Below are 115,343 nucleotides of genomic sequence, written 5' to 3'. Positions count from 1 at the left end.
CAGCGAAATCTACTATGGCTTGAATAAGCTCTACCATGGCAATGACATGGTTGTCGATCAAGATATCGAGATGGAATGGGCTCGTATTCCTCACTTCTACAACAGCTTCTATGTGTATAAATATGCGACAGGCTTCTCTGCGGCTACTTCCTTTGCGAAGCAGATTTTGGATGAAGGCCAGCCAGCGGTTGACCGCTACCTCGGCTTCCTCAAAAGCGGCGGCAGCGACTACTCGCTGAACATTCTTAAGAAAGCCGGCGTAGATATGTCAACGCCTGAGCCGATTAAGCAAGCAATGAGCGTATTCAGCTCATTGCTTGATCAAATGGAAGAGCTCACGAAGTAAGCGATTCAGTGTTTTAGACCACCGCTCAGCAGTATGCTGAGGGCGGATAGCAAGCAAAAAAGGTTGAAAGCAGAGGCTTTCAACCTTTTTCTTAAATATAGTTCGAGAGGAGATGGCTATATGAAGATGCAATGGATTCTCATCAGCGCTTTAGTGTTTGCTCTAATTACCGCGGTTTTTGCAGTCGTCAATGTGGAGCCGGTACAAGTGAACTTCATGTTCACGACGACATCCACGCCTCTCATTCTCGTCATTTTAACATCAACCTTATTGGGTGGTCTAATTGTTGGTCTCTTCGGTATGGTTCGTCAATACAAGCTGCAACGAAAAGTGAAACAACTAGAGAAGCAGCTTCATGAAGCGCTACATCCGTCAGCCCAATCATCATCTGAATCCAACCAAGTACAGAGCGAGCCAAGTGTTTAGACGAGTTGAAAAAACAAATTTCAGAGAAGTAAGGTGCCTAAGGTCAGGCAAATTACCCCTCCGATGAATGAGGAACCTGCGTTCACTATATCATTACTCATCCCTCGGAGACCTCGGATTTGCCTAGCTTTCTGATTACAATGTTCCTGCTTCTCGATCGTTTTACCGCAAACCTCACAACGAAACATAACTTGAAGCGTCGCCCCTAACCAGGAATCGACGAGAGATCCTGCTAATCCAGCAATTGCACCTAGTACGATTATGATAACAAACGAGCTGTTCACCTCATGATGTGAATCCCCAAACTGGTTGAAAATGCCCCCAACAAGCCCGATAAACGCCCCTCCAAACAAGGAAGCAAGCAATCCAAGACCCGTAATTCCCCCTGAAGTTCCTGCAGTTACCCGCTTCCCACTCACGATAGACCGCGGGATTGATTTGCTCAACCCGCCAATTTCTGTCGCCCAAGTATCTGCATTGACCGTTGCCATAACTCCCAAATATATCAACCACCAGACAGGATTCGRCAAAATGGCATTTCCGATACATAGAAGTAAACCGAGCCCCCCATTAGCAGCTACTTGTCCAGCATCACGTCTCCCCCCCTTCGCATAACCGCTTTCTGCTGCCTCTTTATGTTGATGCTTGAACTTCGAAAGCAGGCTAGATGAGATGAAGAATGCGATTAGTGTGCCGAACCATGCTAAATTCCCTAGTGCATACATCGTCGTTCCTAGTAGAACTGCTGTAATCAACCCAGATAAAGATAAGGATCTTTTCCAATAGGCTGCGCCTGCTATTATCACGCTGCCTGCGAACCCATAAACCCAAGGCATAAACAGGATTCTCCCCCTTTCATATCACTTTCTCTTTCGTAGATTATTTATGTAATATTGTACCATATTCCACCAAAGTCTCTTAATTGCCCCTTTATTGTAAAATAAATTCGACAAATTTCACTAATTTCTGCATTCCATTAACCATAAACAACCAATTCTATGATACTATGAAAGTGATAAGCGATAGGAGGCTGACATGGAGCAAGATCAATTCACTACCAATTCCCGTTTCAAAAGAGACCTGGAGCCCGAGGAAATGCTGCGTGTCATTTTCGACTATGCTTCCAAGATTGCGAACGAACGTCATCTTAATCATGTACTTATGCTGATGGCGGATATGGGACGTGAGATGATTGTCTCCGACCGTTGTACCGTCTGGCTGCTCGATACACAAAAGAATGAGCTGTGGTCCAAAGTGGCACATGGACTCGATGAAATTCGAATTCCAAGCTCTGCTGGCCTTGTCGGCTATGCCGTGACCAATAATCAAGCTGTTTTCATTCATGATGCTTATACCAATGAGGAATACAAATCTTATCTGCAGAATGGCGCCATCCGAACAGATCAACAAACCGGTTATCGAACGAAAGCCTTAATGGTGATTCCCTTCAAGAATAGCCAAGGTGAGATCATGGGGGCTTATCAAGCGATTAATAAGTTAACGGATAGCGAGCAATTTTCCGATAAGGACATGGAATATTTGACCTTGGCTTCTTCCTATGCAGGCAAATCACTTGAATCTGCACTCCTTACTATCGAGATTGAAGAAACGCAGAAGGAAATTATTTTCCGGATKGGCGAAATTGGCGAAAGTCGTTCCAAGGAAACTGGCAATCATGTGAAGCGTGTTGCCGAGTATTCTTATTTGCTTGCGCTTGAGTTAGGCATGAGTCAAGATGAAGCTGAGCTATTGAAAATCGCGTCTCCCATGCATGATATCGGCAAAGTAGCAATCCCCGATGCCGTTCTCAACAAGCCAGGCAAGCTGACAGATGAAGAGTTCATGCTCATGCAAAATCATACGCTAATCGGGTACAACCTGCTCCGGAATTCAACACGGCATATTCTCAAAACAGCAGCTGTCGTTGCTTATGAACATCATGAGAAATGGAACGGTTGTGGTTACCCCCGCGGTATTAAGGGGGATGACATCCATATTTACGGGCGCATAACGGCCATTGCCGATGTCTTCGATGCGCTTGGCAGTGAACGCGTCTACAAAAAGGCCTGGGAGCTCGATCGGATCCTTCAATTGTTTCAAGAGGAACGAGGAGAGCATTTCGACCCTGATGTGGTTGATGCCTTTTTCAAACAATTACCTGCAATTCTTCGTGTAAGAGAGCAATACTCGGATGCAGCCTTAGCCAATTCGTACGAATATCATACATAGTGTGTCTAGGAAAAAAGGGCAGTTCTCTCAGGTCGATATGACCCTGGAGACTGCCCTTTTTTTGCTATAAGCTAATAGTAAAAGCTCCGAATTGCTCTTCACCCCAGAGAAGCTCTAAACGGTCGCCGTCTTGGACGGGGCCAACGCCTTCAGGCGTCCCAGTGTAAATGATATCGCCCGGACCCAGACCATAGTGCTTCGCAATGTAATCGATGATGGTTTGAAGATCGAAGATCATCAGTGAGATGTTGCCGTCCTGAACAACTTGCCCATTCTTACGAAGCTGGAAGTTCGATTGCGTCAATTCGGACGCTCCTGGGAATGGACGGAAAGCCGTGATCGGCGCCGACTTCAGGAAGCCTTTGGCAGGCAGCCACGGTTGTCCCTTTTTCTTAATCACATTCTGCACATCGCGGAGTGTGAAATCAATCCCCAATGCGTATTGATCCACGATCTCATCGACTTGAATGCCTTCCGTATAAGGCTTCGCGATATGTAGGACAAGTTCAGTTTCATAGTGAATCTCACCTTGATCACTAGGAAGAGACAGCGTACCACCATCAATATGTGCTAACGCATGTGTAGGTTTTGTAAAAATCATCGGCTGATCAGGAACATCGTTCCCTAGTTCTGCGGCATGTGCGCGGTAGTTGCGTCCAACGCAATATATATTTCGGATCGTAGCTGTCATGTTAGATGAACTCCTTTTTTATTTCTTACTCACATTTCCTTGAGCATCCACTTGTGCCCCTATTGAAATCTTGCTTAATCGTTGAAAGAGCTTTGCCCCATCTACCTCATTCATCGGAGTTGGCAGGGCTGCTTTGGTCAGTATCGGTACTAGGTGAATATTGCAGGACTTGTCCTTCGTGCAGGCTGCTTCCAAAATAACAGTTTCCCAGGTTTTCGGGGTGTCATTCGTCGTAAAGATGAAGTTGCCTAAGCTGTACGCAATCCATTTGCCTTTGTACTGTTCAAAGCCTTGCAGGACATGCGGATGTCCTCCGATAACGAGATCAGCACCTGCATCAATGTAACGATGCGCGAGCTCTTTTTGATTTTTATCCGGATTGTCATCGCGTTCTACGCCCCAGTGAGCCACAACAACTACGAGATCAGCGGATGCTTTGGCTTTCTCAATCGCCTCGACTGGCAGCTTGTAACTGTAAGTTTCTGCAACCCCAGGGTGCCCGGGCGCAGCTTTCCAAGAAGCTTCCGGCACGACACGGCTGAAACCAAAAACAGCAATTTTCACGCCATCTTTTTCCACCATCACAGGTTGATACGCTTCTACATTATCCTTGCCGGCTCCCACTCGCTTAATGCCTTCTTGGTCCAGCAATTGCATTGTATCTAACAAGCCTTCTGTCCCATAATCCATCACATGGTTATTGGCTAAGTTAACAATGTCAACACCTGCTTGCTTAAGCGGCGGTAACGCTTCAGGCGAAGAACGATACACATACTCTTTGCTTTGAACGCTTCCTCTAGTCGTTATTGGAGATTCCAAATTTGCAATTGTAAAATCAGCTTTGGTTAAGAAATCTTTCACATTGGTATACGGATAGTCATAGCCTTTTTGCTTTAAAATATCTTCCACTTTGGAGGCCATAATCACATCACCCACAAAAGTTAACTTCACTTGTGCGCCTGTTCCCTCTGGATTAACCACTGTTGCATTTGCTGTTGGCTTGGGTGTCGTGGTAGCTACGGCAGAAGCTTTGGGACTAACCTGCGCAGCCGAATTACCATTCGGAATAGCTGTCGTTGGATTAGGCGAAACAATTGCCATAGGTGTTGAAGCAGCTTCATCTTCTTCCCCATTATTAGAATTGGAGGTCCAAATGGAAGCCCCGATTCCGATGGCAAAACAAGCAACCGCTGCAACTGTGAAGACACCTAACACTTTAAGTGAAGACTTTTTGCTCGGGTTTGAATCTTTTTTCGATCTACCGTGACGATCTTGTCTGGATTCCAATTAAAACATTCCCCTTTCCCCCTACAAATTATAACAGAAGTCGACATCGTTGGGTAATAGGGAGAGACTCTCATTTTCAGATTGTGTGCTGTATGGTATAACTGAAGCATTGGTTGGCGAAATAAACGACTACACCGTCCTTCTTGGACGGGAGCGTTTATCTAGAAATATAGCAGACTTACTGCGTGAAACATGTAAGTTCTATATTTAAAAAGAAAGGAATTATCGCCTTGGAAAGAATCGCTATTATTTCTGATATTCATGGAAACCTACCTGCATTAGAAGCAGTACTTAAAGATATTAAAAGCAGAAGCATCACACGTATCTTCTGTTTAGGTGATCTTGTTGGTAAAGGGCCTAATTCGGCCGAAGTAGTTGAGCTCATTAAAATGACCTGTGAAGCCGTCGTGCAAGGCAACTGGGATTTAGGCATTACGCTTCCTCAAGTGCTGCCTGCTGGCTTGTGGCAGCAGCAAGCGCTCGGTGATGAGCGTCTAGCCTATTTGAAGCAGCTTCCCTTCTCGATCGATGTGACGCTCAGCGGGAAACACATTCGATTATTCCACGCGTCAGCTCAGAGCGTCTTTCATCGCTTGAAGCGGGAAGCTACCAAGAAAGAGCGGCTAGCGATGTTTGAAAATACGGAGATGACCGGATTCCTTGCAGATGGGATTGAGCCGGATATTGTCGGATATGGGGATATTCATATCCCCTATATGTTGACGCTGAGCAACCCTTCGGAGAAGAGTGCAAGTGTTGGCGAGCTGTTGGAGATCAGTAATTCTGAGAAGAGTGCAAGTGACGAGGGGCTGGAAGCGCTGCTGCTATACGAGGATTCTGTGCTAAGTACAAGTGATGGGGAGCGCAGCGGGTTGTCGCACAACGACGATTCTGTGCTAAGTGCAAGTAATGGGGAGCGCAGCGGGTTGCTGCTGTTTAATGTGGGAAGTGTCGGCGTTCCCTATGACGGGATACCTCAGGCGTGTTACTGCATAATCGAAGGTGTGTCTGATCCTACTGTTGAAGCAGGCTTAGGGCTCCAATTCGTACGTGTACCCTATGATATCAAGCGAGCTGTTCAGATGGCGTATGAGGTTCAGATGCCGGATAGTCGACGGTATGAGTTGGAGATAACGACAGGGTTAGTGCATTTGGGGAATTTGAGTAAGTGAGGACAAACCAGCTTCTCCCCCGAAAGGATGGAAATTATAATCTACATTTAAGTTCCTCATAATCGGCTAATTTTGAAGAATAAATGGAAAATCAAAATCTTCAGCTAAAAATGTCAATACCGCGGACTGGTGCCGAATAGTGTTATCCTGTAATTGTATCTAAGCCGCTACATTGCCTTGGGTTCTAGTCGATAGGTACGAATGCGATTGGAGCCTGGCTCGAAATAAGGTGATGGSATCATCTTATTTYGGGCTTTTTGCTTYTCTTGCWAGAAATAAAGTGATGGCGTAACGCTAATGTGATAAAACCTGAGGAAACATCAACTTTTGGCGTTATTAGCGTTATCGCGTAACGCTAATTTGCAATTGGGTGTCCCTTGGTGCCGATTAGCGTTATCCTGTAATGTTATCTAAAGCCGATGCAGCGATGAAATTAACATCATTAAAATCAGGCTGTCGAGATAGTCTCGTGGAGTTTTCCATTTATTCGCTAAGCAACGTGAATTCGGAATTATTTTACCATTGGACAAAAAAACTTATGGGAATTAATTCCACTTCATGCTAATATAGGTGTAAGATGGAAAGTGAGGATTATCTGGATGAAGCTAAACTGGCGTAAAATCATACTGATTATCGTTTGTGCTGAGTGTTTGTTTATTTATTGGACTGGCCTTAATACTATGAGCTTCAAGAAACAACAAACGACCCACCTTGCCCCCAGCAAACAGCCGCAGGTTCCAATCACACAGATTACACCACAAATTCAAGAAACGAAAAAGATCGATTCAGATTTACATACGAAGGAAAAAGCATCCTAACACGGAGAAAGAGCGATGGCTGCCCAGCAGCCCATCGCTCTTTCTCTTACATGCTCTATTTCACGCGAGCTAGAGCCAACCCGTCGTAAGCCGGAAGAATCGTGCTTTCCAGCCTAGCATCCGTTGCGATCCGCTGATTAAACAATCGCATGGCTTGGACCGACGCCTTTGTTTGCTGCTCATCGACAACTTTGCCGCGCATCAAGGTGTTATCTCCTGCAATGATCGCACCCGGATTCGCCAGCTTGATCGCCAGCTCCAAATAGTTCGGATAATTCACCTTATCCGCATCAATAAAGAAGAAATCGAAGCGCTCTCCCTGCTCCAACAGTTCATTCAAATGATCTAACGCTTCACCAATGCGATACTCAACGAATTCGCCAAGGCCGGCGTCGATCACGTTTTGCTTCGCCACATCAGCGAAGTCCTGTTTCAGCTCCAGTGAAATGAGCTTGCCGCCCTCTTTTAACCCTCTCGCCAAGCATATTCCGCTGTATCCGCCTAACGCGCCAATCTCCAAAACCCGCTTCGCATCAATCATGGTGACCATCATGGTTAACAATCTGCCATAACCTGGCGCGATGGAAATCTCGGGCATATTTTTGGCCACAATGACTTCCTTCACCCGTGTAAGTACGGCATCTTCTTCATATAAACCTTCCATATAGCTTTCCGCTGTGATCGTTTCCATGTATTTGTCCTCCTAAAATAGTAATATTCGTATGTACTTTGCAACCCCTGTTTGTAAGTGTAACCTATTTGTCCTATACTTGTTAATTGTATGAGTTTTCTGAGCGTTGTACAACCCGGATGGAAGGACTATACCTATGCCACAAAAAATTGAACTAATCGCCACTTGCCCAATGGGACTTGAGGCTATCGTTGCCCGTGAAATCCGTGATCTCGGCTATGAGGAATTGACCGTCGAGAATGGACGTGTCCGTTTCTTTGGTGACGAATTGGCCATCTGTCGCACCAATCTTTGGTTGCGTACGGCAGATCGCGTCCTCGTGTTGATGGGGCAATTCAAAGCAACAACCTTCGATGAACTGTTCGAAGGCACCAAAGCTCTCGCTTGGCCAGACTGGATCCCGAACGATGCCGAGTTCCCTGTGGAGGGTCGATCCCATAAGTCACAGTTATCAAGCGTTCCCGCTTGCCAAGGGATCGCCAAGAAAGCTGTCGTTGAGAAGCTGAAGCAACGCTACGGCACTGAGTGGTTCCCCGAAAATGGGGCACGCTACGTGATCGAAGTCGCGCTCCTGAATGATATCGCGACACTTACGATCGACACAACCGGTCCCAGCCTGCACAAGCGCGGCTACCGTAAGCTCGTGACCGAAGCGCCGCTCAAAGAAACCATGGCGGCAGCACTGATCCTGCTGAGCCGATGGAATGTAGATCGGCCGCTCTACGACCCGTTCTGCGGGTCGGGGACCATCCCGATCGAAGCCGCGATGATCGGCTGGAACATCGCGCCAGGCCTGCGGCGCAGCTTCCCAAGTGAAGCTTGGGGGAACATTCCCCGCAAGCTGTGGGACAAGGCCCGCGACGAAGCCTTCGACGCGGTGAAAGACAACGTGCCGCTGCACATCGTCGGCAGCGATATCGACCCTGCTGCCATCGAAGTGGCAGAGGCGGCCGCCAAGGCGGCTGGACTGACGAAGCAGTTCCAGCTGAAGGTCGAACCGATCGCCAAGGCGCGCCCGCGCGGCGACTATGGCTGCATGATCACCAACCCGCCGTACGGCGAGCGTCTTGGTGAAGCCAATGATGTCGAGCTTGCGCTGCGCGAGCTCGGTGCATTAACACGGCCGATGCCGTCGTGGAGTCTATTTATTCTAAGCCCGAGCACCCAGCTCGAGCATTATATGAACCGCCGCGCCGACAAGAAGCGCAAGCTGTTTAACGGACGGATCGAATGTAATTTGTTCCAGTACCTTGGCCCATTGCCCCCACGAAGACAAGATAGATAATATACTATGACTTAATAAAAAATCCCCAAAGCAGTTCAAACTGCTGTGGGGATTTTTTTATTTCACAAAGTCATCTAATTATCCCAGTCATACGACTCGTTATCCGCATCTTCCGTTCCCTTTCCCCATTACCTTTACATATTATTGGTATTCTTGGGTAAAAGTAAGGGATAGGTTACGAGAGGAGGGAACTCATATGAAGTCAAGTCCGTCAATTGAATCGATAGAACAATATTTCCAACAGCTTTTCTCCGAACAAAGCGACTTTCAATCCAAACAGCTGCTAATTGGGGGAACGGCATATAGGCTGTTTTATTTTGACACGTTGATCGATCCCTCTCTCGTCCAAGATTTTATACTAAAGCCTCTGCTGCTTCGTCCCCATGATGCAGTCCGCGATGCCGTGACGATTCTAGACTATGCTGAAACCGAGCAATTGGAGGAAGCGGTTCAGGCCATTTTGTACGGTAAAGTCGTATTGTATCAAGACGGAGATAGCAGGCTTTACCTGCTCGGAGTGGATTTAAAGAAGGAACGCACAATCAACATCCCCAACAATGAGCGGGTTTTACGCGGTGCGAACGAAGCGTTCATTGAAAATTTGGATACCAACATCAATCTGATGCGCAAGCTTATCAACTCTACGGAGTTCGTCGTAAAAACGTATACGATCGGGCGACTTTCGCGGACGAAGGTGGCTGTCATGTACATCAAATCGATTGCGAATACGGCAATCGTAACGGAGGTAGAAAGAAGGCTCACAAGCATTGATATGGACTATGTCGAGGCTCCGGGTTTTATTAATGAGATGATCCAGGAGAAGAAATTCAGCCTGTTTCCACAACTTCTCGTTACGGAACGGCCTGACCGCGCACGTGCCTATTTAATGGAGGGAAAGGTCGTCATTGGAACGGCAGGGTCACCAGACGCGATCATCCTGCCGGTAGCGTTCTGGTCTTTCTTCCAGAGCCCGGATGATTACCAAATAAGTTGGCTAATAGGCTCAACTCTTCGGTTTATGCGTTTATTTAGCTGTTTAATTACGCTTGGCCTGCCTGCCTTTTATGTGTCAGTCTGTTCCTTTGATCCGCAGCTGCTGCCGATCAATTTCGTCAATACGCTGCAGAGCTCGCTGCAATATGTCACGTTGCCTCCCATATTCGAGTCGCTTGCAATGATGCTCATGCTTGAGATCTTAAGAGAAGCAACGGTTCGGCTGCAAAATACCGTTAGCCAAACGATCGGCGTAGTTGGCGGTATTGTCATCGGAACGGTGGTCGTGCAGGCAAATTTGGTTTCCAATGTAATGGTTATTGTAGCCGCTTTAACGGGGCTGGCCTCCTTTACCATTCCTTCGTACGAGATGAGGACCGCAGTTCGCCTGCTAAGCTATCCTGCGATGATACTTTCCTCTTTGTTCGGCCTGTTTGGCCTCGCCATCTTCTTAATGATGATTTGTATATATTTGTGCCAAATGACTACAATGGGACTCCCCTACTATACGCCGCCTTTCTCCTTAAGTGATATGAAGGATACGCTGTTTCGCGCACCCCTTTGGAGCCTGCTCAAGCGACCGGGAGGAACGGCGCCAAGTAATCGAATAAGGATTCGGAATCCAAGGAGTTGGAAGCGTTGAGGAAGGAAGAAACCATTACCGGAAGACAGCTAATCGTGCTCGTGATCATGACACAGCTAGGAACAGAAGTAATATCTCTACCCCATGTACAGGCTGGCATTGCCGGTCATGATACTTGGCTGACCGTATTGCTAAGCGGACTGGCCGCAGAGATAGGCATCGTGCTGATTTGGTTGCTCGGCAGCCGATATCCCGCAAAGAATTTGTTTGCCTATATCCCACTTATTGTAGGCAAACCGATTGGTTCTTGCCTCAATTTGGTGTATGGATGCTATTACACCATTTCTGGGCTCTTGTTGACCTTACTTTATAGCGACATGTTAAAAAGATGGCTGTATGTGCTTACGCCTATGTGGATAATCGTTCTTATGCTTCTTATCGTGTGCGGCTATGCAGCAACATCAACGCTGAAGCATCTTGCTCATGTATCGCAAACCTTTATGATCTTCGCTTACATCAGTTTTTTGCTTATTGTTTTAAGCGGAATCTACGGACTTGACGCGAAAAATTTGCTTCCGATTTTGCCGGGTGGCTGGTATCCGGTTATAAAAGGAGTATATTCCGCATTTAGCGCTTATATAGGCTATGATCTGCTGCTTTATGCCTACCCGTACGTACAGACCTCCAGCAAAAAGAAGCTGCTTCTTACGATGATGCTGGCGAACGCCTCCACGGCTGTTTTCTATATTACAGTCTGCCTGGTCTGCTCAATGAAATACAGCTTAGAACAGCTCAAGATTATTCCGGAGCCGATCATTTTCATATTAAAGAACTATCGGATTGAAATCTTACAGAGCTTTGACTTTTTGTTCCTGATCTTCTATATATGCGTTGTATCGGCAACGATCTATGTGTATTTCTTTTTGGCTGCTAAAGCATTCCAGCATTTACGCAGTAAGGGCTTGGGTAAGCAGCATGTTTGGGTATGGGCTATGGTATGCGTCTGTTTCATAGGAAGTTTCTTCTTCGCGAAGCGTAGCGACATTTTGCGATTTGCCTCGATTCAGGACCAACTGTCCATCACTCTTGTCGTTGTTCTGCCAGTCGTCCTTCTCATGATTTCCGGGCTGCGAGGCAGGGGGAGGAGCGAGATATGAAGAGAGCGATTGCAGCGTTAATGATCTGCCTGCTGCTGACAGGATGCTGGGATCAAATTCAGTTGAAGAAGCTGCTATTTGCCGACGTTATCGGGCTCGATTACGTTGGTGACGGCAAGGAGCTCAAGGTTAGTTATGTTATTTCCTCGCTTCAGAATGTTTATCAAGGAGGAGGCACCGCGAATAACTTATACCTTGAGTCAAAAGGTGAAAACATCTATGACACAGTGTTTAACACAAACAAGGAAATGCCTGGCACCCTTTCTGTACTGGAGACCAGATTGTTTCTAATAAGCGCCAAATTCGCCAAAGATCAGCCGCTGAACCATCTGAATATTATTGGACAATTTATAGCTAACCCGTTATACGGCCACCTGGCGGTGTATGACGGCGATCTTTCTAAACTGCTGGCTAAGAAAAAATTAGATGGTAAGACCACATCGGAATTTCTAGTAGGCATATTGGATGATGAGAGTAAGAGAGGTAAAGCCCCTTTAACTCCATTATTCCCCTATTTATTCGGGGGAAATGATTTACCTCACGACTTCATTCTCAACCGGTTCGAGCCTTATGAGAACCGGGTTCGTCTTGCAGGTACCTCCTTGTTTAGAGACGGGAAGTATACTGGCGTCAATCTGAATAATGAGGATACCCAGCTAGCCATTCTTTTGGATGGCGCAAAAGGCAAACGCCAGCCGATCATAGGTAACATTGACGGAAAGAATTATACGGTCCTCGTAAAGAAGGCCAATCGGGATTTCCAAATTTTCTATAATAACGACGATCTTAGCGAAATTAAAATCTCGTTAAAACTAGATCTTAAATTAATCAGTGATGGACCTGAAGTAAAGAAACACACGAACGACATGATTACGGAACTGGAGAAGAGAATTACAGATGATCTAACCACGAAGGCATCTAACGTGGTTGCAACCTTGCAGAAGGCCAATTGCGATAACTTGGAGCTTGGGCATGAGGTTGCAGCCTATCATCCGAAGCTGTTTAAAGGCAAGGAGTGGTGGCGGGAGCAGTATCCGAAGATCACAATTACGCCAGAAGTTAAGATTCGAATTCTTAACACAGGCGTATTGGAATAACAACCTAGGCAAACAAAATCCCTCACAAGTACCACTCATCTCTCTGCCGTTCATTCGCAGTCAGACCGTGCGCTTTGAGGGATTTATTGTTTCCAAATGACATAAATCAACAGCGCCCATAAGGGGATAGACAGAAGTACGCTCCAGAGGCACCCTTTGGCCATCGCTAACTTAGGTTCCTCTTCGGTCTTCGGGTTACGTCCATTATTCCACATACTTCACCAACTCTAATGGCAACCCATCAGGATCGGCGAAAAAGGTGTAGAGATTGCCCGTGATTGGATCAATCCTCACCGGCTCAACTGCAATTCCCTTACTTTCAAGTTCTTGTACACTTTGCTCCATGTTTGCAACTACAAAGGCCAAATGGCGTAAGCCCCGCGCTTCAGGCTGATTGACTCGTAAAGGGGGATTCGGAAATGAGAACAATTCGATTTCTTGCTCCGTTTGCCCAATGCGCAAATCCAATTTATACGAGTCTCTTTCGGTGCGATAGGTTTCCTGAATGACCGTGAGTCCAAGTAAATCAACATAAAAATGCTTAGAGCGCTCATAATTAGAACAAATAATCGCAACGTGATGAATCTGCTTTAGCTCCATTTATACTACCTCCCTACAAAGAAAAACCGCAATGCTGGGCTGTTCCCATCCTGCGGCTTGTTCTCTTATTTTATCACATGTGAAAGAAAATCCCGAACAACAAAAAAAGAGCGATTCACCTAGATAGGCTGAACCGCTCTTAATTTGGATGATAAACATTGAAAAAGTCTTGTTAAAAAGCCTTCGATCTGAGCCATCGGTGGCATTTTCACGGAAAGCTTTACTTCACCCTTCCAGTAAAAAATGAGAATACTATTGTTTCTTCCGTGAAACAATTCGACATCCCAACAGGCTTCGTTTAATGCATATTCTTCTCGGTTTATCATGAGCTTCGGTCCATCCGTGGATGGTACCAAACGTGCAACATGGTTACCGCATAACGATGTTGCTTTCTGTTCCTCTTGCAATTTCTCTTCCGATTTCATGCCGCTTGGGCCTCCTTTGTTCAATTTGTTGAATTCGTTTCATTTGTTTCGCTATGACAGAGAAAAACCCCCACTGTATTGAACCGACTAGAGGGGTTCTGAAGTGAATTCCCAATCGTTTGGCGGCTGGCTGGCTGCTTATCCTTCGCAGGAGAAGTAAGGCCCCTGTAGCTTTGCGTCACTGGCTTTCGCCAGTTTTGCCTTTATCGAGATGACTTGCAGAATTTTTTAGATGAAGCTGAAAATAAAAACGATACATCCTATACTCTCAAGGATAAGGGATGGCGATTTGAATTCGAATAGTTCATAGGAACTATTTTTACGAAATTCATCAAAATGTTTGCATTTTCGACGATATTTTTACCGTTTTTTGACGTTTTGTGCCTTTCCAATAGAAAATCGATCCCACCAAGGATAAAATAGCAATCACGAGAAAAAGCGTACTACCACCATAAGATACCAATAAAAAGCCGCCAATCCATGGACCCATAAAATGTCCGATGTTCGTTAGTGTTTGAGCACCGTAGTAGGTTCCACGCATCTGTTCCGGGGCAAGCTTATCAATCAACATGTTCGCGGCAGGATAATTCAGAATTTCACCAAAAGTGAAAATTCCCATCGAAATGATGAGCCATGTGAGCGAGTGCGAGAAGGCAAATCCGATATCGCCTAGTGCGAACATCAAGTTTCCAACAACGATGGCCGTTAAAGGTGAATACTTTTCAGCCCATTTCCCCAGCGGAATCTGCATGGCAATGACGACAATCGCATTTGCGCTCATGAGGATCGCAAACATTTTGACCCCATTAGCAAAATCCCTTTGAAGGTACTGTGATAATGTGACCATAACCTGCGAATATCCGATTGCTCCGATAATACCCCCAATAATGTACAACCGGAAGGTCATATCCTTACGAATGACACCTAATGCCGAACGGAAAGTTACGAGAGATTTCTTCTCACCCTCGATTTTCTTAATACCGAACTTAATGAGAAGTGCGTAAAGCGTCACGCCATAGATTAAATAGATGATACCCGTAAGTAGAAATGGCAAGGCTCCGTTCAATGTCGCAAAGAATGCACCTAACAAAGGGCCTACAGCCACACCGACGTTAATCGCCATGTACCGGAGCGAGAATACCTGTAACCGTTTGGACGGTTCTGTTAAATCCGCCATTAAGGCTTGCGACACAGGCTCATAGAAAGAGCGGCAAAGTCCATTCAGCATATTGAGCAGCATAAATAAGACCGGCAATTTGACAACCCCGAAGCCAAGGAATACGAATCCCCACCCGAATAGAGCCGCTAGCATGATCACGCGTCGTCCAAATCGGTCTGATAACGTGCCGCCAACAAACCCGCCGAATGTGCCAGCTAAAGCACCCATGCCAATTACGATACCAATGAGTCCAGGACTCATATTGGAGTGCTTAGCCAAATAGATAGCGAGGAACGGTAAACTCATGGAAGACGCAGCACGAGCCATGACTGTACCTAAGATAAGCGTATGTACGATAGGATGATAGGATTGAAAAAAATGACGGATACGATTCATATACGATGACTCCTCTCACAGACCAACGAATTACCCTATGGTTAATTAATAGACTCCGAATTCATATTATACATGAAATTGGCGGATTGTGTCGTAATTTCGAACTGGGAACTTTACCTTTTCATATGTGCCTTTCCTCAGATGGTATTTATTGGGTGAAGGTTTTATAATGGCGATATGGAGGTGCTTGAGATGAAAATAGCAATCACAGGCGGCAGCGGGTTTATCGGAAAACGATTAATCTCTTTCTGGTTGGAACAAGGTCATGAACTTATTAATATATCTCGCTCCTCTTCGAAGCAGCTACCAGGGGTCAGAACATTAACATGGGACGAGTTGGAGAGAAATGCTGATCTCCTTGAAGGACTTGATGCCATTGTGAATTTGGCTGGTGAATCCATAAGTCAACGTTGGACTGCCGCGGCTAAGACGCGAATTGTTCAATCCCGCTTGCAGGCAGCGGAGCGTATAGCCAAGCTTGTCGCGACAATGGATCCAAAGCCAAAGGTTGTTGTGAATGCTTCGGGCATGTCGTATTACGGTATCTCCGAGACGGACACCTTTGACGAGAACAGTCCTTTTCGAAATACGGACTTTCTAGCTGATGTCGTCAAGCAATGGGAGGCAGCTGCAGATCTTATCCAAGGTACACGGATCGTGAAGGTTCGAGTTGGACTTGTGTTGGATAATAAAGAAGGTGCATTCCCCAAGATGGCACTCCCGTATAAGCTTGGCGTAGGCGGCACCGTTGGCAGCGGCAGGCAATGGCATTCGTGGATACATATTGATGACATGGTGAGATTGATTGATTTCTGTGTACAAAATGACGCGATAATCGGTCCAGTGAATGCCACGGCTCCAAATCCCGTTACTAATAAAGATTTGGGACGTGCGATTGCGACTGCTATGCGAAGACCGAACCTGTTTCCAGTTCCTGCATTCATGATGAAGCTGATTTTTGGCGAGCTTTCTGTACTGCTTCTGAAAGGTCAAAAGGTGATACCTCGTGTCCTGCAGCAGCATGGATTTGTATGGCGTTTTCCATTACTAGCAGGCGCGCTTAAAGATTTAATTAAAAAATAGCTTTTCATCCTTATTAAAATTGTGTACAATTAAATTGTGCGAAATAATAGTAGCGGAAGGTTGTGCCCCTATGAGCGTTCATCAATTTCAAGTAAAGAACATTCGCGGTGAAGAGAAATCACTTAGCGAATACAAAAATCAGGTCCTGCTCATTGTAAATACCGCGACACAATGCGGATTAGCTCCACAGTTCAAAGGGCTTCAAGAGTTACACGACACCTACAAGGATCAAGGATTTAGTGTCCTAGGCTTCCCCTGCAATCAATTCAGAGATCAGGAGCCTGGCGATAATAAACAGGTTGAACAAGCGTGCCAACTTAATTTCGGCGTTAATTTCCCGTTATTCGCCAAGGTCGATGTGAATGGCGCGGATGCCCATCCGTTGTATCGTTATTTGAAGAGTAAGGCCTCTGGCCTATTCGGTTCAGGCATCAAGTGGAATTTCACCAAATTTCTAGTAGATGGCAATGGGAATGTAATCAAACGTTTCTCCCCAACAACGACGCCGCGCAAAATCGAACGGCAGATTCAGAAACTGTTGGAAAAATCACCCGTTCATTCTTAAGTTCAGCGTAAATGAAAAAGCATCCTGTCCTATTCGGACGGATGCTTTTTATTCATTTCACATATTTCTTCGCTTTTTCAATCGCTTCGTCTTCCGTTGCGCCCGTAATGTATCGGCCATTAATAAAGATAAATGCGAACCGCGAACATGGACCGCAATACGACTTGCACGCAACTTTGACTTCCGTGTCCGGTGCAATGGCACTTATTTTGGCAAGTGCCGATTTCACCTTCATGTGTTTGCATTTATCACAAATGCGTATATCATTCCGCATTAGTGGTCTCCGTGGTTCCCCTTGCTTGGGTTAGTAATCATGAAGCCTTCTTCTGGTGTGTAGAAGTAGTCAATACGAATACCGTCTAGAAGCGGCTCCGTTTGATCTAACAAAACATCAATTCCTTTATCCGTGTTTACCACGACATCATTTGCTGTTTTATCATCAAGACCCAAACCATAGTGAGCATGATCACCATGCTTATGCGTCACTTGTACACGAACCAACAAATTTTTGTTTTCTTCTTTATTAAGCTCCAATTGAAGTACCTTTGCTGCATTACGAGAAATTTTGACTTTCATATGTACACATCTCCTGAAACAATAAATTTTAATTCTATTGTAAAGAATCTACGGCACGAAATCAACCTTGTCCTATTCTGCCCTTCTATTGCCAAATTCCATAAGGAACTTTAAAATACATAGTAGTATGACTAATCATCCCTAATTACATAATGTTAACTTACTAACCTATAAGTAAGTAACCTACCCGACTTTGATGAAAGGAAGCGATCTCATGTCAACGCTTGAAAATGAAAAAGTCGCTCCACTCAGCAACTATGTTCCCAAAACACCCAAAGAAATCGAATGTTCAGTCGAACGAACACTGGAAGTCATTGGCGGTAAATGGGCATTTCTTGTACTTCGTGAATTGTTCTGTGGAACGAAGCGATTCGGAGAGCTGCAGCGTCAAATTACAGGCATTAGTCCGAAATCCCTCACGGATATTTTACGCCATCTCGAAGAACATGGGGTTTTGGAGCGCATGGCGTTCCCTACAGTTCCTGTGACGGTCGAGTATACGTTGACACCAAAAGGGCAGGATCTGCATCAAATTATTAAAGAGATGAAGCTTTGGTCAGCAAAATGGACATAATGACTATTTAGGGATACTTGCAGAGGAGAGGATCTTGATGATTACAATCAAAACAAAAGAACAAATTGAAGCGATGGGGAAAGCAGGCCGAATCCTTGCCGATTGCCATAAAGAAATTGCGAAGCTGATTCGCCCAGGTATTACTTCGTGGGAAATCGATCAATTCGTAGAAGGCTTTCTTGCTAAACATGGTGCAACCCCTGAGCAAAAAGGCTATCATGGCTATCCCTATGCAACCTGTGCATCGGTGAATGACGTCATTTGTCACGGCTTCCCGAAAAAAGAGCCTTTAAATGATGGTGACATTGTGACCATTGACATGGTCGTACGCATCGATGGCTGGTTAGCAGACTCCGCTTGGTCTTACGCGGTTGGCAACATTTCTCCTGTCGCTGAAAAGCTGCTCCAAGTTACGAAGGAATCCTTGTATAAGGGTATTGAAAAGGCTGTTGTCGGCAACCGAATCGGAGATGTCTCTCATGCCATTCAAGTGTATGCCGAGTCGCAAGGCTTCTCCGTAGTGAGAGATTTCATCGGGCATGGGATTGGCTCCGAAATGCACGAAGAGCCGCAAGTGCCTCATTATGGACCTGCTGGCAAAGGACCGCGGATTAAGGAAGGCATGGTCTTCACGATTGAACCGATGCTTAATGTCGGTAAATATCATTCCAAGGTTGACCAAGATGGATGGACAGCTAGAACGTACGACGGCAGCTTATCTGCACAGTATGAGCATACGATTGCGATTACAAGCAATGGACCGATTATTCTAACTGAACAATAACCAATCTGGAGGAACAGGGATGCTTTCTTTTTACAAGAAATATTGGCGAACGGTATTTGACATTGGGCTCATCGCACTAACCGTCTATTTATTCATGCTGTTATTCAGTTATTTGTACGCTATCGCCACGCCAATCTTTCTGGCTTTGATCATTTTCATGATAATTGAGCCTCTAGCTCGCTTCTTGAATCGCAAAGGCATGAGCAAATCGTTGGCTTCCGCCATTTCCACCTTGGTTTTCGTCTTGATCATCCTAGGCGCATTGGCCGGTGCAGTCGTTATTTTTACCAGCCAGATCATGAGTCTTATCGATAAAATCGATGACTATGCCGCGATTTTCAATGACCAGATCATTCATAGGATTGCTGAATTAAATGATCGCTTCCAAGCAATGCCTGACGATGTGACTGGCAAGGCCAAAGATTATGCTGGTCAATTTGCTGGAAAAGCTTCTACCTTGCTTGTTGCCTTTTTATCCGGTTTGGTCGCTTCCCTGACCTCCTTCTCCACGTTCATGTTCAATTTCATCGTCGGCATCATTCTCGCATACTTCTTAAGCATCGAAATTGAATCTTGGAAGCGTATAGCAAGTGAGCAAACACCAAACACCTTCAAATCTGCTTTCTTTTTCCTAAAAGAGAATGTCGTGAAGGGGATTGTGTCTTATGTAAAAGCACAAGCCAAGCTCATCACATTGACCTTCATCGTTGTTTTTATTGCGTTGCTCGTTCTTAATGTGAATAACGCTTTCTCTATCGCACTTTTGTCTGCTGTCTTCGATGTCCTTCCATTGCTAGGTGTTTCCACCTTATTCATCCCGTGGATTATCTACCTTTTTATCGTCGGAAATACAACATTAGCGATTTGGCTTAGCGCATTGCTCCTTGTTGTTATTCTCGTTAGACAAATTATGGAGCCCAAAATCACGGGTGAATCCTTGGGTGTTTCGGCGTTCACTACCTTAGCATTCATGATTGTATCGCTATCTCTCTTTGGTGTGGCAGGGGTCATCCTCTCTCCAGTTCTGATCATTTTGATCAAAGCCTTACATACTCAAGGATATTTGCAGCGTTGGATCCGAAAGCCTGAGAACGAATATACCGAAGGTAAGCTGCCGTATAGCGGAAATTAGACGGGTACATGGTAAGCCCCCATTCTTCAAGTTGAAGAACTGGGGGCTTTTCAATGTACATGCAGGACTATACGCGGTGCATATTCCGATATATGGAGGGTGCCATGCCGATTTTTTGCGTGAACACACGTCTCAAATAAAAGCCATTTTCGTATCCACATTGCGTTGCTATCGCGTCCAAGGTACACGTTGTATTTTCTAATAGGTGCCTCGCTCGCATTAGTCGCAAATCGTTAATAAACGCCGATGGTGTTTGGGCAAAGGCTCTCCGAAATCTGCGGGTTAACTGAACAGGCGTAAGTCTTAGTGAAATGGCCAACTCCAACATCGAAAGATGAGTCTCAAAAGCATGCTCGGTGAGGAAGCTCCGCGCTTGGTCCATTTGCTCATCTATGACGGTAGGCGAGTGATCGTCTCGGATTTGTTGGTCCATATAAGCCATACGTAATAGATCATTCACAAGGTGCAGCTTATGTTGCGTACTTTCCTCATCCCACCCTTGCCATGTTCGCAAATAACGATACGTAGATGAAAGACGCGGCATATCTGTTAACGACAACTTCCCCTGCCAATCAGAATCGTTCTCGAAATGGGTTTCCCCAATAAACTGAATGAAGTGAAAAGTAAGCGGTTCAATCGTTTTTCTTCGAAACACGGAGCGCGGCGGGCACAGGACAAGATCCCCGAATCTCGCCTCTCCTTTTTCCACTCCGATTTCATAGAAGAAACTGCCCTCCTCCACTGCAAATAATGTCCAGCAAGCATAGTCATCTCGCTCAAGCATAAACTCTTCCTTCTGATGCCAGTACACATGGGATAAAAGCTTTAAGGCGGGATCGCGATAGGTCATTCTTCCACGCTCCAGGCAATGAAATAAAGTATATGCTCATTGTAACTCACTGCATGTTAAATGGATATGATCTCATTTAAAATGCATGGTAGAGATATTATTACTAGTGAGGTGCTCATAAATGAGGCATGAAATCGTTACATCCGATATCACCGTCGTTGGTGGAGGATTGGCAGGCATTTGTGCAGCTGTTGCTGCAGCACGATTAGGTCAAACGGTCTCTCTGGTCCAAAACCGCCCTGTTCTTGGCGGAAATGCAAGCAGTGAAATACGCGTATGGGTGTGCGGTGCCACCTCGCATGGTGTCCATCGCAATGCGCGAGAAACCGGCATCATGGGTGAACTTTTCGTAGAGAATCAATATCGAAATATCGATGGCAACCCCTATATCTGGGATTTGGTTGTACTTGAGAAGGTGAAAGCCGAGCCGAATATTACGTTGTTCCTGAATACAGATGTACATGAGGTTGATGCTTCAGGTGATGAAAATAACCGGGTTATTCGCTCAGTAACTGGCTGGATGATGGGATCGGAGCGACGTATTCGTTTTGAGAGTCGTGTATTCCTCGATTGTACGGGGGATGGTCTAGTAGGCTTCCTCGCAGGTGCTAAGTTCCGGATTGGTCGCGAAGCACAGGACGAATTTAACGAAGAATGGGCACCACTTGTACCGGATGATATTACATTAGGAAGCACGCTGCTATTCTATACCAAGGATGCTGGCCGACCTGTCAAATATATAGCGCCAAGCTTTGCTAAAGATATTACGCAAACAACCATTCCTTTGAAGCGAGTCATTCGCAGCGGCGATAATGGGTGCGCTTACTGGTGGATTGAATGGGGCGGTGAGCACGACACGGTTCATGATAATGAGCGAATTCGGGATGAGCTCTCCTCGGTTATCTATGGCATTTGGGATTATATCAAAAACTCAGGGAAATTTGACAGCGCCAATTTAACACTGGAATGGATTGGATCGATACCAGGGAAAAGGGAATATCGCCGTTTCGTTGGGGATTACGTGCTGAATCAAAATGATGTGATTGCGCAGGAGCAGTTCGAGGACCGCGTCGCCTTCGGCGGCTGGTCGATTGACTTGCATCCGCCACAAGGCATGTATTCGACTGCCAGTGGCTCCAAGCATATGCATATGGATGGTTCCTACCATATTCCGTTCCGTTCCCTCTATTCGACCAACGTGTCGAATATGCTCATGGGTGGGCGCAATATCAGCGCGTCCCACGTCGCTTTCGGAACAACACGTGTCATGGCGACATGTGCTGTCATTGGCGAAGCCGCGGGTACTGGCGCAGCGCTTTGCGCAGCGAAAGGGATTTCGCCGCGTGAGTTGCACAGCCAGCACTTACGCGAGCTGCAGCAGACGCTGCTGCGGCAGGATGCGTCGATTCTCGGCGTGGCGAATGCCGACGAGGCCGACCTCGTGCGCAGCGCGACGCTGACAGCCTCCAGCACGCTGACAGAGCTCGCGTTGGTGCAGTCAGCGGGAGTTTATCCGTTGGAGACGCATGTAGCGCTTCTAGTGCCTGTAGATCCGTTTATTGACGGCGTAGAGCTGTTATTGGATGCCAGCGCTGCGACAGAGCTTACTGTCGAGCTATGGCACACAGGTAAGCCTCAGAATTACGTCCCTCATTCGCTCGTAACATCGGTCGTGGTACCTATAGGTGCCGGAGCTGAGCAATGGGTTACGGCTGCGCTGAAATGGGAGCCCGCGTATGCACAGAACGCGTTCATCATTCTTAGAAGCAACCCTTCTGTGTCCGTTCATCTATCAGATCGTCCGCAATCCGGCGTGCTATTCTTCAAGCATATTGCCGCTGCAGAGGCTACTGCAGACTTCGGAGATATGCATCATCATCAGCCGGTGATTGATTGGAGTCAGAGGGGCTTAGTTCGGAAGCCAATCTGCTTCAGACTCCTCTCGCCTACTTCCGCCTATGCGGCTGAGAAAGCAGCGGACGGATATAAGCGGCCTTACGGCAGTCCGCATCTATGGTCATCCGCCGGAATCAGTACGGATGAATGGCTAGAGGCTAGCTGGTCTGAGCCTCAAAGCATAGGGCAAGTGCATGTGACGTTCAATGATGACGTCAATGAGGATTTAATTAACTTGCATCACCATCGCACCGAATTCGAAATCATTCCTGAATTAGTTAGAGATTACAAGCTGCAAGTGTGGGTTGGAGAAGCATGGTCAACGGTTGTTGAGGGGCTGGGCAATCATATACGGCATCATGTTCATGTGTTAGACAGCGCCGTATCAACCACCCGTCTGCGTGTCGTTGTTGCGTCTACGAACGGCTCTCCGCATGCCGAAATCGTGGAATTGCGTTGTTATCAATAGTGCGGAGTAGAGAAGAACCGATATGGCCACGTGAATCGTGGTTGCTATCGGTTCTTTTTTGCGCATGAACGTAGGGAAAGTACAATGGTGGGATTTCGGCTTTAGTCGATGATGGAGTTGCAATTAGCATGGACAAGCATTCCTAATTATTTGGAAAATAGGCACCAATTGCCCTTGCTTAACCTTACATGGTGTGTTATATTAAAAGTGCGTAGAATCAATGTTTTCGCTTTTAAAAGCTGACATAGGAGTGATGAAAATGTTACAAATTCCGCATGGCGAAGAAATTATTCGTGTTGAAATGACGGTCAAGGAAGCGCTTGCACTAACTGGCGCAAAATTCCCTCAAAATCAAAAATTGGAAACCGATGCAATCAAGAAGCTTAAACAATCCTTAGCAGATAAAATGTTCACACCCAACCATTAATTCATACAGATATTGGCCCCGCGAGGCAGATCGCGGGGCTTTTTATTTATTGTGGCCGCGGTTAGGCTCCGGTTTCCGAGCCTATCTCTCACGCCCTGACACTGGATATTCCAGCTTCAGGATGACTGTTGGAGTAGCTAAGCCTCGCTGTCGCTGGATATTCCAGATTCAGGATGACTGTTAGAGTAGCTGAGCCTCGCTAACGCTGGATATTCCAGCTTCAGGATGACTGTTGGGATAGCTGAGCCTCGCTGACGCTGGATATTCCAGCTTCAGGATGACTGTTAGAGTAGCTAAGCCACTCTGACGCTGGATATTCCAGCTTCAGGATGACTGTTGGAGTAGCTAAGCCACTCTGACGCTGGATATTCCAGCTTCAGGATGACTGTTGGAGTAGCTGAGCCACTCTAAAGCTGGATATTCCAGCTTCAGGATGACTGTTGGAGTAGCTAAGCCTCTCAGACACTGGATATTCCAGCTTCAGGATGACTGTTGGAGTAGCTGAGCCTCGCTGTCGCTGGATATTCCAGCTTCAGGATGACTGTTAGAGTAGCTGAGCCTCGCTGTCGCTGGATATTCCAGCTTCAGGATGACTGTTAGAGTAGCTGAGCCTCGCTGACGCTGGATATTCCAGCTTCAGGATGACTGTTGGAGTAGCTAAGCCTCGCTGTCGCTGGATATTCCAGCTTCAGGATGACTGTTGGAGTAGCTAAGCCTCGCTGTCGCTGGATATTCCAGCTTCAGGATGACTGTTGGAGTAGCTAATCCTCGCTGACGCTGGATATTACAGCTTCAGGATGACTGTTGGAGTAGCTGAGCCTCGCTGTCGCTGGATATTCCAGCTTCAGGATGACTGTTGGAGTAGCTGAGCCACTCTAAAGCTGGATATTCCAGCTTCAGGATGACTGTTGGAGTAGCTGAGCCTCGCTGTCGCTGGATATTCCAGCTTCAGGATGACTGTTGGAGTAGCTAAGCCTCGCTGTCGCTGGATATTCCAGCTTCAGGATGACTGTTGGAGAAGCTGAGCCTCGCTGTCGCTGGATATTCCAGCTTCAGGATGACTGTTGGAGTAGCTGAGCCTCGCTGTCGCTGGATATTCCAGCTTCAGGATGACTGTTGGAGTAGCTGAGCCTCGCTGTCGCTGGATATTCCAGCTTCAGGATGACTGTTAGAGTAGCTGAGCCTCGCTAACGCTGGATATTCCAGCTGGCGCAAATAAAAATCCGCCCCACAACAAGGGGCGGACCATCTTTAGTTGATTTTCCTACGTGTCAATATACACGGAACACCTCTGCCGACAGCCCCAGGCTGCGACATCATTTCCAAATAGCGCATTCCCCTTGAGCAGGGCGTTTTGCACACCTTGCACGTGGCTGATTCAACCATTCTCATCGTGTACTGAGCACGGGATGAAAGTTCCTTTTTCTTCTTAACAACCTTGCCTTTACCTTTAGGTGGTGCCATATTCACGCCTCCCCAACAGCTTCCTTACTTCAGTATATGAAGTCTGGGCTAATCGGTTCGTGGCGATCACACGCAAGTTGATGCAACTTGTCTACGGTCCCTACTGTTCTTGTTCTTATGCACTTTTCTTTATGCACCTATGCGCAAAAGGTGTATAGTTCTACTCCTCTCTTACAACTCCAAGGCTGTCAAAAGAATAGGAACGACTTCCTCATAAAGTGAAGCAAATGTTTCTACGGGCAGTGGATTTACACCTAAACCTACCTCTACTGTAAAGCCTGGTCGCCGAAATTGTTGAATGAACCAGTCCTTGTATCCCGCATCACTGCCGGAAAGCTTCACGGCCTCATAATCACTGGCTAAGGCCAACCGCTCCGCAAGTGCTTCGGACTCTGCAGGCTCATAGTCTCGGTAATTCCAATATATTTCTCTTCCCTGTGTATGTAAGGCAACGACGAGCTCGAAGACATGGCTCTCGGTAAATTGAGCTAGCGCCGCAGCTTCCGGTTCAGATAACGGAGCTTCTCCGCCATAATCACGCTCGCAAGGTCCCTCATGCTCCCTTCTCAACTTCTCTTCTTCCCAGTGTGCCGGGAATTGATCATTGAGATCCACGCCTCGGATATTCGCCTTCCAATTCAAAAACGATAAGGAACCACCATTCCATGCCACTAACGCTTCACGATGCGGATGTTCCTCAGGCAGTCCATGTAAGACAAGCTCGACGCCATCTGGATTGACCATGGGTACGACCCATAGCGAGTATTCGGACAAAATACGCCTTACGTTGCGCCCCTGCCAAGCTGTCCCTCTGGCGTAGGAGCATGCTAAATCCTCAACAAACTGCATCAGCAGCGGTGAGGTTATCCATTCATTCGCGTGCATAGCCGCATTGAAATGGATTTCCTTTGAACCATGCCCGATTCGCAGCGCATGTATGTCCCTTCCCATCACACTTTCGCCGATACACGCGATTTGCAAAAAGGGATATATTTTGCCTAGACGATTCAACTCATTACCCAATGTCTCATACCCATAACCTAACACACGACCACCTCACAGCTATTTACTACTTACGTATGGCTATGCTTATGCCTAGGTTGCAGGAATCATGCGGTATCTCAGTTACAGCCCCTTAAATAAAAATAGACCCTTAAGGGTCTATTTGCATCGTTTAAATAATAGTTGGTACCTGCCACACAACAGGCATGAAGCCAATATATTCCTTGAGCCAGTTCTCCGCAATCTCGCGGAAAACATTCGGCGCGCCACTGCAGAAAAACTGATGAATCGGCATTTCTTGGGAATTCTTTTGCATGCCCCTCTGATACAGGATCGTGCTTATATCTCTAGCTGTCTCTTCAGCCGAAGAGATCAAAGCTACTTCCGGACCCATAACCTGAGAAATGGATTCCATAAGAAAGGGATAATGGGTGCAGCCCAAGATTAAGCAATCGATTGGCTTCCCTTTCAAAGGTCTCAATGATTCTTCCACGACAGAATGCGCACGATCGCTGCTAAAAAGCCCTCTTTCAACAAATGGAGCTAGTAATGGACAAGCCTCACTATAGACACGGATATCCGGCGTAATCTGCTTTAATGCCGTTTCATAAGCTTGACTGCGTATCGTTCCATCCGTGCCAATGACACCGACTACACCGCTTCGTGTCATTTTGATTGCTGCTCTAGCCCCCGGTGAAATCACACCTATTACAGGAATCGAGACACGCGCACGAATGTCTTCAATCGCGACAGCAGTCGCCGTATTACAAGCAATCACAATCATTTTGGGATTAAACTGAAGTAAGTAATCAACGATTTGACGAGTAAAATAACGAACTTCATTCGCAGGTCGGGGTCCATATGGACTCCTGGCCGTATCTCCAAAATAGATGACTTTTTCATGCGGCAGCTGTCTCATCACTTCTTTTACAACAGTTAATCCTCCGACTCCGGAGTCCAGTACGGCTATCGCTTGCTGCACACATATCCGCTTCCTTTGCCGGTTGATGAATTCATAAACCACATGGTTAGGATATGTGAGGACAAGCTTAAAGGTACCAAGAGTAGTACACAGATTTAGAGCAAATCTTCTTTATTTTGTAGGCTGAAGCTCCGTCATAACTCCGAATTCATAGCCTCTCTTTTTGATTTCTTTACAAATCCGATCAAGCGCCTGCATGTTTTCAATAGACCCCTGATGCATCAAAATCACATTACCCTCATGTAGATTATTCATAATATCGTTATAAGGATCCTCAGCGCCATTCGCTCGGGGCTCCCAGTCACGCATGGCCGTTGACCAGAATACAGAGGTATAACCCATACTGGATACCAAGCTTAAATTATGAGGATTATAGTGACCGTAAGGAAAACGGAAATAGTTCCCAACCTCTTTCCCGGTTATTTGCTTATATACAACTTCAAAATCCGTAATTTCCTTACGAATCTGATCGTCGGACAAGTCATTAAAATCCGTATGTGTCATCGTATGGTTAGCAACAAAATGACCGTCTGCCACAATTCTTTTCAAATAGTCCGGGTTCTTCTTGATGTTGTTTCCTGTAATAAAGAAATTAGCTTTGACATTATTTTCTTTGAGTGATTTGAGCATGAGATCAACCTCGATTAAAGGTCCTCCTGCATCAATTGTTAAATAAACCTTTTTCCCTGTCCCAACCCAGACCGCTTTCTGATCATTGGTAAAGGATTTGGTTTCTTTCGGGAAATCAGGAACCTGACCTGGTTTTTTCTTCATATAGTACCAAGAATACGGAGTCCGATCCGCTGGCAATGTTTTGGATTTGGAAGCGTCCGCTGTGGCAACAGCTTTGGGTGTAACGCTAGGTGTCGGCGTAGCTGGTGATGCACTTGGAGATGGCGTTGCGTTCGGTGTTATCGTTGGTTTGGGAGTCGCCGTTGGCGTTGGCGTAGATGCTTGGTTAGGAGAAGGTTGAGCTAATTTAGGAGAAGATAAAGGCACTCCATTGGGAGCTGCTTCATTATTGGCAGGACCTGTCAGGCTTATGTCTGCACAACCGACCAATGTGATGCTCAGTAAGATCAGCAGTGCAGCTTTATGGGTACGTTTTGTCATGAGTTACACCTCGGGTAAGGATTGGATTCTTCTTCCATCCTATTCGACAGTGATTGACAAATTACCTGCCTAACCATAGAATCACGGGGGTTATTTTGTAGCGCGATAGGTTAAGAATTGTAAAATAGTAATGAGTATGAACGCTGTACCAGCTAGCATGGGAATGGTAATAAAACCGAGCCAATTTAAGTAATCGGTATCACATGCAATCGGACCACAGCCTGTACCTGTTTCTTTGAATACACCTTGTTGTAATAAAACGTGATAGATCGAAATGCATGCGCCCCAAATCGTTAACGGCAGCACATAAATCGTTATTTTGTAATCTCTACGAACAGCGGCAATACCAAGAATAACGACCAATGGGTACATAAGAATGCGCTGATACCAGCATAATTTACAAGGAGCCAGATGCATAATTTCAGAAAAGTACAAGCTTCCTAGCGTGGCAACTAAAGCAACTAACCAAGATAGATGCATGCCGTTGTCTCTCAGCCATTTTTTTGACATGTTGATATTATCCCCCTTCTATTTCCCTATTATAAAAAAATAGTAGTAAGAAGTCACGGGATTGATTCTCTCGACCTACTAAAATCGTATATGGCTTACGAATCATATAAAAAGTCCGCTCACCATCAGGTATTTAGTACCATTAAGTGCTACAATGTTTCTATTTTGAGCTAATTCAATTACAATTAACATATGGAGGGATTCCTATGATGAAGCAATTTGAAGGATTCGGTAAATTTTTGGAGAGCTTGCGAGGGAAAATGTCCTTGCGTGAAGCAGCAAACAAGAGTGGACTTTCCCATGCCTATATTCGAGATCTGGAATTAGAGCGCAATCGTTCAACGAATGAAAAGATCAAACCATCCCCTGTCACCTTAAAGAAACTGTCAGATGCCTATAAGTTTTCATATACAGATCTCATGGAGAAAGCTGGCTATCTTGAAAAAGAAAACCAGGATAGTCAGGCTACACCCTTGGCTCTTCCTCTGGAAGACATTCTTTTAATAGAAGTTGGTTCCACCGAAATGACCTATCATACGCGGATCGGTAAGCGCAAGTTCCCTATGCAGTCACTATTGGATTTCAGTCATTTCCTAGATCAGTTAGAAGAACAAGGCTTTAAGAAAATGGATACAGATCTATTTGTCAATTTGTCTCATGTGAAGAAGTATGATGCCAAAGAAGGTAAGCTTTATTTTGACCCACTTGGTGTAAGTCTATGTGTGACCATTGCGGCTGTTCGACAAAAGAAATATCATGATCTCATCGTTCGCAGTGTGGCCAAACATTCAGGTAACGACCTCGAATTTCACTATGATACAAACCGGATGACGGACGCTAGGCTTTCATCAATCCAACGACAAAACTAAACATTTTACAAAAAGAAGGAGAAAAATTCAGGAAATTCTGAAACTTATCTCCTTTCTTTTCGTCTTATATGATGACTATATGGTTTGATTAGTGTTAGAGAGGATAGATGCCTAACCATGGCTGTTCAACAAACAACCACCCGACAGACAACGATGCAAGCGAACCTTAAACACAAACGCTCTGCGGGATTTCGCTTTTTGATGTATACAATTCTTAGCATCACCATACTCTCAACCTTAGGTTTAGGCTGGTTTTTCCTGTCTTCCTCTGGCTCGAGCCTGCGCTTCATGATGGCAGATACGATCATCACAACACAACATCGGGATTGGGCAAAGTATTTAATTGGTTCGAGCGAGTTACAGAAACGTGTAGCTGCGTATTCAAAGCGTTTTGACGAAATGGGAACCGAGAAGGATCGCGGACTCGTTGAAATCGCTCCACAGCCCTCACAAGCCCCTGCTGCTGTCGAAATCAAGAAAGAGTTAGTAACGATTGAAAACATTTCAGGCCCAAACTTCAAGGGTAAGCTCGTTACCATTTCAGACCCTACCAAGCTTCGAATTGCTGTGCCCGAGAAAGTGGGTAAAGGCGAAAAAGTTTCCTCGATGGTCAAACGTACCGGTGCTATCCTCGGTGTGAATGGCGGAGGATTTATCGACCCGAATTGGGAGGGCAATGGCTTTCAGCCTGAAGGCGTCGTGATCTCCGGAGGCAAAATCTTTTACAACGACAAGGGCATGAACGGTACGGTGCAGATCGTCGGGATCGACAAGCAAGGCCGAATGATTTCAGGTAAGTACAAAGTATCTGAGCTGCTTGAAATGGGTGTTCAGGAAGCCGTTTCCTTCAGCCCTCGGTTCATCGTGAATGGTATTGGGCAGGTTAAAAGTCAAGCCGATGGCTGGGGTATTGCTCCGCGCACATGTATGGCACAAACCAAAGACGGCTCTATTCTGTTTGCCATCATCGATGGCAGACAAACACACAGCATTGGCGCAACGCTATATGATGTGCAGGAAATTTTCTTAGCTCATGGTGCAATCACCGCAGCCAACCTAGATGGGGGCGCTTCAACGGTGCTTGTCCACAATAATGCCATTATCAATAAACCTTCGAGTGAATACGGTGAAAGATACCTTCCTACCGCTTGGCTGCTCTTCGACAATCCAGAGACGGCCGACATTAAGAACGTATGGGAAGGTCTAGATATTAGTAAAATAGATCCATCCAAATGGTAATTAGGCAAAGAAGCAAAGTACTCCTTGCGAGGAGAACTCTGCTTCTTTATTTTGCGTACTAGCGGCCTACGATGACCAAGTCTTCTGCAGCTTCCGATGCTGCGATATCATCCAGGACCTCATCGCTTGATTGCGAATCCTTCCAAGAACGAACTGTCTCAACAACACTTGCTGTCGTGTCTTTGACTTTACCAACAAGTTCAGTGGTTGTGGAACTCACTGTTTTGGCAGCTGCTTGCGTTTTTTGGCTAACTGTACTTGCAAGTTGAACTGTTTTGTCGCTAACCACGGTCGCCCCCTCTGCAATGTCACTGCGTAGCTCACGACCGGATTTCGGTGCAAACAGCAAAGCTGCTGCAGCTCCAACTAAACCGCCTACGACTGCACCGATGAGAAGATCTTTTCCTTTTTTTCCATTGGACATGTGATATCCACTCCTTAATGATCTGATTTCGCACTCCGATGCGCCTGCCATCTCAGCCACAGCTCATACCCTGTCGTTGCCCATTCCATGACGTCTTGGATACGTTTCTGGTGCGTATGAACGACCTTTTCCGCACCATGTAAGGAATCGTTCATCATACGTGAGGCCTTGCGCAGTGTGGAAGCGACTTCCCCGACAGCTATCCCTGCCTTTTCAACCGATTGGATACTTGGCTCTAAGGCAAGGAGTTGCAAATGTACCTCTTCCGTAAGCTGCCCTAATTGCTTCATTAGATTCTCCGCTTGTTCTGTAGTATGGCCAATCTGCTGTTTAACTTCAACAACCGTGTCCCCTAACATGCGAAGCGTTCGTGTAGCCGTAATGAACATACGAACGGTAAACACAATGAGCACTAAACAGGCAACAGCCAAGCTGACGATACTGATCTCAGTCCATGTCATGATGGGTCACCTCCTGTGAGCTGAAAGCTATGAGGGTTGATGAGGCTTCTAGACGAATGCCTATGAATTACTACAGTATAGGTAGGTCGGGCTTGTTTTGACACAAACATACTGGAAAAATTTCTGGAACCTGTCATAATGAACAACAAATGCATGGATATGAGTTAGGAGAATCTAGAAATGAACCGAGAACAAGGCCTACAAGAAATTGAACGTACTCGTATTATGGCGATCGTCCGCGGCGTGCAGGAGGCGCACATTCTCTCTGTTGCTGAAGCACTTCACAAAGGCGGCGTCACCGTCATGGAAGTGACCTTAAACACACCTGGCGCGCTGGTTATGATCGGTAACCTCCAGCAGCAATGGGGTGATCAGATGTTCATCGGAGCCGGTACTGTGCTGGATCTGGAGGATGCCAAACAAGCCGTTCTCGCTGGAGCTGCCTTCCTTGTCACACCCAACTTGGATGAAGAGGTTATTGCATGGGCGCGGCAAGAAGGCATTCCGATCTTCCCAGGTGCGATGACACCAACTGAAGTTGTGAAAGCTTGGAAAGCTGGGGCTACTGCCGTTAAAATATTCCCTAGCGCAAGCTTAGGCTTGCCCTATATCAAGGAATTAATGGGACCTTTGGACAAGATCCCGATGATGGCAGTTGGTGGAGTAACGGAGGGCAATATCAAACAATTTCTGAGCATCGGCTGTTACGGCTTGGGCATTGGCGGCTCGCTGATTAACTTGAAGGAAATTGAAGCCGGTAATTTCGGCTGGATTACGGACAAGGCGGTTCAGTTGCTCGCGGCTTCGCGAGGTTAAGGTCATAAAAAACGGAGTTCGCGAATGACCGCGACTCCGTTTTTGTTTTGCGATTGCATGTGATACCGCCCAGCTCGGGGCACATGCCTTAACTTTGATAACCGGTTACGATATTTTTATCCCCAACTTTAACAGAAACATCTTTCGCTTGACCATCGCGCGAGATCTTCATTTTCAACAAATCACCCACTGCCGTGGCTTGGACTGCTTTCGTTAATTCCTCTGTATTCGTAATCGCTTTACCATTCACATCCAGAATAACATCATACTGACGAATGCCCGCTGCAAAAGCTGGGGAACCTTGCTGCACCTCCGCTACGACAGCACCTTTTGTACTGTTTAATTTCAAATCTTCCAGCATGTCATCTGTGATGTTCTGTAAAGCTACGCCGATATAAGGGGCTGGATCTTTCGGTATCGATTCGTTATTTTTCAGCTTGTCTACGACAGCGTTGATCGTGCTTGCAGGGATCGCAAAGCCCATCCCTTGTGCTTCAGCATTGACAGCTGTATTTATGCCGATGACTTCACCATTCAAATTTAACAGCGGACCACCAGAGTTACCAGGGTTGATGGCTGTATCCGTTTGTAGTAAATGCTTGTAATTCCGCGTGCCCTGTTCATCATCTATGCTGATCTCACGTTCCTTAGCGCTTAAAACGCCAGTCGTTACGGAGTAATCGAAATCATATGGGTTGCCAATCGCAACAACCCACTCTCCTACTTCTGCTGTGTCCGAGTCACCTAATTTCAACGCAGGGAACGCTTTATCTCCTTGAATTTTGAGGACAGCCAAATCCAAATCGTAGCTGCTTCCAAGTAGCGTTGCCGTAAATGGGGTATTATAGCCTTGTACGTAAACATCGATTTCGTCGGCCCCGGCAATCACATGCTCATTTGTTAAAATATAGCCGCTATCATCAAATATGAAGCCGGTTCCGATCCCATTTTGGATGGTATCACCCGTTTCTGTCCCTTGCTGAAGCGAATTTCTTCGGTTCCCTGATGTGTTCGTTTGTTTAACCTTCGTCTCAATTTTGACAATAGCAGGGCTCGACGCTTTCGTAATTTGTGGAATGCTATTGGTGCCGGAATTGTTTAGCGACGCGGTTTGAACACCCGCAGCTGCTGCCGCCGCGTTAGCTGAGGTGATGTTTGACTGTACCGTTTGAGCATCATAGCCAAAAAGATTCAACTTGTCCGAAGTGAACATCAAACCTCCGACAACAACCGCCCCGGCCATAAAAGCCGCAAAAATGGGCTTCACTCTAGAACTGTTTCGCTTGCTTTCAACCTTTATATCAGTCACGTCCATATGCTTGTTCATATCTTCATTCATACGATTACCGCCTCTCGATTACCACAATTTGTTTTCTTGTTGATAGATCAAGTATAGAGCGCTAACCTGAAGTGAGACTTAATTTGGGCTGATTGCTGTATGAATGCTAGCTGAAAGTATGCTGAAGGTTTTGGGATGAACAAAAAAAAGAGCCAAGCGGTTACCCGCTCAACTCTCCTTCAACGCTATTTATTTTGACGTATGATATACACACATTTGTTAGCACCTTTGGCGAGACACTCTGTACGCTCTACATCGGCATCCAGCAAATTACGGAAGAGGGATAGCTCACACTGACAGGCCTGCTGAAACGTGTTAGCGACCATTGCAATTGGACAGTTGTGCTCATTGAAGATATAAGCGTCTTCTCCCTGCGCTGACCAATTTACCATATAGCCATTCTCATTCTGGATGAGCGCTAATTCAGCCACGCGATCTTCTAAGCTTTTGGCTTGCATCCTCGATTGATAGCGTGCTTCGAGCTTACCCTGCCTGCCTTCAAAGAGCCGTTCAATTTTCTCATGGCCTTCGTCTTCTAATAACTCGTCTAATAAATCCAATGTTAACTGCGAATATTTCTTGGGAAATAATTCGTCCGCCTGTGGTGCTAAGGTATACACACTGGCTGGACGTCCCATTGCTTGCCTCACGAGCTTGGCCTCGAGTAAATCATCCTTCTCCATCGAATGAATATGTCGTCTTACCGCCATCTCTGTGATCCCGAGCTGTTTAGCAAGATCCTGAACACTTAGCGCTCCTTGCGTTTTGAGCATAGAAAGAATCACTTTACGCGTAGATGTTTCTAGTGTTTGATTCACGCTCTCACCCGCCCTCGGAACTCGTTTAGGTCTCATTTTACAGCATCACAGGCAATAAGTAAATTACGAAACAACTATGTATGTTATGCCAATTCACTCTTGATGAATGCTCGAACAGACGCCGCAAACTCCTCAAAAGCCGCTGGGATTTTCGGTATTAATGGATGAAGGGTTTGACGATTCCAATCTACAAAGTCCTGTACCAGTGGTTTCCGAAGCTTCACTAATTGCAACAGCGTCTCGGTCAGAGACTCCGAATAGGCCCCTTCACCATGCACGATTTCCACAATATCTTCATAGCTGCTTGCATCTCTTAAAATAAAAGCATCGATGAGCAAGCTCCCAATATCCGTCACAGTTTCTATGGCTAAATGTAGGATACGCTCTTGGGAAAGCTGCCAGACGAGATCATTATTACCTTGTGCCCACTGCGCTTCTAATTGCTGACTAGCCTCAGCCAAAACCGATAGAAACTGAATACGCCCATCAATTTGTTCATGATTAATAAAATACATGGTCTATCTCCGTCCTCTTTTTCGCCATTTCGTCCAAACCAACATAGCAAAAAAAGTGATAATAACTAAAAATATAAGCAAAACCGCCTGCATCAAATATTCGTAACTCACGTTCATTCACCCTCTTGATTGATCTCTTTGTACATGCTATCAACAGTTTATCGTGGGTAGATGAGAGCGTCAAGCTACGCGGGCTATCGTTCGTTGAGTCATTGTCCTCTTCTTGGGTTCATGTTACAGTGAAACGAGAGAAAAAAAGGAGAATTTGCATCATGTTATCCAAACCAAAGCTGTCAGAAATCGATATTGTACGTGCGATTGCCATCATTGCCGTCGTGCTCATTCATGGTACGTCCGGTGCCACTCAACTTCCTATTGGGACGGGCTCTCAGGCTTTCTTTTTCACCCTCAACAAAGCTAGTTTGTTTACCGTTCCTTTATTCATTTGGATCAGTGGACTCGTGTTGTTTTACTCTTATTATGACCGCTGGGAGCCAGGGATGGCGCGTGTTTTTTGGACGAAAAGGCTGCAAAAGATACTTATTCCTTATTTCCTATGGTCCCTATTCTATTATTTATATAACCAAGTCATGTTTCATGGCACGATGCATGTTGATGCATTCTATCTTCTAAAGCTACTTCTATCCGGAAATGCGAGCTATCATCTCTATTACATGGTCATTATCGTTCAGTTCTATCTGCTGTTCCCATTCGTGCTTACGGCGGTAAAACGATACACGTGGCTGCGTCGCGGCCTGATTCCTCTAGGTATCGGCATTCAAGCGGCTTCCTATACGTGGCACCATTGGGTATTTCCGCTTCCTGAATACGCCTCATTGTTCCTGAGCTATACCGCCACATTCAGTTTCGGTGCTTATATGGGGATCTACTATCCTACGATCGTGACATGGGCTTCCCGTTTCAAAAGTTGGATCTGGAGCGCCGTCCTCCTTGCAGGCGGATCTTTCGTTGGCATGCTCCTGCTTCAGCAATATGGGCTCGCTGACCTCGAAAATACATGGTTCGAGCTAGCGCTTCTCGCTTACTGCATGACCGTCCCGCTCATGTGCGTGCCGTGGGCACGTAAACAGCTGGCACGCGGCTCACGCTTCGGCGCCACTTTATCTGCCTTAGGCGCAGCCTCCTTCGGCATCTATCTCGTGCATCCCGCGATCCTCACCTTGTGGGATCGCATTGCCCCAGAGCCAGCGCCTGAGCGCATCTGGCTCTATGATTTGCACACCATAGCAGCCGTACTCATCGGGCTGCTTGGATCTTGGCTGCTCGTGCGCGGATACGCGCGCGTCGCAAAGAAAGGTTCCGCTCGAGGATGAGCGGAACCTTGTTTATTTCATGCGCGCCAGCCAGGCCCAGCGCCGCTGCTGTCTGCGGCTATAGCGAGGCAAGCCGCGGTAAATATCAAGCGCTTCGCGATACGCGCGCCTGGCGTCTTCTTCGCGGCCTAGCTGCTTATACAGCTGGCCAAGTCGGTAGTAAGCCTCGACCGATGAGGAGTGCAGGTCGCGGAAGTGTTCGATAAACTGCGCCGCGCGTTCCGGTGCAAGGGGAGCCAGAGCCTCGCCGAGGCGCAGGTAGGCTTCGCCATATTTTACACGCGGATTAAGGTCAATTGCTTTCAGCATGAAGGCTTCACCCTCGGCAATACGTCCTAGTTTCAGCAGACACAGTCCAATTTCATAATGAACGTCAGCAGATTCCTGCATGATCGGTAGTGTTTGCTCCAGGTAGGGCAGCGCTTCTTGATATTTTTTGCGTTCAATCAGGATCCGCGCCAAGTCTAGCTTCGCTGAGGTATTGTGCGGGTTCGCATGAAGGTCAATTCGGAGGCGTGATGCCTTCCGACTTAATTGAAACGGCCTCCAAATATTCGGGAGGATGCCAACGTACCTTCTGTCCAATACATATAGAATCACGAGTAAGATTAGCAACGCTAGGAACGGATTACCAACGATTCGCCAAAGTAAACCAAATAGTAATATTTTGATAAGCAATGTATATTCCCCCTTCTTAACTTCCTTATACTACCATATTATGCGATGATTGTTCATCCCTCTACTAAGAAAAAAACACCTTGCATGAGCAGGTGCTTCTATCATTCGAGATTTTTCGCCAGCAGTGCTATACTAGAAAGAAAAAAGGGAGCTTCCACATGAAAGATTCGCATAAAGCTACATGGCTCAAGAGAAAAAAATTAGGACGTTCCAGGTATTTAATCATGTTCGGCATCGTTCCTTGGGGAATCGGAGCAGCGCTCCTCACGACCCTGTTTGAATATCTATGGTTTCAGTCCATTAATTCCGTTTGGATTCCGACTCGACTGCTCGTGTTCGCATTTGTCGGCTTTTTTGTTGCGAATGGACGTTGGATGACGATGGAAAACCGCTTCGAACCGCCTGCACCAAGACGACCGTAAGGTCGTTTTTCTTTTTTTAAACACTTGGTGTAAACCAAATTTCCCGGAAATCAATCCAGCCTAAATCGTTGATCGTGACACCTTTGATCGAGTCATGGTACGTCGTTTGCTGCGATCGATGAAGGACGAAGAGGAACGATTTCTCCGCTTGCAGCTCATCAATCAATTCATGTAAGCCCGCAATACGCTCATCCAGTCTAGGATTACTCAGAATCCCCTCCATTTTCGAATCAACCCACGCCAATCGCTCAGTATTCAAATGGGCACGAACATAACTGTTGCTTTGTTTCAACGTCTGAATAATATGAAGGTCATAATTGCTTTCCATGCAAATGTGATACAAAATAAGATCCGCTTCATCAATCGTAGCCAGCTGCATCATGTCAGATTCACTTCGAATCTTAATTTCAATGGGAATCCCAATCTGTGCACATTGGCGGCAAATCCACATCGCATCCTCATTGTTATTCCGATAAACATACATATGAAGTGTTTCACCCTTATAGCCCATTTCATCTAGCAAAAGCTTCGCTTCAGAGATATCTGTTCTTGACTTCGTTAGTGGGTCCATTGTTGGCAAAAAGCTGCTTGCTGGTGCTTCTCGAAAGCCGCCAAGCTCTTCAATCATACGCTCACGATCAATAACGAGATCAACGGCTTTACGGAAGTTCGGATGGCACTGTGGGCCTCTTTTGTTCCTATTAAACGTCAATAAACTGCAGCCCATGATCGTCTGTTCGATCTGATGCCATTCTGAATCTTTATCGATCGCACCCACTGGTTTATGAGAATTCGATTGCCCGCGAAACACTTGAACCTTATCCCAGCTTGGCGTTGCTTCTTGTAGATCGGAGGGCAATAACCAAATTTCGATGAGATCCATATGCGGCCTAACGCCAAAATAAGAATCAAAGGCACGCAGCTTACAAATGAAATCATCGTTTCGTTCCAACCTGAACGGCCCTGTCCCAATGGGCATTCGCCCAAAAATCGACTCATTATCCTGGCAAATTTCTTCGGGGACAACCGCCATAGACGTATGTGCTAGCTGTTGAAGAAAAAGCACATTAGGCTGACTTAATTCGATGGCAATAGCACTTCGGTTCAGAACCTTAATCGTCTCAATGCTTTCCGTCATCCAGCCTTGCGTGGCGGCCTGCCCCAGCTTCTTTAATCGCGATAAGGAGTAACTTACATCATGCGCTGTCATCTCTCTACCGTGATGGAAGAGCACACCTTTTCGCAAATAAAAGGTGTAATGCAAGCCATCCTCGCTGATTTCCCAGTAGTGAGCCAGATGCGGCTCTATCACCTTCGTTTGCGGATTGTAACGAACTAGCGTATCGAAAATTTGACTAATCAGATGAAAATCAAATGCAAAAAAAGAGTGCGCAGGATCCAGCGTCACCAGCCATTTATAGACAGGCACACGCAGTGTATCCTTAAAACGCTCCTCGTGTTCAACCGCACGGTAACCAAAAAAGCTGAACAACCACTCGATAAAGGAGTCCTGCAGTGCTTCTCCCTTACCCAGTTGATGAATCAGCTCAATCGTGCCCAAATAATCACCACGACTCGCAAGCGCCATCGCTTGTTTCGAGATCATGTCCTCCGAAGATACCAAAAACGTAAGCTCGGAAATATTCCCTCTACCCCGTCCAGGCTTCCAGGAAATCCAATGGTGATCGCTCATTTTTTTCAATAAAAGCTTCACATTTCGTGTCGAACAATATAATTTCTCAGCTAATTCTTCTAACGTAATCGGCTGCGGCTCATGCTCAACACCATGCTCAAAACCCGCGCGTAGCTCCAAAAAATGAGTTAGTAGCTGCATGTTCAACGTCCTTTCTATGAGAAAACTTCTATCGAAGCATTTCAATGTTGAGCGACCGCGTTTAGTGGTAAGTTTTATCGCCAAATAGAAAGACGTTTTCGGGTACCGAAAACTTATACTTTCTATTGTGGTAAAAGGGGAAATCGTTGAAGTGAATTATACTCTTTTTGTTCCCCTTATTCCAGAGTAAACTAAACGTATCAGGAAAAGAAAGGAAAGTGACCCTCATATGCAACCAACAGACCTCTATGTTTCAGAGAAGTTAATGGAATGGCAACAGCACGATTTGGAAAACCAATCGCGCGAGCACTGGAAATGGAAATCAGTTAAAAAAAGAAAAGTCTACGTGCTTCTAACTAGCTTGTTCTTCTTGATTTAACTCGTTTTCGTATCGCAACCACGACAACAATCAGAATGAGCGCACACAGAATACCAACTCCGTCGACGACCACATCGATGGCGTGCCCCGTTCGGTCCTTCACGAACGACTGATGCCATTCATCCGTCATTGCATATAGCAATGAAATTAGGAAGGAGCTGACCAAAGCTATGTTCATTCTGACAGGCTTAGCTAGTAAAGCTATCGACCAAAGCAGGGCAAGCACAGCGTATTCGCTAACGTGCCCTGCTTTTCTTATTAAGAATTCAATCAAATTAATCGGATCTTGCCATGAAATTACTTGGTGATCATACGTAAACTTCACTTTGGGGATATGCTCTCTCAACTTTTCAGTAGAAAGCTTCGATTCCAAGTATGGCTTCAAGCTCTGCTGCTGATAAGGCTCGGCGGACTTCATATAGATGAAAGCCATCCATAGAATGGCAGCAACTAGGAACACGTAGAACATCGTCTTCGATCGTGTTAACTTCGGCATAACGGCCCCTTCCTATTCCGGATTCAATTTTTTGCGAATACTGAACAAGGCAAAGAATTCAATAACCATTAAATTCACTGCGGATACGCCATAAAAAGCCATCCCGAACATCATCTGAAACTGATCTGTCGTTACTGACTTCCACCAAAAGACAGCTGCTGCTGTCAGCACAATATTCAGGACCGTCGTGATCCAAAACGAGAACCCTAAGCGGTTCGTCTTCCGCATCAGAAGAACACCAATGACAAACGGCACCACAAAAGCGATACCTAAGAAAACCCAATACAACACCGCGTTTGACACTTCAACGTCACTCCCAAACGATCAACTAGTTTATGCTAACTAGGTTAGCATGAAAATGCGCATGAAAACAATATTCTGCCCCTTTTGCAACAGAAACGACATATAGTTACTAGGATAGAATGTTGCTAGAAAAATCCTGGATTACAGGTATTGCCTGTCACCTCATATTCATGTATAATACAAAAAGTCGACGCTTGTAAGCGACATCACGGGGCCTTAGCTCAGCTGGGAGAGCGCATCGCTGGCAGCGATGAGGTCAGGGGTTCGATCCCCCTAGGCTCCATACAATGAAAACCACGATCCTTTGGGATCGTGGTTTTTTGTATGGATCATGGGGTGAGAACCCCTCAGGGTTCGCCCGCGCGGACGGAACGGATGAATATGCTTCGAAGTCATACTTCAAGTGCAGGAGCACGGCGTCTGAATCCACCGCTAAAAGTCCTCCTCGATTAAGCTTCGTCAGCCATTCAAATCAGGATTCGGACATCCCTTGACGGGGTGCCATGTTAGTGGCATCCCCCTAGGCTCCATACAATGAAAACCACGATCCTTTGGGATCGTGGTTTTTTGTATGGATCATGGGGGTGAGAACCCCTCAGGGGTTCGCCCGCGCGGACGGAACGGAGCGTATCCCACAATCACCGCAGCGGGCCGTTTTGTATGAGGCACCATAGTAAGAGTGACAAATCGCTTTTGCTTTTTCGGTAAGCTGTACATATGCGGTCACCGTTCGTCACCCTTCCCTTGTATTTGATCAAGGATATCTGATGCTGCATACGCAATTTCTTATTAGGTATATACTGCATGTCTGTGTTTCCTCAGCGTATGACTTATGGCAATTGCGTACTTTCGTAACCGTTGAACCCTCAAGTATTTCATCAAAATTTAGTCAGCCGAGGCCCATACCCGGGATGAATGCTTTGCATAAATTATTTTGTAAGTACTCGTTCGGGGAAGTGATCATTTGCAGCTATACTATTTAGCATCCAAGCAAGACGTTATTGAACTCATCCGCGAATTCATTGATCAGGCAAACTATAGTGCTGCCATTTATTTACTTGAGATTATTCAGCAGATGGAGGAGGAAAATCGATCCTCAGTACTCATTACAGTAGTAAAAAATCATGACGATTCGAAGTGATTCTCGATATTTCAAATTTATCAATTGGGTTATTGTTGTAATTGACATTCTTCGCTGCCAGATCGGCACCAAGTAACTTCATAGGACCGGATAAAGTTTGCTTCCTTTGAGCGACGGGTTCCATAGAGTTCAAACCGAAATACCCCTGCATCTCCTCAACCCAATAAATAGCCGAATACCGATCGTAACCAACCCATGGAATGTAGATTCCATATTCAGTCTGGATCTCTACAAACCATTCGGTAACGTACTTGTGATGCACTCGATTACCTGGCGTAGTTCTTAATAAATCACGATCTTTCCAAAGATCGTAGGGGATTTTATCTTCTTTCGTGCGCGCCTCTAGCAAATCCTCAGGAAGCCAGTACATCTGAAGAACATATATTGTCGGGTCATCTCGACGCATCATAATGACCCTGGATACTGTAAGATCCGTGGTTTCAGATAAGTCAGACAACGATCTGATTATTTGCACAGCTCTCGGCACACCAATTTCACCTAGGAACTTACTTCGAACATTTTATATTTTAATGGAAAAAGCTAAGGTCCCTCAAATTAACTAATTTTCCGTTAATTAGCTTAATCAAAAGAAAAACCGCCCTAATTAAAGTGCGGTGCCATGCAAATCAGGATTCGGACATCCCTTGATCTAGGATTCATCAGTGATTCAAGTTATAAATAGTGCATCGTTATCTCACTTCTGACTAAAAATCTTGCATTAATACCCGTCTGCCCAATTCCCTTTGATATGTAGTAAGCCCCATATTGATTTTTATGTAGACCCTTATATATCCCCATTCGAGGCAATATACCCGAGTCTTTCATTCTAAACAAAAATGGAATATTAAATTGTTTGCCATGTAGATGTCCAGCCATTAAATAATCGTAGTACTTGTTTAAATGTAGAACGATATTAGGATCGTGCGTAATAATGATTTTAGTTCTAGTTTGATCAACATTTTGAAACGATGTTTCTATGTTGCTCTTACCTGAATCAAAATCATCAATTCCAATTAATTCAATTTGATCTAAATGTACCGATTCGTTTCTCAATACATGTAATCCATACTTTCTTAACAGATTTATTAAATCCATGACATTTTTTTGCTGATAATCATGGTTGCCGAGTACACAATAAATAGGTACATTACCAATTGTCATAGCTCTTAGATACTTTTCTAGTTTGAAGAGTTTTTTACGACGTCTGGTAAAATCACCTGTAATACATATAAGGTCTGGTTTTTCATCATTGATAATAGCGGCTATTTTTGTGGGACTTATTCTTAATCGTTCTACATGCAAGTCACTAATCTGTAGGATTTTTAAATTTAAATCCAGAGGATATTTAATCCGTTCAATTTTTAGCCATTGTGTAGGTAAGATAAAATTAATATAAATCAAGAGTATTAGAATCACTATGTATATATAGATCACTTCACCATTCTCCTCACATAGAAGATTCATTTTGTTAAAGTAATATTCATTCTAGATAAATCTGGAATATCCCTCTTATTTTGCAAGTGATTTCAATTCTTTATTAAGTTTAGCAATGCCTTAAAAGTCCACTATCAAAATAAAAAATTCTACTTAATTACTTTACAGGACACCTAATGGTGTTATATTATTACATTGTGAATTAGGACACTGATCGGTGTCGAATACTAAATAATTAAAAAGGAAGTGGATTCAAATGTATATACTATCCCTCGTTATGCAAAGTTGGCTGCTTTTCTCCATGGCCTTCTTTGGTGTAAGCAAGATTACAGGAGCTAAGCATCAGGTTGACCTGTTCGATTCGGTTAAACTTCCTCAGTGGTTCCGCGTCATTACGGGTTACCTTCAAATTATTGGATGCATCGGTCTCATTATCGGCTACTGGTATCCGGGAATTGCCGGATGGACCGGAATATTCATAGGCATTATGATGCTAATTGCAATCCTATCGCATTTCAGAGTTAAACATCCGATCGGAAAAATATTCCCGGCTATCTTGAATGTTGTGATCGCTATTGCCGTAGTACTCTTATATGCTGATAACCTGGCCCATCCTTTTGGGTAAGTTCAAATCGATCAACAAACCCGCCTGAGTGGAATACATCCATTCAGGCGGGTTTTGTTTGTTACTTATCACGAGCGCCAGCTTCTACCAATAGCGCTTCTATTTCTTTGAATCCCCGCGTTTTAGCGTGCCTGAGCGGTGTGACGCCCTCTTTGTCGGGAATATTCACATCTGCCCCATGTTCAATTAATAAATGAACAATTCCTTGATGCTTAATTCCACCATTACTAAGCACAATGGCTTCCATCAAAGCAGTCCAACCGAGATTGTTCACATGGTTCACGTTCACGTCGGTCCGTGTTAACAGTTCCTTAACCACCTCCACGTGTCCCCGTTCTGCGGCGGGGATTAAAGCGGTTCCCCCGTATCTGTTCGTTATCTTTGTATCGGCACCCGCTTCAATGGTTAGCTTGAGTATGTTCAACAGTCCTTCGGCACCTGCATACAGGAATGGATTATCCAACATGTTATCCCGAATATGTATATCAGCACCTGCTTGGATAAGCACTTTAACGGTATCGACTTGGTTACGATGCGTAGCAGCCATGATAGCCGTACGGCCCCGTTCATCCTGACTATTAACTGAAGCGCCATCTTTAAGCAGCTTGAGAACTTCGGCTGTATTCCCCTTTTCTGCTGCAACAAACAATTGAGCAGTCATTGCTTTCACATCCTTTTCCTCATGAACATTGGGTTCAATCACCAATCCCCTCTTATTTTACCTCATCCCTTCTTTCTTCGAAACAACAAAAGGCACGAAGAAAAATTCTTCGTGCCTTTCATGGTTACCACCTATTTTTTTGGTAGAAATTCATCCATATATTCATCCCTTTTCTATTGTTGTACAATAAAACAGTAATGAAAACTAATTTCATACACACGGGAAGGGTGAGCATTTCATATATGAAAATGGATTCCAACACAATCCTTATTACAGGTGGATCAAACGGTATAGGTTTCGAACTTGCTTCACAGTTACTTAAACTTGGAAACACGGTCATTATTACCGGAAGAGATCAAGCTAGACTGGATTTAGCAAAGAAGAAGCTGCCAGCGATACATACGTTTCAGAGTGATGTAAGTGATCCACAGGCCATTTCGGTTCTTTTCGAGAACGTGATAAGTGCATTTCCACAGCTAAATGTTCTGATCAATAATGCAGGCATTATGCGCAAGATTAACCTTCATGACAAAGAAACAGATCTGATCGATATCAGTCGCGAGGTAGAGACGAATCTCAACGGTCCGATCCGAATGGTAAAACAATTTCTGCCGCATTTAAAAAAGCAGCCTTACGCCGCGATCATGAATGTTTCATCTGGACTTGCATTTGTACCATTGCCGATTTCGCCGATATACTGCTCAACGAAAGCTGGCCTTCATTCGTTCACGAAGTCGTTGCGAGTTCAACTGAAAAACACCAATGTTAAAGTGTTTGAATTGGCGCCCCCATTAACGCAGACCTCATTAGTTGATTCGTTCGATGCTGATGACATGAGTGGCGTAAAGGCCATGTCTGTCACCGACATGGTCGGACAGGCAATCAAAGGTTTCCAACAGGATCGATTCGAAATCCGGCCTGGCCAAAGCAATGCGCTGAAGCTCTTGAGTCGAATCGCGCCTCAGTTTATTTTGAATCAGCTTAGTAAACCCGTCGACAGCATGCTGGCACATGGTAAGGAATAGCGATCTGACCCTTCACTAAGGAGGTTGACACTATTGAAGCGTTATACCCTAGCATCGATGAGCCTATTCATGATGGTTATACTTACAGCCTGCTTCTGGTCAAAAGATTCAGAGACTTCCTCCACGACTACGAGCGGCATTTCGCTAAGTAATATTTTCGAGCCGACTTCCTTCGAGCGCCCCGTTGGACTTGAGCATCGTGTTGGCAAACCGGATTTGTTGTATATCGTTGAGCAGCCTGGTCGGATCATGAGCGTGAATATTAATAAGCCGAAGGAAAAGCCGACTCTCATCTTAGATATTACCGGCCGCGTCAACGATAGAGGAAATGAACAAGGTTTACTTGGATTAGCCTTCCACCCGAAGCATCCCAATCAGGCTTACGTGAATTATACAACGGAGACCCATACGGTAATCGCGCGTTATGACACTGATTCCACTAACCCTGCGCTTCTGGATCCGAAGAGTGAACAAGTGCTGCTAACCTTTAAGCAGCCCTACCCGAATCACAATGGTGGACAACTTGCTTTCGGACCTGATGGCTATTTATACATAGCAACTGGCGATGGCGGCAGCAGCGGTGATCCGCAAAATAACAGCCAAAACCTGCAGTCCTTGCTTGGCAAAATACTCCGTATAGATGTTGATAAACAAGCCAATGGGCTCCTCTATGCGATCCCCGCTGACAATCCTTTTATCAACAAAGGGGCTAAGGAAATCTATGCCTACGGACTGCGGAATCCTTGGCGATTCAGTTTCGATACCGTTACTGGAAAGCTCTGGGCAGCAGATGTTGGCCAAAACAGATTCGAAGAAATTGATATCATAGAAAAAGGCAAAAATTATGGTTGGCGTATCCAAGAGGGGTTCGAATGCTACGAACCGAAGGTTGGCTGCAATAAAACTGGCTTAGCGCAACCGCTGTATACCTATGGTCGCGATCAAGGCGTCTCGGTAACAGGGGGTTATGTGTATAGGGGCAAAAAGCTTCCTGAGCTTACTGGTTCCTACGTGTATGCGGATTATGGTACGGGTAAAATCTGGGCTTTAACCCAAAGTAGTAACGGAACTGTCAAAAACAAAATCTTGCTAGAATCAGGCTTGAATATTGCTTCCTTCGGCACGGATGCGACTGGAGAGCTTTACCTTTGCACGCAGGATGGAAAGATATTGAAAATCGTTTAACTTTATTGGTGGGAGGCCAGTCACATGGTCTCCTTTCTTTATGCTTGACGATTGGTTAAAATTGCTATGCTGACGGCCCATCAGGCGGATTCTTTCATAAAGCGGAGGAGCCGCCTTTGCCTTGGTTGTACCGCTGGTGTCCTAACGGACACTAGAGACGTTAAATCATCAAATAAAGGTCTCTGCAGAAGCTAACGGACACTAGAGACCTTAAATGATCATGATCCGCTGATAAATGCGTGAATCATGGTCAATAACGTCATCTGTGTCCGTTAGCGTTCACGAATGGCAGATTTCAGCCAAATAGCGTCTCCTGTGTCCGTTAGCATTAAGGGGTTACGTGCGGAGGTGGTAACCCGCAGTTTACAAATCCATTTTTCTAAAAATAATCGTCTCATAGCTATCCACCCATAGCTTAGTTGAGTCATCCGCAAACGGACGATTGTCCGTCCCCGTTTGGTAAATTACATTGTGCTTATCCTGGATACAACCGTCGGCTATGGGACTATTGTCAAAACGAATAAACACGGCATCTGGCGATAAATTAACAACGATCAAATAAGTAACACCCTCATACTGCCTCGTGTACGACAAAACCATGTCACCTGAATTACGGATGAACGTCAATTCACCCTTCCAAAGGGCTGGATTGCCCGTTCGCAGCTGAATCAAAAACGCATAGTGTTCGAATATCCCCGTATCAAATTCCTGCCAATTCAGTTGATATTCATCGAATAACGATGTCCACGTTTCCAAGGTTGGCTCATTAAACTCCTGCCCCATCATCAAACATGGAACACCTTCTACTGTAAGCAATATAGTGGCTGCGGGTCCTGCAAGCTTTTCGCCCAAATAAGAAGCTATTCTTGATTGTTCTTTCTCCTCCAGCCAACTCATTCTGAGCGCATGTTTAGGGAAGCTATATGTAAAAGAGTTATAAATAGCAACGAAATCACTTTGCGTGATGGTTCCATCCATCCAATCGCGAATCAGGAGGCGCAGCTTACCATCGTAAGTCAAATCGCAAGCTTCAAGATGATGATATTCATCGTAGGACTGTGAAATTAGGATGAGATCCGCTTTCACCACTTGCAGCGCCTGCTTGATTTCGGTCAGGAAATCATACGGAGTAATGTCTGAGTCGTCCAGTCGTATACCGTCAAAATCAAATTCAACGACCCAATACGTCATCGCCTCAATGACATAACTTCGCATGTCACGATTATCGAATTGTAATCCCGCGAAATAGGTGCGATTAGGCACGTCGTAGTAAAGCTCATTTTGTTCATTCCGTGTAAAATAGTCAGGATGACTTCTGGTCATGACATGATCCACACTCGTTCTGTTCAAAACCCAATCCAGAATGACCTTCATCCCGTTCTCATGAGCTAATCGAATGAATGCGGCTAGTTCCTCTTTTGTCCCAAAGCTAGGATCGATACTATAAAAATCTTTCACGGCATAAGGGTCGCCATAGACACCAATCCTGCCAACATGCCCAACTTCGTTGAAGGGCATTAGCCACAGCGTGTTCACGCCGAGCTTTTTGAAATAGTCTATTTTATTAGCCAATCCCTTGAAGCCATTTTCAGTAAATACGCGAATATGAAGTTCATAGATGACAGCCTTCTTGATCCATTCAGGACTTTCAATAGCTGTAAAATGCTCATACATATAGCCAGGCCGATCCGCTGAGATCTCATTCGTTCTGATCAAAACATCACCCTGCTCAGTGACCGTTATCGCCGAATTATTTTGCCCATCTTCCGACACGCTGGGATTCGCGGGATCTACAATCCACGCCTCCCCATTCACGACGAATTTATAGAGATGCCTCCCCTTCGGTATGGCTAATTCAAGCTCCCAGCTGTTCTCATCCTTTCTTTTATTCATGAAGTTTCTATCGCCATTCCAATTGTTAAAAGTCCCTGCTACTGCAACACTTTCGATCTGAATATCCTTGTCAGCATACATGAATCGCACACCTTTTTGCCCTTTTATTGGAAAATTCTGCATGGACGTTCATCTCCTTATGAGTGGGAAATACGAATGTACATTCCCTTCTCACATCGTAGCGGTTATGTAAAAGTCTGCCAATATCCATTTCTACTCAGTTATGATGCGATTGTGTTGCCGACAAAAAAAATGCCGCTCACTTGAGCGACATTTGATCATTGCTATAATCTGTATAGGTAGCGATCCTTGAATTAAAAAAGCTCGTAAATATAATACCAGCAGCAAATACATCATTCCGAAGCCGCTGAAGTGACCTATTTTCACAAGGACCCAATGAGTATGAATCCGATTATAATCGAAAAACTTCAACATCCCGGAGAAATCCGGGTTGGGGTCAAAGTCAAAGTAAATGGTATGTTGTCTTACGAGAAGTCCTAGATTTAAATTGCAGGTGCAAACAATCAGTATTAACGCCCAAATGAGAACTAGGAAAATCTTCATGTGATTACTCTCCATCATTCTTTTTGAGTACATTACCTATCTAAACTATATCCTATATCTTTTACTATTACAAAATACCCCAAATAAATCATCTATTATTACTGCATATGAAAATGAATTTGAAGCAAACTAAGCGTTGTCTTGCTAAACCAAACAAACTTGGAGGAGTGGATGTTCATGCGCGAGGGATTGATTCCTGCTGTTCTTGGAACTGTCGTTTCTGCATCTGGTGCTACCATGCTAAAAAGCAAGTATAAGCTTCTTGGTATCGGCGTGCTAGGCTTTGGGGTTGCTCATGTGATTCTTGGAGCAATTGATTTGGTGGAACATCGTTAGGTTTGTGAGATCATCGAACATTATAGTCAAACAAGCAGGCGCCATTTCATTGGCGCCTGCTTGTTTATTTCAACTATTTAAGCTAATTTCGCCCCAAGCTGCTTCACCTTAGCCAACCATTGGGCTCGCTTTTCTGCCGAAGATGGCTTTACTGGCCCGATTTCCGTAATACGCACAGGTGTGATCCCGCAGAATTGCAAAATATTATGCTTCATCACGCGATACCCCGCGTGCTTGTTGACCCATCGGCTATACCAGGCTGGGGTGTCTGTCGTTACAATAAGATGAGCGGATTTGCCCACCAAGAGCTTATCCCAGAGCGCAGATTTGTCCTGATATTTGAAGGCGAAGCCTGGTAAAAAGACACGATCAATAAAGCCCTTCATCATTGCCGGCATGGCCCCCCACCAGATGGGATAGACGAAGACCAGATGATCTGCCCAGCGAATTAACTCTTGCGCTTTTAATAAATCGACCTCAAGCTCTGTCCGCTTGCGATAACCAAACTGCAGATTCGGATCAAAGGTAAGCGTGTTGATATCAATCCTCTGAATTTCGGCATTGCTGCCTGTCACCCCTTCTATATAGGCGTTCGATAAGGCTGCACAGTAGCTTTGCGGGTCAGGGTGTCCGTTAATGACGAGAATATTCGATTTCAAGATGATTTCCTCCTTATTTGCGACTATAATCAGCATAGAATGAATGCGACGAGAAATGAATGATCAAGTACGCAAACCAATTGCTTATTCGCGCAAAGGAGGGATTTTTAACTTGAAAAGCCAAGGCGTTGCCATCTCGATGGTGTACCCCATTATGAAAACGATCGTGCATAAAGGCTTGGATACGGAGCAATTCTGTACATATGCTGCCTTCGATGCCAGTCTCCTACAGGATGTTGAGTCTCGCATTTCAGGCGAGGAATTGGAGCGTTTAACGATCGCGGCTGCTAGTTTCACACAGGATCCGTATTTCGGCTTGCATCAAGGACAAATCATGGAATTCTCCGATATGGGTATCCTCGGGTATGTCATGATGCACTCCCCTTCCGTTGTCGATGCGCTAACCGCCTATCAGCGATATAACGTGCTCTTATGTAGCGGATTTAATTTGGATTGGGAAGTACAAGGCAATGATGTGCTAATCAAAATGTTTCTACAGCACCCTGATCAAGGCCACATGTCCCGTCATTGCATCGAAGATATGGCAAGCTCCTTATTCCGATTGATCGGCAGGCTAAGTAATCGGCGCATTCCTATGCTGGAGGTGGCTTTTACACACGCAGTTCCCGCCGCGAATTTAACGCCTTATCTGCAAGTATTTGGGGTCACACCCCAATTTGGAGGAACAGATAATTATTTGCGTTTAGGCAAGGATGTGCTAGACTACCCGATTCTCTATTCCGATGCGAAGTTACTATCGGTATTTGAGAACATTGCATGTGAGAGTCGACAAGAACTAACTCAAGCAAGCCATTTCACCGAACAAGTCGTGCAGTGGATGCGCACCTGTTTCCCTTCCTATTTCCCTACCTTACAACACACCGCAGATCACTTCAGTATGAGTTCACGCACCTTGCAACACAAATTGAAGGAAGAGAATACGTCCTACAATGACCTTTCCACCCAGATACGCAAAGAACTAGCCATGGGTTACCTTCGAAAAAGGGAGTACTCCGTTGGCGAAATTGCCTATGTGTTGCATTTTTCGGAGCCGAGTGCATTTCAAAGCGCTTTTAAAAAATGGACTGGATTAACGCCTGGTCAGTATCGGGCGAATAGCTCTAGCGAACGTATGGGGGCGAATGGATGAAGGCCAAATCTAGCTAAATGGATAGGAGGAATATGGCGTATGGCTCCATTTATTGCACTTGTTTCAACGTTTCTATTATTACGAGGAATTGGTTATGTGGGGTGGTCCTATTTCGACGATTGGCACGCCGCGTTGCAAGTTGCACTAGCTGTCATGTTTCTACTCACGGCTTCTGCCCACTGGGGTAAAAGACGAAAAGATCTCATCCGGATGGTCCCGCCCTCATTCCCAAGATCCTCGTTGATCGTATCGATCACTGGATATTTAGAAATCGCGGGTGCCATCGGTATCCTGATACCTTTGACGTCACTCGCTGCATCTATTGGCTTAATGCTCCTCCTGCTCGCTATGTTCCCCGCGAATGTGTATGCCGCTCGCAATCACTTGACGATTGGCGGCAATCCTGTGCCACGGTTGTCCATTCGAATTTTGCTGCAGGTTGTTTTTATCGGTGCTGTGGTGTTGGCATCGCCGGTGTTTGGGTAGCGACAAAAAAAGCTGACATTAGCGCATACGCCTAGATTTTGCATATACTGCTCTCAAAAGGAGGCGTATTGTATGTATCATCCCAATTTTCATCATGAACAACATTGTCATCGAATCCCTTTTTACGCTGGAAAGACCTATAGATATGATTATTTAGATGGTAATGTATTTATCATTCATTTCTTCGACTCCACTCATCGACATGATGAAGGGATTGCTGGGCAACATAAAGGATACAAAGGTTACTATGAATTTAATTACGTTGAGATAGCCCCTTGTATGTACTTTATGTATTGGTTGGAAGAAGTCTACACAGTTAGCCAAATTGTCGATCTCAATAGGATGGCAGTCTATACCCATTATACTTATGACAAAAATGGCGATCGAAAAAGCTTTTTCCATTCTGGTACAATAACTCAACTATATCCTACTTCACATTTAATGAGCTTATAATTTTTATTGTATCTTTCAGTGTTATGGACTTAGAAGAATATTGTCCTAACTTATCTAAAACCTTCGGTTTAATTCGACTTTCAAAATTTTCATTCCAGATAAACATGTTCCTAAATATTTCAATAGTCGGTTTATAGTTTGAATTTTCTATTCTGAGTAATTGTAAGATAAATCTTCTGATAATTCGATACTTCCGTTTCGAATTATCAGTATCCAAAAATATAATTAAATCTGCATTGTGAAAACTTTGGAACATCCACTCGTTGTAATGAGCACCTTCTATAATCCAAGTATTTGAATGAATTATTGTGCTCAATAGTTGATCTCTTTCTTCCTCAGTTCTTTTAATGTCTCTCGGTCTATCTCTCTTCCAAACGACATTATCCAATTCGTAATGTGGAATACCAAGTTTATTTGATAATTTTTTGGCTAATGTTGTTTTACCACATCCAACGGAACCTATAATATGTATTTTTCTCGGGGCAAATTTGTCCAATTCAACCATTCAACCTACCCTCTCCATTACAATTTGTTACGGTATCCTCCCGTTACTTGAACAGGCTACACGATAATGATGGTAGCCTGTTTTTATTATTTCGCTAACGTTCACAGTTAGCTTACTGTTGTCTGACACATTAAGAACTGACTTCCTTTATCAGTAATGAGTAAGTTATTTTCTCTATCGTACTGAATATAGCCATCTCTTAGTAGGGAAGTTCTTGCGTAAATAATCCGATTTCTATATGTATATTGTCTTCCGCATTTCACCATTTCTTTCAAATCATCCTCCGATAGCCCAAACCAAATAACCAATTTATTTATTATTTCATCTGTATTGAAGAGTTTTTCATCATTTAGTATCTGAAGGAATGGAAATAGGAATTCCTTATACGGGGGGATGCTAGACATTTTAGTTACTCAACCCAGATAAACGATTAATAATGTTGGGTATCTCCGCTAAATTATCACAGATTGCATCAGGCAGCGTAAATGAGTTATCTTTACTCTTTAGAATTGTGTACATCCCTAGTTCCTTAGCAGGTATCACATCAACCTTAAGACTATCCCCAATAAATACTGAACGCTCACTCGAAGAGTTCAACTTACTTAAAGCAATTTGAAATATTGCCTGGTCTGGTTTTTTAATATTAACCGAACCAGATGTAACGATGTCGCTGAAATAATCTGATATTCCTAAAGCGGAAATTTTGTTTCTTTGGTAAAAGTCTCTGCCATTAGTGATGATACCTAATTTATATCCTCGTTCCTTTAATGTCTCAAGCATTTCATGTAGTCCAGAAAATCCAACACTGTACACATGAAAATTATCATTCAAATCAGCAAGCAATTCATCGTATAGGCTTTTTTCAATATTGAAGAAGTCTACTAACCGTTCATAAACTTCCTCTTTAGGCATTACGATATTGTTTAGTTCAGAGAATTTTTCTACAAAATCTTTCTTGTCTGGAATAAATCTGACTAAGGAAAACTCTTCATATTGGTAATTTGCAAAGTTATTTAATGATTGGTCTTTATCAAGCAATGTTTGGTCTAAGTCAAACATAACTGTATCAATTCTACTCAAAATAATCCCCCCTATCAGATTAATTTGTATATTCTTTACTATTATTTTTCAACAAGACTGCCCTAAAGCTTAGAAGGCTGCCGTTCCATGCCGTTCAGCAACCTTCGTTAATCGTTTGCTTAATACGTATTGGGTCATTTCTCCTAAATCATCAATAATTACGTAATGCTACCCTTTAACTCTAGTATGCGCTGCTGTGCGGGAAACCCTAATCACATAGGAGTATGGAAGATAGGAAGTCTCTTGTTATGTTCAGCGTATGAGCGACCTCATCATCTGTCGCCGTGTAATTGAACAGAGCAAATGCATGCTTACTTGCAGGCAGTAGTTCCAACTTAACCGTTATCCCTAGTTCCCGAAGCCTCTCGGCATACTCAACACTATCTTCTGGGGGGAYAATCGTGTCCAACAAACCATGCATGAGGAGAGTTGACGGATGTTGAGCCGACACATGAGCAACTGGGGACAACTGGCGTTCGAGTTGGTGCCTCTCCTGCCATAGCAATGTAGCATTTTCAGGTGAAAAACCATCACTGCTTAGTAGATTTTGTTGTATTCTTATCTTAGATTTACCTATCAGCTGCGTGACGGGATTATAGACAACCAGCACTTCCGGCACGCATGAAACTACCGAACTTGTTGTCGTGTTCTCTACATGTTTTAGCGAAGTCACGGCGCAAGCCAAGTAGCCTCCTGCCGAATCACCAAGTAGTCCAATTCTGTTCGGGTGAATGTTCCACTCATGTGCATGGCTGCGCACATAACGCACAGCTTCCTTGCAATCGACAATACAATCTTCCAGCGTAATTTGATCTTCTACGGAACGAAAATTTTCTTCCTTCTGCATTAGACGGTATTCGACTGAAACACACACATACCCAAGCCTCGTAAAGTAGCGGCATTGCGGCAAAAAAATCTCAGGCTTGCCACTGTTAAAGCCACCTCCATGAATGAATATGAGACAGGGACGAGGACAATTTGACGGCTGCTCTGGCTCCATTACCAAAAGTCGAAGTCCCACATCAGCAATCCTGCGATATATCCTTTTTTCTAACCTGTCTGTTTGGAGAATCTCCCATTCTTTTGCTACATCCATCATATTTACAGACTCCTCGTTTTCCTAAAATATTGTTTACATTAGATCAGCAGCCTTCTCGTAATGCGTATTAAGCTCGTTCATCGAATGATTTCTGTAACCTCATATTTATTTAGATGCCATTGATAAATCCTCGGTACTCTGCTCTTGCGCAAGAACTAGCCGTTTATACAAGGAATCTAGCTTTGACATTAGATGATCATGTGTTCCTTGTTCCGCGATCACACCTTGGTCCATAACACAAATGAGGTCCGCATTCTGGACTGTCGAAAGTCTATGAGCAATAATGATTGTTGTCCGATCTTGCCTCATTTGATCAAGATTCCATTGAATCTGTCTCTCCGTTTCTAGATCGAGTGACGAGGTTGCCTCATCGAGGATCAGAAGCTCAGGTTCGCATAATAGAGCTCTTGCTAGAGCAATTCGTTGCTTCTGTCCCCCAGATAGAGTTACCCCTCGTTCACCAATCTCTTCTTCATAGCCATTGGGCAGTCTGCAAATGTCGTCATGTATGCACATGAGCTTGCAAATGCTAATCAATTGCTCTTCCGAAACGCCGCTTCGACCGAATGTTATATTATTTCGGATTGTATCTGGGAACATGTGTGGCTCCTGTGAAGTAATAGCAACCTTGGAAGCCCAGCTTTGCCTTGTGAGCTTACTCAGTAATGATCCGTTGACTARAATTCCTCYTGAAGTGGGTTCATAAAAACGAATGAGCAGTTTCGAAATCGTTGACTTCCCCCCTCCGCTCGTTCCCACAATTGCTAGTTTACCGCCAATTGGAATATCAAGGTTAAGACCTCTCAAGATAGGTTTGCTATCTTCTTGATATTGAAATAAGACATCCTGCAGCTGTAGGCTTTGTAACTTACCCTTCATTTTGAAAGTTCCATCTTGAATCTGCTCGTTATCTGTCACTGTTCTCAGACGATCAATATTAGCTAAAGTTCGAGCGCCTTCCATGTAATACTGAAAGATTTGTTCATACGTCCCCAACAGATCATGACTGAACTGGAACAATATTAGCAACTCACCTGGCGTCATGGTGCCTTGTACCACTTTATATCCGCCATAGATGAGCACGATAAGATCTGCACTCCAACGTAATGGATCACTCACTAACAACTGGCGGTTTACCAGTTTCCCTTCCTTCATCACCTTTTCAAAATATCGTTTAAACAATGTATCGTATATCCGCATTTCCCAAGCTTGACGCTGGAATGAAATAACTTCACGAGTAGAAGAAATTCCTTCTTCAATATGGACAAGTAATTCCGTCTTGCTGTCTTGAACTTCTCTGGCAGTAGCTCGTACCCGCGATGCGAAATATCGTCCCAATATAATATAGGTAACACTTACAACTGTAACTGCAAGTAGGATAATTGGACTGATATAGCCAATGGCTGCAATCAGCAGCAGTGCTGTGAATATTTGTTGAAAACCCTTTGGGATTTGGTAGGAAACACTTTCTCCAACCGAATGGACATCTTTATTAATGTATTCCACAAACCGAGTGATGCGTTCATTTTGAAAAATGTTAATAGGAAGGTGCTGTACACGGCTTAAGACGAATCGTCCTAATTCGACTCTCAAGTTGTGGCCAATTACATGATGAATCATCGCGTTTAACGTGTAGAGTAGTGGCGGCAATACGAGAGCAGCGCCGAACAAGGTTAAATAAAAGGGCAGCTTCTCATACATTCCGTCAAGCAAGACATCATCCACAATCCATTTTTGCAAAGCAGTTCTTGCTAAGCTTGTTATCGTCTCCAGCATCAAACAAAATGCCCCTAATAGGAAGGACCATTTGTAATTGCGTAGGAAAGGAACTATCCACCTTATGCTATGCATGGCTATATTCTCCTTCCGCCAATTGATAAAACAGCCCCTTTTGAGAGATGAGTTCCTCATAGGTGCCGATTTCTGCCACTCGACCTTCATCAAGAACAATGATAACGTCATAATGCTGAATGGTAGTTAGTCGATGGGCAACGGTTAATGTAGTTCTCCCTTCGAGCAACGCGTCCAGTGCATCTTGAACGGCTTGTTCACTGGAATTATCCAAGGAAGCAGTTGCTTCATCGAGGACAATGATCGCCGGGTTCTTTATTAAAAGCCGAGCAATTGCAATCCGCTGTTTCTGTCCTCCAGATAGCCTAATGCCGCGCTCCCCGACCTGCGTTTCATACCCATCCTTCATTTGTAAAATGAATTCATGTGCAAACGCTGCCTTCGCTGCCATTTCAATTTCCTCATCGGAGGCTTCTGGTCTCCCGAAACGAATATTCTCACGAATTGTCGTACCAAATAAATATGTTTCTTGAAATACATAGCCTACAGACTCACGAAGTTGTTGCAAAGATAATTCCTTCAGTGAGACACCATCCAAGGTGATTTCACCTTCAGTAGGGTCATAGAAACGGCCAATTAGTTTGATAAGTGTCGACTTCCCACCGCCGCTGGTGCCTACAAGTGCCACCTTTTGGCCAGGCTTCACATGAGCGGTAAATCCATTCAACACATTCGAACGAGATGCATAGTTGAAATGAACATTGTGAAATTGGAGCTCACCGAGCAGTTTATCAAGGTAAACCGGATTATTTACTTGCTGAATTTCAGGCTCTGTTTTAATAAAATCATAAAGTAATTTCGCCTGCCGAAGCACATAGGACTGCTCCATAATCGTGACAGAAATGCGTGTGATACTGTTCATAACAATCGTGCAATAGACCGAGAATGCAGTAAACTCACCAACTTGGAGTGTACCGCTGCGAACTAACTTCGCGCCGTATATATACAACACCAGAATACCGACACTAATCGAAACCCAACGAAGGGAAACTCGCAGATGCCGGTAAAGCAGCGAAGTGACACGCGTACTTTTCCAGATTTTGAACTTCTCCAGAAAACGTTGCATTTCCCATGATTCCGCGCCATATGCTCGAACCTCGGCGATCGCTGAGATCGTGTCGTACGTTTTTTTGTTCAATACTTCTCTTGTTGTCGTTTGAAGCTCGAGATAGAGAGTGGACTGCTTATCGATGTAGGGACCTCCGAGGTAGTACAGGAGATAGCATGGCATAATCAACAGAGTCAGCTTCCAGTTCATGGATAAGATGAGCGTCAGTGGAATAATCAAAGTCAGGAAAAGCTGAATCAAATTGGGCAAAAATCGCGTGTAAATGGTTTGTACGGAAGCAACATTTGTATTCAATAAAGAGAGCGTTTCACCGACTGGATGCTGCTCATAATAAGCGAAGCCTAGCTTGCGCAAATGCTCGAACATGCCATACTGCAAGTCTCGACTCGCCTTCTCTCTGACGGAGCGCATCAGTTGATTCTGTAGCGCTTTCGACGCGAACATGATCATCATAACGCCGAGCAGGATTAGAAGCGCATTAAGAAACAGATCCACCTTTTTTTGTGGAGCAGCATAGTCGATGACGTAGGCAATAAATTTAGGAAATGCCATCTCTCCCAAAGTGATCAGAGCTGCATACATAACCAGCAGAAATACCTGCCATTTGTATGGTTTTAAAAATGAGAGTGTCCATCCATAGATTTTCATATGCTAATGCATAGCTGTGCTTGCATACAACGCGCCCCCCTGAAAATAAAATCGAAATATAATTTGATGGTTGATCAAACGCTTGTTTTTAATTAAATAATTATACTTGACTATAACGGCATAAAGTTTAGCTTAAATGCAATGAATTGTTGTTTTATTGCACAAATTTTACTGATATAGCTTTTAATTGATCTATTTATCTTATAGCAAAAAACCAGAGCATCTGTAGTAAGCAGATGTCCTGGTTTTCTAATTCATTAAAGGGGATGACTTTCGTTCCCTACTTCACTTGCAACAGATTCATGATCATGGTCATCGCTTCGGCTCTTGTGGCAATCCCACTCGGTACGAATAGATTTTCTCCGCGCCCATTGACGATGCCTAGGGGACAAATGTACTAATCCCCTTCTAATTTGACGCACCGATTAGCTTTCCATTATCATGAAGAGGTACAAATAACTTATCGAGGTGATCCTATCGTGGCAGCTAAAGCGGATAAAATTTTTGTGAATTTACCTGTAAAAGATTTGGACAAGTCCATCGCGTTCTTTAGTGCCATTGGGTTTGATTTCAACCCTCAATTCACGAATGAAAATGCAACCTGCATGATTATTAGTGAACATATCTTTGCTATGCTATTGGTTGAGAATTTTTTCCAAACCTTTACGAAGAAAGAGATTGCTGATGCTACGAAAACGACAGAAGTTGTCGTTGCTTTAAGCTTCGATAGCCGCGAAGAAGTGGACGTACTCGTCGATAAGGCTCTTGCAGCAGGCGGAACAGCCTACAATGAGCCTATGGATCACGGCTTCATGTATCAGCGTGCCTTCCAAGATCTAGACGGGCATCAATGGGAACTGTTTTGGATGGATCCGAAAGCAGTGAATCAGTAAAACGAATGAGGCGGTGAGAGCGAATCTTGCTGCTCTTTTTTTTGCCCATTTACTCACAACTCCATGCCCTGCATATTCTTTGTTTTATACAGCAAATTCTTTGAAATACTACGCTGACCCCTACTCTCTCTAGCACGATTAGAGTCATCGTTGTATGATAGAAGAGATTCACAATCCTAGAAGATGAGGGCATGGTGTGATCTCCATGAAGATACTGCGCAGTCCAATAAAAACTTTACGCGGAAAGATTCTTATCTCCTTATTTTTCTTGATCATTTTACCCGTCGTTATTATCCTTTACCGCTTCTATAAGTCTTCTGAAGATATTGTCCAGATTCAGCTCAACCAATCCAATCAAACTACCGTGTCCCAGAAAGCAACAGCTATGAATGATATGGCCGTTCGCRTGATCACCGCTTCAAGCCTGATCATTAATGATCCGGAGACAKAGAAATTTCTGAAAGAGCCTGCCGATTGGTCTAATAATTATAGTTCCTTCATCAAGCTCACAAGCCTGCAAAAAAAAATGTCCAACGTCAAGGATCTCCTGCTCGATAGCACAACGCAGCTTGGGTTATATGACAATAGAGGCTATACACATACGACTTGGTCTGCCGTCACAGCGAGGAATGTCCAATCTTTTTATCAGGAAAGCTGGTACGAGCCCACCCTTAAGCGAAATGGCTTCCCCTTCTGGACGGTTCCCTACTCACTTCCCTCGTCGAACAATAAGCAAGATCTGATTGTCATGACAAGACAAATTAATGGGGAATACACGAGTAACTATGGTGTGTTTTTTATAAGCGTACCGATCCAAGTATTCTTCTATCCGGACTCCGACATTCGCAAACAACAAGCTGCCGGCATAACCTCTGTCCTCGTCGATCAAGACCAAAAGCTCTTAATTGGAGATAGCGCCGCTGCAGATTTATTGGCTAACCATGCGCTCCAGAACATTCGCACCAACGTAAATGGTATTCAAGAAGTGAAGATTAATGACCATGTCTATTTTATAAACGATGCATACGTGCCACAGCTCGGCTGGCGGCTTGTTCAATTCATGAATCAGAAGGATTTTGCCACACAGCTCAGTCGGGAAAAAGACAAATCAATCACCTGGGTAGTCGCCTGGTTTCTCCTATTTGCCATAGCCTTCATTGTACTCATGCTTCGTGTAACGAGTCCGTTTAAGCAACTGGCCAAGTCCATGACCAGGGTTGGTAAAGGGGAATTTAATACTCTGGTCACTATTAAAGGTGAAGACGAAATAGCCATGCTCGGCAATTACTTTAATCGCATGGTGCTGCATCTGCAAGATCTCATCTCCGATTTATACGATGAGCAGCGGCGTAAGCAGAAAGCCCAATTCCAAGCGCTGCAAGCACAAATTAATCCGCATTTTCTACTTAATACACTCAATTCGATCAAATGGATGGCACTGCTCTCTGGGGCTGATCATATTAGTGAAATGATTACTAAGCTTGGTAAGTTGCTGAATTTCACCATGCGTAATGAACAGGAATTCGTCACGTTGCGAGAGGAACTCGACTATTTACAAGTGTATCTTTCCCTGCAGGAAATTCGCTATCATGATCAAATCACGTTTACCTATGACATTCCTGAAGCGCTGCTTGACTGTGAAGTCTTGAAATTCACGCTGCAGCCTGCCGTCGAAAATAGCATTATTCATGGCAATCGGTTCCCGCTTCTCATCGATCTTCATGCGGAAGAAATGGGTGGGAATCTGCATATTGTGATGCAGGATAATGGGGTAGGCATGAGTATGGAGATGATTCAACAGGTCGAATCTTCCCTGAATCAGCCGCACGCCAAGTTCAGCGGCATCGGCATACGCAATGTTAACGAACGAATCAAGCTTCACTTTGGGATCCAGTACGGCATGCAAATTTCGAGTGTGGAGGGCGAAGGCGTCCGACTACAACTAGTGCTGCCTTTGAAAAGGAGGACTACAGATGCTGAGAATTCTGATCGTTGATGATGAAATACTTGTGCGAATCGGCTTAAAAACAATCATTCCTAGAGATAACGAGGAGTTCCACGTCATTGGCGAAGCTGCGAATGGGTTGGAAGCGCTCAAAATATTAGAATCCCAGCCATGTGACGTCGTACTCACCGATATTCGTATGCCGGAGATGGACGGGCTTGAATTACTGAAGCTGATCCGGGAACGCTGGCCGGCGATCAAATGTCTGATTTTATCCAATCATCACGACTTCAACTATGTGCAGCAAGCGCTCCGCCTAGGCGCAATCGAGTACGTCACGAAATTAGAAATCAATCCCTCCGAGCTGATGGAGAAGCTGCGCGCAATCCGAGACCAAATTCATAATGAAAAGCAAGGCCAGAATGCGAGAACCCAGCTCGAGCAAAAGGTGAATCAATATAGCAACGAGGTGAAAGAAAAGCGGCTGCGAGAGCTCCTGTTAGCCCATGTTTCCCGTGGGGAAATCGAACAGGTGTGGCGGGAATTTCAATTAGAACCGTTTCCATGCCCCCTATCAGCCGCGGTTATCCAAATCGAAGCCTATGAGGAATTAACGCAGAATAACCGATTCCAAAGCGATCGTCTTTTGACCTATACCGTGAAAAATGTCCTCAATGAAATTCTGAAAAAGTACGGAAATGGTGAGTTAGTGGAGATTGCAGCCGGGAAGTTTTGTGTGCTTACAGGCCAATTAAACGCAAATATGTTGGTAGAAATGCAGAGTGCCGTACAAGCTTTCCTGAAAATTTCGCTCGCGATCGGCATCTCTCCCTCCTACGAGGACACTTTAGCCCTTCATCAAGCTTATGAAAAAGCAGATCATGCCGTAAGCTACCGGTTTTATTACGGTGGCGCGTGTATGGTTTCCTATGATCAATTAAATTTATCACTGCCTACGCTTTCCGAGCCATGGGAAGAAGAAGAATGGATTAAACGCATCGAGGAAGGCGACGAAGTCGGCTTGAAAGAGAAGATTCTCACTTGGGCGGAGGAAATCTGCCGCCATAAGGATATCCCGCCTGCTATTTTACGAGAGCAATGGCTCAGTCTGCTTCATATATTTGCACGTTGCTTGAAGGCCGATGGCGGTGATATTTACTCCGTCACGCTGCACGAGCAGCAGTATCCGTACCATGTCATTCGAAATGCCGAAACGCTGCAGGATTTATCCAACTGGTTCATCGGATGGCTACCCGTCTTCTTGGCGTACAAACGAGAACATGGGAAAGAGAAGCTTCGTCCTGAGATTCAAACGGTAATCCGTCAAATTATGGAGAAGTATAATTTACCTCTCAAGGTGGCTGATTTAGCCAGTACCGTTGGCTACACAGAAAATTATTTGAGCATTTTGTTCAAAAAAGAAACAGGTAAAACGATCACCGATTATATGACGAATGTTCGAATGAAACATGCGCGTGAACTGCTCAAGAATCCCGATTATAAAATATTTGAAATATCTGAGCTTATCGGGTATGCAGACCCGAATCATTTCAGCCGCAGCTTTAAGCAAATGGAAGGCATGTACCCCACCGAATTTCGCAAGCTCGTCTTTGGTCATCGAACATCGTAGAATAATGCTTACTTCGTAAAGAATACTCCGTGTCTTTTTGGGAAAATTTGCATTACGATTTAACTACCAAAAGAAAAGGGGATGAACAAATGAAAAAAGTACTAGGCATGGGAGCATCAATCGCTCTTGCTGTAAGCGTTCTCGTAACCGGTTGTTCCAAAACACCAGAAGCTTCACCATCTGCAGCTGCGTCTGTCGCACCTGCTGCAACTGCAGCAGCGGCTACCCCTACACCTGAAGCACAGAAACCGATTACACTTAAATTCTGGGGTGGTGTACCACCTGAAAGTGGACCACAGGAAGCAGTCGACAACTGGAATAAAGCGAATCCTAACATTAAGGTTGAATATACGCGTTACGTGAATGACGATCCTGGTAACTTGAAGCTGGAAACAGCACTTCTCTCGAATACAGATGCGCCCGATCTTTATATGAACTACGGTGATGCTGTTATGACGAAGCGCCAAGCTGCAGGCATGGCAGAGCCACTGGATGACCTGATCGCCAAAGCAGGTTTTGACGTTGAAGGGATTATCGGAGCTGCGAATATCAAAAAATTCGCAGACGGCAAATATTATTATCTCCCTGCAAATAAGAACTTAGGTGCCGTTCTTTTCAATATGAAAGCATTAGATGCAGCCGGCGAGAAACTCCCAACCGCCTGGACTTGGGACGACTTCAGTGCGATGGCTACCAAGCTTAACAAAGGGGATATGAAGGGTACCATGCTTGATCCAGCTTTGGGCTGGTTCGGTGATACGGTTCTACAAACAGCCAAACCTCAAGACTGGGTAATGGCTGCTGACGGCACATCCAACTTCAACAACCCAGCCATGAAGAAAGGCTTGGAACTGCAGAAGAACTTGGAAGACAAGGGCATTATGATGAAATATTCCGAGGCCGTTGCCGGTAAAATTACTGTGCAGAATGAGCTTCTGACGGGGAAGGCGGCCATGATGGCTTCCCAAATTTACATCATCCGCTATATTAAGGACATTAAGAGCTTCCCGCATGATTTCAAAGTCGCCTTCGCTCCTTATCCGCAATTCACGGCTGGCAGCAATATTAATCCAGGCGGCGGTATGGGTGACTATATGTCCATTAATAAAAACAGTAAAAACAAAGAAGCTGCTTTTAAATTCATCTCCTGGTATTTGCAAGAAGGGAATATGTCGATGGTTCCTGGCGGACGGATCCCAACAAGTAAAAAAGCGGATCCTGCTAAAATCGCTTCCATCCTCATCGGCGATGCGAAAGATCTGATCGATGAAGCTTCCTTAAAAGCGCTATTAGCTGGCAATTACACCTTCCCAACGTCCTACAACGTACCTGTACCGACCGAATTACGGGCCATCTTTAAGGATGAAATGGAAAAATACCTGCTTGGTGCTCAACCGATTGACAAAGCTTTGGAAACAATGAAATCGCGTGCCGATACGACGATTAAAGGCGCTAAGAAATGATAAAACCTCTATCGAGGTTAAGCAATGATGAGCGACCGCGTTTAGATGTAAGTTTTATCGCCAATATGAAAGCAATTTTCAGTTTCTGAAAACTTATACTTTCCTATGTGGAAAGAAAACTTCATTCTTGCTTCAAGGAAACCTCCGGCAGATTCTTGTCGGAGGTTTTTTCAATCAAACTACAGAAAAGATCACGTTTACGCTATGTGCATACGTACCAGAACTTGGTAAAGTTAGCCTAACACATGAATTCGAAAGGGTGTCCTACCATGAAGAAACGATATTTTTGGCATAACGCGAATTTCAGGGAAAACCTTGCAGGCTACCTTTTCATTTTGCCCAACTTCTCTGGGTACTTCATTTTCATATTGCTGCCCATCTTATTCAGTCTCTATCTCGTGTTCGTGGATTGGGAATATCTTAAGGGATTCGCTGGGATCGAATGGGTTGGCTTAGATAATTTCAAAGCGCTGGGCAGTGACCCTAAATTCGTGAAAGCGCTGAAAAATAATATGATTTTCACCATGGTTAGTGTTCCTGCTTCCATTATCATAGGACTAATGTTTGCGGTCGTTCTAAACAAATACGTATTTTTTAAGCAGACGCTGCGAACGCTGATTTTCCTCCCCTATGTCAGCTCTCTAGTCGCTGTATCTGTGATCTGGAGCATCATGTACCGTGCTTCTGATGGACCAATCAATCAGTTGCTCAAGACGGTTGGCATCGATCATCCGCCAGGCTGGCTGTCCAGTCCTAATTCCGCACTCTTCGCCATCATTATTATGCAGGTGTGGGTGACGATTGGTTACTCCATGGTCATTTATTTGGCGGGATTACAGGGGATTTCGAAGGATTTGTATGAAGCTTCGGATATTGATGGGGCATCGAAAATGCGTCAGTTTTTCCAAATTACGGTTCCGATGCTCACGCCAACAACCTTTCTCGTTGCCATTACGCTCATCATCGGGTCATTCCAAATATTCGGACCTGTCAATATTATGACGCAAGGCGGACCCATTGATTCGACAATGGTGTTATCCTATCACATTTACTTACTCGCTTTTCGATTCTACAAAATGGGCTATGCAGCTACCGTCTCTTGGGTGCTATTCGCCATCATCTTCGTTGTCACGATCATTCAATGGCAAAGCCAGAAACGTTGGCAGCAGCACTTCTAATTGTAAAGGAGCTCACACTCATGGAAACTATTGTACCAATTGAATCTACACGAAAAACATCCATTGCCAGAATCAGAAGTGGCAGCCTATGGCTTAAGGTCCTCCTTACGATCATCTTGGCAGCGATCTCCATCGTGATGATTCTGCCTTTTCTTTGGATGATATCGACCTCCTTCAAAATTAACGGCGAGGTGTTCAAATATCCGATCGATTGGATCCCGAATACGTGGCATTTTGAGAATTATAAGAAAGTCTGGGCTGGAACTGACCCGTTCTATTTATTTTATTGGAATTCAATCAAAATCACAGGAATTACGGTTGTAGGCAACCTATTAACAAGTGCCATGGCTGGCTACGCGTTCGCCAAAATACGCTTCAAAGGACGTAATTTCCTGTTCCTGCTCTATTTGTCAACGATGATGATTCCGGGCCAGGTTTTACTTGTTCCCCGCTTCATCTTGTTCGATCAGCTGCAGCTGATCAATACACATGCCTCCATTATTTTACCAGGTTTGTTCACCGTATTCGGCACCTTCTTGATGCGTCAGTTCTTCATCAGCCTTCCGAACGAATTGTTGGAGGCAGGACGTGTTGATGGATCTGGCTACTGGCGGACCTTCTGGCAAATTTGCTTACCTTTGATTAAGCCTGCACTCGTCACTCTCTTAATTCTCTCCTTTACTTGGCACTGGAACGATTACGAAAACCCTCTTATTATGCTGCGTGAGAAACGCTTGTACACGATTCCACTGGGCTTAACGAGTTATGTTGAAGAGTTTGGAACGAATTATGTCCTCACCATGGCAGCTTCCGTTTCCGGGCTTGTACCTCTACTCATCGTAGTGGTTGTTTGTCAGAAATGGTTCGTAGAGGGGATTGCAAGCTCGGGATTGAAAGGCTAGCCTTCACAAAAAGGAGGCCTCACCATGTTTACCTTCAAAAAATGGTTCATACTTCTCTTCTCTGCTTTACTAGTTCTAGGCGCTCTCCCTGCGGGTCGCGCGGAAGCGTCTAGCACAGCTGTTGTTCCTATTGCATGGAACACGTTTACAGCAGGCAATCCGACAGACGCTAATTCCTTGAGGGTATTAGACATTCTACTCAATACGAACAAGTACGCATTGAGTACATGGTGGACGAACAAAGGCTTTGCCGCACAGAGCGGCACCTATCTTACCTTCGGCGGCGTTGATGAGCCGAACATCAGGCCTCCTGCGAGTGAAGCTTTGGCATTGGCGATCTCCTTGAAAACAGGTGCTTATGATGCAACAGAAACAGGTGTCACCCAAACAAATGCAATGACCATCGCAACTAAGCTGACCGCTTCCCTTGCTTACCAACATCGAATCAATACGACTTCAGGCTGGGGCAATGGTTGGCAGACGGCTTTCTGGGCTTATCTCGCTGGAACTGCCGGCTATCTACTCTGGGATGACCTCACCGTGACCGACCGTGAGTATGTCCGCAAAATGGTCGAGTATGAAGCGAACCGTTTTAACAGCTACACCGTCCCCTATTATCGCAATGAAGCCGGCACCATCATCTCCGCTGGCGATACGAAAGCTGAAGAAAATGCTTGGAACTCCTCCTTGCTCCAACTTGCAACCGCCATGATGCCCGATCACCCTAATTGGAGCCTATGGATGAACAAAAACATCGAACTCATGATCTCCGCCTACTCTCGCCCATCAGATACAACAAGCACTCGCGTTCTTCATGGCAAAACCGTAGCCGACTGGTTACATGGCTCCAATGCGAACGAAGACGGCACCGTTGTGAACCACAGTATCATTCATCCCGATTATATGAACTCAATCACACAACTGCTGAATGCCCCTCTGTTATATACACTGGCAGGTAAAACCACACCGGAAGCAGCGCTCTTTAATGCCGATATTGTGTATGATTCGTTGGTTGATCTCAATTTCAGCAATCCACCTTACGCTGCACCTGGCGGAACCATTTATATCGATGGCAGCGCGGATGCCTACTATCCACAGGGGAATGATTGGGGAACGAAGCGCCGGATGCATTTTGCCTATATGGATGCTGCTGCATCTGCCTTTGGCTTCGATACATTGGCGAGCCAGAAGGGCAACTATTGGGAGCCATATCATGCCCAGATGGTACTGGATATGCAAAACCGCGCGGGGCATACGGATGGTCACACCTATGAAGCCTCTTCGGAAGACACATACGCAGGAAGAGAAGAATGGGTCGCCCAGTTCGCTGGTCGTGATTATTTGACCAAATGGATCGTGAAGCAAAATAAGTACGTCCTAACCAACGAAACCTATTCCGCACCTCCGCCTGATCCGGCTCCCGTCAATCCGTTTAGTTATACCTATGAAGATGGCACTTCAGCAGGTTGGACACCAGTTAATAAACATGGAATGTCGTCACCGATGGCAGTAAGGTTTATAAACAGACCTCAACTTCGGGTGAAGCGCTCTCCTTAGCCGGAGATACTTCGGCATGGAGCAATTATAGCTATGAGGCAACGGTGAAATTGTACGACGCGATCGCTAACAATGCCTCTGGTCTCGTCGGCCGTTATGCGGACAATAACAATTATTACTTATTGAGATTAGCTACTGCCGGAAAAGTACAGCTGTATAAGAAATCTAGCGGAACCTTTACACTTCTACAGGAAGTGTCGATGACCGTGAGCACGAATACGTCATATACGCTAAAACTCGTCATGAATGGCTCCTCGATATCAGGCTATGTTGGTGGCGTGCTGAAGGTATCTGCTACGGATAACACAATCTCTGCGGGCAAAATCGGCTTCCGAGCCTACAATCAGACGGCGAGTATTGATAATGTTGCCGTTGTGCAGAGCTTGCCATTCGGGGATTTGTATGAAGATGGCGATGCCTCTTCCTGGGTTCCTTCAACGGGAGTCTGGAGTGTTGTCACCGACGGAACCAAAGTCTTCAAGCAAACGTCGACAACTGGTGAAGCCGTTACCGTTACTGGCAACGCGAGTTGGACCAACTACACCTTGCAGGCCAAGCTCAAGATGTACGATGCCCTCTCCTTCAATGCCAGCGGCATCATTGGCCGGTATGTGGATGACAACAACTATTACTTATTCCGATTGATTACGGCTGGATCCGCTCAGCTGTATAAGAAGTCAGGTGGAACTTTTACCCTGCTCCAAGAAGTCCCCCTGACGGTGAATACGAACACCGCGTACACGCTTAAGTTAGTCATGTCCGGCAGCACCTTGACTGGCTATGTGAATGGGGCACAGCTCGTCTCTGTGACGGACAGTACGTTCACCAGCGGGAAGATTGGCTTCCGAACGTATAAGCAAACGGCGAGCTTCGATGAGGTTGTGGTGAATTAAATATTGGTGGTACGTCCAACTAGAAAAGGCTATTTCAAGTATTTATTCTACTTGGGATAGCCTTTAAGTTTATTGGTATGTCCAACAGGCAGTCTCCTCTCATTAGAAGAAGCTTCGATTACTTATTCTAAATGATATATGAGACTGCATCTGTGTTCATTACTGTCGTACCTAATTGAAATTTCCTCTATCCATAAACCCGTACTTCAATCACTTCCGCACATGGGCAACCATTCGTCGCTTCCACGATAAGTCGCAATCGATCCGTGGAAATGGCATCCTCCAACTGTAGTCTTCTTGTACGCTTACGGTTGTTAGTTACGTGCTGCAACACCATCCATTCTCCCTCGACCCAAGCTTCCATTCGGTAGTTCTTCACCAATTCTAGCCGAACTTCATCACTCGTTCTAAACGCGTGTAGATTGATTAAATCCTCGTGCACATTATCATTAAAGGTCACTTGTATATATCGCAGAATTTGAGTTTCATCCCAGCTAAGCTCCAGCCATTCTTCTCGTCCATCAACGATTGACTCTGACATCCACTGATGGGGGCCGCCATACGGCCTTAGATACCCATTCGTCACCTTTTCAGCAGTGAAGGCACCCGTTTCTGTAGTGAGACGGAAGCAGATTGGCTTGCGATCTACGCCATTTTTCATGCTCCACTGAACAACAGGTTGATCAGGCTGATGATTCTCCAGCTTCGGATCCACGACCGGCTTCGTGCCGCGTACAAAGGCGATTGCCCCCGTGTGCTGTTGATCAGAATGGTACACAACTACATGTTCATTCGCTTTCACGATGACGAAAGCATTCTGCTCTTCGGCAGGCTGCCAGCTCAGGGGAAAGCCAATCCACTGCCGTTCGCCAACCTGTGCAGCTGCCTCCGCCTGCATGATTATCCTTTTCGGTACGTAGTTCTCCGCTCTGCCCGTGTCCCACAGCTCCACATGAATGGTCGTTGCTTCGCTCACATCAACAAGCAGCTCGAAGCCATTCAGCTGCGGTGCAACGGGGAACAACACAGCCACATCGTCGATCAATCGCCTAGGCTCAACGGCATGCGAAACACTCAACTGCGTTAACGTAGAGGACGCCATAATCTTAGCCACACGCCCAAGATCTCGCTCATCCTCATTACGCACGCCTATCAACGATGCATCCTGTCGGAGCAGTACCTGTTGCAGCTCCTTACAATGCTTCTGATATAGCTCACGCGGTGCCACTTGCTTCTGAACGCACAGGGCAGCGCCAGTTCCGGCAGCCTCCCCCATAACAGCGCAGGTAGCCATGACCCGTGTCGTACCGAAGGCCACATGAGATGCGCTTATATTTCGTCCTGCCATCAGCATGTTGGACACATTAACGGAATACAAGCTCCGAAACGGAATATGATAAATCCCATCCGCATGCAAATGCATGGATCCACTCTCCGTTGAATACATCCCCTGCGGCGGGTGTAAATCAATGGACCAACCACCGAAGGCAATGGTATCCTCGAACCTCGTTTGAGCCAGAATGTCATTCTGATTCAGCATATAATCCCCGATGAAGCGGCGGTATTCTCTTTTGCCAGGTAAAGCCCCGACCCATTCAAGCGTCATATTCGCCGAGTCAAATTGACCTGAATTTTTGATATAATCCCAAATCCCATAAATAACCGACCATAATTCGTCTCGAATGCGCTCGTTCTCATGAACCGTGTCTAACTCGCCGCCCCACTCAATCCACCAATAATGGCAGCCTGAATCGCCGCTTCGGATCACGCGTTTGATCGGAATCGAAGTGGTTGTAATATCCTTGGCGAAGCTTGGCGGGTGATATTTGACGGGATGACCGACATCTTTGGTATAAAATAGAATCGTACTTCCCAGCGTGATCTCATCCGCAATCTCAGGTGCCCATTCCTCCTGAAACTCTTCTCGAGCCTCCCGACCGATACGAAATTTAGCACCCGCTAAGAACCCAATAAGTCCATCCCCGGTACAATCCAGGAAGACATCACTTTCGAAACGAATGCGTCGTTCGGAGCCCATCATCCACCCCGTTACAGAGCGAATGACGCGATTATCCTCATCTCCATTCGCTTCTACCTCATGCACATCCGTATTGAGAAAAAGCTGAATATTCGCCTCAGCACGCACCGCTTCCAGCACAATTAAATCCCATAGATAAGGATTCCCATCTGGATTCTGGTACTGATTCTCTACAAACAGCTCCCCCATGATGCCTGTTTCTCGTGCATAACGATTAATGCCATGCGAGGTTGCTCCGCAGACCCAGACACGAACCTCACTCGATGAATTTCCGCCGAGTACGGGTCTATTTTGAATCAAAGCCACCGTCTGACCTAGTCTCGCGGCAGCAATCGCTGCACACACTCCCGAAAGTCCGCCGCCGATAACCGTGATATCCCTTTTTACTAATTCTTCTCTCATTGGATAACCTCCATGAAATCTGTGATTACCCTTATTTTAAAGGATTGATACCGCTTTAAGCCATGCACGCTATTATCATGAACTTATACATAATTTCAATATAATGCTTCCTTATTTAATGCGTATCTACTATGATAAATAGATAGGATTCCGTAAACATTTTGACAAGAGATGAGAGGATGGCAAGGGCTATGCAACCACTAGATGCTGCACGAGTAAGACCAACTTTGCTCAGCCATATGTACTGGAAGGAGAAGACTGCCTTTCAACTCCAAGAGGATTCCAATGAATTTTGGGTGCTATTTGCTGTGGAAACGGGGAGTTTTAATTACCGTATCGCTGGTCACGAGGGAACAGCCGCTTTCGGAGACTTTGTGCTATGTCCACCAGGGGTTATTTTTCGAAGAGAAGTCGTTCAGACCTTATCGTTTCATGTTATGCTGCTGCAATGGGTCGATGAGACAGGACGTCCACTGGCTATCGAAAACAATATCCCTGCAGGGAAAAGCTCAATTCAAGATCTCAACCGACTGTCTTCTAACTTTGCTTACTTGAAAAAATGGTTCCAACATGAGGGCACCGTCGCCTCATCACTGCGTCAACATGTACTCACCGACATTTGGATGCAGGTTGTGGAGGAAGCCTATTCGGCTAGCCCAGCTGCGGCTTCTCCTTGGGTTCCTGGTATCACGAACGGCAAGGATGCCCTTATTCAGGAGGCCGCTCACCGTCTGCATGAACAAGCGTCTTCCACCTGTATCATGAAAGATATTGCCAGGGAACTGGGTTTGACCCAGGTGCAATTTACCCGTAGATTCCAAAAATCGACCGGCATGCTGCCGATCGATTACTTAACCTCTTTGCGCATTCAGAAAGTGCAGAAGCTGCTGCTAGACTCCGATATGACCTTACAGCAAATGGCTGGACAGTGCGGCTTTGAGAATGAGTTTTATTTAAGCCGCGTGTTCAAAAAACGGTTGAAAATGACGCCTTCCTCCTATCGTAAGCTGCACCGCTTATGAACTAGCACCTATACGAAGTGCCTTAATATTAGTATGATACTAGCATCACTTCTACTGCTCTCCTTATCTATTTGCGAAAGGTGGTACCCTGTCTATGAATGTTCTAATTTTCGGAGCAACGGGGATGGTCGGACAAAGCGTGCTTCGTGAATGTCTGCTCGATCCTCAGGTTAACAAAGTAGTATCCATCGGTCGAAACGCTACGCATCAGTCCCAAGCGAAGTTCCGTGAGCATGTTCTCAAGGATATCACCGACTTATCAGCTTTATCGGAAGAGCTTTCGAGCATAGATGCTTGCTTCTTCTGCCTCGGCGTTTCATCTGTGGGCATGACTGAGGAGAAGTATCACGCCATCACCTACGATCTGACCATGAGCATTGCGAATACGTTAGTCAAAATCCAGCCCCAGATGACCTTCGTCTACGTGACGGGCGCCAGTACCGATAGTACCGAGCAAGGCAGCAGCATGTGGGCGCGTGTAAAAGGCAAAACAGAAAATGCCCTCCTTAAGCTGCCTTTCAAGTCAGCCTATATGTTCCGACCAGGCGCTATTCTGCCGAAGAATGGCGTCAAATCCAAAACCAAGCTATACCAGACCTTTATAGTCATCTTGCGTCCTATTTTCCCTCTCTTGCATAAATGGTTCCCTAATTCCGTCATCAGCTCCGAGCAGATTGGCCGTGCCATGATCACTGTCGCACGAGACGGATATCCGAAAGCCATACTGGAGAGCACAGATATTCGTGAGGCTTCGGAAAAACATTAGAATTTACAAATAGGCCTGCGGTAAAAAGTAAGCTAGATAGCACCATAATAGTCAGCATCAAGTAAATAACGACTTTAAACCATCGTTTTTTGGAAAGCACCACGATTCACTTCTTTTTCCACTGCTCTCGCAAAATAAATATGGAGGAAGGCGCCGTGCRATGGCCGCCTTCCTCCAAAACCAATTACTTATTTATTGCGAAATAATACTATGCGCTGCAGCCGCAAGATCGATAATATCAATAACACCATCTTTATTGATATCCGCACTTGCCAACCAGTTCGCATCAGTTGCGATTTCACCATAGTGACTTGCAACAATGGCGAGATCTCCGATGCTGAATTTATTGTCGTTGTTCAGATCGCCTGGAAGCGCTACGTGAATCGAAGCAAGGAATGTCTGAATTGCCGTATTCAGATCAATTGCCGCTTGACTTACTTGAGCCGGTGTGGCTGTAGCGTTATCGACTACAGCTTGCGCCGTCGCGATCGCCGTTTGTAAAGCCGCTTTCGATCCGGCTGGATATTGACCCGGATTGCTTCCTTCCACAGCCGCGTCGTACTTGGCTTGTGCAGATGCGATCAGCGTCGTCAATGCCGATTTATCAACGACTGTAATTTGAACGCTGCTGGTTGCACCAGGCACTTGTTTCTCTACACCATGGCTATCAGAGACAACCACGTCCGACAAGGAAACTGTACTGCTCACGGTCTGCGCAGTAGGACTCGCCAAGAAGCTCAGCTTCAAGATCGCTCCACTGTTGCTGCTGTTAATGGCATGAGCTGCCCCTTCACTCGCCGAGACGATACGGATGTGCCCAGGTGTTCCCGTTTGGCTCACAAAAATGCCATCGATCAACGAAGTAACCGCGCTTAACTGTAATTGCGTCGGATCATAATTAACGGTCAAATCTTCGGCATAGATGCCACCTACTAAGATCGGATCTGGGTTGCTTAATCCATAGGTCAGATCAAACGATTGGCCTGGATAAACGACTTGATGAACATCATCAGGACCGATTAAGTTGGATGTGATGACATCCAATAGTTTTACAATGATATTGGCCACGGCTTTAATCGTCGTGCCAGCAACCGTACCATTTACACTAATAGTACCCGCGCTTGCGTAGCTTGCCGGATCAATCGCATCCCATGTTACATTGAGAGATGCTGTTGTAGTGTCGTTATAATTCACGGTTACAGTTGACGGCAATACCGGTGCTGTTCCCGCAGTTGTTGATACACTTACAGGGCTAATGCTTGCAATAAATGGTTGAGCGGCTATAACGGATACGTTCGCTACTGCTTTTACAGATGTGCCTGCAACCGTACCATTTACACTAAATGTTCCTACAGCAGCATATTTCGCAGGATCAATCGCATCCCATGTAACATTCAAAGATGCAATCGTCGAATCATTATACGTTGCTGTTACGACGGACGGTAGTACTGGAGCTGTGCCCGAATTAGTCGTTACGGTAACTGGCGCAATGCTAGCAACTGCTCTAGCTGTTACCGTTAAAGTCAATTTGGCTGTTATCGTGGTCCCAGCAACGGCCCCATCAATTGTAACCGTCCCTGGAGTCGCATACTGTGCCGGAGTTATATTCCATACGACGTCCACCGAAGCATTCGTTCCGTTATCGTAGACCACATTCACTTTTGGCGGCAATACAGGCGCTACCCCAGCGATTGTTGAGGCGCTTGTATTTGCAATCGATGTAAGTGTCCGTGCGACAACCGTAACATTGACTTTGGCTGATACTGAGGTTCCAGGCACGGTGCCCCGAATAGTGAATGTTCCGGCTTCGTTCAATAAATTAGGATCATACGTTTCCCAAGTCACTGGCACGTTGATATTATCAATCGAGCCGTCGTTATAATACGCTTCGATTACCGATGGCAGGATAGGAAGTTTACCAACAGATGTTGTGACGTTTTCATCAGGAATGCTATTAATTGTCACTTCATTCGTTACCCTAACGAATACAGTTGCTTCAGCCTCGATATTCGTTCCGTCAACAACACCTTTTACTATAAAGCTGCCAGGTGTCACCACTTGCGCAGGTGTCACTTGATCCCATATTACACTTGCAGTCGTTGTTGAACCATCCTCGAAATTCTTGGTTACTTTAGCAGGGAGAACTGGCAGAACATCGTGCAGTGTGCTTACTTTCACCGGTTTTACGCTTATTGTCGGCGTAGCGTAAACCTTCCATTGCAAAATTCCAGTCCATTGCGTGCCTCTGGTTATAGTCATCCGCAGTTTAGTCGTCGTGATTGGTGAGAATGTTGTTGTATTATACTTATTGAGCGCTACCCCGTTACCGACGGCTTTCGGAACATCCACATAAGCAGTGCCGTTCCAATACTCAAGCTTACTTGCCGTAGGCGCCAAGATTCCACCGTTATCCGTCCACCAATATACGTCGGATTTGTTAATATTGACAGGGGTTCCCCAAGTGTATTCTACCCATTGCGTCTTGGGGGAACTATTCCAGTTACCATATGCCCCGCTGCCCTTACTTGTTGAACTGGCAGGATCACTGCGACCATCGTTAATGGCATTCAGATTTTCCCAAGATGAAATAAAGGAAGTGCTAGGTGTTGCTTGTAATGCCAAGTTAACAGCGTTAGGAAGTGGGTCTACAGTAACCGTGACATCAACAGATGTGGTCAATTCACCATCCGTGACATTGACTGTCAGCACATAGTTTCCTGGTCTGTTAAATGAAGCTAACGTATTACCGGATGCATCTTTCGTAAAAGATACCTGGCCGCCCGCGACTCCGCTTTTCATCACCCAACTGCTTTCAATCGTGGCGGAAGGTAATCCATCGTCCGTAATGTTCGTAATCAGCTTCGCTTTTAAAGGAATTTTCGCCGTTGCATCTTGTTGAGCAATAACTACAGGCGGTGTATTGACAGCTTCCGGAGCAATCACGCCTGTATTGAAGACTTGGAATTCCTTAACGCCAACACTAGCTCCTGGTTTTGGAGTCATCAATACCCTTATTTTCTGTGCAGTAATCGTTGGGAATTGAACATGATTGTAATTGGCTACGAGCTGTGATTTATATTGCTTAGGAATAACCGTCCACGACGATGTTGCGTCGTTATAGTACTGGACCACATACATGGATGGCTCCCTGTAAAATACATCCGGTTTATCGTTATAGAAATATAGTTTGATATCGTCAAATGTTTTCGGCGATCCGAAGTCTGCCTGCAGCCATTCCTGTGCATTGGTCGACCCTTTTGTTCCCCAAATCGGAGGATTCGCAGTAAAAGAACCCGATGTGAAGAAGTTACCGCTGATTGTAAATCCGGATTTCGTATTTGCCGCAGATGTTAGAGAATTTGTATACGAAGCTGACATCGCTGTCATTGGATCCAAAGACAGGTTTGCAGCGCCGCCAGATTCCGGTGACAAATCCACACCAGCTTTCTGGAATAAGTCTGCAGCTCTGTTGTAGGTGTTCAAATCTACTTCGGCAGCGGACTTCATTTGGGTATTGCTGTTCTGTACTTCTACATTTGCGCTGCTTGTATCCAAAACCGTAACAGCTCCAGTAGTCGGATTCCATTCCAAATGAGCCAGCTTATCCGTTCTAAGCACTAATTGTCCGTTCACATACATTGAATAGCCTTCTTGCACATTTGGATAAAAGGTTTTGCCGTCTCCAGGTTTATCCCAGATAATGGTGACGTCACTACCATGATAACGCATGTTGTTTACGGTAAAGTGATCCCATCCAATGTCTATCGGCGATAATTCTACTGTAGAATCCGTTCGCGGTACAAGCCCCATTATATCCTCGATAACCGAGTAATTGTAGTTACCCAGAATATTATGATGAATGCCGGATCTTCCGTCGATTCGTTGAGTCGTCGGGTTCCAGTTGAACCAATATTCATTATTGTCCAAATAATTGATATTACCTTGGTAGGCTGTCGACCATCCAAGCCAATACATCAATTTCTTATACATATCGGCAGTAATGTAAGGTTGGTTCGGATATTTTCTTAGCACTTCTGTGAAAAGGCGAATGTTGCCTGATGCGTTTAAGTTTGCAAAATTGTTAGTTCCCCCTACGCCTTGCGCTACGGATGTCGCCTTATCCTTCTGATTGGCGGTATAGAACGGGAATACCGGGAATTCAGACTTATCCCCCCAGTATCTGAGTGATTCTAAGTATTTGGGATCATCCTTAGGAACAAGACCATCAATTTGGAAGGCGTAGTAATTGTTAGCCTCTTTCCAAGGAATAAACGTGTTCGTTAGTAAGTCTTTCTGCAAGAACATTTTCGAGGAATCATCCCACATGACGGATAAAAATGAATTTTTGAGATTATCGGCAAAAGCAAACATTTCTGTAGCCTTGGCTGTATTACCGGCTAATTGGTATGCCTTCGCCGAAGCCATAGCGTTTCCGTAAACGAATGCGCTTTCAGTCCGATCCTGATCGATGTTTCCTCTCTTCTCATAATAGTGGAACGCGTTTCCGTCCCCATCATTACCAGTCAATGAACCCCAATCATAGTTAATAACCCCATCCTTATTCGTATCAAATCGAGCGAGTTGACCTTTCGCGTCTTTTTCCGCATATCGCGCAAGATTATTTAAGATTTCAGGCTGGCCACCGTGGACTTCATAGGTTTGAAAAGCGGAGTCCCCAATGTACTGTGAGTAGCTGTTATTCCAGTTGGATGGTTTTCCTGGATTATCTGTAAACAGACTGTCCCTGGAGACTTCCCCCGCTGAAACCCAATCTCCATAAGAGTATATGGGATTTCTCAAATATTTAAGATCCTGCATATGCATCGGTTGCGTTAATACAATCGCATTATTGTACCCCAGTGCACCTTCTACGGAGATGGGGAATTGGTAGTCGTTTCCTGGGATATTCGCATCAAGAAAGTTAAATCTGCTTAACCACCATCTGTAGTAAATAATCTTTTTAATATTTTCGTCGGCAAMATCCATGTAAGGAACATTGTCTGCCCACCATTTGTTATATTCACGAAGATGTGTGAGATACGCCGTGTTTGAATCGTACGCTTTAAATCGGTTGTAATCAACAAGCGACTCRGGTATCTCATTTGTAATAAAGCCCATTTGAAATTTCAGTGTAATTTTTTCATTCGGCGCTAACGTAATGTCTCTCGTTAAAATCCCATTGCTTGCGGTCATACCGCTGCCGCTTAACCTTGGGTAAACCTTGGTTAAATTGTTTCGTACATCGAAAGTACCGGTTAGCTCGGTACCGTCAGCGGAAGCCGTTTTTGCAAAAGGCGAATCCGCAGTTAACGTAAAGGTTTTTTCCGCTGTGCCCGTATTGGTAATCGTTATATTATCAAGCGCGACATTATTGTCTGTAATAAATTTTGTTTCTTCCAAGGTGTATCCTGCCGCCGTCGCGTTATAGAAAGCAGACCAGTAACTTGGTGTCTGAAATCTTTTATTTGCATCCTGCGTAAAGGTCACACCGGGGATTTGAATGGAGTATCCCTTCTGATTCAGCAAATCAAAATACGCTATATTATTGCCAAAACCAATGACAGTGGCGCTATTCGTATAGGCATACAAAGCTTTACCCCGTGTCATCAAATAAGTGCCTGTCGGATCGTTTCCTCTCCGGGCGAGCAATCGATCCATCCAGAAGGATGTTCCTCCTGCTGCAAGATCCGCCTGGTACATATCCATCATCATGCTTTTGCTTGCGTCATACGGGGCGGGCTCAACAGGAACCACTACATTTCCAGCCGCATTAGTAAAAACAGGCATCCCGGCATCATTATTGTTCACAAAGCCAGGATCTACGGCAAAAACAGATGAACTATAACCTGTCATTAATGACAGGACTAACGCAGTTCCCAAAATATTCCTACCAATTGATTTTTTGAACTGTCTCATTTGTTACCTCCTATTGAATGCTAAATGGCAATACCCATCCTCGCAAATAAGTTTGGGGGAAGGCGCTGCGCGATAGCCGCCTTCCTCTAAACCTTTCACATCATTACTGCGTAATAATGTTGTGCGCTACAGCTGCAAGATCGATAATATCAATCACACCATCATGATTAATATCCGCACTTGCCACCCAGTTCGGATCACTCGAAGTTTCACCATAGTGACTAGCAACAATGGCAAGGTCTCCGATGCTGAATTTGTTGTCTGCGTTGAGATCTCCTGGAAGCGCTACGTGGATCAAAGCTAGGAACGCTTGAATTGAAGCATTCAGATCAATTGCCGCTTGCGTGACTTGCTCTGGTGTTGCAACTGCATTATTAGCTACAAGCTGCGCACTCGCGATTGCCGCTTGTAAAGTTGCTTTCGATCCGGCTGGATATTGCCCCGGATAAATGCCTTCCACAGCCGCATTAAGCTTCGCTTGTGCAGTTGCGATCAGTGTAGTCAATGCTGTTTTATCTACAACTGTGATTTGAACACTGCTGGTTGCGCCCTGAACCTGCGTCTCAATACCATGACTATCGGAGACGACCACACCCGACAAGGAAACCGTGCTGCTAGCGGACTGATCAGCAGGATTTGCCAAGAAGCTCAGCTTCAAGATCGCTCCACTGTTGCTGGCGTTAATGGCATGTGCTGCGCCTTCGCTCGCCGACACGATTCGAATATGCCCCGGTGTTCCCGACTGAGTCACAAATATGCCATCAATCACTGAGGTTACTGTGCTTAGCTGCAATTGCGTCGGATCATAATTGACAGTCAACTCTTCAGCATAAATGCCTCCGTTGACGCTCGAACCCAAGCTGCTTAATCCATAAGTCAGATCAAACGATTGACCCGGGTACACTGCACTCGTTACCGTTAACGTTGCTGTAGGAACTGCTGCAACGGTTTTGGCCGGAACAACGACAGGAAGACTGCCAGTAACTGCCTTGGTGTTATCTGATGTCCGTGTCACTTCCAGGACAAGTTGAACTGTTGTCTCTACGCTTGGCGGAATGATGGTTCCATCCGTTTGAATGACTGACGTAGCATCCGAACTCTTAACGGCTACAGTGTATCCGTCCGGTACGGATGGAAGCGTCAGACTTGTCGCATCTTTCGCTGGTGCAGCTAAGCTTGTAATTCCCGAAGCAATGTCAGCTGCTGTCGGCTGTGCGACTTGGACCGTATAAGCGGCCTGTGTAGTTCCGTCTTCTGCCGTTACAACGAGCTTATCCTCGCTGACCAGTATGCTGGAAATCTTAACTACACCATTTGCATCAGTAACCGAATAGCTTTGTACTGATTCATCTGTGGAAGTGACTTGTGTGATGACTTGATCTGACGTTGTTCCACCTGTGACGTTCAACGCTTTGTTAAGCTCATCAATCGATATCAAATTCGGGTGACTGTCGGCCATTTGGATGCTTGTGTTCGTTGACAAAGGTATGGAAATGGCTCCGATCGTTATCTGCAAAGTTCCGGTTACACCAGAACCATCTCTTGCCGTTGCAGTAACCGTAACCGTTCCAACGCCAGTCGCTGTCAGTAAACCATTGGCATCGATTGTCGCCGAACCTGTTCCATTTTGTATCAGCCAAGTGACTGCTGTATTACTTGCACCAACAGGCAGGACAGCTGCACTCATTTGAAGTGTTCCACCATTTACGACAGTTGTCGTATTACCTGCACCGGTCACGCTAATACTTGTTACCGGCACCCCTTGCACTACTTCCCATTCCCATAAGCCAACACCATTACCATCCCGGACTTTCTTTGTCATCGTAACACGCAGAGATTTAACCTCCAGAACCGGGTCAAATCCAAATATATTTGACGATCCTACCGGAGTAGTAAGAGCTACGATGCCTGTGGTAACGGTCCCTGCCGTTACCCATTCATTCGTTATGCTATTCTTCGGGATGTATTGATACGTGTACTTTGTAGGAGCTAATATGCCGCCATTATCAGTCCACTGCATCAGATTTGAGCTTTGGATTGCTGCGCCCTGCGGCCAATCATATTGCACCCATTCCTCAGAGCTTGTATTGCCCCACGAACCCCAATGCGGGTTAGTTGTGGCAGTCTTTAACCCGTCATTAAGCGCTGGTAGACTCTCCCAAGATGAAGTGAAGCTGGCTGAAGTACTGGCTGCAAACGCCATATTCTTATCTTTCGGACTCAGCAACCGCAGATCTCTCAGCAGATTTGCAATTGCCTGAGCAACTTCCTCTTCTGTAGCATCCTTTTTACTCATCACAGCGGCTGCGGCCGCCTTCGCATCAGCAATCGGCGCAAGACCTTGATCAATGAAGTTCGCAGCTTTTAATGAATTTGCAAAGTTAATAACCTGTACCAGCTGCGACTTATCTATCCCTCCTGTAAATCCATTTACCTTCCATTCCAGAATACCGATCCCAACGGTGACAGGTTTCATGTCAAGCCGAGCGCCTGTAATATATGCAGGCTCAAAGGTGGTAGTGTTGAATTTATTCAATGCATTCCCAAGTCCTACTACTCCTCTTGGTGTATACCAATTTCCATCCACATCACGAAGCTGAAGCTTCATATCCGTGGGTTGGAAATTCCCGCCACCGTCTTTGAAGACATATACATCCATCGAAGAGGCAAGGAATGGCTCATCCCATTGATACATTACCCATGCTGGTTCTCCTTCTCTTCCCCAGTTGTGCCATGCACTGTTAGCGGCACCTTTAGATGCTGAGAAATCCGATGAACTTTTTGGAGTGTTACCGTTATTCATCGCTTCAGGATATCCGTCACCACCAGAGAAACTGGCAGAAGGCCTTGCAGTCAGAGCGTTGTTTTGAGGTTGTGCTTTTACAACATATACAGTGACACGTACTTTCAATTCGCTGTCTACGATATTACCCTCGACTACGAATTCACCTGCTTGTGCATAGCTGGCTGGATTAACCTCATTCCACTGGATCACACTTTGCCTATATCCGTCGTTATACAGAATATCCATCTGTTGTGGAAGTATAGGAACCGTGTTAATTTGTGTCACAACGCTGATTGCCTTGTATGAGCCATCGGTGTCTTTTGAGATATTAATCGTTACATCCTTGCTGGACATCTTGCCTTCATCAGCCGCTGTAAAGGTAAACACATAGGTGCCTGCCTTGCTTATGTGGGCATATGCATTTGCTTTGTCGCCATTGACAAAAGTAACATCCGCTGCGCCATCCGGCTTTTGCTTAACTGTCCATCCATACGTCCATACGGGTTCAAATACCGCGCTGTACACTGGATCCGGGGTCGCATTGCCGGATAATACGAGAATACTGCTATTCGAAGCATCCTGTACCCCAGTCACTACGCCAATTACTGGAGGCTGTTTTACCGGCGGAGCGGCCAACTCGAAGGTCAGTTCGTTAGAAACGCTCGCTTGCCCGTCATTTGCAGTGAGTCTGACCGTATATGAGCCTCCTTTGGTACCGTTTGCCTCTGTGGCTACTGACTTAGGATTTTTAAAGATCAGATTGCCACCTTCCGGAGTGCTGACAACTTCCCATTGGTAGGTCATCGCGCCATTCGGTGCGCCGTCATCGGTCACAATTCCATTCATCACAAACGGAATCATCGCCTGTGGATTTTGCGTCTCCAACTCTGCAGTAACCTTCGGTGCTTGATTTACACCCGTATCTGTCTTTTCAATGGTCAATTCAGCAGTTAGCGCACTGCTCATTTGGATCATTGCAGTACCTTTATTGTTCTGAACATAGAACTGTCCGGCATCTTCATCATCTAGCTTAATTGTGTAATAACCATTCTCTACTCCTGCCCCATCGAAAGTAATCTTTGAAGCGTGCTCACTTTTAGCAAGATTCGAGACTTGCAATTTAAATGCCTTGCCGTCTTTTTGAATCTCCGCACTTTCAATTTTGTCACTTTCCGAGACTAGGTATATTTTTTCATTCATTAGGCTGATACGCTTGCCAAAACCGTCCTTTGGTGTGATATGGTAAGTGCCGCCTTCGTCAGTGACCGAAGCTCCATACCCGAAAAGACCAAATATCGGATCGTTGACGATATCAGAACTGATACGCAATAGTGAGCCATAAAGTCCTTCCTCTGATTCGCCAGAAAAGTCCTGCCAGCCGTTGTTCATAACTCGAGTACCACCATCGTTTACGTTCTTGGTACCAGTTCCTCCCTTCTGGGCATTATATCTCCAAGCGATGCCGCCTACAGACTGTGACGAAATCTGCCCCATATTGACGGCGTTGAAGTTTGAAATCTTCGCCGCATAGTTGCGCTGTTGTGCGATAGCAGCCTGTTCCCCGGATTTCCCGTTATCCTGATAGCGGAGCCAGTCATCCATGATAGATCCTGCTAAAGAAGCAGTATATTGGAAATTCCACCAGCCTTCTCCAGCGCGGAATACGGGTACGGAATAATAGTACCAGTCAGGCTGAATGCCTCGCATTGCACGAGTCTTCAGGTCATCCAATTCCATGCTTTTCAAGGCTGCTGCCGCCCGTGCGTCTCCAGGGTAGTATGTGCGCAGCGCCTTGGCTGCAGAATAGGCCCCTTCTTCGCCAGTATTGTCATATTCAAATTCTGACCCGTAAGGATAAGCGGCGTTTGTAATGTTCCGTCCTTTGGTTTGTGCGAACTTCACTTTCAGATTCGCATATTCAGTCATCATTCCCTCTTCTTTAAGTGCCTCAATCATATCTGGTACCTGCTGTTCACCATAGAATCCAGTTGCTCCGCTGGAGACACGGTTAAAGTATATGCCGTATGCCTTTTCCAGATAGTATTGTGGCGTTTCACGATACTCTAACAAATTGGGATATGCCTTTTCGATCCGATACATGTTGAAATAGCCAGTGGATTCCATCATTTCAGAAAACGTCCGTACATATGGTTTTTCTACATTTGTGTAAACACCTGAATCTTTGAGGTAGTTCGCAACCGTAAAAGTATTCTGCGTATTTTTCATATAATCTTGCCACATAAAGTCGATCAGGTAATTTTCAATTGATCTAATTTCAGTAGGACTTGGATCGAGATAATTCTTCATGGTCATGAAGTTGATGTTATCGTGGCTCCAGTCATCTCCCCAATGGTTGGTCGTCATGTCAATGCCGGTTGTAAGATACCAGTCACGATAGATGCCGAAGGTAGGACTATTCGGGTCCTTGTCTTGCGTTTTGTTTACCATAAAATCGGAGTGAGCTTGCGATGTTTTATCAAGCTCAGCAAGAATATTGAATTCAAACTGAGTAAACTTATTCACTTGTTCAGTATCGGCCTTCAGCTTATAATCCACACGAACGCTGTTATTGCCGATATTGCCAAAATTGAGCGAATAGAGATGATGCTGTTCACCGTTTATAATCTTGGTTTCCACAAACTGTACGGATTCTGTATATCCCGGGTTCCCATCAGGAAGTCCGCGTCCGGCGCGGGTATTGTTGACCATAGCGCTTCTGGTCTGGCCGGACTTGATTACCGGGATATGTGCTGCATCAAATGGATCATTCTCGTTTACAGACTGAATATCTACTGACTGTACGTCGATGAGTCTGTCGTCGTAATGCAGATCCAGCATGACGGGCATATTGATCGCAGCTTGGAAGCCGGGCAAAGCAACTGCATCAATCATTCCTGATTTGTACAGGGTAGAGCGAAGGTTAGCCTCACGGTCTTCCATAGAAGTCGAAGCATTATTTGGACTTTGAGCATTTACTTGCGGACTGTTGTCGCCTGCGCGTACCGCTGAAAATTTAAACTTATATGTTTTTTGCTCATCTGGCGCCAAAACCAGGCTGGTGGCATCTTTAAAATATCCTCGGCCGGTTTTCTGTATATCTTTGGAATGGATATATAGAACATTCAGCCCCGGAAACCAGCCGCCGCTGTCACCGACCCAGTTTGAGTAAGTAGTTCCGTTGCGCAGTTCACCCGTGTCACCCAACCAATAATCAACATATTCAATGCGTGCGCCACTTTCCGGCACTGGGGCAAACATCATAAAATTCCCTTCGCCGCTCGTGCGGATGGCATAGGAATACCCGCTGTCGGCACCGGCAAAATTATGTACAGTAACTCGGTTGTCATAGGTATCTGATGTAGATAAATATTTGTTATTCCAAGGCATCGGCAAGCCGATATCACCGAATTCAATATATTTACTGCTTTTGTTTTTTACCGTGATTTCCCATTGCATCGAACCATCATCGGTATCCGTATTAAATACAGACTTCACGTCAAAACCTTTCATCACCCGAGCAGCTGCGGATTCAAGATTCTGTCCGATAAAGTTGACTTCCACTTTCTTGCCGTCTGGTGAAGCCGTCTTCGAAAAATATTGGTTAGTAGGATTGATGGTAGTAAACTTTGTTGACCCACCAGCCGCCAATGTTTTGTTTGTATCAACTTCTACAAAACCAGTCCTATCGTCAGGAAATTGTTTACTGTCACCGGTGCGGTAAGAAAAAAGCATTTCGCCCATCCATTGGTGCTGGACGTCGTTCTGTGGTGATGTATTGTTGGGCAAAACAAAATTGATAGGATTGCCTTTTTTGTTTGCAGGGTTATTTTTGATATTTAGTTCTTCAATCTGCCCTAAATCACCGATCTTGGCAGAAAGGCTATCATTGGAGATACCAGCCGTTGCTGCGGCTACCGAAGGCACCGCGTTAATCCCCAAGGGCAGCGCCCCGGAAAACACCAGCAACGCCGAAGCCAGTGAGACCAGACTTTTTGTAATCGTTTTCATATTAACCTCCCGTTTATATATTTCGTAATTATTTTTATGAAAATCAATCAAATGAATTCCCAAGGTAATACCCTCTACGAAATACCTTTTAAACTAGTCTGCCACCGTCTGGGTCACATTCCCATCCCCGAAAATGGTCTCCTAAGCAACAATTATCCGGGACCCATCTACCTCCTTTGTGAATTTTCGAGAAAAATTGTGAACAGCAAAACAAACCCTGTACTTCAAACGTGCTTGCGCCATTCAACGGTACGGAGTCCCTCATGATGTTGTTATTTTTCGCGTATCCAAACCGTCATTTCGCCCGGTTTCCGATTCCCCAGTATGCGTTGCGTAGGGAAATGCTGAGATTTTGACGCTCTTTTCCTCCCTTATGACAGGTCTATACAACTCATCTACGAATTCAGAATCTACGGGAAGGCAAAAACTGCGATGCGTAGGTTTTCTATAGCGTGACTCGGCTCCGCATCTTCAATTTCATCGTTAAGAGCATTCCACTGGTACGGAATCGTTTCCTGAATGGTCTGCTGCACCTTGGGTTGCCAAAATTGATCATTAAGTCTAACTTTCATGTGGATTTTTCTCCTTCCAATCGGTAATGCGTGACTTCAATAAACAGGAGGTTGGACTAACCTTTTATCCCGGTCATTGTGATTCCCTCTACAAAATATTTTTGACCAATTAAGTAGAAAATGACGCCCGGAACAAAGGACAGGCAAGTGGCTGCCATCGTCGATGCCMAGTCTGACTTTAACTGGCCTCTAAAATTGGTAAGACCCAACGCAATGGTGTATTTATCGCTCGAATTAATATAAACTAACTGCTGTAGCAAATCATTCCATAGACCAATAAAGATAAATAATGCTACGACGATCATAGCGGGCTTGATTGCCGGTATAATAATGTGGAACAAGATGCGGAAATATCCCGCGCCATCGATCGTGGCAGCTTGGTCTAGTTCCCTCGGTATGCTAACGATAAACTGTCGAATCAAAAAGATATTAAAAGCTCCACCTCCACAGAAATAAGGCAGAATTATAGGCAGATAGCTGTCATGGATGCCCAGAACCTGGGTCCACGCAATGTACAGAGGAATGAGTGTAACCATGGTGGGCAAAAGCATAGAACCAATGACCAAAGTCCAGATGAACTTTTTGCCCCTAAACCTTAATCTTGCAAAAGCATATCCGCATAAGGTGGCCGTAAACGTTCCTGCCAAACAGGAAGGGACGATAATAATCATTGTATTCCATAGATACTTCCAGTACTTGAATATGTGTAGTGTTTTTTCATAGTTGGAAAATAGCCATTTGCTGGGTAATAGAGATGGCGGATATCTGTAGATCTCGGCATTCGTCATTAAAGACGTACGGAAAATCCACCATATTGGAAATAATACGATTATGGCAAAGAAAATGACGATGACAAGCGTAATCAAGTTCAACATTCGTTCATTACGTTTCTTACTCTTTAGTCTACCGTATACCGTTTCACTCATTTTTCGTCCCCCCCTTCTTGGAAGATCCACCGATTTGACGTTTTGAATAAAATAGTAGTAAAGATAGCAATAATAATGAAAATAATAAAGGTCGTCGCACCTGCATATCCCAGCCTGTTATTTATAAAAGCCTGATCATACATCAGATAAGTCATGAATCGGGAAGCATTGCCAGGTCCGCCATTGGTCAGAACAAGGGATGGCGTAACCACCTGGAAATTGGCGATAAGGCTTAATAACAAGTTGTAAAAGATGATCGGTGAGATGCTGGGCAATGTGACGTGCCGGAAGCGCTTCCATCCATTTGCTCCATCTATTTCAGCCGCTTCATAATAGATACTCGGAACATTCTGCAGCCCAGCCAAAAAGATAACGATCAAGTTGCCTGACAGCCAGACTGCAATCAAAGAAAGGGAAGGAACAATATAATTTGAATCCGCAATAAAGAGAATTTTCTTCAATCCAATTTCAGAGAGTAGATAGTTGAAAAATCCAAAATTAGCCTCATACAGCCAGGACCATCCTACATATATAGCGACAGACGGCAAAACAAACGGTACATAAAATACAGCTCTGAAAAAGCCCCTTGCTGGAATTTTACGGTTTAACAGTAAAGCGATAAAAAGTGAATAAATCATGCTGCCAATTACGGACAAAAAGGAGAAATAGAGCGTCGCTAAAATCGAATCTTTAATATAAGGATCGGTGGTAAATAGTTTGATATAATTATCAATCCCGATAAATTCAGGTTTTGTTAAACCTGACCAATTCGTCATACTGATACCCAGCACCCCTAAAAGGGGGAGATAAGTAAGGAAAATCAGTCCGAGGAAAGCTGGAATTAAGCATATATAAGCGACACGCTGCTCACTGCGGTAGCGCCGTTTCGACAGTTTTTTTATATTTTCCATACCTCACCTCAATTTTAAATGATGACCGCCATTGACTTGGCGTTGGCGGTCATCCTTCCTACTCATTATTCTTCTTAATTATTTACCTTTATTGGCTGCCTTCAACTTATCAAGATTTTTGGTAATGGCATCCTTCGCAGTCGTCTTTCCGGTCCATACATCCCCTAGAGTCGATCCGAGCAAATTGTTAAATTCCGTCGTATTATTCGTATAGAACCAAGAAGCAGGTCTCGCAGCGGAGGATTGTGCATAATCGACTACCGCAGACTTATATTGGGCATATGGAGGGAAGTTTGGATTGTCGACCCATTTGTGAGTTAATGCTTCGTCCTTATACCATTTCTCCAAAGTAGGCATCCAGATCCCCTCTGAAATGAGTCCCCAGTTGTTTTCTTCGGATGTGTACCATTTGAGGAATTCCATAGCTTCGGCCGGGTGCTTAGTCTGGGAGAATACGACATTGGCGCCGCCCGTGTTGAGCGTGGTCTTATCCTTCATGTAAGGCAATACGGCCACGCCGTAATTCAGTCCTTCTTTTTTGGCTGTATTCAAGCTGGTTCCTACATTCCACGCACCGTTTGTGGCCATTGCAACCGTTCCTGCAATAATGGTGCGTTGAATGCCATCATCAGTCTGCCCAACGGACAATGGAGCAACATGATCTTTCAAGTACAGATCCGCAACTTTCTGGATCGCTTCGATACTAGCGTCTTCCCCAATTCTCACATCTGTCCCGTCCTTGTTGTAGTAGCCGCCGCCATTGCTAATCGCCCAGGTTTCCAACTGCCACGGCAGATTTTCGATTGATGCACCAAACTGTACAATGCCCTGTGGATCAAACCCATCCTCGCCAGGATGCTTGCCTTTCTTGTCTACCGTCAGCTTCTTGGCCGTTTCTACGAATTGGTCCCATGTCCATGCTTTGTCTAGAGCGGATGGAGGATAGGACACCTTCGCTTTGTCAAACATGTCTTTGTTGTAATACATGAGGAGGATTTCATTGGCAGCAGCATATGCTACGGTTTTGCCATTATATTTGTAGGCCAGGCTATCCAACGGTTTGCTGCCTGTTCCTTCATACATGGCACTTACATCATTCAGCATGCCTTGGGAAGACCACTGGATTACAGCGTCCTCCTTTAACATACCCGCGTCCGGCAATTGCTTTGCTGTTGCCATCGTATTCAGCTTGGTGATGTAACTTTCCCATGGAATCGCAACCACTTCTACTTGAATTCTGTCTTGGGAAGTATTAAATTTGTCCACTGCCTTCTGAGTTGTATTTCCTTCTTCTGCGCTTCCCCACATCGAATAGGTAATCTTGACCTTCTCACCCTTCGACGCCGGCGTCGCCGTCGCAGTCGCCGGCGCTGTCGCCGTCGCCGTCGCCGATGCCTTAGGGGTATCAGTGGATGTTACTGTACTCGTAGTGTTAGAGCTGCAGCCTGCAATTATAACGGGCACCATACTTGCTAACGTTGCGATTTTCCAAACTCGTTTAGTCGACCCCATAGTAACGCCTCCAATAAGTTGAATAGGCTCCCGGCATTTGCCGAGGCAGATAGGAAGAACTTCCCCTTATAAACCCTTGAAACCTTACCTCTTCATTCACAGGTAGGATATTTCAAGCCATCCTGTATATACTAGAACCTTTGCAGGTTAAAGCCGAATATTGTCATCTTACTCAAATCATTCCGTTCTTACCCAAACTGTCATCTCACCCCGACCGCGATTTGCCCATGCAAAGTAGGGAATGAAGGTTACCTTTACTGACTCTGTCGCTATTTCCTCATTCGCTTTATATAACTGCTCTCCCCAATCGTCGGATTGCACTCTTTGAGCAGATGCCGCTATCGTCAACACGCCTCCCAACAATTCCTCATCAAAAGAAACACTTTGTTCGGATTGCTGCTTCAGCTTAATTTGATGCAAATTAGCCCCGTTATCTGCTTCTTCCAGGCAATATACGATCGGCCCGCGCTGTAAAGCTACTTTGCCAATCGTTTCCCGAACTAATGGATGGCCTTTCATCCAACTAACCAACATCGGAATTTCAAGTTCAATCGTATCCCCTAACTGCCACTTTCGCTGGATATAGGCAAAACCATCGACAAGCGAATCCTCCCATTGCCAAAGTTCACCATTGACCCGAATGACTGCCCCCGTGCTCCAGCCCGGTATTCGCAATGCTAATGTGAATTCCAGTTCCTGCTCTGTCGAAATTTCAAAGCGGACATTACCTGTCCATGGAAATTGCGATTGCTGAGTTAGCTGTACTTTCTGACCGTCAATTTCAAAAAACATCTCACTGCCTACATACAAGTGCGCATAGATCGTGCGGTCTTTCATTGTATACATGTAGCGACCCAGCGAAGCCAGAAGTCTCGCTATATTGGGTGGACAACATGCGCATCCGAACCAACCTTGCCGCTCGGGCTTTACATGGCTGAGTCCTTTATTTTTATCGGAAGCTTCCGGCCAAACCTCAAGCGGGTTGACATAAAAGAAATGTTTTCCATCACGAGAAATACTGCTGATTACTGTGTTATACAGCGCCTGCTCCATGACATCAGCATACTCTCCCTTGGCTTCAATTTGCAGCATCCGATGGGCGAAAAATATTAATCCAATCGAAGCGCAAGTTTCAGCATAAGCCGTATCGTTCGGTAAATCATAATCAAGCGAGAATGACTCTCCGTGCCCCATTGACCCAATAGCCCCCGTTATGTACATCCGTTTCGATACGATATTGTTCCATAGTTCCCGACAAGCCTTCAGCAGCTCCAAATCGCCGGTTTCGGCTGCCACATCCGCCATTCCAGAACACATATAAACCGAACGTACCGCATGGCCTTCAGCCGATACCTGATCGCGCACTGGCAAATGCGCTTGACTGTAAGAACGGTCAAAGACCATATCCAGCATGGGGAAATGCTTCGTTTGGTTACGGCGTCTATACTCCATCTCATAGAAGCTAGGATCTTTCCCACGTTCATCTAGAAAAAATTGGCTTAACAGCAAATACTTCTGATCACCGGTTACATGATAGAGTTTGACAAGTGCCAGTTCAATTTCTTGATGACCATCATATCCCTGAATTTTCCCTTCACCTGGACCAAACACCGAATCGATACAGTCAGCTAAGCGACAGGCCACATCCAAAATTCTACTTTTCCCTGTTGCATCGTAATAAGCTACCGCTGCCTCTATCATGTGTCCTGCACAATACAATTCATGACATTCCGCTAGATTGCTCCACTTCATTTTTGGCTCTTTTAATGTAAAGTACGTGTTTAGGTAGCCATCCTCTTGCTGCGCTCTGGCAATGGTTTCGATCACCTCATCCGCCACGCACTCCAAGTCAGGATCCTGCCCGGTTTCTAGCAAATAACTGACCGCTTCGAGCCATTTAGCGACATCACTATCTTGGAATACCATGCCGTAAAACTCACCTTGCTCTAGTCCTCCAGCAATTTTAAAATTGCGGATCGCGTGACTGGGCTCGGCACCCTCAACACGGTCATTCAACGCTTCCCATTGATAGGGGACAACGATATTTCGAACCAGTTGAATATATCCAGACCAAAAGTCATCAACAATGTTTATTTGTTTGAGTGGCAGCGGTCTAGAGATTACTAATTTCCCCATATTAGGTAGCACCTTCTTTCGAATCATCCATATTGGGTTTCTCTTTATTTTTAATATTACATGGAGTACGATAGAATGAATACGGCCGTTTACAACCAGTTTTTTAAAAATTGCAACCTTGAAAGGGGATACAAAATTGGAAACTAACAGCTCCGAATTTTCAATTCTCCACTTTATTTCACCACCCGTACCTTATTTTATCGATTGTGGTCGAGCTTTTTATCGCGAAGGAGAGCGGCATATTAGCCGGAACAGTATTGGTGTATTTGATTTTATTATGGTGAAAAAAGGGAGTTTGCATTTGGGTGAAGGAAGCCATGAATGGGTCATTCAGCCAGGAGAAGCTTTTATTCTGAGGCCGGATTCCAACCATTACGGAACTGCACCTTGTTTAAGCGACACAGAGATCATTTGGATACATTTTCATACGTTTGGCTCATGGGAAGAATGCAGCAGCATGAATCAATGTATGGACAACCAAGCTGCACTTATCAATAATCACAAAAAGACCGCATATCTAAATCACAGCGAGGTTTGTTCCATATATCTCCCAAAATATAAAAGACTTTCGCAAAAATCACTTGATATATTGGAACAATTTTTCGAGTTGGATAATGAGCCTCGCTCTTTGCGAAATTGGAAGAAACAAGCTACTTTCCAGCTTTTCATACAGCATTTGGATCAAGAACTCGCATCAAAAACCGACTCAACTGCTATCCAGTTAGCCGAGAAAATAGAACTATTTATTCGACAAAACTATACAACAAAAATAACCAACTCCCTCATGCAAAAAGAGTTGAACTACCATCCCAATTATTTGGCCAAATGTATGCTTAAAGTCTACGGCATGACACCGATGGATTATTTGCTTCAGTATCGGATCGAACAGGCCAAAAAACTATTGATTCAAACGGAATGGTCGATGTCCCGCATTGCCGAGGAAGTCGGTTTTATGCATGCCACTTATTTTTCATCTTGCTTTTCTACGCATGAAGACATTTCTCCACTTAATTTTCGAAAAAAATTTATTGGGCAACCGCAGTAAGTTTGACCATACATAGGCTGTACCTTTCGGAGTTCTTTTGGGTACAGCCTTTTTATTTTGGTCGCAAGTTGCCCTCATTATTTGTGTATTTCCCATAACTCTTCAGATCTTATAAAGTCCCTATACCAGATAATAGTCTCTTAAGTACGACTACCGCTTCTGCCCTGTTTGCATGCTCCTGAGGAGAAAACTCGTGATCTGTTCTGCCGTTCATCAATCCCGACCCAACAGCAAGGTTAACCATATTTTTCGCCCAATCGCTCACTGCATTCTCATCATTGAAATGAATCGATGAGTTAACAATCATGTCATCCAATTTAGTTCCTGTTGCCTGCGACTTTGCTCTCATCAGCATCGCTGTCATTTCCTCGCGAGTAATATCCGCCTCAGGCGCGAACTCATTTTCGGAAACGCCGTTGATAATACCTGCCGCATAAACTTTCTTCACCGTTTTCTCATACCATGAGCCAGTTGCAACGTCCGTGAACGGATTTTTGTCGTCGCCCTCCTTCAGGTTTAGTACTTTGGAAAGTAAGGTTGCAAATTGTGCCCTAGTTACATTGGTGTCTGGTGCGAAATGATCGTCATCCATACCATCTACAATATTTTTATCTACCATCTTCATGATATCCGATTTGGCCCAATGTCCTACAAGATCACTGAAAATTTTGGTGAATTTCGCAGATTCATTCAATAAATAAGCTTGATTTTTCATATTGTGATCTACTATTTTCAGAGAGGTCCATTTTATGTCCGTTGACCCTACTTTTTTTGCCTTAAAGGTGATTGTACCTATTTCTAGATCTCCTTTTTCGCCATCCGTATTTCCTATTTTTGTATGAGCAACCGTAACTTGATTGTCCTTAACGAAAGGAGAAACGGAGAATCCTTCTATTTTCGTATCAGCTTTGACAACCTCAAGCTTGCTTGTATCGAAGCTTAATTTCGCTTCATACGCAAATAAATCTTGAATATTCTGTCCTTTTAAACTGACAGTAAATTCGCCGGAATCTGATTCGGTATCTGAAATAGTCATTACAAATTTGGAAGCCTCCTCCGCATACGTAGGAGTTAATAATACAAAAGAACAACATAAATTACAGACTAATGTAACAAGAATTGTTTTACGTTTCACAATGACTCATCCTCTCCTATGTGGAAGGAGTAGTTTACTACTCTTTCCATAATTTACAAATTTGCTTCAAGACATCCGTGCGAAATCGTTGTTGATAGTACTTGTACTATTAGATACAATGCGTATCATTAGTACGATATGTAACTTATAACATATGATACATTTTGTATCCTGTAAAGTCAACCATTTTGTATCCTCTTCCAAATGGGGAGGATTACGAGTATTCGAGACTTGAACCCTAGAGATATCGCCCATGCTGGGCGCACAAAAATTGGAAAGGTACAGTAACCCTATCCTTTTATATTTACTAAATTATTTTCGCCGTAACAAATTTAGGCAACTCGATAACTATGGACCAAATGAACAAGGCGAAAACCGGTAAAGCCTATTCGCTTCGCTTCCGCCCGTATACTTCTCCCCGTCTCCATAACTCCGTATATCAGCTACTCACTCTCATTTTTATCCCCTTCCCAATTGACATTAATTTTCAGGGATGATATAAAGTTAGTGTATAGCACTCACAGTGTGCGAGTGCTAATTATTAAACCTGTTACATATTCGAAAGGAGATCTATCCGTGGAAAAGAAACAGTTTCAAGCCGAATCCAAGCGTCTTTTGGAAATGATGATCAATTCGATTTACACACAACGCGAGATCTTTCTAAGAGAGCTTATCTCCAACTCCAGCGATGCGATTGACAAAATTTATTACAAAGCGCTAACAGACGACTCGCTCGTTTTTGACAAAGATAGTTATTTCATCAAAATTACTGCCGATAAAGAAAATCGCATATTAACGATTCGTGATACGGGTATCGGGATGACCAAGGAAGATCTTGAGAACAACTTGGGGATTATCGCGAAGAGCGGATCGCTTGCTTTTAAGAAAGAGAACGAAAGCAAAGAAGGACACAACATTATCGGTCAATTCGGGGTAGGCTTCTATTCCGCATTCATGGTCGCTGACCACATTGCTGTAACAAGTAGAGCACTTGGCAGTGAMACTGCATACAAATGGGAATCCGATGGCGCAGACGGTTACACGATTGCTCCAGCAGAGAAGGATTCCGTAGGTACGGAAATTGTCCTCACCATCAAACCGAATACCGAAGATGATAACTACGACGAATATTTGGACGAGTATCGCCTTAAAGCGATCATCAAGAAATATTCCGATTTCATCCGTTACCCGATTAAAATGGACATTACCGGCAAGCGTTTGAAAGAAGGCAGCGAGAGCGAATTCGAGGACTATCAAGAAGAGCAGCATGTGAACAGCATGGTGCCGATCTGGAGAAAGAACAAAAGCGAGCTCACACCTGAGGATTACGAGAAGTTCTACCATGAGAAGCACTACGGCTTCGACAAGCCGCTTAAGCATATTCACGTAAGTGCAGATGGCGCGGTGGTATACCAAGCGATCCTCTTTATCCCTGAAAACATGCCTTATGACTACTATTCCAAAGAATACGAGAAAGGCTTGGAGCTTTACGCGAACGGCGTTCTCATTATGAATAAATGTGCGGATCTGCTTCCTGACTATTTCAGCTTCGTCAAAGGGATGGTCGATTCCGAAAGCTTATCACTCAACATTTCCAGAGAGATGCTGCAGCATGATCGTCAGCTCAAATTAATTGCTAAGAACATTTCTAGCAAAATTAAAGGCTCACTACAAAGCCTCCTGAAGGATGAGAGAGAGAAATACGAGCAATTCTACAAATCCTTCGGCAGACAGCTTAAATTCGGCGTATACAGCGACTACGGCACGCATAAAGAGCTTCTGCAGGATCTATTGATGTTCTCATCCTCCAAGGAGAAAAAGCTCGTTACATTGGACGAGTATGTCTCAAGAATGCCAGAAGACCAGAAGTACATTTACTATGCTTCCGGTGAATCGATGGAAAGAATCGATAAGCTTCCGCAAACCGAGCTTGTGACGGATAAAGGGTACGAAATCCTTTACTTCACGGATGACATTGATGAGTTCGCAATTAAAATGATTATGACCTACAAAGAGAAGGAATTTAGATCTGTTTCGAGCGGAGATTTGGGTATTGATATCGAGGATAACCAAAACGATTCCGAGTCTGACAAAAAGGAAAACCAAGATCTATTCGACTACATGAATGGCTTATTAGCTGGCAAAGTGTCGAGCGTTAAAGCTTCCAAGCGCTTGAGAAAGCATCCTGTCTGCTTATCCACAGATGGCGATGTCACCATCGAGATGGAAAAAATCTTGAACGCAATGCCGAACAACCCGAACGTGAAAGCCGAGAAGGTACTGGAAATCAACGTCAACCACGATGTTTTCGCTTCCTTGAAGGATGCTTTCGAGAAAGATAAAGAGAAGTTAAACCTCTATACAGCGCTCTTGTACAATCAAGCTCTCCTGATCGAAGGCTTGCCGCTGCAGGATCCAGTTGAATTTACGAATGACATTTGCAAAATAATGGTTTAATTTTGTTCATTCAAGCACTGCAACTTTATGGTTGCGGTGCTTTCTTATTTCCGTTAGGTAGGATCCGAAGGGGATACAGGCTCAATTTCGACATATGCGTGAATAGCTTCTGGACGAGAATAGACATAAGCGATTAAGCGATCTTGATCAATGCCTAACGCCAGCGCAACCTTAACAATATCCAATTCTTGAATCATTTTTTTGGATTCTGGGCTATTGACGGACATATGTTTCAACCATCCTTCGAATTAATGTAATTAATAGCAAGTCAAACCTAACCTGTGATATAGTTTTCATAAAAGCGATTGTCGGTATGAAAAGGGCAAACCCATTGAAAAGTGGTGACGCAAAGCTAAAGGGACTACATTGGTATTTCTATCTACAGACCCATATGTCAGCCAGCTACCACCTCCATCCGATCATTGCAGTTCGACAAAGGAGGAAACCCGAATCGTGAATAAAATAATGATTGACGGCAATATGAGCTTAGATGTGAAGCAATTAATCGATAATTTACATCTCCCAGAAAGTGATATTTTGGACATGTTCTCCTTTTCATTTGGTGGCAATGTATTAACACCTGAGGAAGCCATCCGGTTTATTCAGTTTCTTCGAAGTGAACTGGACAATCGTACTCAATAAACGAATTATGCCTTATCGCATTCAAAAATACAGTCGGTTGATGTCAATAGATTATTTTTTTTTCAAAAGCTCATGAGGTGGCGTATTTATTGACTTCTCCGTCATGAAGCAGCAAAAGACAGCGGGATCACCGCTGTCTTTTTTTTATTTTTTGTCACATTTCGAAAAAAAACAAATCAATTTGTGTCATCATCTGAATTCCCAAGCAATTTTAAAACAAATAAAGCCACTTCACCTCCTGATAAATTCACGAGGCGAAGCGACTTTTGCATATAAAAATGCGCTACTTATTTATCTCGGAGTAGCCCGACGTCATGCTTTCCCAATATTTGCGTTAACTCCTTCAAAAACATGTTGATGTCCTTGAACTGCCTGTATACAGAGGCGAAACGAATGTAGGCCACTTCATCGACGGGGTACAATTGCTCCATAACAATTTCACCAATGCCTAGGCTATCGACTTCGGCATGAGCCGTAGTACGAAGCTGCATTTCGACTTCGGAGACGAGCATTTCTAGCCGCTCCATCGAAACCGGTCTTTTTTCACAAGCGCGAATTAAGCCCCGTAAAATTTTCTCACGACTAAATTCTTCCCGACTTCCATCTTTTTTAATCACAATTAAGGGCGTTTCTTCTACCATTTCAAAAGTCGTGAATCTTCGCGCGCATTTCTCACATTCACGACGCCGACGAATGGATTTATTCTCATTGGCAGACCTCGAATCAAGCACTTTCGTACCGGAATGGTCACAGAACGGGCATTTCATTCGCTTTCCTCTCCTTTCTCTGTTGGAAATTTCTTTACCAGATGTTACATGTCTTGAAATTTGAAGTACTGCACACAATAGATTTACCAACCGACAAGGAGGTGAACAGACATGAGTTCAAACAATACTTTAGTCGTTCCACAAGCTAATGCAGCCTTGGATCAGTTGAAATACGAAGTAGCTCAAGAGCTTGGTATTGCTATCCCACAAGATGGCTATATGGGCAACATGACTTCTCGTGACGCTGGCTCTATTGGTGGTAGCATTACTCGTCGCCTGGTACAAATCGCAGAACAATCTCTAGCAGGTCAATTCAAGTAATCTTGAAATAACCAGGCTTTAGATTCTGCACCACAGGAAGTATTGGACTTTACGCTCCATTAGGAGCTAGTCCAATGCTTCTTTGTTTTATTCGGCTAGACTAGATTAGACTAGGCAGCTGCATCATGCCATTGCTCTGTGTAAAGCTTGGTATACTTCTCATAGTAATAAAGGACGCGTTGCACATAATGACGGGTTTCACCAAACGGAATATCACGGATATTCGATTCCGTTCCGTCCCATACGCCATTATTTTTCCATTTATTCACATTACCTTGACCTGCATTATACGCTGCTATCGCGTAGACTAAATTCCCATTATAATGCTTGATCAACCAATTTACATACCATGACCCTAAATAAATATTAATATCCACGCGAAGTAAATCTTCTTGCGTATGAGGCCCTAAATTTGAAGATTCCACAATCCAATCGGCGGTGTCAGGCATAAGCTGCATGAGCCCTAAGGCACCTTTTCTCGATTCTAAATGATATTGATAATTCGTTTCCACCCGAATAATGGCTGCAATCAGAAACGGATCTATATTGTGTTTCGCCGCGCTTTGCTTAATCTCCTGCTGAAAGTAGATGGGGTATAGCTTTCTACCTATAATTGCGCTATTCATGAAGAGAATCATGACAAAAACAATAAGCAGAAGAGCAAACATTCGCTTTTTCCGAAAGAACATCATGTTAATCCCTTCCCTACCCAAAACCGCTCTACCCTCATGTTGGTTTCTTCCCAAGTCCCGCTATTATCAATGACGATATCCGCTAGCTTGCGTTTCTCCTCAATCGACATCTGGGCATCAAGCCGAAGCTGTGCGGTCTCTTCTGACAAGCCATCTCGCTGCATCAGTCGTTCCAACTGCAAGTGGCGCGGAATATAAACAACCATGATCTCCTGAAACATCGAGACCAAATTCGATTCTATAAGTAAAGGAACATCAACCACAACAAGCTTGGCGGGATAGTCCTGTTCATACGATGCCATTTGTTCACGCATCCTTGCGCGAATCGGGGGATGAAGCAACCCCTCCAGCTGCTTTCGCGCTTCAGGAGATCCAAAGATGATTTCACCAAGCTTCTTGCGTTGCAGTGATCCATCCGTTCCAATCACAGCTTGTCCAAAATGTGCGGCAACCTGTTCAAGAACAGGGCTGCCAGGCTCGACAACATCACGAGCAATCTGATCGGCATCGATTAAAAGGGCGCCACGGCTGACGAGCATACGGCTAACCGTACTTTTTCCACAGGCAATACCGCCTGTTAAGCCGATATTCATAAGCTCTTCTCTCCTAAAAGTTCATTGATAGTGAACTATAGCATTTTCAAAAGTCCCATGACAATAAGCACACATCCTGGAAGGATAGACAGCTTCTTCATCCAGGTCATCTCGGCATACCGGAAACCAATCCGCAAGCCAACAGCAAGTAAGGATCCGCTTGAAATGGAAATGACAGAAGCCGTTAATAAAGGCACGAAGCCGATGAGGGCAGCACCGATTCCCGCTCCGAAGGCATCCAATGACAGCGCTAAGCCGAGCAAAGTAGCCTCAGAGGCTGAAATATTTCCTGACTTGTCAACATCCGCAATGGAAGGCGTTCGTAATATTTGAATCACCAGACCAAAGCGTTTCAGTTCAATATTGAGGATCTCTTTCGTTCGCTGTAAGGTGTCAAAGGTCACGGGCTCCACATAACCTGAATTTCGAATATCCGAGTAAGGCATACTGCTGACGACAGCTTGATCAAGAGAAGCAGCTGCTTGGTCTTGTTGCGCTTGGTTTTTCTGCCCTTGTCTCATTTGAATAAGAGCCCAAACACCAATACCGATTAAAATCAAGGCGCCAATTCGTTTCGCAAACGAGGGGGACATGAAGGAAGACATCAGAACGCCGATCTGCATCGAAGTGAAAATGATGATACCAGACCAAAGCGATATTATCCCAATAGAGACAAGCGGTATTCGGATTTTGCGTAACCCATACATCACACCAACACCGAAACCGTCCAGAGAAACCGCAAATGCCAAAATGAGCAGAGAAATGACAGGGAGCATACAAACCCTCCTAAGCGTTTTACCTAAAAACGAGCTCTGCGAGCTAGTTATCTAGGCTAAGTACTCCATATCATATGGGGAGGGTGTGTTACAGGTGCCTATTTCTCAGACTTCTTTCGTGACCGCTTGGGCTTTAAAGGTTGACAAGTGAGACAAATGTGCGTCCCTCTGCCTCCCACTACTGTTTTCACAATTTCATTTCCACAAGCTTTGCAGGGCTGTGACTGTCTGCCATAAATGTTCAATTGGTGTTGGAATAGGCCGATTTCACCTTGTCCATTCACATACGATTTAATCGATGAGCCGCCTACCTCAACTGAATCTTGGAGGGTACGAATTATCGACTCGTGCAACAATTCAAGCTCCTTTTTGCTCAGCGATGACGCTTCCCGTTCGGGATGGATGCCCGCTAAGAAGAGAGACTCATCTACATAAATATTCCCAATGCCCACGATATATGCTTGATTGAGCAGCAGGGGCTTTATCTTCGTTGAACGATGGGCAATCACCCTCTGAAAGACTTCGAGGGTGAACGCCTCATCCAATGGCTCAAGACCGAGCTTTACCAGCGGAGGCTGCGTAAGCTCATCACCCTTAGGGAACAGATGCATCGTTCCGAATTGCCGCACATCCTTGTATCTCAGCTCACTCTCATCCGTAAAACGAAACAACACGTGCGTGTGCGGCTCAAGCGGATCATCGCCTGCATACAAGCCATATCGGCCTTCCATGCGCAAATGGGAAACCATCACGTAGTCCGTGAGCACGAAGCGAAGAAACTTGCCTCTTCGTTCTATTGTTTCAACCGTTTGCCCTTGCAGCAGCGTCTCGAACTGCTGAATATCGTCAGGCTTTTGAATAATACGAGGTAGCCTGACCTGAACATGGGCGATCGTTTTCCCAGTAATTAACTCGTTTAATGTTCTTTTGACGGTTTCGACCTCGGGTAGTTCAGGCAAGGTATTCACCTCCTTCTAGATGTTGAGTATGGCTCACGCAGCTGGAGTCACAATTACTTCGCATCATACCAAGTAAGTCCGAAATCCACGTCTGCACGTAAAGGAACGTCCAGCGTAAGCGCTGCGGCCATGACTTCAGGCACGAGCTGACGCATCGTTTCCAGCTCATCAGCTGGCACTTCAAACACGAGCTCATCGTGTACTTGAAGCAGCATGCGGCTCTTCAGCCCTTCTTTCGCTAATCTCTCCGCCATTTGAACCATGGCAAGCTTGATGATGTCCGCGGCTGTCCCTTGAATCGGTGTGTTCATCGCCGTACGCTCAGCGAAAGAACGAATGTTAAAGTTGGAATGCGTAATTTCTGGCAATAGACGACGACGCTGCAGCAAGGTTGTGACATAGCCATCCCTGCGTGCATCTTTCACGATGTCGTCCATATATCTACGAACGCCTTGGAACACTGCAAAATACTGTTCAATGAACTGAGCGGCTTCCCTGCGGGTAATATCTAAGTTCTGTGATAAACCATAATCGCTGATGCCGTAAACGATACCGAAGTTAACGGCTTTCGCTTGACGGCGCATATTGCTGTCAACCGCGCTTTCCTCTACGCCGAAGACGTCCATCGCTGTCTTCGTGTGAATGTCCATATTCTGAAGGAACGCTTCCTTCAGCTTCTCATCCTGCGAGATGTGCGCCAGCACACGCAGCTCGATCTGCGAGTAATCCGCAGCAAGCATGTACCATCCAGGCTCGGATGGAACGAAAACCTTGCGGATCTTACGGCCCTCCTCCAGACGAATCGGAATGTTCTGGAGATTCGGGAACTGGCTGCTGAGACGTCCCGTCGCGGCAATCGTCTGCCGGTAATAGGTGTGCACCTTACCGGTCTCAGGCCGCACCTCTTTGAGCAGCCCCTCGACGTACGTCGACTGCAGCTTCGCTAGCGAGCGATAGTGCAGGATCTGCCCGACGACTTCGTTGTAGGGCGCAAGACGCTCGAGCACCTCGGCATCCGTCGAATAGCCGGTTTTGGTCTTCTTCGAAGCTGGCAGCCCCAGCTTCTCGAACAGAATCTCACCGAGCTGCTTCGGTGAGTTGATGTTGAACTCGACGCCGGCGAGCTTGTAGATGCTGGACATGATCGTGTCCAGCTGCTTGCCAAGCTCCACGCCGAGCGTTTTAAGCCCTTCGGCATCCACTCTGATGCCGCGCATCTCCATCTCGGCGAGAACGCCTGCGAGAGGCAGCTCAAGCTCGTAGAAGAGGCGATGCATCTCGCCCTTCTCTAATTCATCGCGCAGCACGGGAACCATGCGCGCCATCGCCATCGCTTTGCGACCCAAGTGGTCGCTAAGCGCAGCTAGTTCCGGCAGGCGAAACTTCGCGCCCTTGCCGAACACATCCTCGTCTGCCTTCACGGACGGCAGACCGTACTTCACAGACAGGCCGCTCAAGCTGAGATTCGACTCCGTCGGATCGAGGAGATAAGCGGCCAAAAGCACGTCGAAATCCACCCCTGCAAGGTGGATGCCCTGCCAGGCTAACGCGAGCTGCGCGCGGTGCAGGTCGAAGAGCTGCTTCTTCTTGGAAGCATCGTTGAGCCAATCGCGCAGCGGCTTGCCCGCTTCACTTTGCAGCAGGGCAAACGGGACATAATATGAGGTGTTGCCAGCACCATCATCAATAAACCACACAATGCCAACCATGACGGCTTGATGCGGGTTTTCGCCGACAGCTTCGACATGGATAGCGGCATGGTCGTCCAATTTGGCAATCAGCTCGCCAACATTGGCTTCAGTAACCGCAACGGCTGACAAACTCTCGACTACGAGATCTTCAGCCTCCACAGTAACCGAGCCGAAATCCATCTTCTCCAATAGGGATTTGAACTCCAGCTTCCGAAACATACTGGACAGAGCTTGTCCATCAAAGCCATCATAGCGGAACGAATCCCAAGCTGTTTCCATCGGAACCTCACGGTAGATGGTCGCCAATTCCTTGCTCATGATCGCACTCTTGGCATGCTCTTCCACTTTCTCTTTCATCTTGCCCTTCAGACTTGCTGTATTGGCTAACACTTCTTCAACCGTACCGAAGTCATGAAGCATTTTGAGCGCTGTCTTTTCACCTACGCCGGGAATGCCCGGAATATTATCGGACGTATCGCCCATGAGCCCCTTCAAATCGATAATTTGATTTGGCGTCAGTCCGTATTTTTCCATAATCGCTTCTGGACTGTAGCGATCCATTTCACTGATCCCTTTACGGGTGATCGCAACTGTAACTTGCTCGGAAGCGAGCTGCAGCATATCCTTATCCCCAGATACGAGCAGGACCTTCTCACCATTCGCATCCGCGGCTTTCGTCAACGTACCGATAATATCATCCGCTTCATAGCCGGATAGCTCGAATTGCGGGATTTTGAACGCTTTCAGCAGTTCCTTGATCAAAGGAAATTGTTCAGAGAGCTCCGTCGGCGTTTTCGCACGACCGCCTTTATATTCGGTATATTCTTTATGTCGAAACGTAATTTTCCCCGCATCGAAGGCAACGAGAAAATGGGTTGGCTTTTCTTCTTCAATTAATTTCAGCAGCATCGTTGTAAATCCGTATACCGCATTGGTATGTAAACCGCTTGAATTGCTGAGCAGCGGCAACGCATAGAAGGCACGAAACGCAATTGAGTTCCCATCAATAATTATAAGCTTATCCATAAGTTCCACCCCAATTTTAGACATACTTTCTTCATCATAGCATACGAAATTAAAATAAAAAAACGGTTCGCTACATAAACATCTAAGGAGACATAATAAACGACTACACTGCCCATCTTGGGCAGGAGCGTTTATCAGAAATAGTAGCCAATTTATCCGATTCAACATATAAATTCTACTATTTGTAAGTTTGGATGGTCCGGTCTTCAGAAGGAGGTTCTCCGTATGAGTCCTTTTTTCTCACCCACACGTAAAAAGGTTATATTTTTTGATATGAATAATACGATCTTAGATCGCAGACAATGCTTCGATTCCGCTTTTCTTGAGGTTATGCAGGATTTCACGGCAAGGTGGGAAACAGAGGATACGAAATTGACCGCGCAAGAGGCATTGCTTAGCTATAAATCCGAATGGAGCCGTCATCGAAAAACACCGATCCGAAGCCCCATCTCGCCCGACGAGCTGCGGCATATTTGTTTAGTCAAAGCGCTCCACCCGTTTCCTATCCAGGTAAATACGACTTTTACACGAACTTTTTTCAATCAAGTAGAAGAACGGGAGGATAATTTCGTCGCCTTATTCCCGGGGGTAGAAGATACGTTAGAAGCGCTGTCTCGCCAATATAAGCTGGCTATCATTAGTAACGGTAATCGGAAACGTCTACAGCGCAATTTGGAAAAAATGAAGCTGACCTCGTGGTTTGATCAGGAGCGTCTGTTTACTACGGAGAATGATGGACCGCGCAAACCGCATCCAGCGATTTTTGAGCAAGCCCTTAAATCGATGAGCACAGCTGCGGGCCAAAGTGTGATGGTCGGAAACTCGTGGCGTAACGATGTGGTAGGCGCAGCTTCAACGGGGATGGACGCGGTCTGGATACATCCAGCGAATATTAAGAAAATATCGGAGAGGCGAATCGGGAAGCAGAAAGTCATCATTGTTCGTTCGTTCAAACAGTTGATCTACACGTTTTGATTTTTGAATTGGACTATATAAGCACTAACCTATCGCTTGAAAAAAATATATACTGCCTTGATGCGCCTTCGCATGCTTCTTCAACTGGGCGGCTGTTTGCGAAATGTGCTCAAGTGCAATGGGGGACTCACTGCTGCATATGACTAACGACAGCGAAAGCGTGACCCCCTCGCTCTTCACGTGATGACCGCTTCGATCCACCACATGCTCACACTCTTCTCCCTCGTAAAACAGCCGTACACCCACTTCAAAGCGATTAATAATTTCCTGACATAGCAATTTCGGCGAAAGGCACGTGGATATCGCGATAAAATTCAAGTATCGTTCGGATGGACGCTGTTTCCGCCATTTTCCCATTACTCGTGATAATGACAAGATCGTAAAGAAACAGATGAAATACGCTGTTCTTCTATCAGTTTCTGGAACTCTACTAATACACTGACTGATCTTCCATGTCCATCATCCCTCATCTATTTCAGCTTGAACCTCCAGTCTAACAAACCAAATGATAGGCTTGATTAACCTTATGTAAAATGTATGTAAAGACTTTCAAGAAAAAAGAGGGAATTGCACTTTTTCCTCGAAAAGATGTGTATGGATTGTTAGGTGCGTACAGCAGATCTCGTGCGGAAAGGAAAATTGATGGAACAACAAGTAAAAATCTTGGCGGTAGATGATCGCTATGAAAACTTGCTGGCGCTGAATAGTATTCTGGCGTCTTCTTCCTATGACGTTATTTCTTTACAATCAGGGGAGGAAGCACTTCGATATTTATTAAAAGAGCCCGCCGATCATATCGCGGTCATTTTGATGGATGTGCAGATGCCAGGGCTCAGCGGCTTTGAAACCGTAGAACTCATTAAGCAACGTAAAGCTTGTCAGGATATCCCCATCATTTTCTTAACTGCCCTCAGTACCTCGATTGAACATGTATTGCGAGGCTATCATGTGGGATCAATTGATTATTTATTTAAGCCTGTCCATCCCAAAATGCTTCGCATGAAAGTGGATGGATTCGTGAATATGCATCTGAACCATCAGAAGCTGAAGGCTCAGAGTGAGCTTTTACATAAACGCACCCTGGATCTAGAAGAAACGAATCGCAAACTCGCTGAAGCCGAAGCAAAATTAATCGAGCAGAATGTGCTTCTTGAAAATTGGGTCGAAGAGAGAACCTCTGAACTAGTGGATGCTCATGAGAAGCTTATGAATTCCCAAGAGCATTTCAAAAAAATGTTCATCCTTTCACCTTCTTTAATGGCCATCCGTCGTCTTCCAGATCTTACCTATCTCGATGTTAATGAAAGCTGGAAGCAGCACACCGGCTATGGCGACGAAGTTATTGGCACACCATTAAATCTGATGCGTGACGAATTCAACAATGTAACGAAGTATGGAGATATCGTACGGAATGAGAAAGTACGGTATGAAACCAAATCGGGCGAAATTCGAACCGCTCTCCTTTCCACAGAGATCATCGATATTGAGGATGAAAGCTGCTTGCTTCACGTAGCTGTTGATATTACGGAAAGCCTGCGATTTGAAGCCGAGATGGCCCGCTTAGCTCAATTGAATCTTGTTGGGGAAATGGCAGCAGGTATTGCCCATGAGATTCGCAATCCCATGACGACCATTCGCGGCTTCCTGCAATTATTTCAAGAAAATGACCGCCATATGCAAAAACAATATATCCCCATCATGTTAGAAGAATTAGATAGAGCGAATGAGATCATTACGGAATATCTATCTCTCGCCAAAAATAAACAATCCTACCAGCGGCCTGAAAGTATTAATCGGATTATCGAGAGCTTGCTGCCCTTGATACAGGCAGAAGCTGTAATGTCTGGCAAGCACGTCGATGGTCGCTTCGGGTATTGTTCAGACATTCAGCTCGACGATAAAGAAATGCGTCAGCTCATCCTGAACATGTGCATGAATGGACTTGAAGCCATGAGTATTGGCGGTACATTAACGATTCAAACCTACCAGGACCTTGAGCATGTTGTCCTCATGATTGCAGATCAAGGTAGCGGCATTAAGACGGAGCACTTGGAGAAACTAGGACGACCATTCTTTACCACAAAGGATGAAGGAACCGGTCTAGGCTTAGCCATCTGCTACAGCATTGCGGCAAGGCATCAAGCGACCATTGAAGTGAGCTCCTGTACAAAAGGGACAACCTTCTTGATTCGCTTTCCGTTACCTCGAAATTGAGAAAAGGCCGCCTCTTAAGTAGATTGATCTACTTTTGGAGGCGGCCTTTCTATTCTCATCGCTGACTTACACGTTCAAATCCTTACGTTTCCCTGTGACCATATAGATGACGCCTTCGCCGATATTCGTGGTATGATCTGCCACACGCTCTAAGAAATGTGCGACAAACAACAGATGGGTTAATTGACGATTGCGATGATAATCCGTACCCATCATCCCCATCAGCTCCTGCATCACCGTACTATATAGCTTATCTACGCGGTCATCCTTCTCAGCAAGTGATGCTGCCCTATGTACATCACGTTCTGTATAGGATAGAAGGCTCTCGTGCAGCATTTCGATGGCAATTTCGGCCATCTGCGGAATGATTTCTAACGGCTTTACAAGCTCCTCGCCTGAAAACCGAATCGTAATCTTGGCAATATCGACAGCATGATCCGCGATACGTTCCAAGTCCGTTGCAATTTTGAGTGCCGTTCCTATGATACGCAGGTCACTGGCCATCGGTTGTTGTAAGGCAATTAATCGCAGACACAGCTCATCGATAGTCGTTAAATAATCATCGATGAGATCATCCTTCTGGATGACTTGCTGTGCAGCCTTCTCGTCTAGCTTCGCTAGCGACTCCACCGACATGTAGATGAGTTCTTCTACACTTTCTCCCATGTGCTGCAATTCTTTTTGTAACAATGCTAATGATTGATGAAACCCCGGTCTTGCGTCCATGTATATCTCTCCTTCGATGTGTTTTAGCCGAATCGTCCCGTAATGTAATCTTCCGTACGTTGATCATTCGGATTAGTGAAGATCTTATCGGTTTGATCTGTTTCTACTAAATAACCGTTAAGGAAGAAGGAGGTCATATCTGATATTCGTGCTGCTTGCTGCATGTTGTGTGTCACGATGATGATCGTATATTTCTCTTTTAAGGTTTGTGTTAGTTCTTCTACTTTCAGTGTTGAAATCGGATCCAAAGCCGATGTCGGCTCATCCATAAGCAGCACATCAGGCTCAACAGCTAGAAGACGAGCTATACATAACCGTTGCTGTTGCCCACCCGATAATCCCATGGCAGACTTATTCAATCGATCCTTTACTTCGTCCCAAAGTGCAGCTTGTACGAGACTGCGTTCTACAATTTCATCTAGAACTGCCTTTTTCTTCGTACCATGAATCCGCGGGCCGTAGGCAATGTTATCGTAAATACTCATTGGGAATGGATTCGGACGTTGAAACACCATGCCTACACGCTTACGTAGGGAAACGACATCCGAATCAGAACCATAAATATTTTGTCCATCCACTGCTACATTCCCTGTGATCCGGACGCTATCAATCAGATCATTCATGCGGTTTAAGGTACGAAGGAAGGTAGATTTCCCACAACCAGAAGGACCAATCAACGCCGCAATAGTTCCTGTTTCGATACTTAAATCTACGTCGTGAAGTGCCTGATTTTCACCATAAAATAAATTCAGTTTTTCTGCTTTAATCTTATACTTCGTCGCAATAGCCATGTGTTATTTCCCCCCGGAAAGTCTTTTTTGTAAGATTCGACTTGGTATCGAAACCAGCAGATTGAAGATCAGGACAACAATTAGAAGTAAAGCAGCACTGCCTTTGGCAATCTCTTTCGCATCTGGAACGAGTGACTCAGCACCGATATACCAGAGATGAACGGATAGTGTCTCACCCATTTTGAGCGGATTGAAATCTGGAAAATAACGAGAAACGGATAATCCAGCCGTGTAAATAAGAATCGCTGATTCGCCAAGCGCACGGCCGGCAATCAATGTGATCCCTGTAATCAAGTTTGGTAAAGCAGCAGGAATGAGTACCTTACGGATGGCCTGCCATTTCGTTGAACCCAGCGCCAAGCTAGCTTCCCAATAGGAATCAGGCACTGTACGAATAGCTTCCTCCGTAACCCTTACCATGACGGGTAGATTTAATAGTGCTACGGTAGCCGCGCCACCGATTATTGAAAATTTGAGCCCTAGCAAATTAGCGAATAAAAGAAATCCGAAAAGACCAAACACGATAGAAGGCACAGAAGAAAGGGCCTCAACCGAAATTCTGACGAGGTCAGTGAACCAATTTTTTTGCGCATAAATGGCTAAGTAAATCCCTGAGAATAATCCGATTGGAATCGAAATCACAAGTGATAAGAACAACACATAGAAAGAGTTGAAAAGCTGAGGTCCTACCCMGCCGCCGGCTTTGATTTCTTCTTGCTTACCGAAGATGAAATGCCAGGATAAGTGCGGGATGCCATCGCCTAATATACGAACGAGAAACCATGCTAGAATCCCGATAATGATAATGCCAGATGACCAGAAATAGATCGTTGCAATGCGGTCCGTCGTTTTACTTGTCATTTAAGTTCACTCCTCTTGGCTACGATACGGATGATGAGAATGAGAGATAAGGAGATGACAAGCAGTAACAAAGCCATCAAGTACAACGCATTATTCCATGTTGACCCGTAATTCGTATTCCCCATGTCTTTAACGATCGCTGTTGTTAACACCGTCGTGGAGTCGAGCAGCGATTTCGGCATTTGCGGTGAGTTCCCGATAACCATGAACACGGCCATCGTTTCACCAATCGCGCGGCCCATTCCAAGAATGATTGCTGTCAGAATTCCTGGTCTAGCTGCTGGTAAGAGTACACGCCACATCGTTTGCCACCGTGTTGCTCCAAGTGCTAGTGAGGCTTCTTCCAAACGACCAGGAAGCGAACGAATCGCATCTTCCGAAATGGATAGAATAGTAGGAAGAATCATAATGGCTAAGATAATGGCCGCTGGTAAGATGCCGTAACCGATGCCACCCGTTATTTTACCTAATGCAGGCACGATGACGGTCATCCCGATCAATCCGTAAACAACAGAAGGAATCCCGACGAATAAATCCGTCGCTGGACGCATGATCTCGCGCATCCATTTCGGTGCTATTTTGGCCATAAACAAGGCACCTGATAACGCAAGCGGAACGGAAATGACAACCGCAACAAGCGTCATCAGCAGCGTGCTGTATAGGAAAGGAAACGCTCCGAATTTATTTTGACTAGGCGTCCAATCGGTTGAGAAGAAAAATTCCAGAGGGCTTACACCTTGAAATGTCTTGATACCCTGCATACCTACGAAAATGATGATAGAGAAAATAATGGCAGAAACTAAAGCAGCACTACCTACAAACAACCACCTCATTATTCTATCTTGTCTATGCTGTCCTCGGGTCCATTTGGTGATGACTGGACGATTCTTTACGTCCGATTTCGCGCTGGTTAGTTGATCTACTATGGAATTCACTTCGTGATTCCCCTTTCTCTTCAATACACATGACTTACTATTATCATAGAATATGAATGTCATTGGATCGTAAATGAATTGTTAAGGGAATGTAAAAGTTTTGATTTGGAGAGTAGCTGTAAAATCGGGTGCGGGCTTGGCCTGTGGCGGGCAGTTAGTCGATGAAATCGACTATCTCGGGCCGGATCACGGCCTCGCAAGGCGAGATCGTCGAAAAATTCGACAATCTCAGGCCAGATCACAGCCTCGCGAGGCGAGTTAGTCGAAAAATTCGACTATCTCGGGCCAGATCACAGCCTCGCGAGGCGAGATAGTCGAAAAATTCGACAATCTCAGGCCAGATCACAGCCTCGCGAGGCGAGTTAGTCGAAAAATTCGACTATCTCGGGCCAGATCTCGGCTTTGCGAGGCGAGTTAGTCGAAAAGTTCGACTATCTCGAGCCAGATCACGGCCTCGCGAGGCGAGTTAGTCGAAAAATTCGACTATCTCGGGCCAAATCAGAGCCTCGCGAGGCGAGTTAGTCGAAAAAGAGCGCTGCATAGATATGCAGACGCTCTTGCTGTAACCATTTATTTTTTCAACAAATCAGCTGGTAAGAACTTCAACTCACGAACTTGCTTACCCTGGAATTCTTTGCTGGAGATGTAGTCGATGAATGCTTTAGAAGCACCTTTCGCTTCACCTTTTGTGTACATATGCTCAACACCGAACAATTTGTATGTGCCGTTTTTGATGTTTTCTTCAGAGAAAGCAACACCGTCAATTTTCAATGCTTTTACCGTGTCATCGATATAAGGTGTATCTACATATCCAATGGCACCAGAACCGGATGGACCTGCAACGGCTGTTTTCATTGCGCCGCTGTTCTCTTGTGTGATACCGTCTTTCGTGAATTCTTTACCATCCAAAATAATTTGTTTAACAAGTGTACGGGAACCTGAGCTGTCTGGACGGTGAACAAGAACGATTTTTGCGTCATTGCCGCCAACTTCTTTCCAGTTCGTGATTTTACCTGTATAGATATCAGCTGCTTGTTGTTTCGTTACGTTATCCACTTTCACATCTTTGTTCACGATCAAGGCGAAAGGCGCGATAGCTACTTGGTGATCAACAAGACCTTTATCTTTATATTCAGCAGCAGGTTCTACGTCAGAGTTCCCGATGTCTGATGTACCGTCTGCTACGTTTTTAATTCCTGTACCTGAACCCCCTGCTGTTACGTTAACTGTAACCTTTGGGTTCTTCTCCATAAACTCAGTTGCTGCTTGTTTTACCAATGGAAGAAGTGCGCTGGATCCAGAAGCTGTTACCGTACCGCTCAATTCAGTTTTCGGAGCTTCGCTCGGCTTTGCAGAAGCGGAAGCCGATGTTGTAGCAGCTGCTGTTGCTGATGCATTGTTCGTTTCTGTTTTAGCGCCGCAACCAACCAAAGTCCCCATCATTAATACCGCGGATAGTGTAAATGTAATTCCTTTTCTCGACATGAAGTTAAACATTGTTAACATGTCCTCCTTTGAATGTATGTGCTGGATTTGGTTAAGTTCGATCCCCATCTACTTGTGTGTCGAACGACCTTACTTCCATATGGTAACAAGCGAATGTAAAATACAAACCCTCGAAACGTAAACGTAATGTAAAACTTTTAATTTACAAATCGTTTACATATTCCGACGCTTTAGTTAATAGAAGCCCCCTATATTAATAAGTAAGAAGACGTAAAATGTCTACGCTTGTCTATTTATAGGAGGTATACATATGGGTAAAATGATGTTGTCCAACTTCTCTATGCGTGCAAAATTAATTGCAAGCTTCAGCGGCGTGCTGCTCATCTTCTTGGCTGTGGCGCTGTTCAATCTGAATCAGGTGACGCAAATTAAGCAGCAAATGATTAATCAGAACGATAAAGTAGATCTTAAAGTGATGGCCTTAGAGCTTAAGAATATGGTTCAGGAGATGAACATCATTGCTTCTGGACTTGAGATTTCCAAGAAGCCAGAATTTATCGAGAAGTACAATAGCAAACGAAAACCCTACAATGATTTCATTCAGAAGATCGGCAATACAGCCAGCACCCCTGAACAGCAAAAATGGCGCAGCCTCTTAATCCAAGCATCTGTAGATTACATCAATAATTTCGATACGGCGGCCAAAATGGTTCAGGATCCGAATATCAAGCCAACCGATCTTCAAATCAATCTGCTTTACTTATATAGTGAATCGCAAGAGCTGAAGGATAGTATCTTTGGATTAGTCGATAAGTTTTATATCACCTATGCGGACGGCGCTGCCCAAGCGATTGCTAACTCCTCCAAGGCACTTAATGATAGCCGCACGATCATGTTAGTTGCTTCCGCTTTCGTCTTCTTCCTTACCTTGGTCATTGCGTTTCTCATTATTACGTCGTTCACACGTCCGATCTCTATTCTGCAAAGAGCGGTCGCACGCATTGCTGCCGGTGATTTAACGCAAACCATTAACTCAACAGCTACAGATGAGCTAGGTCAATTTAGCAATAGCTTTGACCAGATGATTAGACAGGTTCGACTCATGCTCGGCGCGACAAAGGGTATCGCTTCTTCCTTATCCGCCCACTCCCATGAATTTCATCGCTTCTCACAGCTGACAGCCTCGGCGAATACCGATATCCTCAAGGCGATCCATGAGATTTCAACAGGTGCGGATGACCAAGCGATGAAAACAGAGAGCAGTTCCATGCTCATTTCTGAGCTGGAAACGGAGATCCGCGACATTAGCGCGTACACGTATGAAATGAAACGCAGCAGCGATGAGGCTGCTGTCGGTACGCAGCAAGGGACTGCGTCCGTGCAGGCGCTGAAAGCATCGACTGCGCAGTCGCAGCACCTGCTGCAGAAGGTGGACGCGGCGATGCAGACGCTCAGCGCCAGCTCGAAGCAGATCGGCGCCATCGTGCGCTCGATCATGGATATTTCAACGCAAACGAATGTGCTTGCGTTGAATGCCGCGATCGAAGCGGCGAGGGCCGGCGCGCACGGCCGCGGCTTCTCCGTGATCGCGGACGAAGTGCGCGAGCTGTCCCTGCAAACGAACGGATCGTCGAAGACGATCAGCGGAATCATTGGGACGCTGCAAGGGCAGATCCAAGAGCTGCAGCTCTCTCTCGTCGACGCGCGTGAATCTGCGCTGACGCAAAGCAGCCATGTGGAGGAAACATTTGGCTCCTTCAGTAGAATTGAGCAATCGACGTTGGTCATCCGAGAGCAGATTGTACAGATTCATCAGAAAATCGAGCAAGCCCAATCGAAAAACGATCACCTTATCGATTCCGTTCAGTTTGTTGCCGCCATTGCACAGGAAACAGCTGCTGGTGTTGAAGAGGTTAACTCGACTAGCATCCAACAGGACGCTTCGATCCGACGTATTGCCGAAGAATCGGATGATATTCTTGAACTCGCTCAGCAGCTTTTTACACAGATTAGCAAGTTTCAAATTAGTGAAGCGTAGAGCCCGCGTTCGAACACCGTGATCAGCCTAAACAGAAGGAAATCAAAGAGGTGGATCAGCTTCAAGAAAAGAAAGTGCTGGTTGGGGTCAAATAACGATATGAAGAAAAAAGAGCCGATTTCCCATCTGGGCTTTCGGCTCTTTTCTCATAGTAGAGTGACGATCGCTTTATTTGGCGATCTCATCCGTTGCCTTGATGTTACGAAGGACGCTCACTTCAACTCGGCGGTTTTGAGCTCTGCCATCCGTCGTTGCATTATCAGCAATTGGACGATACTCTCCATACCCTACTGAGGAATATGACGCAGGCTGAATCTTCGTGTTGATCAGTAATATTTTCATAAAATTCACAGCACGCTTCGCACTTAAATCCCAATTCGTTTCAAAATCCGCACGGTGAATCGGAATATTATCGGTATGTCCAGCTACCTCAACCTGATAGCCCGGGTATTGCCCCAGTAAATTCGACATCGATGTGGCTAGCTTTTGGGATTCTTGTTTAATCGTAGCCGAACCGGAATCGAATAACGCACGATCACTTATCGTAATGGTTAACTTCTCATTATCAAGCTTAGTTGTCAGCTGCTCACTCATCTTATTTTCTTTAATAAAAGCATCCATGCTTTCCTTTAATTCTTTGAGATCCTTCTCTTCCTTCTGAAGCTTGGCAGCTAACCCACTTTCGGTCTTACTCTCTTCTTTTGTAGGTGGACTCTGGCTCTTTTCCGTATTTTTCGAAGTATTCGCCGTGTCGTTAACGGGAATTAAATTCGACATCGCGAAGGGTGCTTCGCCACCAGTAAAAGCACTGTTTAACGAGCGCATGATCGTGTCATATTTCCTCTGATCAACCTGAGTCGACGCAAACAGAATAATAAAAAGAGCAAGGAGTAAAGTTAATAAATCCGCGTAGGGAATGAGCCAGGTTTCATCAATATGTTCTTCATGATCCTCATGCTTCTTTTTTTTACTCACCGCGCTGCGCCCCCTCCGCTCTTTCTTCATAATTTTCACGTTCTTTATTAGGAACGAAAATCATCATTTTTTGCTTCACGGAATTCGCAGAAACGCCAGATTGAATGGAAAGCAAACCCTCAACGACCATTAGCTTGATTTCAACCTCTTTCTTGGACTTCTGCTTAAGCTTATTTGCAAAAGGATGGAACACGACATACCCCAAGAAAATACCAAACATGGTGGCAACGAATGCCGCTGAGATCAAGTG

The 115,343-nt window shown here is 45.1% G+C and carries 108 protein-coding genes, 1 tRNA gene, 1 pseudogene and 2 riboswitches (2 of these 112 cut by a window edge); of the genes and pseudogenes, 49 read left to right on the top strand and 61 right to left on the bottom strand.

Annotated features, from left to right (window positions below; all coding sequences use genetic code 11):
- Positions 1-346 carry the 3' portion of an oligoendopeptidase F gene (pepF, locus tag AC1DVJ_RS08015; protein ID WP_477589721.1) on the top strand. Its footprint begins 1,445 nt before the window's first position, so 346 of the gene's 1,791 nt are visible here — the last part of the coding sequence; its start codon lies beyond the left edge, outside the window; its stop codon occupies positions 344-346.
- Between the two features lie 120 nt (positions 347-466).
- A complete protein-coding gene (locus tag AC1DVJ_RS08010) occupies positions 467-772 on the top strand; it encodes a LapA family protein (RefSeq protein ID WP_477589719.1) in 306 nt (101 codons plus the stop codon).
- 20 nt (positions 773-792) lie between these two features.
- On the opposite strand, the gene AC1DVJ_RS08005 is transcribed toward AC1DVJ_RS08010, so the two are convergent.
- Positions 793-1,608: a DUF92 domain-containing protein gene (locus AC1DVJ_RS08005; protein ID WP_477589718.1), complete on the bottom strand. Its 816-nt coding sequence runs from the start codon at positions 1,606-1,608 to the stop codon at positions 793-795.
- A 199-nt stretch (positions 1,609-1,807) separates the two neighbouring features.
- Here AC1DVJ_RS08005 and AC1DVJ_RS08000 point away from each other — a divergent pair, with 199 nt between their 5' ends.
- Positions 1,808-3,001 (top strand): HD domain-containing phosphohydrolase, encoded by a 1,194-nt coding sequence (locus tag AC1DVJ_RS08000; protein WP_477589717.1) that lies wholly within the window; start codon positions 1,808-1,810, stop codon positions 2,999-3,001.
- A 64-nt stretch (positions 3,002-3,065) separates the two neighbouring features.
- On the opposite strand, the gene AC1DVJ_RS07995 is transcribed toward AC1DVJ_RS08000, so the two are convergent.
- Both AC1DVJ_RS07995 and AC1DVJ_RS07990 read right to left on the bottom strand, forming a co-directional pair.
- Positions 3,066-3,692 carry a fumarylacetoacetate hydrolase family protein gene (locus tag AC1DVJ_RS07995; protein WP_477589716.1) on the bottom strand — a complete coding sequence of 209 codons (627 nt, stop codon included), beginning with the start codon at positions 3,690-3,692 and terminating at the stop codon, positions 3,066-3,068.
- An 18-nt stretch (positions 3,693-3,710) separates the two neighbouring features.
- Positions 3,711-4,979: a CapA family protein gene (locus tag AC1DVJ_RS07990; RefSeq protein WP_477589714.1), complete on the bottom strand. Its 1,269-nt coding sequence runs from the start codon at positions 4,977-4,979 to the stop codon at positions 3,711-3,713.
- A 230-nt stretch (positions 4,980-5,209) separates the two neighbouring features.
- Here AC1DVJ_RS07990 and AC1DVJ_RS07985 point away from each other — a divergent pair, with 230 nt between their 5' ends.
- Positions 5,210-6,151, top strand: a complete 942-nt coding sequence (locus AC1DVJ_RS07985) for a metallophosphoesterase family protein (RefSeq protein WP_477589712.1) — start codon at positions 5,210-5,212, stop codon at positions 6,149-6,151.
- Positions 6,152-6,750: 599 nt separating this feature from the next.
- Complete coding sequence (locus AC1DVJ_RS07980) at positions 6,751-6,969, top strand: hypothetical protein (RefSeq protein WP_477589711.1); 219 nt, start codon at positions 6,751-6,753, stop codon at positions 6,967-6,969.
- Between the two features lie 55 nt (positions 6,970-7,024).
- On the opposite strand, the gene AC1DVJ_RS07975 is transcribed toward AC1DVJ_RS07980, so the two are convergent.
- On the bottom strand, positions 7,025-7,660 hold the full coding sequence (locus AC1DVJ_RS07975) for an O-methyltransferase (RefSeq protein WP_477589710.1): 636 nt from the start codon (positions 7,658-7,660) through the stop codon (positions 7,025-7,027).
- 136 nt (positions 7,661-7,796) lie between these two features.
- Here AC1DVJ_RS07975 and AC1DVJ_RS07970 point away from each other — a divergent pair, with 136 nt between their 5' ends.
- From AC1DVJ_RS07970 to AC1DVJ_RS07955, 4 genes are all read left to right on the top strand, one after another.
- Entirely contained in the window at positions 7,797-8,945 is a 1,149-nt protein-coding gene (locus tag AC1DVJ_RS07970) for a THUMP domain-containing class I SAM-dependent RNA methyltransferase (protein WP_477589709.1), read from the top strand.
- A 196-nt stretch (positions 8,946-9,141) separates the two neighbouring features.
- Positions 9,142-10,581: a spore germination protein gene (locus tag AC1DVJ_RS07965; RefSeq protein WP_477589707.1), complete on the top strand. Its 1,440-nt coding sequence runs from the start codon at positions 9,142-9,144 to the stop codon at positions 10,579-10,581.
- Complete coding sequence (locus AC1DVJ_RS07960) at positions 10,578-11,678, top strand: GerAB/ArcD/ProY family transporter (protein ID WP_477589706.1); 1,101 nt, start codon at positions 10,578-10,580, stop codon at positions 11,676-11,678. The genes AC1DVJ_RS07965 and AC1DVJ_RS07960 overlap by 4 nt, the downstream gene beginning before the upstream one ends.
- The gene (locus AC1DVJ_RS07955) at positions 11,675-12,775 is read left to right on the top strand and encodes a Ger(x)C family spore germination protein (RefSeq protein ID WP_477589704.1); all 1,101 of its coding nucleotides are present in this window, start codon (positions 11,675-11,677) and stop codon (positions 12,773-12,775) included. The genes AC1DVJ_RS07960 and AC1DVJ_RS07955 overlap by 4 nt, the downstream gene beginning before the upstream one ends.
- 204 nt (positions 12,776-12,979) lie before the next feature.
- On the opposite strand, the gene gloA2 is transcribed toward AC1DVJ_RS07955, so the two are convergent.
- From gloA2 to AC1DVJ_RS07940, 3 genes are all read right to left on the bottom strand, one after another.
- Entirely contained in the window at positions 12,980-13,375 is a 396-nt protein-coding gene (gene gloA2 / locus AC1DVJ_RS07950) for an SMU1112c/YaeR family gloxylase I-like metalloprotein (protein ID WP_477589702.1), read from the bottom strand.
- Between the two features lie 119 nt (positions 13,376-13,494).
- A complete protein-coding gene (locus AC1DVJ_RS07945; protein WP_477589700.1) occupies positions 13,495-13,800 on the bottom strand; it encodes a hypothetical protein in 306 nt (101 codons plus the stop codon).
- A 118-nt stretch (positions 13,801-13,918) separates the two neighbouring features.
- Positions 13,919-14,012, bottom strand: a riboswitch (cyclic di-GMP riboswitch).
- A 119-nt stretch (positions 14,013-14,131) separates the two neighbouring features.
- Positions 14,132-15,355: an MDR family MFS transporter gene (locus AC1DVJ_RS07940; protein ID WP_477589698.1), complete on the bottom strand. Its 1,224-nt coding sequence runs from the start codon at positions 15,353-15,355 to the stop codon at positions 14,132-14,134.
- A 192-nt stretch (positions 15,356-15,547) separates the two neighbouring features.
- On the opposite strand from AC1DVJ_RS07940, the gene AC1DVJ_RS07935 reads away from it, so the two are divergent.
- Positions 15,548-16,438, top strand: coding sequence for a TIGR01777 family oxidoreductase (locus AC1DVJ_RS07935; protein ID WP_477589697.1), 891 nt, complete (start codon positions 15,548-15,550; stop codon positions 16,436-16,438).
- Between the two features lie 70 nt (positions 16,439-16,508).
- Positions 16,509-17,003, top strand: a complete 495-nt coding sequence (locus tag AC1DVJ_RS07930; protein ID WP_477589696.1) for a glutathione peroxidase — start codon at positions 16,509-16,511, stop codon at positions 17,001-17,003.
- 52 nt (positions 17,004-17,055) lie between these two features.
- Here AC1DVJ_RS07930 and AC1DVJ_RS07925 read toward each other — a convergent pair whose 3' ends face one another.
- Together AC1DVJ_RS07925 and AC1DVJ_RS07920 are read right to left on the bottom strand one after the other, a co-directional pair.
- Entirely contained in the window at positions 17,056-17,277 is a 222-nt protein-coding gene (locus AC1DVJ_RS07925; RefSeq protein WP_028556521.1) for a YuzB family protein, read from the bottom strand.
- Entirely contained in the window at positions 17,277-17,579 is a 303-nt protein-coding gene (locus AC1DVJ_RS07920; protein WP_477589694.1) for an iron-sulfur cluster assembly accessory protein, read from the bottom strand. The genes AC1DVJ_RS07925 and AC1DVJ_RS07920 overlap by 1 nt, the downstream gene beginning before the upstream one ends.
- Before the next feature lie 214 nt (positions 17,580-17,793).
- On the opposite strand from AC1DVJ_RS07920, the gene AC1DVJ_RS07915 reads away from it, so the two are divergent.
- From AC1DVJ_RS07915 to ytvI, 3 genes are read left to right on the top strand one after another with little or no spacing between them, the layout of a single operon-like run.
- A complete protein-coding gene (locus AC1DVJ_RS07915; protein ID WP_477589693.1) occupies positions 17,794-18,153 on the top strand; it encodes a winged helix-turn-helix transcriptional regulator in 360 nt (119 codons plus the stop codon).
- Positions 18,154-18,190: 37 nt separating this feature from the next.
- Positions 18,191-18,937: a type I methionyl aminopeptidase gene (gene map / locus AC1DVJ_RS07910; protein ID WP_477589691.1), complete on the top strand. Its 747-nt coding sequence runs from the start codon at positions 18,191-18,193 to the stop codon at positions 18,935-18,937.
- A gap of 19 nt (positions 18,938-18,956) precedes the next feature.
- Positions 18,957-20,069, top strand: a complete 1,113-nt coding sequence (ytvI, locus tag AC1DVJ_RS07905) for a sporulation integral membrane protein YtvI (protein ID WP_477589690.1) — start codon at positions 18,957-18,959, stop codon at positions 20,067-20,069.
- A gap of 67 nt (positions 20,070-20,136) precedes the next feature.
- Here the strand turns inward: ytvI and AC1DVJ_RS07900 are convergent, their stop codons facing one another.
- Positions 20,137-20,919, bottom strand: coding sequence for a helix-turn-helix domain-containing protein (locus tag AC1DVJ_RS07900; RefSeq protein WP_477589689.1), 783 nt, complete (start codon positions 20,917-20,919; stop codon positions 20,137-20,139).
- Between the two features lie 121 nt (positions 20,920-21,040).
- Between AC1DVJ_RS07900 and AC1DVJ_RS07895 the strand changes: the two genes are divergently transcribed.
- Complete coding sequence (locus tag AC1DVJ_RS07895; RefSeq protein ID WP_477589687.1) at positions 21,041-23,284, top strand: FAD-dependent oxidoreductase; 2,244 nt, start codon at positions 21,041-21,043, stop codon at positions 23,282-23,284.
- Positions 23,285-23,543: 259 nt separating this feature from the next.
- Positions 23,544-23,711, top strand: coding sequence for a hypothetical protein (locus AC1DVJ_RS07890; RefSeq protein ID WP_477589685.1), 168 nt, complete (start codon positions 23,544-23,546; stop codon positions 23,709-23,711).
- Positions 23,712-24,962: 1,251 nt separating this feature from the next.
- Here the strand turns inward: AC1DVJ_RS07890 and AC1DVJ_RS07885 are convergent.
- The 4 genes from AC1DVJ_RS07885 to AC1DVJ_RS07870 all read right to left on the bottom strand — a co-directional run bounded on the left by AC1DVJ_RS07885 (position 24,963) and on the right by AC1DVJ_RS07870 (position 27,933).
- Positions 24,963-25,175 carry a hypothetical protein gene (locus AC1DVJ_RS07885; RefSeq protein WP_477589684.1) on the bottom strand — a complete coding sequence of 71 codons (213 nt, stop codon included), beginning with the start codon at positions 25,173-25,175 and terminating at the stop codon, positions 24,963-24,965.
- A 171-nt stretch (positions 25,176-25,346) separates the two neighbouring features.
- The gene (locus AC1DVJ_RS07880) at positions 25,347-26,222 is read right to left on the bottom strand and encodes a M14 family metallopeptidase (RefSeq protein WP_477589683.1); all 876 of its coding nucleotides are present in this window, start codon (positions 26,220-26,222) and stop codon (positions 25,347-25,349) included.
- 127 nt (positions 26,223-26,349) lie between these two features.
- On the bottom strand, positions 26,350-27,159 hold the full coding sequence (racE, locus tag AC1DVJ_RS07875; RefSeq protein ID WP_477589681.1) for a glutamate racemase: 810 nt from the start codon (positions 27,157-27,159) through the stop codon (positions 26,350-26,352).
- A gap of 111 nt (positions 27,160-27,270) precedes the next feature.
- Positions 27,271-27,933, bottom strand: coding sequence for a polysaccharide deacetylase family protein (locus tag AC1DVJ_RS07870; protein ID WP_477589680.1), 663 nt, complete (start codon positions 27,931-27,933; stop codon positions 27,271-27,273).
- Between the two features lie 40 nt (positions 27,934-27,973).
- Between AC1DVJ_RS07870 and AC1DVJ_RS07865 the strand changes: the two genes are divergently transcribed.
- Both AC1DVJ_RS07865 and AC1DVJ_RS07860 read left to right on the top strand, forming a co-directional pair.
- Entirely contained in the window at positions 27,974-28,132 is a 159-nt protein-coding gene (locus AC1DVJ_RS07865) for a hypothetical protein (protein ID WP_477589679.1), read from the top strand.
- Positions 28,133-28,201: 69 nt separating this feature from the next.
- Positions 28,202-28,345 carry a hypothetical protein gene (locus AC1DVJ_RS07860; RefSeq protein ID WP_477589677.1) on the top strand — a complete coding sequence of 48 codons (144 nt, stop codon included), beginning with the start codon at positions 28,202-28,204 and terminating at the stop codon, positions 28,343-28,345.
- A 17-nt stretch (positions 28,346-28,362) separates the two neighbouring features.
- On the opposite strand, the gene AC1DVJ_RS07855 is transcribed toward AC1DVJ_RS07860, so the two are convergent.
- Positions 28,363-28,782 (bottom strand): disulfide oxidoreductase, encoded by a 420-nt coding sequence (locus AC1DVJ_RS07855; protein ID WP_477589675.1) that lies wholly within the window; start codon positions 28,780-28,782, stop codon positions 28,363-28,365.
- Between the two features lie 206 nt (positions 28,783-28,988).
- On the opposite strand from AC1DVJ_RS07855, the gene AC1DVJ_RS07850 reads away from it, so the two are divergent.
- Entirely contained in the window at positions 28,989-29,651 is a 663-nt protein-coding gene (locus tag AC1DVJ_RS07850; RefSeq protein ID WP_477589674.1) for a helix-turn-helix domain-containing protein, read from the top strand.
- 117 nt (positions 29,652-29,768) lie between these two features.
- Positions 29,769-30,890, top strand: coding sequence for a phosphodiester glycosidase family protein (locus AC1DVJ_RS07845; protein ID WP_477589672.1), 1,122 nt, complete (start codon positions 29,769-29,771; stop codon positions 30,888-30,890).
- A gap of 58 nt (positions 30,891-30,948) precedes the next feature.
- Here AC1DVJ_RS07845 and AC1DVJ_RS07840 read toward each other — a convergent pair whose 3' ends face one another.
- On the bottom strand, positions 30,949-31,314 hold the full coding sequence (locus tag AC1DVJ_RS07840) for a YtxH domain-containing protein (protein ID WP_477589670.1): 366 nt from the start codon (positions 31,312-31,314) through the stop codon (positions 30,949-30,951).
- 14 nt (positions 31,315-31,328) lie between these two features.
- Positions 31,329-31,775, bottom strand: a complete 447-nt coding sequence (locus tag AC1DVJ_RS07835) for a DUF948 domain-containing protein (protein ID WP_477589669.1) — start codon at positions 31,773-31,775, stop codon at positions 31,329-31,331.
- Between the two features lie 180 nt (positions 31,776-31,955).
- Here AC1DVJ_RS07835 and AC1DVJ_RS07830 point away from each other — a divergent pair, with 180 nt between their 5' ends.
- Positions 31,956-32,591 (top strand): bifunctional 4-hydroxy-2-oxoglutarate aldolase/2-dehydro-3-deoxy-phosphogluconate aldolase, encoded by a 636-nt coding sequence (locus AC1DVJ_RS07830; RefSeq protein WP_477589667.1) that lies wholly within the window; start codon positions 31,956-31,958, stop codon positions 32,589-32,591.
- Between the two features lie 88 nt (positions 32,592-32,679).
- Here AC1DVJ_RS07830 and AC1DVJ_RS07825 read toward each other — a convergent pair whose 3' ends face one another.
- From AC1DVJ_RS07825 to AC1DVJ_RS07815, 3 genes are all read right to left on the bottom strand, one after another.
- A complete protein-coding gene (locus AC1DVJ_RS07825; RefSeq protein ID WP_477589665.1) occupies positions 32,680-33,930 on the bottom strand; it encodes a S1C family serine protease in 1,251 nt (416 codons plus the stop codon).
- 185 nt (positions 33,931-34,115) lie between these two features.
- Complete coding sequence (locus AC1DVJ_RS07820) at positions 34,116-34,784, bottom strand: helix-turn-helix transcriptional regulator (RefSeq protein WP_477589664.1); 669 nt, start codon at positions 34,782-34,784, stop codon at positions 34,116-34,118.
- Between the two features lie 47 nt (positions 34,785-34,831).
- The gene (locus tag AC1DVJ_RS07815; protein WP_477589663.1) at positions 34,832-35,263 is read right to left on the bottom strand and encodes a DUF86 domain-containing protein; all 432 of its coding nucleotides are present in this window, start codon (positions 35,261-35,263) and stop codon (positions 34,832-34,834) included.
- A gap of 272 nt (positions 35,264-35,535) precedes the next feature.
- On the opposite strand from AC1DVJ_RS07815, the gene AC1DVJ_RS07810 reads away from it, so the two are divergent.
- Complete coding sequence (locus AC1DVJ_RS07810) at positions 35,536-36,597, top strand: acyltransferase (RefSeq protein ID WP_477589662.1); 1,062 nt, start codon at positions 35,536-35,538, stop codon at positions 36,595-36,597.
- A gap of 12 nt (positions 36,598-36,609) precedes the next feature.
- Here AC1DVJ_RS07810 and AC1DVJ_RS07805 read toward each other — a convergent pair whose 3' ends face one another.
- A complete protein-coding gene (locus AC1DVJ_RS07805; RefSeq protein WP_477589660.1) occupies positions 36,610-37,275 on the bottom strand; it encodes a tetratricopeptide repeat protein in 666 nt (221 codons plus the stop codon).
- 158 nt (positions 37,276-37,433) lie between these two features.
- Between AC1DVJ_RS07805 and AC1DVJ_RS07800 the strand changes: the two genes are divergently transcribed.
- Entirely contained in the window at positions 37,434-37,697 is a 264-nt protein-coding gene (locus AC1DVJ_RS07800) for a hypothetical protein (RefSeq protein WP_477589659.1), read from the top strand.
- A gap of 16 nt (positions 37,698-37,713) precedes the next feature.
- Here the strand turns inward: AC1DVJ_RS07800 and AC1DVJ_RS07795 are convergent, their stop codons facing one another.
- The 3 genes from AC1DVJ_RS07795 to AC1DVJ_RS07785 form a co-directional block, all read right to left on the bottom strand.
- Positions 37,714-39,531: an ABC transporter substrate-binding protein gene (locus tag AC1DVJ_RS07795; protein WP_477589658.1), complete on the bottom strand. Its 1,818-nt coding sequence runs from the start codon at positions 39,529-39,531 to the stop codon at positions 37,714-37,716.
- 356 nt (positions 39,532-39,887) lie between these two features.
- Positions 39,888-40,406: a VanZ family protein gene (locus tag AC1DVJ_RS07790; RefSeq protein WP_477589657.1), complete on the bottom strand. Its 519-nt coding sequence runs from the start codon at positions 40,404-40,406 to the stop codon at positions 39,888-39,890.
- 12 nt (positions 40,407-40,418) lie between these two features.
- Complete coding sequence (locus AC1DVJ_RS07785) at positions 40,419-40,709, bottom strand: hypothetical protein (RefSeq protein WP_477589656.1); 291 nt, start codon at positions 40,707-40,709, stop codon at positions 40,419-40,421.
- Positions 40,710-40,919: 210 nt separating this feature from the next.
- On the opposite strand from AC1DVJ_RS07785, the gene AC1DVJ_RS07780 reads away from it, so the two are divergent.
- Positions 40,920-40,992, top strand: a tRNA-Ala gene (locus AC1DVJ_RS07780).
- 823 nt (positions 40,993-41,815) lie between these two features.
- Here the strand turns inward: AC1DVJ_RS07780 and AC1DVJ_RS07775 are convergent.
- Both AC1DVJ_RS07775 and AC1DVJ_RS07770 read right to left on the bottom strand, forming a co-directional pair.
- Positions 41,816-42,301: pseudogene (locus tag AC1DVJ_RS07775) on the bottom strand (terminase TerL endonuclease subunit); the annotation flags it as partial.
- Positions 42,302-42,522: 221 nt separating this feature from the next.
- Positions 42,523-43,251: a metallophosphoesterase gene (locus tag AC1DVJ_RS07770; RefSeq protein ID WP_477589654.1), complete on the bottom strand. Its 729-nt coding sequence runs from the start codon at positions 43,249-43,251 to the stop codon at positions 42,523-42,525.
- Positions 43,252-43,540: 289 nt separating this feature from the next.
- Between AC1DVJ_RS07770 and AC1DVJ_RS07765 the strand changes: the two genes are divergently transcribed.
- Positions 43,541-43,909 carry a DoxX family protein gene (locus AC1DVJ_RS07765; RefSeq protein ID WP_477589652.1) on the top strand — a complete coding sequence of 123 codons (369 nt, stop codon included), beginning with the start codon at positions 43,541-43,543 and terminating at the stop codon, positions 43,907-43,909.
- Positions 43,910-43,970: 61 nt separating this feature from the next.
- Here the strand turns inward: AC1DVJ_RS07765 and AC1DVJ_RS07760 are convergent, their stop codons facing one another.
- Positions 43,971-44,570 carry an ankyrin repeat domain-containing protein gene (locus AC1DVJ_RS07760; RefSeq protein WP_477589734.1) on the bottom strand — a complete coding sequence of 200 codons (600 nt, stop codon included), beginning with the start codon at positions 44,568-44,570 and terminating at the stop codon, positions 43,971-43,973.
- A 242-nt stretch (positions 44,571-44,812) separates the two neighbouring features.
- Between AC1DVJ_RS07760 and AC1DVJ_RS07755 the strand changes: the two genes are divergently transcribed.
- On the top strand, positions 44,813-45,595 hold the full coding sequence (locus tag AC1DVJ_RS07755; RefSeq protein WP_477589651.1) for an SDR family oxidoreductase: 783 nt from the start codon (positions 44,813-44,815) through the stop codon (positions 45,593-45,595).
- 33 nt (positions 45,596-45,628) lie between these two features.
- Positions 45,629-46,780 carry a PQQ-dependent sugar dehydrogenase gene (locus AC1DVJ_RS07750; RefSeq protein WP_477589649.1) on the top strand — a complete coding sequence of 384 codons (1,152 nt, stop codon included), beginning with the start codon at positions 45,629-45,631 and terminating at the stop codon, positions 46,778-46,780.
- Between the two features lie 363 nt (positions 46,781-47,143).
- On the opposite strand, the gene AC1DVJ_RS07745 is transcribed toward AC1DVJ_RS07750, so the two are convergent.
- Positions 47,144-48,796: an alpha-amylase family glycosyl hydrolase gene (locus AC1DVJ_RS07745; RefSeq protein WP_477589647.1), complete on the bottom strand. Its 1,653-nt coding sequence runs from the start codon at positions 48,794-48,796 to the stop codon at positions 47,144-47,146.
- A gap of 618 nt (positions 48,797-49,414) precedes the next feature.
- On the opposite strand from AC1DVJ_RS07745, the gene AC1DVJ_RS07740 reads away from it, so the two are divergent.
- Positions 49,415-49,573 carry an asparagine synthase gene (locus AC1DVJ_RS07740; protein WP_436237748.1) on the top strand — a complete coding sequence of 53 codons (159 nt, stop codon included), beginning with the start codon at positions 49,415-49,417 and terminating at the stop codon, positions 49,571-49,573.
- 77 nt (positions 49,574-49,650) lie between these two features.
- On the opposite strand, the gene AC1DVJ_RS07735 is transcribed toward AC1DVJ_RS07740, so the two are convergent.
- Positions 49,651-50,232: an NAD(P)H-dependent oxidoreductase gene (locus AC1DVJ_RS07735; protein WP_477589646.1), complete on the bottom strand. Its 582-nt coding sequence runs from the start codon at positions 50,230-50,232 to the stop codon at positions 49,651-49,653.
- A gap of 55 nt (positions 50,233-50,287) precedes the next feature.
- Here AC1DVJ_RS07735 and AC1DVJ_RS07730 point away from each other — a divergent pair, with 55 nt between their 5' ends.
- From AC1DVJ_RS07730 to AC1DVJ_RS07720, 3 genes are all read left to right on the top strand, one after another.
- Positions 50,288-51,382 (top strand): AraC family transcriptional regulator, encoded by a 1,095-nt coding sequence (locus AC1DVJ_RS07730; protein ID WP_477589644.1) that lies wholly within the window; start codon positions 50,288-50,290, stop codon positions 51,380-51,382.
- 39 nt (positions 51,383-51,421) lie between these two features.
- Positions 51,422-51,868, top strand: coding sequence for a DoxX family protein (locus AC1DVJ_RS07725; RefSeq protein ID WP_477589643.1), 447 nt, complete (start codon positions 51,422-51,424; stop codon positions 51,866-51,868).
- Between the two features lie 72 nt (positions 51,869-51,940).
- Positions 51,941-52,321, top strand: a complete 381-nt coding sequence (locus AC1DVJ_RS07720; protein ID WP_477589641.1) for a MoaF-related domain-containing protein — start codon at positions 51,941-51,943, stop codon at positions 52,319-52,321.
- Here the strand turns inward: AC1DVJ_RS07720 and AC1DVJ_RS07715 are convergent.
- The 7 genes from AC1DVJ_RS07715 to AC1DVJ_RS07685 form a co-directional block, all read right to left on the bottom strand.
- A complete protein-coding gene (locus tag AC1DVJ_RS07715) occupies positions 52,296-52,826 on the bottom strand; it encodes an AAA family ATPase (protein ID WP_477589639.1) in 531 nt (176 codons plus the stop codon). The genes AC1DVJ_RS07720 and AC1DVJ_RS07715 overlap by 26 nt on opposite strands.
- Before the next feature lie 107 nt (positions 52,827-52,933).
- Positions 52,934-53,230 carry a winged helix-turn-helix domain-containing protein gene (locus AC1DVJ_RS07710; RefSeq protein WP_477589637.1) on the bottom strand — a complete coding sequence of 99 codons (297 nt, stop codon included), beginning with the start codon at positions 53,228-53,230 and terminating at the stop codon, positions 52,934-52,936.
- Between the two features lies 1 nt (position 53,231).
- On the bottom strand, positions 53,232-53,906 hold the full coding sequence (locus AC1DVJ_RS07705; RefSeq protein WP_477589636.1) for an HAD family hydrolase: 675 nt from the start codon (positions 53,904-53,906) through the stop codon (positions 53,232-53,234).
- Positions 53,907-54,114: 208 nt separating this feature from the next.
- Complete coding sequence (locus tag AC1DVJ_RS07700; RefSeq protein ID WP_477589634.1) at positions 54,115-55,005, bottom strand: alpha/beta hydrolase; 891 nt, start codon at positions 55,003-55,005, stop codon at positions 54,115-54,117.
- 105 nt (positions 55,006-55,110) lie between these two features.
- Positions 55,111-56,856: an ABC transporter ATP-binding protein gene (locus AC1DVJ_RS07695; RefSeq protein ID WP_477589633.1), complete on the bottom strand. Its 1,746-nt coding sequence runs from the start codon at positions 56,854-56,856 to the stop codon at positions 55,111-55,113.
- On the bottom strand, positions 56,849-58,573 hold the full coding sequence (locus AC1DVJ_RS07690) for an ABC transporter ATP-binding protein (protein ID WP_477589631.1): 1,725 nt from the start codon (positions 58,571-58,573) through the stop codon (positions 56,849-56,851). The genes AC1DVJ_RS07695 and AC1DVJ_RS07690 overlap by 8 nt, the downstream gene beginning before the upstream one ends.
- A 280-nt stretch (positions 58,574-58,853) precedes the next feature.
- Positions 58,854-58,952 (bottom strand): hypothetical protein, encoded by a 99-nt coding sequence (locus AC1DVJ_RS07685; RefSeq protein WP_477589733.1) that lies wholly within the window; start codon positions 58,950-58,952, stop codon positions 58,854-58,856.
- A 100-nt stretch (positions 58,953-59,052) separates the two neighbouring features.
- Here AC1DVJ_RS07685 and AC1DVJ_RS07680 point away from each other — a divergent pair, with 100 nt between their 5' ends.
- The 8 genes from AC1DVJ_RS07680 to AC1DVJ_RS07645 all read left to right on the top strand — a co-directional run bounded on the left by AC1DVJ_RS07680 (position 59,053) and on the right by AC1DVJ_RS07645 (position 69,034).
- Positions 59,053-59,466, top strand: coding sequence for a VOC family protein (locus tag AC1DVJ_RS07680; protein ID WP_477589629.1), 414 nt, complete (start codon positions 59,053-59,055; stop codon positions 59,464-59,466).
- Between the two features lie 205 nt (positions 59,467-59,671).
- Complete coding sequence (locus AC1DVJ_RS07675) at positions 59,672-61,462, top strand: sensor histidine kinase (RefSeq protein WP_477589627.1); 1,791 nt, start codon at positions 59,672-59,674, stop codon at positions 61,460-61,462.
- Complete coding sequence (locus AC1DVJ_RS07670) at positions 61,440-63,041, top strand: response regulator (protein WP_477589625.1); 1,602 nt, start codon at positions 61,440-61,442, stop codon at positions 63,039-63,041. Before AC1DVJ_RS07675 ends, AC1DVJ_RS07670 begins: the two co-directional genes overlap by 23 nt.
- 89 nt (positions 63,042-63,130) lie before the next feature.
- Positions 63,131-64,504, top strand: a complete 1,374-nt coding sequence (locus tag AC1DVJ_RS07665) for an ABC transporter substrate-binding protein (protein WP_477589623.1) — start codon at positions 63,131-63,133, stop codon at positions 64,502-64,504.
- A gap of 269 nt (positions 64,505-64,773) precedes the next feature.
- Positions 64,774-65,682 carry a carbohydrate ABC transporter permease gene (locus AC1DVJ_RS07660; RefSeq protein WP_477589622.1) on the top strand — a complete coding sequence of 303 codons (909 nt, stop codon included), beginning with the start codon at positions 64,774-64,776 and terminating at the stop codon, positions 65,680-65,682.
- A gap of 20 nt (positions 65,683-65,702) precedes the next feature.
- Complete coding sequence (locus tag AC1DVJ_RS07655; protein WP_477589620.1) at positions 65,703-66,584, top strand: carbohydrate ABC transporter permease; 882 nt, start codon at positions 65,703-65,705, stop codon at positions 66,582-66,584.
- A gap of 24 nt (positions 66,585-66,608) precedes the next feature.
- Positions 66,609-68,141 carry a hypothetical protein gene (locus tag AC1DVJ_RS07650; protein WP_477589619.1) on the top strand — a complete coding sequence of 511 codons (1,533 nt, stop codon included), beginning with the start codon at positions 66,609-66,611 and terminating at the stop codon, positions 68,139-68,141.
- Between the two features lie 44 nt (positions 68,142-68,185).
- The gene (locus AC1DVJ_RS07645; RefSeq protein ID WP_477589618.1) at positions 68,186-69,034 is read left to right on the top strand and encodes a 3-keto-alpha-glucoside-1,2-lyase-like domain-containing protein; all 849 of its coding nucleotides are present in this window, start codon (positions 68,186-68,188) and stop codon (positions 69,032-69,034) included.
- 187 nt (positions 69,035-69,221) lie between these two features.
- Here the strand turns inward: AC1DVJ_RS07645 and AC1DVJ_RS07640 are convergent, their stop codons facing one another.
- Complete coding sequence (locus AC1DVJ_RS07640) at positions 69,222-71,474, bottom strand: FAD-dependent oxidoreductase (protein ID WP_477589616.1); 2,253 nt, start codon at positions 71,472-71,474, stop codon at positions 69,222-69,224.
- Positions 71,475-71,665: 191 nt separating this feature from the next.
- Here AC1DVJ_RS07640 and AC1DVJ_RS07635 point away from each other — a divergent pair, with 191 nt between their 5' ends.
- Both AC1DVJ_RS07635 and AC1DVJ_RS07630 read left to right on the top strand, forming a co-directional pair.
- Positions 71,666-72,496 (top strand): helix-turn-helix domain-containing protein, encoded by an 831-nt coding sequence (locus AC1DVJ_RS07635; RefSeq protein WP_477589615.1) that lies wholly within the window; start codon positions 71,666-71,668, stop codon positions 72,494-72,496.
- A gap of 94 nt (positions 72,497-72,590) precedes the next feature.
- Complete coding sequence (locus AC1DVJ_RS07630) at positions 72,591-73,262, top strand: NAD-dependent epimerase/dehydratase family protein (protein ID WP_477589613.1); 672 nt, start codon at positions 72,591-72,593, stop codon at positions 73,260-73,262.
- Here AC1DVJ_RS07630 and prli42 read toward each other — a convergent pair.
- The 8 genes from prli42 to AC1DVJ_RS07590 all read right to left on the bottom strand — a co-directional run bounded on the left by prli42 (position 73,186) and on the right by AC1DVJ_RS07590 (position 92,028).
- On the bottom strand, positions 73,186-73,362 hold the full coding sequence (gene prli42, locus AC1DVJ_RS07625; RefSeq protein WP_477589732.1) for a stressosome-associated protein Prli42: 177 nt from the start codon (positions 73,360-73,362) through the stop codon (positions 73,186-73,188). The genes AC1DVJ_RS07630 and prli42 overlap by 77 nt on opposite strands.
- Before the next feature lie 92 nt (positions 73,363-73,454).
- Entirely contained in the window at positions 73,455-79,178 is a 5,724-nt protein-coding gene (locus AC1DVJ_RS07620; protein ID WP_477589612.1) for an Ig-like domain-containing protein, read from the bottom strand.
- A gap of 103 nt (positions 79,179-79,281) precedes the next feature.
- A complete protein-coding gene (locus AC1DVJ_RS07615; RefSeq protein ID WP_477589610.1) occupies positions 79,282-85,971 on the bottom strand; it encodes a DUF5695 domain-containing protein in 6,690 nt (2,229 codons plus the stop codon).
- 410 nt (positions 85,972-86,381) lie between these two features.
- The gene (locus AC1DVJ_RS07610) at positions 86,382-86,543 is read right to left on the bottom strand and encodes a hypothetical protein (RefSeq protein WP_477589736.1); all 162 of its coding nucleotides are present in this window, start codon (positions 86,541-86,543) and stop codon (positions 86,382-86,384) included.
- Between the two features lie 56 nt (positions 86,544-86,599).
- Positions 86,600-87,469, bottom strand: a complete 870-nt coding sequence (locus AC1DVJ_RS07605) for a carbohydrate ABC transporter permease (RefSeq protein ID WP_477589609.1) — start codon at positions 87,467-87,469, stop codon at positions 86,600-86,602.
- Entirely contained in the window at positions 87,466-88,380 is a 915-nt protein-coding gene (locus tag AC1DVJ_RS07600) for a carbohydrate ABC transporter permease (RefSeq protein WP_477589608.1), read from the bottom strand. The genes AC1DVJ_RS07605 and AC1DVJ_RS07600 overlap by 4 nt, the downstream gene beginning before the upstream one ends.
- A 78-nt stretch (positions 88,381-88,458) precedes the next feature.
- Positions 88,459-89,892, bottom strand: coding sequence for an ABC transporter substrate-binding protein (locus AC1DVJ_RS07595; protein ID WP_477589606.1), 1,434 nt, complete (start codon positions 89,890-89,892; stop codon positions 88,459-88,461).
- 177 nt (positions 89,893-90,069) lie between these two features.
- Positions 90,070-92,028 carry a glycoside hydrolase family 127 protein gene (locus tag AC1DVJ_RS07590; protein ID WP_477589605.1) on the bottom strand — a complete coding sequence of 653 codons (1,959 nt, stop codon included), beginning with the start codon at positions 92,026-92,028 and terminating at the stop codon, positions 90,070-90,072.
- A 136-nt stretch (positions 92,029-92,164) separates the two neighbouring features.
- Between AC1DVJ_RS07590 and AC1DVJ_RS07585 the strand changes: the two genes are divergently transcribed.
- On the top strand, positions 92,165-93,073 hold the full coding sequence (locus AC1DVJ_RS07585) for an AraC family transcriptional regulator (RefSeq protein ID WP_477589603.1): 909 nt from the start codon (positions 92,165-92,167) through the stop codon (positions 93,071-93,073).
- A 109-nt stretch (positions 93,074-93,182) separates the two neighbouring features.
- On the opposite strand, the gene AC1DVJ_RS07580 is transcribed toward AC1DVJ_RS07585, so the two are convergent.
- On the bottom strand, positions 93,183-94,109 hold the full coding sequence (locus AC1DVJ_RS07580; protein WP_477589602.1) for an S-layer homology domain-containing protein: 927 nt from the start codon (positions 94,107-94,109) through the stop codon (positions 93,183-93,185).
- 675 nt (positions 94,110-94,784) lie between these two features.
- On the opposite strand from AC1DVJ_RS07580, the gene htpG reads away from it, so the two are divergent.
- Positions 94,785-96,665 (top strand): molecular chaperone HtpG, encoded by a 1,881-nt coding sequence (gene htpG / locus AC1DVJ_RS07575; RefSeq protein WP_477589600.1) that lies wholly within the window; start codon positions 94,785-94,787, stop codon positions 96,663-96,665.
- A gap of 53 nt (positions 96,666-96,718) precedes the next feature.
- Here the strand turns inward: htpG and AC1DVJ_RS07570 are convergent, their stop codons facing one another.
- Positions 96,719-96,892, bottom strand: a complete 174-nt coding sequence (locus tag AC1DVJ_RS07570; RefSeq protein ID WP_477589599.1) for a hypothetical protein — start codon at positions 96,890-96,892, stop codon at positions 96,719-96,721.
- A gap of 84 nt (positions 96,893-96,976) precedes the next feature.
- Positions 96,977-97,075: riboswitch (cyclic di-GMP riboswitch) on the top strand.
- Between the two features lie 43 nt (positions 97,076-97,118).
- Between AC1DVJ_RS07570 and AC1DVJ_RS07565 the strand changes: the two genes are divergently transcribed.
- Positions 97,119-97,307, top strand: coding sequence for a hypothetical protein (locus AC1DVJ_RS07565; RefSeq protein ID WP_477589598.1), 189 nt, complete (start codon positions 97,119-97,121; stop codon positions 97,305-97,307).
- Between the two features lie 287 nt (positions 97,308-97,594).
- Here AC1DVJ_RS07565 and nrdR read toward each other — a convergent pair whose 3' ends face one another.
- Positions 97,595-98,074, bottom strand: a complete 480-nt coding sequence (gene nrdR / locus AC1DVJ_RS07560; RefSeq protein WP_056616650.1) for a transcriptional regulator NrdR — start codon at positions 98,072-98,074, stop codon at positions 97,595-97,597.
- A gap of 111 nt (positions 98,075-98,185) precedes the next feature.
- Between nrdR and AC1DVJ_RS07555 the strand changes: the two genes are divergently transcribed.
- Positions 98,186-98,395, top strand: a complete 210-nt coding sequence (locus AC1DVJ_RS07555) for a small, acid-soluble spore protein, alpha/beta type (RefSeq protein WP_477589597.1) — start codon at positions 98,186-98,188, stop codon at positions 98,393-98,395.
- Positions 98,396-98,505: 110 nt separating this feature from the next.
- Here AC1DVJ_RS07555 and AC1DVJ_RS07550 read toward each other — a convergent pair whose 3' ends face one another.
- The 5 genes from AC1DVJ_RS07550 to polA all read right to left on the bottom strand — a co-directional run bounded on the left by AC1DVJ_RS07550 (position 98,506) and on the right by polA (position 104,132).
- The gene (locus AC1DVJ_RS07550) at positions 98,506-99,063 is read right to left on the bottom strand and encodes a lytic transglycosylase domain-containing protein (protein ID WP_477589595.1); all 558 of its coding nucleotides are present in this window, start codon (positions 99,061-99,063) and stop codon (positions 98,506-98,508) included.
- 20 nt (positions 99,064-99,083) lie between these two features.
- Positions 99,084-99,680 (bottom strand): dephospho-CoA kinase, encoded by a 597-nt coding sequence (coaE, locus tag AC1DVJ_RS07545; protein ID WP_477589594.1) that lies wholly within the window; start codon positions 99,678-99,680, stop codon positions 99,084-99,086.
- Positions 99,681-99,715: 35 nt separating this feature from the next.
- On the bottom strand, positions 99,716-100,456 hold the full coding sequence (locus AC1DVJ_RS07540; RefSeq protein WP_477589593.1) for an MntP/YtaF family protein: 741 nt from the start codon (positions 100,454-100,456) through the stop codon (positions 99,716-99,718).
- A gap of 98 nt (positions 100,457-100,554) precedes the next feature.
- The gene (gene mutM / locus AC1DVJ_RS07535) at positions 100,555-101,415 is read right to left on the bottom strand and encodes a DNA-formamidopyrimidine glycosylase (RefSeq protein WP_477589592.1); all 861 of its coding nucleotides are present in this window, start codon (positions 101,413-101,415) and stop codon (positions 100,555-100,557) included.
- A 53-nt stretch (positions 101,416-101,468) separates the two neighbouring features.
- Positions 101,469-104,132: a DNA polymerase I gene (polA, locus tag AC1DVJ_RS07530; protein WP_477589591.1), complete on the bottom strand. Its 2,664-nt coding sequence runs from the start codon at positions 104,130-104,132 to the stop codon at positions 101,469-101,471.
- A 225-nt stretch (positions 104,133-104,357) separates the two neighbouring features.
- Here polA and AC1DVJ_RS07525 point away from each other — a divergent pair, with 225 nt between their 5' ends.
- The gene (locus tag AC1DVJ_RS07525; protein WP_477589589.1) at positions 104,358-105,107 is read left to right on the top strand and encodes an HAD family hydrolase; all 750 of its coding nucleotides are present in this window, start codon (positions 104,358-104,360) and stop codon (positions 105,105-105,107) included.
- Positions 105,108-105,131: 24 nt separating this feature from the next.
- Here AC1DVJ_RS07525 and AC1DVJ_RS07520 read toward each other — a convergent pair whose 3' ends face one another.
- Complete coding sequence (locus tag AC1DVJ_RS07520; protein ID WP_477589587.1) at positions 105,132-105,464, bottom strand: hypothetical protein; 333 nt, start codon at positions 105,462-105,464, stop codon at positions 105,132-105,134.
- Positions 105,465-105,749: 285 nt separating this feature from the next.
- Between AC1DVJ_RS07520 and AC1DVJ_RS07515 the strand changes: the two genes are divergently transcribed.
- On the top strand, positions 105,750-107,321 hold the full coding sequence (locus tag AC1DVJ_RS07515; RefSeq protein ID WP_477589585.1) for a response regulator: 1,572 nt from the start codon (positions 105,750-105,752) through the stop codon (positions 107,319-107,321).
- A 66-nt stretch (positions 107,322-107,387) separates the two neighbouring features.
- On the opposite strand, the gene phoU is transcribed toward AC1DVJ_RS07515, so the two are convergent.
- From phoU to pstC, 4 genes are read right to left on the bottom strand one after another with little or no spacing between them, the layout of a single operon-like run.
- Positions 107,388-108,047, bottom strand: a complete 660-nt coding sequence (gene phoU, locus AC1DVJ_RS07510) for a phosphate signaling complex protein PhoU (RefSeq protein ID WP_477589584.1) — start codon at positions 108,045-108,047, stop codon at positions 107,388-107,390.
- Positions 108,048-108,070: 23 nt separating this feature from the next.
- A complete protein-coding gene (gene pstB, locus AC1DVJ_RS07505; RefSeq protein ID WP_477589582.1) occupies positions 108,071-108,838 on the bottom strand; it encodes a phosphate ABC transporter ATP-binding protein PstB in 768 nt (255 codons plus the stop codon).
- A 3-nt stretch (positions 108,839-108,841) separates the two neighbouring features.
- Entirely contained in the window at positions 108,842-109,699 is an 858-nt protein-coding gene (pstA, locus tag AC1DVJ_RS07500) for a phosphate ABC transporter permease PstA (RefSeq protein WP_477589580.1), read from the bottom strand.
- The gene (gene pstC / locus AC1DVJ_RS07495; protein ID WP_477589579.1) at positions 109,696-110,634 is read right to left on the bottom strand and encodes a phosphate ABC transporter permease subunit PstC; all 939 of its coding nucleotides are present in this window, start codon (positions 110,632-110,634) and stop codon (positions 109,696-109,698) included. The genes pstA and pstC overlap by 4 nt, the downstream gene beginning before the upstream one ends.
- A 100-nt stretch (positions 110,635-110,734) precedes the next feature.
- Here pstC and AC1DVJ_RS07490 point away from each other — a divergent pair, with 100 nt between their 5' ends.
- Complete coding sequence (locus AC1DVJ_RS07490; RefSeq protein ID WP_477589578.1) at positions 110,735-110,896, top strand: hypothetical protein; 162 nt, start codon at positions 110,735-110,737, stop codon at positions 110,894-110,896.
- A 308-nt stretch (positions 110,897-111,204) separates the two neighbouring features.
- Here the strand turns inward: AC1DVJ_RS07490 and AC1DVJ_RS07485 are convergent, their stop codons facing one another.
- On the bottom strand, positions 111,205-112,119 hold the full coding sequence (locus AC1DVJ_RS07485; protein ID WP_477589576.1) for a phosphate ABC transporter substrate-binding protein: 915 nt from the start codon (positions 112,117-112,119) through the stop codon (positions 111,205-111,207).
- A 271-nt stretch (positions 112,120-112,390) separates the two neighbouring features.
- Between AC1DVJ_RS07485 and AC1DVJ_RS07480 the strand changes: the two genes are divergently transcribed.
- Complete coding sequence (locus tag AC1DVJ_RS07480) at positions 112,391-114,118, top strand: methyl-accepting chemotaxis protein (protein WP_477589574.1); 1,728 nt, start codon at positions 112,391-112,393, stop codon at positions 114,116-114,118.
- A 168-nt stretch (positions 114,119-114,286) separates the two neighbouring features.
- Here AC1DVJ_RS07480 and motB read toward each other — a convergent pair whose 3' ends face one another.
- Positions 114,287-115,093, bottom strand: a complete 807-nt coding sequence (gene motB / locus AC1DVJ_RS07475; RefSeq protein ID WP_477589572.1) for a flagellar motor protein MotB — start codon at positions 115,091-115,093, stop codon at positions 114,287-114,289.
- Positions 115,086-115,343: the end of a flagellar motor stator protein MotA gene (motA, locus tag AC1DVJ_RS07470; RefSeq protein WP_477589571.1), read on the bottom strand. 540 nt of this gene lie beyond the right edge of the window; 258 of the gene's 798 nt are visible here — the last part of the coding sequence; the start codon falls outside the window, past its right edge; its stop codon occupies positions 115,086-115,088. Before motA ends, motB begins: the two co-directional genes overlap by 8 nt.

This window comes from Paenibacillus sp. P4_A9, from assembly GCF_056402415.1.
This window is presented reverse-complemented; position numbering and strand designations above follow the sequence as displayed.

Coding starts and splice junctions, on each gene's coding strand:
- AC1DVJ_RS07520 (WP_477589587.1), bottom strand. CDS start 105,464: ATGGGAAAATGGCGGAAACAGCGTCCATCCGAACGATACTTGAATTTT.
- AC1DVJ_RS07820 (WP_477589664.1), bottom strand. CDS start 34,784: ATGAGACCTAAACGAGTTCCGAGGGCGGGTGAGAGCGTGAATCAAACA.
- AC1DVJ_RS07795 (WP_477589658.1), bottom strand. CDS start 39,531: ATGCAGCTACTAACTCATTTTTTGGAGCTACGCGCGGGTTTTGAGCAT.
- AC1DVJ_RS07860 (WP_477589677.1), top strand. CDS start 28,202: ATGTCTGCACAACCGACCAATGTGATGCTCAGTAAGATCAGCAGTGCA.
- AC1DVJ_RS07580 (WP_477589602.1), bottom strand. CDS start 94,109: ATGACTATTTCAGATACCGAATCAGATTCCGGCGAATTTACTGTCAGT.
- nrdR (WP_056616650.1), bottom strand. CDS start 98,074: ATGAAATGCCCGTTCTGTGACCATTCCGGTACGAAAGTGCTTGATTCG.
- AC1DVJ_RS07655 (WP_477589620.1), top strand. CDS start 65,703: ATGGAAACTATTGTACCAATTGAATCTACACGAAAAACATCCATTGCC.
- AC1DVJ_RS07615 (WP_477589610.1), bottom strand. CDS start 85,971: ATGAAAACGATTACAAAAAGTCTGGTCTCACTGGCTTCGGCGTTGCTG.
- AC1DVJ_RS07810 (WP_477589662.1), top strand. CDS start 35,536: ATGTTATCCAAACCAAAGCTGTCAGAAATCGATATTGTACGTGCGATT.
- AC1DVJ_RS07670 (WP_477589625.1), top strand. CDS start 61,440: ATGCTGAGAATTCTGATCGTTGATGATGAAATACTTGTGCGAATCGGC.
- AC1DVJ_RS07935 (WP_477589697.1), top strand. CDS start 15,548: ATGAAAATAGCAATCACAGGCGGCAGCGGGTTTATCGGAAAACGATTA.
- AC1DVJ_RS07980 (WP_477589711.1), top strand. CDS start 6,751: ATGAAGCTAAACTGGCGTAAAATCATACTGATTATCGTTTGTGCTGAG.
- AC1DVJ_RS07765 (WP_477589652.1), top strand. CDS start 43,541: ATGTATATACTATCCCTCGTTATGCAAAGTTGGCTGCTTTTCTCCATG.
- AC1DVJ_RS07755 (WP_477589651.1), top strand. CDS start 44,813: ATGAAAATGGATTCCAACACAATCCTTATTACAGGTGGATCAAACGGT.
- AC1DVJ_RS07845 (WP_477589672.1), top strand. CDS start 29,769: ATGGCTGTTCAACAAACAACCACCCGACAGACAACGATGCAAGCGAAC.
- AC1DVJ_RS07610 (WP_477589736.1), bottom strand. CDS start 86,543: ATGAAAGTTAGACTTAATGATCAATTTTGGCAACCCAAGGTGCAGCAG.
- AC1DVJ_RS07855 (WP_477589675.1), bottom strand. CDS start 28,782: ATGTCAAAAAAATGGCTGAGAGACAACGGCATGCATCTATCTTGGTTA.
- pstB (WP_477589582.1), bottom strand. CDS start 108,838: ATGGCTATTGCGACGAAGTATAAGATTAAAGCAGAAAAACTGAATTTA.
- AC1DVJ_RS07740 (WP_436237748.1), top strand. CDS start 49,415: ATGCGCGAGGGATTGATTCCTGCTGTTCTTGGAACTGTCGTTTCTGCA.
- coaE (WP_477589594.1), bottom strand. CDS start 99,680: ATGAATATCGGCTTAACAGGCGGTATTGCCTGTGGAAAAAGTACGGTT.
- AC1DVJ_RS07665 (WP_477589623.1), top strand. CDS start 63,131: ATGAAAAAAGTACTAGGCATGGGAGCATCAATCGCTCTTGCTGTAAGC.
- AC1DVJ_RS07995 (WP_477589716.1), bottom strand. CDS start 3,692: ATGACAGCTACGATCCGAAATATATATTGCGTTGGACGCAACTACCGC.
- AC1DVJ_RS07485 (WP_477589576.1), bottom strand. CDS start 112,119: ATGTCGAGAAAAGGAATTACATTTACACTATCCGCGGTATTAATGATG.
- AC1DVJ_RS07975 (WP_477589710.1), bottom strand. CDS start 7,660: ATGGAAACGATCACAGCGGAAAGCTATATGGAAGGTTTATATGAAGAA.
- AC1DVJ_RS07945 (WP_477589700.1), bottom strand. CDS start 13,800: ATGAAATCGGAAGAGAAATTGCAAGAGGAACAGAAAGCAACATCGTTA.
- AC1DVJ_RS07840 (WP_477589670.1), bottom strand. CDS start 31,314: ATGTCCAATGGAAAAAAAGGAAAAGATCTTCTCATCGGTGCAGTCGTA.
- AC1DVJ_RS07595 (WP_477589606.1), bottom strand. CDS start 89,892: ATGGGGTCGACTAAACGAGTTTGGAAAATCGCAACGTTAGCAAGTATG.
- AC1DVJ_RS07870 (WP_477589680.1), bottom strand. CDS start 27,933: ATGAAGAAAAAACCAGGTCAGGTTCCTGATTTCCCGAAAGAAACCAAA.
- AC1DVJ_RS07630 (WP_477589613.1), top strand. CDS start 72,591: ATGAATGTTCTAATTTTCGGAGCAACGGGGATGGTCGGACAAAGCGTG.
- AC1DVJ_RS07850 (WP_477589674.1), top strand. CDS start 28,989: ATGATGAAGCAATTTGAAGGATTCGGTAAATTTTTGGAGAGCTTGCGA.
- AC1DVJ_RS07725 (WP_477589643.1), top strand. CDS start 51,422: ATGGCTCCATTTATTGCACTTGTTTCAACGTTTCTATTATTACGAGGA.
- ytvI (WP_477589690.1), top strand. CDS start 18,957: ATGCTTTCTTTTTACAAGAAATATTGGCGAACGGTATTTGACATTGGG.
- AC1DVJ_RS07940 (WP_477589698.1), bottom strand. CDS start 15,355: ATGAATCGTATCCGTCATTTTTTTCAATCCTATCATCCTATCGTACAT.
- AC1DVJ_RS07835 (WP_477589669.1), bottom strand. CDS start 31,775: ATGACATGGACTGAGATCAGTATCGTCAGCTTGGCTGTTGCCTGTTTA.
- AC1DVJ_RS08010 (WP_477589719.1), top strand. CDS start 467: ATGAAGATGCAATGGATTCTCATCAGCGCTTTAGTGTTTGCTCTAATT.
- AC1DVJ_RS07760 (WP_477589734.1), bottom strand. CDS start 44,570: ATGACTGCTCAATTGTTTGTTGCAGCAGAAAAGGGGAATACAGCCGAA.
- AC1DVJ_RS07790 (WP_477589657.1), bottom strand. CDS start 40,406: ATGCCGAAGTTAACACGATCGAAGACGATGTTCTACGTGTTCCTAGTT.
- AC1DVJ_RS07730 (WP_477589644.1), top strand. CDS start 50,288: ATGAATGATCAAGTACGCAAACCAATTGCTTATTCGCGCAAAGGAGGG.
- AC1DVJ_RS07720 (WP_477589641.1), top strand. CDS start 51,941: ATGTATCATCCCAATTTTCATCATGAACAACATTGTCATCGAATCCCT.
- AC1DVJ_RS07885 (WP_477589684.1), bottom strand. CDS start 25,175: ATGGCACCACCTAAAGGTAAAGGCAAGGTTGTTAAGAAGAAAAAGGAA.
- map (WP_477589691.1), top strand. CDS start 18,191: ATGATTACAATCAAAACAAAAGAACAAATTGAAGCGATGGGGAAAGCA.
- AC1DVJ_RS07965 (WP_477589707.1), top strand. CDS start 9,142: ATGAAGTCAAGTCCGTCAATTGAATCGATAGAACAATATTTCCAACAG.
- AC1DVJ_RS07925 (WP_028556521.1), bottom strand. CDS start 17,277: ATGCGGAATGATATACGCATTTGTGATAAATGCAAACACATGAAGGTG.
- AC1DVJ_RS07480 (WP_477589574.1), top strand. CDS start 112,391: ATGGGTAAAATGATGTTGTCCAACTTCTCTATGCGTGCAAAATTAATT.
- phoU (WP_477589584.1), bottom strand. CDS start 108,047: ATGGACGCAAGACCGGGGTTTCATCAATCATTAGCATTGTTACAAAAA.
- AC1DVJ_RS07825 (WP_477589665.1), bottom strand. CDS start 33,930: ATGAATGAAGATATGAACAAGCATATGGACGTGACTGATATAAAGGTT.
- AC1DVJ_RS07600 (WP_477589608.1), bottom strand. CDS start 88,380: ATGGAAAATATAAAAAAACTGTCGAAACGGCGCTACCGCAGTGAGCAG.
- AC1DVJ_RS07895 (WP_477589687.1), top strand. CDS start 21,041: ATGAGGCATGAAATCGTTACATCCGATATCACCGTCGTTGGTGGAGGA.
- AC1DVJ_RS07830 (WP_477589667.1), top strand. CDS start 31,956: ATGAACCGAGAACAAGGCCTACAAGAAATTGAACGTACTCGTATTATG.
- AC1DVJ_RS07540 (WP_477589593.1), bottom strand. CDS start 100,456: ATGCTCCCTGTCATTTCTCTGCTCATTTTGGCATTTGCGGTTTCTCTG.
- AC1DVJ_RS07590 (WP_477589605.1), bottom strand. CDS start 92,028: ATGGGGAAATTAGTAATCTCTAGACCGCTGCCACTCAAACAAATAAAC.
- AC1DVJ_RS07660 (WP_477589622.1), top strand. CDS start 64,774: ATGAAGAAACGATATTTTTGGCATAACGCGAATTTCAGGGAAAACCTT.
- AC1DVJ_RS07930 (WP_477589696.1), top strand. CDS start 16,509: ATGAGCGTTCATCAATTTCAAGTAAAGAACATTCGCGGTGAAGAGAAA.
- AC1DVJ_RS07815 (WP_477589663.1), bottom strand. CDS start 35,263: ATGTATTTTATTAATCATGAACAAATTGATGGGCGTATTCAGTTTCTA.
- AC1DVJ_RS07890 (WP_477589685.1), top strand. CDS start 23,544: ATGTTACAAATTCCGCATGGCGAAGAAATTATTCGTGTTGAAATGACG.
- AC1DVJ_RS07550 (WP_477589595.1), bottom strand. CDS start 99,063: ATGTTTGCTCTTCTGCTTATTGTTTTTGTCATGATTCTCTTCATGAAT.
- AC1DVJ_RS07640 (WP_477589616.1), bottom strand. CDS start 71,474: ATGAGAGAAGAATTAGTAAAAAGGGATATCACGGTTATCGGCGGCGGA.
- AC1DVJ_RS07650 (WP_477589619.1), top strand. CDS start 66,609: ATGTTTACCTTCAAAAAATGGTTCATACTTCTCTTCTCTGCTTTACTA.
- AC1DVJ_RS07800 (WP_477589659.1), top strand. CDS start 37,434: ATGAAAGATTCGCATAAAGCTACATGGCTCAAGAGAAAAAAATTAGGA.
- polA (WP_477589591.1), bottom strand. CDS start 104,132: ATGGATAAGCTTATAATTATTGATGGGAACTCAATTGCGTTTCGTGCC.
- AC1DVJ_RS07900 (WP_477589689.1), bottom strand. CDS start 20,919: ATGACCTATCGCGATCCCGCCTTAAAGCTTTTATCCCATGTGTACTGG.
- AC1DVJ_RS07710 (WP_477589637.1), bottom strand. CDS start 53,230: ATGTCTAGCATCCCCCCGTATAAGGAATTCCTATTTCCATTCCTTCAG.
- AC1DVJ_RS07920 (WP_477589694.1), bottom strand. CDS start 17,579: ATGAAAGTCAAAATTTCTCGTAATGCAGCAAAGGTACTTCAATTGGAG.
- AC1DVJ_RS07955 (WP_477589704.1), top strand. CDS start 11,675: ATGAAGAGAGCGATTGCAGCGTTAATGATCTGCCTGCTGCTGACAGGA.
- AC1DVJ_RS07555 (WP_477589597.1), top strand. CDS start 98,186: ATGAGTTCAAACAATACTTTAGTCGTTCCACAAGCTAATGCAGCCTTG.
- AC1DVJ_RS07515 (WP_477589585.1), top strand. CDS start 105,750: ATGGAACAACAAGTAAAAATCTTGGCGGTAGATGATCGCTATGAAAAC.
- AC1DVJ_RS07915 (WP_477589693.1), top strand. CDS start 17,794: ATGTCAACGCTTGAAAATGAAAAAGTCGCTCCACTCAGCAACTATGTT.
- AC1DVJ_RS07715 (WP_477589639.1), bottom strand. CDS start 52,826: ATGGTTGAATTGGACAAATTTGCCCCGAGAAAAATACATATTATAGGT.
- AC1DVJ_RS07570 (WP_477589599.1), bottom strand. CDS start 96,892: ATGTCCGTCAATAGCCCAGAATCCAAAAAAATGATTCAAGAATTGGAT.
- AC1DVJ_RS07525 (WP_477589589.1), top strand. CDS start 104,358: ATGAGTCCTTTTTTCTCACCCACACGTAAAAAGGTTATATTTTTTGAT.
- AC1DVJ_RS07745 (WP_477589647.1), bottom strand. CDS start 48,796: ATGCAGAATTTTCCAATAAAAGGGCAAAAAGGTGTGCGATTCATGTAT.
- gloA2 (WP_477589702.1), bottom strand. CDS start 13,375: ATGGAGCTAAAGCAGATTCATCACGTTGCGATTATTTGTTCTAATTAT.
- AC1DVJ_RS07690 (WP_477589631.1), bottom strand. CDS start 58,573: ATGAAAATCTATGGATGGACACTCTCATTTTTAAAACCATACAAATGG.
- AC1DVJ_RS07635 (WP_477589615.1), top strand. CDS start 71,666: ATGCAACCACTAGATGCTGCACGAGTAAGACCAACTTTGCTCAGCCAT.
- AC1DVJ_RS07970 (WP_477589709.1), top strand. CDS start 7,797: ATGCCACAAAAAATTGAACTAATCGCCACTTGCCCAATGGGACTTGAG.